This is a genomic window from Streptomyces sp. NBC_00271 (assembly GCF_036178845.1).
Taxonomy (GTDB): domain Bacteria; phylum Actinomycetota; class Actinomycetes; order Streptomycetales; family Streptomycetaceae; genus Streptomyces.
The window spans coordinates 5,913,172-6,028,514 of the sequence record NZ_CP108070.1 but is presented as its reverse complement, the minus strand read 5'-3'; the positions used below and the strand labels follow the sequence as shown (position 1 = coordinate 6,028,514).

Here is a 115,343-nt window from a genome sequence, read left to right as displayed (position 1 = left end):
CCCCTGGGACGGCCTCCTGGTCGCCCTCGCGCCCGCCTTCGCGCTCACGGCCACCATCAACTGGGACCTCCTCGCGGTGGCCCTGCTGGCCGCCGCGATGCTCATGTGGTCGCGTGGCCGCTCCCTCGCTTTCGGTGTCCTGCTCGGGCTCGCCACGGCCGCCAAGTTCTACCCGTTCCTGCTCATGGGACCGCTGCTCGTGCTGTGCTGGCGGGCGGGCAAGTGGCGGGAGTTCGGGAACGCGCTCATGGGCGCGGTCGGAGCCTGGCTCGTGGTGAACCTTCCCGTGATGTACCTCGCGCCGGAAGGCTGGGCGAAGTTCTACAGCTTCAGCCAGACCAGGGGGATCGACTTCGGTTCGGTCTTTCTGTTCATCTCCACCTGGTGGAAGATCCCGATCAGCTACCAGACGGCGAACGCGTGGGCGCTGGTCCTGATGGTGCTCGTCTGCGTGGCCATGGCCGCGCTCGTGCTCACCGCCCCGCGCCGCCCCCGCTTCGCCCAGCTGGCCTTCCTGATCGTCGCGGCCTTCATCCTCACCAACAAGGTCTACTCCCCCCAGTACGTGCTGTGGCTGATCCCCCTGGCCGCGCTGGCCCGGCCGAAGTGGCGGGACTTCCTGATCTGGCAGGCGTGCGAGGTCGCGTACTTCCTGGGGATCTGGATGTACCTCGCGTACACGACCAGCGGGGAGGCCCACAAGGGCCTCTCCTCCCACGGGTACCAGTTCGCGATCGCCGCCCACCTCCTGGGGACGCTGTACCTGTGCGCCGTGGTCGTACGCGACATCCTCATGCCGGAGCGGGACGTCGTGCGCAGGGCGGGCGAGGACGATCCCTCGGGAGGCGTCCTGGACGGTGCGGAGGACGTCTTCGTGCTCGGCGAGGCGGCCCATCCACCGCGGCACGCGGCGCACTTCGACGGACCCCAGGTGGAATGGGGCGGCAACGGCGGCGGGTCGGCCCGGGAAGACAGTTCACTCTGAGCGAACAGGGCTCGGCCCGGCTCTGACGGGCAACGCGAAAGGCCGTACACGGTATGTGTGTACGGCCTTTCCGCTGTTTCCTCAGGGGGCGGAGACAGGTGTCCCCGTCCCGGGATCAGCGCTCCACGATGCGGTCGAACTGCGTGGTGGTGTGCCGCAGATGGGCCACCAGCTCGTCGCCGACCCGCGGCTCCGTGGCGTCCGACGGCACGAAGAGGATCGACACCTGCATGTGCGGCGGCTCGGCGAACCAGCGCTGCTTGCCGGCCCAGACGAACGGAGAAAGGTTCCGGTTGACCGTCGCCAGGCCGGCCCGGGCGACGCCCTTGGCGCGCGGCATGACGCCGTGCAGAGCCTTCGGAGCCTCCAGGCCCACTCCGTGCGACGTACCGCCCGCCACGACGACCAGCCAGCCGTCGGAGGCCGTCTTCTGCTGCCGGTAGCCGAAACGGTCGCCCTTGGAGACACGGGTGACGTCCAGGACGGCTCCGCGGTACTCGGTCGCCTCGTGGTCCCCCAGCCACAGCCGGGTGCCGATACGGGCGCGGAAGCGGGTCTGCGGGAACTGCTGCTGCAGCCGCGCGAGCTCATCGGCCTTGAGGTGGCTGACGAACATCGTGTGCAGCGGCAGCCGGGCCGCGCGCAGACGGTCCATCCAGCCGATGACCTCCTCGACGGCGTCCGAGCCGTCGGTGCGGTCCAGCGGCAGGTGGATGGCGAAGCCCTCCAGCCGGACGTTCTCTATGGCGGAGTGCAGATGCGGCAGATCCTGCTCGCTGACACCGTGCCGCTTCATCGAGGACATCACCTCGATGACGACACGGGCGCCCACGAGGCCGTACACGCCGTCGATGGACGACACCGAGCGGATGACACGGTCGGGCAGCGGTACGGGCTCCTCGCCCCGCCTGAACGGCGTCAGGACCAGTAGATCGCCGCCGAACCAGTCCTTGATCCGGGCGGCCTCGTACGTGGTGCCGACGGCCAGGATGTCCGAGCCGAGGCGGGTGGCCTCGTCGGCGAGCCGCTCGTGGCCGAAGCCGTAGCCGTTGCCCTTGCAGACGGGGACGAGCCCCGGAAACTGCTCGGACACCTGCTTGTGGTGTGCCCGCCAGCGCGCGGTGTCGACGTAGAGCGTGAGCGCCATGGCCGGTCCCGGAACCTTTCTCGTGGCTGCGGTGAATCAGAGGTAGGGAAATTGTGGCGGATCCGCCGGACCGACGGGGCCACGCCGGGCCGGATGGGAGGCTCGGCATGCGCTCCGGGCCGGCTCAGCGGCGCGACCTGTACGGGCTCAGCGGCGTGACATGTAGATGTCGAGCGCCTTGTGGAGCAGCTTGTTGAGCGGGAAGTCCCACTCGCCGAGGTACTCGGCGGCCTGCCCGCCCGTGCCCACCTTGAACTGGATCAGACCGAAGAGGTGGTCCGTCTCGTCCAGCGAGTCGGAGATGCCGCGCAGGTCGTAGACGGTCGCACCCAGGGCGTACGAGTCGCGCAGCATCCGCCACTGCATCGCGTTCGAGGGCCGGAACTCACGCCCGATGTTGTCCGATGCGCCGTACGAGTACCAGACGTGCCCACCGACGACCAGCATCGTGGCCGCGGACAGGTTCACGCCGCCGCGCCGGGCGAAGTAGAGCCGCATCCGGTTGGGGTCCTCGGTGTTGAGGGCCGACCACATGCGCTGGAAGTACGACAGCGGGCGCGGCCGGAAGTGGTCGCGGATCGCCGTGATCTCGTACAGCCGCTGCCACTCCTCGAGGTCGTGGTAGCCGCCCTGGACGACCTCGACGCCCTCTTTCTCGGCCTTCTTGATGTTGCGCCGCCACAGCTGGTTGAAGTTCTTGTGGACCTCTTCCAGGGAGCGGTTGGCCAGCGGTACCTGGAAGACGTAGCGGGGCTGTACGTCGCCGAAGCCGGCGCCGCCGTCCTCACCCTGCTGCCAGCCCATGCGGCGCAGCTTGTCGGCGACCTCGAAGGCGCGCGGTTCGATGAAGTCCGCCTCGATGTCGCGCAGGCGCTTCACGTCCGGGTTCTGGATGCCGCCCTTGATGGACGTGGCCTCCCAGCGCCGGATGATCACCGGCGGGCCCATCTTCACGGAGAAGGCGCCCTGCTGCTTGAGGTGCGCGAGCATCGGCTGCAGCCACTCGTCGAGGTTCGGCGCGTACCAGTTGATGACCGGGCCCTCGGGGAGGTAGGCGAGGTAGCGCTTGATCTTGGGCAGCTGGCGGTACAGCACCAGCCCGGCGCCCACCATCTCGCCGGTCCGCTCGTCGAACCAGCCCAGGCTCTCGGAGCGCCACTCCGCCTTGACATCGGCCCATGCCGGAACCTGCATGTGGCTAGCCGCGGGCAGGCTCTGGATGTAGGCCAGATGCTGCTCTCGGCTGATGGTCCTCAGGGTCAGGCTCATTCGGGGCGCTCCTCGGGCTGGTGTGTCCCCATGGGTACAGGGGCTCCGGCTCTCGCGCCGAAGCCTACTGCGCCCCGGGAGCGCCCCGACTGGGCCGTACTGAACCTGCGTCCCGACCGAAGCGTGGTCAGGACGTTCTGAGGTGATGTGTCCGGCTGTATCGGCAGGCGGTGGTGTCTCCGGCCGCCCGGACGAGGTTGTGTCCGGCTGCCTCAGCCGATGATGCCGCCGAAGAGGCCGCCGTGCGCCATGCCGAGGAAGAAGCCGACGGCCGAGGCACCGAGACCCAGGATCAGGCCGAAGCGTTCCCGGGTCGTCTCCGAGATGAACTGCCCGGAGGCGCCGGTGATGATCCCGATCAGGCCTGCCCACGAGCTGATGAGGTGCAGGTTGTTGAAGGCTGCCGTGATGAGAGCGGTGACTCCGAGGACCAGAGTCACCGCGAGCAGCGTGTCTTGGAGGGGGTGGGGCTTGTTGTCCGTCGCGAACAGAGAGCCGGCAACGGTGGGTCGCGTCTGTGCCATAGGGCACCTCCTGCGGAAGGCGGCGCATCGTAGCGCCATACACACCCGATGTGTACAGATTGACGGTGACCCCGGCCGGATTTCAACCGGAAGCGGGTGTGCAGGTACTCTGTACCCTCTGCACCGGTGTCTGCCCAGGCCATGGCCAGGTCACGACAAGGATTCCCCTTCGGTTCACCGTTCACTCGGTACATCGACGGGGTCGTCTTTGTCAGTGGCGTTGTCAGTGGCGGCGGATACCGTTGCGAACGCATCACAACCCTCCTGCCACGGAACCGCCGTGGCCGTTGAGTCCAAAGGAGGTGGGTTCCACATGCGTCACTACGAGGTGATGGTCATCCTCGACCCCGATCTCGAGGAGCGCGCTGTCTCCCCGCTGATCGAGAACTTCCTCTCCGTCGTCCGTGAGGGCAACGGAAAGGTCGAGAAGGTCGACACCTGGGGCCGTCGTCGTCTCGCGTACGAGATCAAGAAGAAGCCCGAGGGCATCTACTCGGTCATCGACCTGCAGGCCGAGCCTGCGGTCGTCAAGGAGCTCGACCGCCAGATGAACCTGAACGAGTCGGTCCTCCGGACCAAGGTCCTCCGTCCCGAGACCCACTGAGCTCTGCAGCTCAGCTGATCTCGGGCATCGAGTAGCAGCACTAGCAGCCAGCAGCAAACCCGCCGAGAGGTTCCCCCATGGCAGGCGAGACCGTCATCACGGTCGTCGGCAATCTTGTCGACGACCCCGAGCTGCGCTTCACCCCTTCCGGTGCGGCGGTCGCGAAGTTCCGTGTCGCGTCCACCCCCCGCACCTTCGACCGTCAGACCAATGAGTGGAAGGACGGCGAGAGCCTGTTCCTGACCTGCTCGGTCTGGCGTCAGGCGGCGGAGAACGTCGCCGAGTCGCTCCAGCGAGGCATGCGCGTCATCGTGCAGGGCCGGCTGAAGCAGCGGTCCTACGAGGACCGTGAGGGCGTCAAGCGCACGGTCTACGAGCTGGACGTCGAGGAAGTCGGCGCCAGCCTGAAGAACGCCACGGCCAAGGTCACCAAGACCACCGGTCGAGGTGGCCAGGGTGGTTACGGCGGCGGCGGTGGCGGCCAGCAGGGCGGCGGCTGGGGCGGAGGCTCCGGCGGCGGCCAGCAGGGCGGCGGCGGAGCTCCCGCGGAGGATCCCTGGGCGACCAGCGCTCCTGCCGGTGGCAACCAGGGCGGCGGCGGTGGCGGCTGGGGTGGAAACTCCGGCGGCTCCGGCGGCTCTGGCGGCGGCTACTCGGACGAGCCCCCCTTCTAGGCCCCCGGGCCGAGGGTGGGCCGTACCCCCACTTCTTGATCACACAGGAGATACACCATGGCGAAGCCGCCTGTGCGCAAGCCGAAGAAGAAGGTCTGCGCTTTCTGCAAGGACAAGGTCACGTACGTGGACTACAAGGACACGAACATGCTGCGGAAGTTCATTTCCGACCGCGGCAAGATCCGTGCCCGCCGCGTGACCGGCAACTGCACGCAGCACCAGCGTGACGTCGCCACGGCCGTGAAGAACAGCCGTGAGATGGCGCTGCTGCCCTACACCTCCACCGCGCGATAAGGGAAGGGTGACCGACCAATGAAGATCATCCTCACCCACGAGGTCTCCGGCCTCGGTGCCGCGGGCGACGTCGTCGACGTCAAGGACGGTTACGCTCGCAACTACCTGATCCCGCGGAACTTTGCGATCCGCTGGACCAAGGGTGGCGAGAAGGACGTCGAGCAGATCCGTCGTGCTCGCAAGATCCACGAGATCGCGACCATCGAGCAGGCCAACGAGATCAAGGCCCGCCTCGAAGGCGTGAAGGTCCGTCTGGCCGTCCGCTCCGGCGACGCCGGTCGTCTCTTCGGTTCCGTCACCCCGGCCGACATCGCTTCGGCGATCAAGGCTTCCGGTGGCCCCGAGGTCGACAAGCGCCGCATCGAGCTGGGCTCGCCGATCAAGACCCTGGGCGCCCACGAGACGTCCGTGCGTCTGCACCCCGAGGTTGCCGCCAAGGTCAACATCGAGGTCGTCGCGGCCTGACCGCTGCGCTCGGCATAGCTGAGAGAAGGGCCGTACCCAGTTGGGTACGGCCCTTCTTCGTTCGGCAGGAGCGAGTTTGCGAGAGCGAGTTCGTTCGGCAGGGGCGAGCTGCTCTGTGTTTCACGTGAAACGGGTCTGAGGGCGAGGGCGAGGGCGACGGCGATGGCGTGGGCGATGCCCTGGACGAGGGCCAGGGCCAGGGCCAGGGCCAGGGTCAGGTCGGGTTGGCCGGCCGGGCTGGTCGTTTCACGTGAAACGGCCAGTGCGCTGGTTCAGCGCGTCGCGCCCGTGACGATCCAGCGTCCCGAGTGGGAGCGCAGCCACAGGGTCAGCATCCTCACCGTCATCATCAGCGTCATCGCTCCCCAGAGGGCGGTGAGCCCGCCCCCGAGCGTGGGCACCAGCAGCGCGACGGGAGTGAAGAGCGCCAGGGTGAGCAGCATGGCCCACGCCAGGTAGGGCCCGTCTCCCGCGCCCATCAGGACTCCGTCGAGCACGAAGACGATCCCGCTGATCGGTTGTGAGACGGCCACCAGAACCAGCGCGGGAAACGCCGTGTTCTGGACGGCCGAGTCGCTGGTGAACAAGGGAAGGAAGATCGGGCGGGCGGCGATCACCAGCAGGCCGAGCACGACACCGGAAGCGATGCCCCACTGGACCATGCGGCGGCAGGCCTCGCGAGCACCCTGAGCGTCGTTCGCACCGAGATGGCGTCCGATGATGGCCTGTCCGGCGATGGCGATCGCGTCGAGCGCGAAGGCGAGCAGACTCCACAGGGACAGGATGATCTGGTGTGCGGCCATGTCGGCGTCCCCGAGCCGCGCGGCGACAGCCGTGGCGATCATGAGGATCGTCCTCAGTGAAAGCGTGCGCACGAGCAGGGGCGCACCGGCCTGAGCGCAGGCCCGTATCCCGGCGACGTCCGGTCGCAGCGAGGCCCCGTGCTTCCGGGCCCCGCGGACGACGACGAACAGATACACCGCGGCCATCCCGAACTGGGCGATGACGGTGCCCCAGGCGGAGCCGGCGATACCCAGTCCGGCGCCGTAGACGAGGCCCACGTTGAGCGCGGCGTTGGCGACGAAGCCCCCGACGGCGACATAGAGGGGGGTCTTCGTGTCCTGCAGTCCGCGCAGGACCCCGGTGGACGCGAGCACGATGAGCATCGCGGGGATACCGAGCGAGGAGATGCGCAGATAGGTCGTCGCGTACGGGGCCGCGGTGTGCGAGGTGCCGAAGAGTTCCACGAGTGCGGGTGCCGTGGGCAGGACGGCGGCTATGACGAGCGCGCCGAGCAGGAGCGCGAGCCAGATGCCGTCCATGCCCTGGCGTATCGCGGCCCGCAGATCACCGGCGCCGACCCGTCGGGCGACGGCGGCGGTGGTGGCGTACGCGAGGAAGACGAAAACACTGACGGCGGTCGTAAGGAGGGCGGAGGCGACACCGAGGCCGGCCAGTTGTGCGGTGCCTAGGTGTCCGACGATGGCGCTGTCGGCCATCACGAACAGAGGCTCGGCGACGAGTGCGCCGAAGGCCGGAACGGCCAGCGCGACGATCTCTCGGTCGTGCCGGCGTCGGGCGGCCTCGGGTGCCGGGGGAGCCTGTGTCATGGGCACCAATCTAATCTTCCACAGGTAAGAGATGCAACGTGATAGTGACCATTACCTGCGCTCCCGTCGGGCGTGTCGCCGTGTACCGTTTGCAGCGATCTTTGTCCGACCGGGAAAGTTTTTCTTCTGCACAGCCGGTGGATGGTTAACGAGCAGGTCAGAGCGGTTTCTTTCGAGTGGTTGAGGGCTTGTTCACAGGCCTGTCCACCGGGTCGTACACAGGTTTTGTGGAGTTCTCCACAGCATCCGGGCCGTCGTCCACATGGCCTGTGGATAACCAGATTGGCTGTCGGTGCCCGCGGGCCTACCGTGGTGCGGCGCCCGCTCTCTTTTCTGCCTTCGGATACCTCGCAAAACCGACACGTCAGAACCGGAGTTGGGCCTCTTAGTTGTCAGTGCCGTGCCGTAGAAATGAGAGGCACGGTTAGGTCCGCTCGGCGGACGGGAGGAGGTGGCTCGGTGAGTATTTCCGAGCCCTTGGACGACCCGTGGGCCGACAGCGGTCCCAGTGATCGTCTGCCCGCTTCCCGCCGAGGCCGCGAGGGTGGCAGGGGCCGCGACGAACAGCACGACCGCGACCGGGACAACGGGCCGTGGGAAGGCGGAGGTTCGTCCTTCGAGCGCGTACCTCCCCAGGACCTCGACGCCGAGCAGTCCGTCCTCGGTGGCATGCTCCTGTCCAAGGACGCCATCGCCGACGTCGTCGAGGTCATCAAGGGCCACGACTTCTACCGGCCCGCGCACGAGACCATCTACACCGCGATCCTCGATCTGTACGCGAAGGGCGAGCCGGCCGACCCGATCACGGTCGCAGCCGAGCTCACCAAGCGGGGTGAGATCACCAAGGTCGGTGGTGCCTCGTATCTGCACACCCTCGTCCAGACGGTCCCCACGGCGGCGAACGCCGAGTACTACGCGGAGATCGTCCATGAGCGCGCGGTCCTGCGCCGCCTGGTCGAGGCCGGCACGCGCATCACACAGATGGGATACGCGGCCGACGGCGACGTGGACGAGATCGTCAACACCGCCCAGGCCGAGATCTACGCGGTCACCGAGCAGCGCACCACCGAGGACTACCTGCCGCTGGGCGACATCATGGAGGGCGCGCTCGACGAGATCGAGGCGATCGGTTCACGGTCGGGGGAGATGACCGGTGTGCCGACCGGCTTCACCGACCTCGACTCGCTCACGAACGGTCTGCACCCGGGCCAGATGATCATCATCGCGGCTCGTCCCGCGATGGGTAAGTCGACGCTGGCGCTGGACTTCGCGCGGGCCTGTTCGATCAAGCACAACATGCCCAGCGTGATCTTCTCGCTCGAAATGGGGCGCAACGAGATCGCGATGCGCCTGCTGTCGGCCGAAGCCCGCGTGGCCCTGCACCACATGCGATCCGGCACGATGACCGACGAGGACTGGACGCGACTCGCGCGCCGGATGCCCGACGTCTCGGCCGCACCGCTCTACATCGACGACTCCCCGAACCTGTCCATGATGGAGATCCGCGCCAAGTGCCGGCGCCTCAAGCAGCGCGCCGATCTGAAGCTCGTCGTCATCGACTATCTGCAACTGATGCAGTCGGGCGGCAAGCGGTCCGAGAGCCGGCAGCAGGAGGTCTCCGACATGTCGCGAAACCTGAAGCTGCTGGCCAAGGAGCTGGAGCTGCCGGTGATCGCGCTGTCGCAGCTCAACCGTGGTCCCGAACAGCGCACGGACAAGAAGCCCATGGTCTCCGACCTGCGTGAATCCGGATCGATCGAGCAGGACGCGGACATGGTGATCCTGCTGCACCGCGAGGACGCCTACGAGAAGGAGTCACCGCGCGCGGGCGAGGCGGACATCATCGTCGGCAAGCACCGTAACGGCCCGACGGCCACGATCACCGTGGCCTTCCAGGGTCACTACTCGCGCTTCGTGGACATGGCACAGACCTGATCCACCGTCCTGGGCGCGGTGCGGAAGACATGCGCCCGGTCTTCGGGGAAATGCACTCGACGTGCGGTGCCGGGCCGGGTGGACTGAGGGCATGACGACACCCCAGGAAAAGCTCCTTCCCGGCACGCGCCGGGCTCTGTTGCACCGCATCGCCGCCGCTCAGGCCGAGGGGCGGGCGCCGTCGCTGGTCGCGGCGGTCGTCCGCGGCGGGGAGCCGGTGTGGCACGGGTCGCGCACCTCGGTGGACGGGCACGGACCGGACGAGAACGTGCAGTACCGGATCGGTTCGATCACCAAGACCTTCACGGCCGTGCTGGTGCTGCGGCTGCGCGACGAGGGACTGCTCGACCTGGGCGACCCGCTGGAGCAGCATCTTCCGGGCACCGGTGCGGGGGAGGCCACCATCGCCCAGCTCCTCGCGCACACCGCCGGGCTGGCGGCCGAGACTCCCGGTCCCTGGTGGGAACGCACACCCGGTTCGCTGCGCCCCGAGCTCTCCGACGTGCTCGGTGAGCAGCCCTTCCTGCATCCGGCCGGGCGGCTGCATCACTACTCGAACCCCGGCTACACCTTGCTGGGCGCACTGATCGAGGAACTCCGGGGGGTTCCCTGGGAAGAGGCCCTGCGGCGCGAGGTGCTCGACCCGCTGGGCCTGCACCGCACGAGTGGGCAGCCGCAGGCGCCCCATGCGGGCGGCTGGGCCGTGCACCCGTGGGCGGACGTCATGATGCCGGAGCCCTGCGAGGACCTCGGCCGGATGGCCCCGGCCGGACAACTGTGGTCCACCACAGGGGACTTGGCGCGCTTCGCCGTCTTCCTGACCACGGGGCACGCGGCGGTGCTCAGCGCGGAGTCCCTGCGGGAGATGCGTACGCCCGCGGCCCCCTTGGAGGCCGATCAGCTCGCCTCGGGGGACTCCTACGGGCTGGGACTGCAGGTGCTGCATCGGTCGGGCCGCATCCTGGTGGGCCACTCGGGGTCGTTGCCAGGCTTCCTTGCGGCGCTCGCGATCGGTGTGGAGGACGACGTGGCGGCGGTGGTGCTGTCCAACTGCACCTCCGGTCCGCGGGTGCTGACCGTGGCCACCGATCTCGTACGGATCGTCGCCGAGGCCGAGCCGCGCATTCCCGAGCCATGGCGTCCGGCCGCCGAAGTCGATCAGTCCGTCCTGGAGTTGGCCGGCCCCTGGTACTGGGGTACCCAGGCGTGCGCGCTTCGTCTGAGGGCCGATGGCATGGTCGAGCTGGGCCCGCTGGCCGGGGGTGGCCGCGGTTCGCGCTTCCGGGCGAACGGTGACGGGACCTGGACGGGACTCGACGGCTACTACATGGGGGAGCCGCTACGGGCCGTACGGCGCCCGGACGGGTCCCTGAGTCACCTCGACCTCGGTTCGTTCGTCTTCACGCGTCAGCCGTACGACGAGGGCGCTCCTGTGCCGGGTGGAGTGGACCCCGAGGGCTGGCGAGGGATTCAATAGCCGCTGTCATGCGGGGGTCTGTTTCACGTGAAACAGACCTCCGGCGTACGCAGGTGGCTCAGAGCGCCAGCTTGAAGCCCACGTGTGAGGCCGTGAAGCCGAGCCGCTCGTAGAAGCGGTGGGCGTCAGTGCGGGTGGCGTCGGAGGTCAGCTCGACCAACTGGCATCCCTGGCGCCGGGATTCCTCGATCGCCCACTCGATGAACCAGGTGCCGAGACCGCTGCCGCGTTCGGCGGAGTGGATGCGCACGCCCTCGATGAGAGCGCGGGTCGAGCCCTTGCGGGACAGCCCGGGAAGGACCGTGAGCTGCAGGGTGCCGACCACGCGTCCCTCGCGCACCGCGACCACCAGGTGCTGATTCGGGTCGACGCTCAGCCGCTCGAGCGCGGCCAGGTAGGGGGTCAGGTCGTCGGGCGATTCCCGCTGGGCGCCGAGCGGATCATCGGCGAGCATCGCGACGATGGCGGGGACATCGTCCGAAGCGGCCGGTCGAATCTCAAGATCTCCCATGGCCACAGCGTATCCAGGCACCTGTACGGGCTGTGTGGGCACCCGGCAGGGGGACGGGAGGTCGTCCCTGCCTAGGGCCTGTCCGGTGGATCATGCCGCAGACGCGGGGCTGGGCACGCCCATCTGCGGCGTTGTCGTCGGTTGCCGACGCTCCGCGTCGCCGCCCTCCTCCGCCTTGCAGCTGGACGCACCAAGGCCCGCTCACCAGCGTCGATGAAGCACCGCCCGTTTCCTGCGACTTGATCCGCCGGACAGCCCCTAGGCGGACACACTCGCCGACTCCACGACGCGGACCAGTGGGGCCAGTTCGGGGGACTTGGCCGCTTCGTCGAGCGCCTCGCGCAGGGCGGTGTCATTGGTGGGCCGTGCCTCTTCGAGGAGCTTGAGGCCGGCCTCGCTGACATTCGTGTAGATGCCGCGGCGGTCGGTCGGGCACAGATAGCGGGCAAGCAGACCACGGTCCTCGAGCCGAGTGACGAGCCGTGTGGTGGCGCTCTGACTGAGCACGACCGCGTCCGCGACCTGCTTCATCTGCAGGTGACCACCTTCGCCGTCGTGCTGTCGGCTGAGCACGTCGAGCAGGGAGTACTCCCTCACGCTGAGGTCGTGCTTGGTCTGCAGGGCGCGCTCGATGTGGGCCTCGATCCTCCCGTGCAGCAGGGAGAGGGCGCACCACCCCTGAGCAAGGGCGGTGAGAGCGGGGTCCGTGGCTGTCATGGCGTGTTCCTCCGTCCCGGAGCGGCTGACACCAGGGTAGAGCACGGGCGCAATAGTCCGCTCTTGCATTTAGCCCGCGTCTGCAACTATTGTGAACGCACGCAAAGTGCTCCTGCAATCGTTTGGGAAGGTGTCCCCACCATGCCTCTCGCGCTTCTGGCCCTCGCGATCGGGGCCTTCGGAATCGGAACCACCGAGTTCGTGATCATGGGTGTGCTGCCTGAGGTCGCCGGTGACTTCGGTGTCTCCATCCCCACGGCCGGACTGCTGGTGACCGGCTATGCCCTCGGCGTGGTGATCGGCGCCCCGATCATGACCGCGCTCGGCACGAAGGTGTCCCGCAAGCGGATGCTGATGCTGCTGATGGGGTTGTTCGTCGTCGGCAACCTGCTCTCCGCCGTCGCCCCGGCCTTCGGGCTGATGCTGGCGGGCCGAGTCGTCGCCTCTCTCGCCCACGGCGCGTTCTTCGGCATCGGATCGGTCGTCGCCGCCGAGCTTGTTGCGCCGGAGAAGAAGGCCGGGGCGATCGCCATGATGTTCAGCGGTCTCACCATCGCCAATGTGGTCGGTGTCCCCCTGGGTACGTTGATCGGGCAGTCCGCGGGCTGGCGGGTCACCTTCGCCGGAGTCGCCGCGCTTGGAGTGATCGGTCTGATCGGTATCGCCAAACTGGTCCCCGAGATGCCGAAGCCCGAGGGTGTGCATCTCCGCCACGAACTTGCCGCCTTCAAGAACGTCCAGGTCCTGCTGGCCATGGCGATGACCGTGCTCGGCTTCGGAGGTGTCTTCGCGGCCATCACCTACATCGCGCCGATGATGACCCACGTCGCCGGCTTCGCCGACACCTCCGTCACCTGGCTGCTGGTCCTCTTCGGCCTCGGCATGGTCGCCGGAAACCTCATCGGAGGCAGGTTCGCCGACCGCGCCCTGATGCCGATGCTGTACGTGTCCCTGGGCGGCCTCGCCATCGTGCTCGCCCTGTTCACGGTGACCGCGCACAACAAGATCCTCGCGGCCCTCACGATCGCGCTGATCGGCGCCCTCGGGTTCGCGACCGTGCCGCCGCTGCAGAAGCGCGTCCTCGACCAGGCTCACGGTGCCCCCACCCTGGCCTCGGCCGTGAACATAGGTGCCTTCAATCTCGGCAACGCCCTCTCGGCCTGGCTCGGTGGCCTCGTCATCGCAGCCGGCCTCGGTTACACCGCCCCCAACTGGGTCGGCGCGGCGCTCGCCGCGGGAGCCCTGGTTCTCGCCGTCGTCTCGGCAGCTCTGGAGCGCCGAGCCGAGGCCGCCGGCACCGTCGCCGCCGCAAGCCCGCCCATCGAGCAGCGGACCGCCGTCCACCACTGAGCCACTGAGCCACCGAGTAGCAGCCGGCCCCTCACGGCTGAGCCCACCACCCTGATCGGCCACGCCCGACCAGCACCTCAAGGAGAAAGTCTCTTATGACCAGCACCACCGTCGCCGTTGCTCCGCTGACCATCCAGGACGCCGAGGTTCTCGTCTCTGCGGCCCACCGTGCCGCCGAGGCCGCCGGAGTCACGGTCAGCGTCACCGTCCTCGACGCGGGCGGCCATCTGCTCGCGTTCCGGCGCGACGACCGCGCCGTACTGATTTCCGGCGAGACCAGCACGCGCAAGGCCTACACGGCGCTCCAGCTGGACTCCGCCACCAGGGAACTGGTCGACGCGGTCCAGCCCGGCGGCCTCTTCCACACCCTGCCCACCGCGCTCGACCGCCCCCTCCTGTTCATCGCGGGCGGTGTTCCGGTCCGTCGTGACGGTCGTCTGATCGGGGCGATCGGGGTCGGTGGCGGAGCGCCCGACCAGGACCACGAGTTCGCCGTCGCGGCGGTGGAGACGCTCGTCTGACCGCACCCCCGTAGACAAGCGCCGGTCCCCCAAAGACGACGGGGACCGGCGCTTCTCTACGCGGTGAGTGATTCTCCGGGCGGTGGATGCGACTGCACCCCGGCGGCTCTCAGCCCGCCGCCACCGTGAGCGGAGCGAAGCGTCGCGTCCAGTCCCCGGGCAACTCCGAGATCCCGTACGTCATGACCGTGTTGAAGCTCGTGGGCTCCAGGCCGTGTTCCTTCGCCCAGGACAGCAGCTCTTCGTGCCGTACGTCGATGTCGGTGCGCAGCGGGCGGTCGGTGTGGGCGGCGAGCGAGGCGATGAGTGCCTTCGCCGTCTTGGTGTCACGGGCGATCAGTGGACCCACCACATGGGTGTACATGTTGGGCCAGGCCGCCGCGTAGCCGATGATCCGGCCGTTCTCCACGGCGACACGCAACTGGTCGGAGAAGGCGGGCAGCCGCGTGATCACATGCGTGCGGTCGGAACCGAAGACCTCGGCGTCGAGCCGAAGAATCGTGGTCAGATCCTCGGCGGTGGCCGGGCGCGTGGCCACCTTCGGGTCCGGCCCGCCAGGGACGAAGTGGCCACGGACCATCTCGGCGCGGCCCGTGACCTTGAAGCCCAGCTCCTCGTAGAGCGGTTGGCCATAAGGAGTCGCGTGCAGGGTCAGCGGGGTGGTGCCCATCTCTGCCACGACATGCCGCATCAGGCGTCGGCCGACACCCTGGCGGGCATGCCGCTCGGCGACCAGCACCATTCCGATCGCTCCCAGTTCAAGCCTCTCCGGCGTTCCGTACTTGGTCACGATGCAGGCGGTGACGAGACCCCCGTCGGGGTCGTCGATGCCGTAGCCCGTCCCGGCGGTGAGGAGCAGACCCCACTTGTGTTCCTCGCGGGGCCACCCCCGGTTCTCTGACAAATCGGCGCAGGCGGTGAGATCGCGAGGCGTCAGTCGGCGGATGGGCAGAAGGGCGGGGGAAGGTGTCGACACGCAGGTCAGGCTGTCTGACATACACCCCTGACGTCCACCTGTTTGCCAAGGGGTCTATGCGTTTTTGGCCATGTCGTGCCTCAGGTACGGGCAAGGAGGCAGCGTCGCTTCCCACAGCACACGGACAGATGTTTCACGTGAAACAGCGAAAGCTGCCCGGGCCGCTAGCCTCGGTTTCCATGCCACGACTTCATCTCTTCGACCTTGACGGAACGCTGCTGTACGGGAGTTCCGCACCCCAGGAGATCTCACGGCAGATCGGCCTGGAGGCCGAGACGGTTGCGCTTGACCAAGCGATCTCGGCAGGACGGATCGGCTCGCCGGAGTACGCCACACAGGTGCACGCCCTGTGGGCGGATCTCAGGGAGGAACATGTGGCGGCGGCCTTCGCGGGCGCGCCGTGGCTGTCCGGCATCGAGGACGTCTGGGCGGAGATCAGAGGCAACGGCGACTACTGCGCCGTTATCTCCCTCTCGCCCTCGTTCTTCGTCGAGCGACTGACGGCGTGGGGTGCGCATGCGGCATACGGTTCGCGTTTTCCCGCTCTGCCGTTCAGCGAGCCCGTTGATCTCGCGGGCATTCTCACTGCCGCGGCGAAGGTGCAGATCGCGGACCGGCTCTGTGAAGAGTTCGGGGTGATGCGGGCCGATTGTGTCGCCTATGGCGACTCGCTGTCCGACAAAGACCTGTTCGAGACGGTGCCGGTCTCCGTCGCGGTCAATGCGGATCGGCATCTGGCAGGCCTTGCCACGCACTCCTACGTGGGACGAGACCTGTGGGATGCCTATGAATTGATCCGACGCGCCTTGTAATTGCGGCAGTTGAGAGTGGGGCGCCCCATCTTCGGGCGGAAGGCAGGGGGTACTTGTTTGTGGGTCGGCTGCCGGTATGGTCGACTCCGGTTCGCGTCCATCGTGATGTACGCACGTCTCGTGGGGCACGAACGCAGGCCAATGCAGCGTAACGGGACGGAGAGATCGAAGACCCGTATTTTCCGTTATGCGGCCGGGTGCTGACTCAGAGTGGGATGCTGCAGTGAGGGTAGTGCGGCCAATGTCACATTCTCGCCTTACTTGTCCGTAGAGAGTGGCAATCCGGGTTGAATGTGGCCGCATTGGCCGGTGGGGACTGAACGGGGCAGGAAAGCAAGTCGTCTACGGGGGAAAGTAGGCATCTTCCGACCGCGGAAGTGCGCAGACCGACCGAAAGATGTTCGAGGCGAGGCACACCATGGACGCTCCGACCACCGCGTCGGCCGACAACGGCACTTCCGGAGGCAATGGCGGGGGCGGCTGGTTCACGCCGCGCAAGGAACCACTGCCGTCCGATGGGGAGAAGGAGCCCGCCGACGGCCGCCGTCTGGCAGCGATGCGCCCGGTCGGCCGACCCGCCGCGGGTCGGGGAACGACACAGCAGGAACGAATATCCTCCGCCGCGGAGGCAGAGCCGACTTTCCAGCAGGCCGCGCCCACTGAGGCCCCACCCCCCGAGCCGGAGCCCGCTCACGCGTCCGCTCGGCCGTGGTCAGGTCCGGCTGGCCCCGACCGCGGCTCCTCTGCGCAGTCCGATGCCGGCCCGGAGCAGTCCGTGTTCGGGCGGGAGCGGACGGATCCCGGGCATGAGCAGCCCGGCCCCGGCCCACAGCCGCGTGTACCCACCCAGGAGCAGCACCCTGCCGAGCCTCGGGTCCCGGTCCAGGAGCAGCGGTTCCGCGAGCCTCCTACGCCCTTCGACGGGCCGCGGTTGCCTGAACCTCCGGCTCCCTTCGACAGGCCGCGGTCGCCCGAGCCGCCCGAGCCCTTTCAGAAGCCGCGGTCGCCCGAGCCTCCTGTCTCCCTTCAGGCGCCCTCGCTGCCCGAGCCGGGACCCTCCGGCCAGGAGCCGCGGTTGCCCGACCAGAGGTCCGCCCCCACTCCGCAGCCGTCTCCGGACGCCGTGCTCATCCGCCGGACCATGGCCGAGGTCGGCCCCGTCGCCGACAAGGTCACTTCCTACTTCTACGCACTCCTCTTCGTGCGCCACCCGGATCTACGGCCGTTGTTCCCCGCGGCGATGGACACCCAGCGAGACCGACTGCTCAAGGCGCTGCTGACCGCCGCCGAACACATCGACAACACTCCGGTTCTCGTCGATTACCTGCAGAACCTCGGCCGTGGCCACCGTAAGTACGGCACCCGGCCCGAGCACTACCCGGCCGTCGGTGAGTGCCTCATCGGCTCGCTCAGCCGTTTCGCCTCGGCGATCTGGGACGCCGAGACCGAGGCGGCCTGGGTGCGCGCGTACACGACGATCTCCCAGGTGATGATCGACGCGGCGGCCGCGGACGAGCTGCGCGCCCCGGCCTGGTGGTACGCCGAAGTCGTCGCACACGACCTCAGGACGCCGGACATCGCCGTCATCACGGTCCGCCCCGACCAGCCGTACCCCTTCCTCGCCGGGCAGTACACAAGCCTGGAGACACCGTGGTGGCCGCGCATATGGCGGCACTACTCCTTCGCCTCGGCGCCCCGGTCCGACGGACTGCTGTCCTTCCATGTGAAGGCGGTCCCGGCGGGCTGGGTTTCCAACGCGCTGGTGCACCGTGCCCGTCCCGGCGACATCATCCGGCTCGGGCCGCCGGCCGGATCGATGACCGTTGACCACACCACCGACAGCGGACTGCTCTGTCTCGGCGGCGGCACCGGCATCGCGCCCATCAAGGCGCTGGTCGAGGACGTCGCCGAGCACGGGGAGCGGCGGCCGGTCGAGGTCTTCTACGGTGCCCGCACCGATCACGACCTGTACGACATCGACACGATGCTGCGGCTGCAGCAGAGCCATCCATGGCTTGCCGTACGCCCGGTCGTCGACCAGCGGGCGCATCTCCATCTGCCCGACGCCGTACGCGAGTACGGCCCGTGGAACGAGTACGACGCCTATCTCTCGGGGCCACCCGGCATGATCCGCAGCGGGGTGGACGCTCTGAGGGAAGCGGGCATCCCGTCGGACCGCATACGCCATGACTCGGTCGAGGAACTCGTCGCGGCAGGGGACTGACCGGGCCCATCCGGCAGACGGGGCCACGACCCCGACCCGAAGAGCCTCAGCCCAGGTCCGGTGCGTGCATCGCCCGTACGCCTTCGATGTTCCCGTCGAGATAGTGCCGCAGGGACAGCGGTACGAGGTGGACGGAGGCGATGCCGACCCGGGTGAACGGCACCCGCACGATCTCGTACTCGCCGCAGGGCTCGTCCACCTCGGGGCCGTGCCGCTGGGACGGATCCATGGACTCCAGACGGCAGACGAAGAAGTGCTGCACTTTCACACCGGTCGCGCCGCCGTCGTCACCGATGTGCTCGACGGTGTCGACGAAGCAGGGCACCACATCGGTGATCTTGGCACCGAGTTCCTCGTGCACCTCACGATGGAGTGCGTCGACGACAGTCGTGTCTTCCGGTTCGACCCCGCCACCCGGTGTCAGCCAGTAGGGATCGACGCCGGGTTTGGTGCGCTTGATCAAGATCAGGTCGTTGCCATCGAGCAGGATGGCGCGGGCGGTGCGCTTGACCACGGGTCGGACGGTCATGGGAGAAATGTGGCCCGGCTGGTTCCACGTGAAACATCGCGGAGCCCCGAGGCACTCAGGAAGGGCTCAGAAAGCCCCCTGGGAGGCTCAGGGAGCCCTGGGAGGCTCGGGAGGGCATCAGGACCAGTCGGCCGCGGCGTGGAGCAGCCAGTCATGCGCCCGTGCGATGTGCGGCATGGCCAGCGTGCCGGTGCGGACCACCAGGAAGTACGTACGCAGCGGAGGCACCGCCGGGTCGAGAAGCGCGACCACGTCACCCCGTTCCAGGGCTCCGGCGCACAGATACCGGGGCAGTACCGCGAGGCCCGCGCCCGTGGCGGCGCAGGCGAGCACGGCGCGCAGATCGGGGACGACGACGGTGCCCGAAGCGGCCGGATGGGAGTCGAAGACGGATGCCCAGTAGCGGGCGACGAGCGGCAGCGACTCGTGCACTTCGACCACGGGGAAGTTCTCCAGGGCCGGCGAGCCCTTTCGGCGGAGCTTTCCCGCACCTATGCGGGCGGCCCAGCGCGGGGCGGCGACCAGCACGTGCTCCTCGTCGCAGAGCGGAGTCGCGGTGAGCAGGGTGCCACGCGGACGGGCCGTGGTGATGGCCAGATCATGATGTCCGGCGGCAAGCCCTTCCAGTGTCTCCTCGGCGTTGCCGAAGGAGGCGCGCAGCGCGAAGCCCTGGCCGTCCTCGCCCGTCAGCTCCGTGAGCGCGGGCAGCGCCCGCTCGGCGGTGAACTCCGGTGGCCCGGCCAGATGCAGGGTGCGCAGTGACGAGTCCTCGTCGAGTCCGGTTTCGGCGATCTCCACCAGGGCGTCGAGATGCGGCGCGGCCTTGTGGGCGAGCTCGTCACCGATCGTCGTGGGGGTCACCCCACGGGCCTGGCGAAGAAAGAGCGGTCGCCCCAACTGCCGTTCCAACGTGCGGATCTGTGAGGTGACGGCAGGCTGCGAGAGACCGAGCAGCGCGGCAGCGCGAGTGAAGGAACCGGCCCGGTGCACGGTCAGAAATGTGCGCAGCAGGGCCAAATCCATGGTGCCCCTCCCCTCTCAGCACCCCCGACCGAGCCCCAACTATAAATAAGTCGATAGGTCTCTGTCGCTACTGTGATTGGACACTGACACAGAGTCAACTAGCCTTGTTCGCGCGGTTCTTCGCGCGCAGAACCGGGACGGTCCGAGCCACGAGGGGGGAGGCTCGGACCGTCCGTTGTACGTAGCGAGGTACCAAGCGGACAGCCTGGACGGATTCCGCAGGATACTCACCGGTCGTTCAGGTAGGGGTCACTCCGCGGATTCGTCGAGCGCGCGCAGTACGTCAGCCACCAGGTCCTCGGGGTCTTCGGCGCCGGCCGAGAAACGGATGAAGCCCTCCGGCACGGCGTCGCCGCCCCACCGGCCGCGCCGCTCGGCGGTGGACCGCACCCCGCCGAAACTCGTCGCGTCGTCCACCAGACGCAGCGCGTCGAGGAAACGGTCGGCACGCGGGCGCGTGGGCAGTGTGAAGGACACCACGCATCCGAAGCGCCGCATCTGCTGCGAGGCGATCTTGTGCGAGGGATCGTCGGGCAGTCCCGGATAGCGCAGCCCGGTCACCTCGGGCCGACCGCGCAGCGCCTCGGCGATCACCAGGGCGTTGGCGTTCTGCCGGTCGGCACGCAGCTGGAGCGTGGCGAGGGAGCGATGAGCCAGCCAGGCCTCCATGGGCCCGGGGATCGCTCCGACGATCTTCCGCCAGCGCCGCACGGGCGCCATCAGGTCGGCGTCGAGCGCGGTGACGTATCCGAGCAGGATGTCGCCGTGCCCGGTGAGCATCTTGGTGCCGCTGGCGACCGAGAAGTCGGCACCCAGCTCCAGCGGGCGCTGCCCGAGCGGGGTCGCCAGGGTGTTGTCGACCGCGACGAGGGTGCCCTGCGCGTGGGCCGCCGCGACGAGGCGTCGTACGTCGCAGACGTCGAGCCCCGGGTTCGACGGGGTCTCGATCCACAGCAGCTTCGCGCCGTCGAGCACCTCGAGCTGGGCGTCGCCGCCGGTCGGGGCGGTGCGTACCTCGATGCCGTACGCGGTGAGCTGCTCGCGCACCAGTGGCAGCACCTGGTAGCCGTCGACGGGCAGGACCACCACGTCTCCGGCCTTCAGCTGGGAGAAGAGCACCGCCGAGATGGCGGCCATCCCGGAGGGGAAGGCGAGCGTCGTGACACCGTCCTGCCCGGGCGCCTCCAACTCGCCGATGGCACGCTCCAGGAGCGTCCAGGTCGGGTTCTCGTCACGACCGTAGGTGTACGGGCCGGTCGGATCGCCCGGCAGATGGAAGTGCGCGGCGAAGACCGGGCCCGGAAGCGTCGGCTCGTATTTGACGGGGTCGGGCAGCCCCGCCCGTACCGCTCGCGTGCCGTCGCCGCTTCCCGTGACGAAATCCCCTGACGTCATGCTGCCCGTCCCTCCAGTTCTTGCTGTACAGCGGCGAGCAGTCCGGGGCTCGCCGCCTCCACCATCTCAAGACACTCCTCGAAGCCGTCCATGGGTCCGTAATACGGATCGGGAACGTCCAGGTCGTCGCCCGCGTCGGGGTCGTACGACCGCAGCAGCCGGACCTTCGCCGCGTCCTCGGGAGTGGGCGCGATCCGGCGCAGGGCCGTGAGGTGGCCGGAGTCGAGGGCGATCACGAGGTCGAGGCGGGAGAACCACGAGGCGTGGAACTGACGGGCCGCATGGCCGCTCTCGTAGCCGGCCGCCTCCAGGACGGCGACGGTGCGCGAGTCCGCACCGTCGCCCTCGTGCCAGCCGCCCGTGCCCGCGCTGTCGACCTCTACCAGGCCATCGAGTCCGGCCTCTTCTATGCGGGCACGGAAGACGGACTCGGCCATCGGCGAGCGGCAGATGTTGCCGGTACAGACGAAACAGACGCGATAGGACATCGGACGCTCTCAGTCCTCGCCGTCGGGCAGCACGACATTGAGCGCCCAGGACACGACCGAGATGATCAGGCCGCCCACCACGGCGGTCCAGAAGCCCTCCACATGGAAACTGAGATCGAGCTTGCCGGCCAGCCACGAGGTGAGCAGCAGCATCAGGGCGTTGACCACGAGGGTGATCAGGCCGAGCGTCAGAATGAAGAGCGGGAAGGTCAGCACCTTCACCACCGGCTTGACCAGGAAGTTCACCAGACCGAAGACCAGGGCGACCACCAGCAGCGTGCCGACCTTCTTGCCGGTGCTGGTCCCGGTCAGGGTGATCTTGTCGAGCAGCCACACAGCGACGGCCAGGGCCCCCGCGTTGGCGATCGTCTTGACTACGAAATTCTTCATGTGTCTGATCGTGGCAGAAGAGATCGACTGGTGAGCAAGGCTGTGGACACAGCTTTCGGAGCACGGGAGCGGACGAGGGCGATGAAGGCATTCCGGCTGGACGAACTGGAGGCGGAACGGGCCGCCAACGACGGTGCTTATCTACAGTTTCTGCGCGAACGGAACATGTCGGTCGGCCTGTACGCGCTCGACGCGGGTGCGCCCGACCCGCAGAAGCCGCACCAGCAGGACGAGGTGTACTTCGTCGTGAGCGGCCGCGCTTCGATCACGGTCGGCCTGGAGACCACCCAGGTCGCGCGTGGCAGCGTCGTCTACGTACCCGCGGGGGTCGCCCACAAGTTCCACCACATCACCGAGGACCTGCGGGTTCTGGTGGTGTTCTCTCCGCCCGAGAGCTGACGGGGGCCTCAGGGTTCCCTAGGGGGACGGTCAGGGGAGGACAAGGGGTGCGGGGCCCCCGCCGGCACCTTCGCGGCCCTAGCATCGAATGCAGGACATCACAGAACCCGGAATCGGAGTCCCGGACTTGGGGCCACGGGCGTAGAGAGGCTAAGGACAAGGGCGATGCGAGAGATCTTCGGCGGGATGCCGTGGTGGGTGAAGTGGATCGCGGTGCCGGTCATCGCTCTGGTCGTGTTCGGCACGGTGATAGTCAGCGTGCTCAGTGTGTTGATCGGCCTGCTTTTCAAGGTCTTGATCTTCGTCGCCCTCGTCGGCGGATTGATCTACGTGGTACGGAAGTTCATGTCGAGTTCGTCGTCACGCAGCGACTGGTGAGACACAACCGGGTGAGTAACGGGTAACGGGCAGGTCAGGAAAGGGAACTCAAGGTTCCCTCGGCCGAGGGAAGTTTTCCGGCGAGGCCGTCTGCATGCGGTGATGGGCGGTTACAGTCCGGAATTCGACGCGGGGCCGACCCCCCGCGGGCAGCGCACAGCCCCCTCCCGTGTCCCCCCGCACGGGCGGTTCCCCTCGCGCTTCGGGAGTGCCCCTTGGCCACGGTTGACACCGCACCCGCACAATCACCCGCCCCACCCCTCCAGCGGTCCAGCGCTTCCGCGGGGACATGTCTCCCACCCACCCAACCGCGCACCTCGCCCGCCGAGGCGCGTACCCCCCTGCCGGAGGCACGCACTCCTCCCCTGCAAGCCGTCTCGCCGGAGCCGCATCCCACGACCCTGATCGGCTCCGTGCAGCGGGCGATGCGCCTGCTGGAGGCCGTTGCCGCGCGCCAGCACGGGGCGCCCGCGAAGCAGCTCGCCCGGGAGGCCGGGCTCGCGCTGCCGACGGCCTACCACCTGCTGCGGACCCTGGTCCACGAGGGCTATCTGTGCCGTGACAAGGGGCTGTTCTTCCTCGGTGAGGCCGCCGAGCGGTTGAGCAGTAGCGGAGCGCAGCAGAAACGTCGCAGCACGGTGAGCGAGACGCTCGCCCAGTGGCGCGATTCGATCGGTGCGCCCGTGTACTACGCGGTCTACCGCGAGGGCGAGATCGAGGTCATGTGCGTCGCCGACACCCCAGGGAATCCGGCGGTGGAGGAGTGGGCGGACTTCCGGGAGACCGGACACGCCCATGCGATCGGTCAATGCCTGCTGTCCCAGCTCGACGAGAAGGCCCGCCGGGATCATCTCGACCGCTACCCCGTGCAGTCGATCACTCCCTATACGGTGCGTGACAACGTCAGTCTGCTGCGGCGGCTGGAGCGGACGGGGCGGATGGAGCCCGTCATCGAGCGCCAGGAATATGCCCTGGGCACGGTCTGTGCGGCCCTTCCCATCACGGTCGGCACAACTGCCGCCGCAATGGCCTTTTCTCTCCCTCTTCATCAGGCCGATCGACTGCTGCCCGCAGCGCACCAATTGCAAGGTGAGATCGGCAGACTACTGGGGACACTCGCGATCTCTATCAGCATCTGAAAACTCACTCCTTGTGATCTCTTGTGCACGTTGAGCAATATTTCAGCAGAGTCAGGGGGATGATTCCTGGCCGGTCGACGGCAAAACGACGGGGTAGGCGATGCGCGAGTCGGTACAGGCAGAGGTCATGATGAGCTTCCTCGTTTCGGAGGAGCTCTCTTTCCGCATTCCGGTGGAGCTGCGATACGAGACCTGTGATCCCTACGCCGTGCGGCTGACCTTCCACTTGCCCGGCGACGCCCCCGTGACCTGGGCGTTCGGGCGGGAGTTGCTGATCGACGGCGTGGGACGGCCGTGCGGTGACGGGGATGTGCACATCGCGCCCGCCGACCCGGAGGCGTTCGGTGAGGTGCTGATCCGGCTCCAGGTGGGTGGCGACCACGCGCTGTTCCGGTCCGGGGCGGCGCCGCTCGTGGCCTTCCTCGACCGCACGGACAAGCTGGTGCCACTGGGACAGGAGCGTTCTCTCGCGGACTTCGACGCCCATCTCGACGAGGCGCTGGACCGCATCCTGGCGGAGGAGCAGAGCGCGGGCTGAAGCCCCCAGCACCCCCCAAGCGGAGTGCGCCTCCTCACCGGTGACGCGGGCGTGAGGAGGCTTCAGCGCTTACGGCGACGGCCCTTCCCGCCGCGTGCCGGCGCCCTGCTCTCGACCGGCTCCGTGGCGGCGGCCGGGACTGCCGGACGGTCCGCGGAGACCACCAGGGCGGCCAGCAGTGTGGTCACCGGCACCGAGGCGACCAGGCCGATCGAGCCGACCAGGGTGCGCACGATCTCTTCGGCGACCAGTTCGCTGTTGGCGACCGTGCCCACACTGCTCTGCGCGATCGAGAAGAGCAGCAGCAGGGGAAGCGCGGCACCCGCGTACGCCAGGACGAGCGTGTTGACGACCGATGCGATGTGGTCACGGCCGATCCGGATGCCCGCGCGGTACAGTTCGCGCCAGCCCATCGTCGGACTGGCCTCGTGCAGCTCCCAGACCGCCGAGGTCTGCGTCACCGTCACATCGTCGAGCACACCGAGCGAACCGATGATGACGCCCGCGAGCAGCAGACCGCTCATGTCGATGGACGGATACAGGCCGTGGATCAGACCGGTGTTGTCGTCCGTGTTGCCGGTCAGTGCCGCCCAGCCGATGAACTCCGAGCCGAGGATGCCGATCAGCACCAGGGAGAGCAGGGTGCCGAGCACCGCCACCGACGTACGGGCCGAGAGGCCGTGGCACATGTAGAGCGCGATCAGCATGATGGCGCTCGCCCCGACCACGGCCACGACCAGCGGATTCGAGCCCTGCAGGATCGCGGGCAGGATGAAGAAGGTCAGGATCAGAAAGCTGATGGCCAGTGCGACCAGCGCCATGACACCGCGCATCCGGCCCACCACCACGACGGCCAGCGCGAAGATCCCGGCGAGCAGCGCCATCGGGAACTTCCGGTTCACGTCGGTAACCGAGTACTGCAGGTCCCTGGGCGCGGAGGGCTCGTACGCGGCCACGACCTTCTCGCCCTCGTGCAACTGCCGTGACTGGTCGGGCTGGATGATTTCCGTGAACGTACGGCCCTTGTCCTTGCCGGTGTCGATCCGGATCGTCGCCTTTTTGCAGTCGCCCGTCGCCTGTTGCTGCGCGGAGGAGCCCTCGGCGGTGGACGTGTCGCCGGTCGGGGTCTCCCCCGACGCGTTCACGGACTTGCAGCTGACCTTGTCGACCTTGGTGACCGTGGCCTGGTGGGTCTGCCGGTCGAAGCCGACGCCAGTGCGCTCGTGGGAAGGGGCGCCACCGGGCCAGAGCACCGCGAGACCCACAACGACCGCGGCGGCGAAGGGGATCAGGATGGCCGCGATGACCTTGCGCAGATGTTTGGACACGGGCGCGGCGGGCCCATGGCTGTGACTGTGCGAGTGCCCAGACCCGTGCCCGTCCCCAGACCCGTGCCCGTCTCCACGGCCGTGCCCATTCCCCGGCCCAGGTCCCTTCCCAGACCCGTCCCCAGACCCGGACCCGTGTCCGTGTCCGTCCCCGGGCCCGTGCCCGTGTCCCTCACCCGGTCCGTGCCCATGCCCGCCTCCTGGACCGGGGCCGGGGCCACCGCCCGGCCCGCGTCCGCGGCCGTCTCCGGAGCCAGGTCCATAGCCGTCTCCGGGACCGCGTCGGCGCGGCGGCTCGGACGGCGGGAACGGGGGCTGCTGCGTTGTGGTCACCGACCGATCATCGCAAGAACGGCGAGGGCCCTCTGTTCACCGCGCCAGATATGACGCTAGCGTGGAGTCACCTTTGCACACGCGGGAGCTCGGAGCACCGGGCTGAGAGGGCGCTGACCTCCGTCTTAGCGATGTTTCACGTGGAACGAGTGATGTTTCACAAGGGACGTCGGCAGACGGAATCCGCTGCGTCGACCGCCGAACCTGTTACCGGGTAATGCCGGCGTAGGGAGTAGGTCTCATGACCAACAAGGACGTACGCACGCCTGCCTCCAGCCAGATGGGCGGGGTGCCTGCCGCGCCCGAGGGCGAACAGCCTCGGGAGGCCGGGAAGTCCATCGGCTGGCACAAGGGATACATCGGGGGTTCGCGCCCCGATCTGCGGGTGCCGGTCCGTCAAGTGCACCTCACCAACGGGCAGTCCATCACGCTGTACGACACCTCCGGCCCGTACACCGATCCGATCGTCGACACCGACGTACGCAGGGGCCTCGCGCCACTGCGCGAGAACTGGATCATCGCCCGCGGTGACACCGAGGAGTACGCGGGCCGTCCCGTCCGTCCCGAGGACGACGGAATCAAGCACACCTCGCCGCGCGGGGGCCTGCGCAACCTCGACGCGGTCTTCCCGGGGCGGCCGCGCCAGCCGCGTCGAGGCCGTCCCGGAGAGGCGGTCACACAGCTCGCGTACGCCCGGCGGGGCGAGATCACGCCCGAGATGGAGTTCGTGGCGGTCCGCGAGAACGTCGACCCCGAGGTCGTACGCGAGGAGATCGCCGCCGGTCGCGCGGTGCTGCCCGCGAACGTCAACCACCCGGAGATCGAGCCGATGATCATCGGCAAGCGGTTCCTGGTGAAGGTCAACGCCAACATCGGCAACTCCGCCGTCACCTCCTCCATCGAGGAGGAGGTCGAGAAGATGACCTGGGCGACCCGCTGGGGCGCGGACACGGTCATGGACCTGTCCACCGGTCGCAATATCCACACCACGCGGGAATGGGTCCTGCGCAACTCCCCCGTCCCCATCGGCACGGTGCCGCTCTACCAGGCTCTGGAGAAGGTGGACGGCCGCGCCGAGGAGCTGACCTGGGAGATCTACAAGGACACGGTCATCGAGCAGGCCGAGCAGGGCGTGGACTACATGACCGTCCACGCGGGCGTGCGGCTGCCGTACGTGCCGCTCACCGCGAACCGCAAGACCGGCATCGTCTCGCGCGGCGGCTCGATCATGGCGGCCTGGTGCCTCGCGCACCACAAGGAATCGTTCCTCTACGAGAACTTCGAGGAACTCTGCGAGATCCTCGCGGCGTACGACGTCACGTACTCGCTCGGCGACGGGCTGCGGCCCGGGTCGATCGCGGACGCCAACGACGCGGCCCAGTTCGCGGAGTTGAGGACGCTCGGGGAACTCAACACGATCGCGAAGCGTTTTCATGTACAGACGATGATCGAGGGCCCGGGACATGTCCCGATGCACAAGATCAAGGAGAACATCGACCTTCAGCAGGAGATCTGTGATGAAGCTCCGTTCTATACGCTCGGCCCGCTGACGACGGACGTCGCGCCGGCGTACGACCACATCACCTCCGGCATCGGTGCCGCGATGATCGCATGGTGGGGCACGGCCATGCTCTGCTATGTCACGCCCAAGGAGCACTTGGGCCTGCCCAATCGTGACGACGTCAAGACCGGCGTCATCACCTACAAGATCGCCGCCCACGCAGCCGACCTCGCCAAGGGGCACCCAGGTGCGCAGGAATGGGACGACGCGCTGTCCGACGCCCGCTTCGAGTTCCGGTGGGAGGACCAGTTCAACCTGGCCCTCGACCCGGACACGGCACGGGAGTTCCACGACGAGACCCTGCCGGCCGAACCCGCCAAGACGGCGCACTTCTGCTCCATGTGCGGCCCGAAGTTCTGCTCGATGAAGATCAGCCAGAGCATCAACGAGCAGTTCGGCGGTACGGCGGCCGCGGGGGCGTCGGCTGAAGAGGTCGCCGAGGGGATGCTGCAGAAGTCCAGGGAGTTCGCCGCCGCGGGCAACCGGGTCTATCTGCCGCTCGCGGACTGAGCCGCACGCAAGCGCAGTCGTGCCCGGAGCCGTTCGCGGCGTACATCAGGCGCAACGAACGGCTCCCGGGCCGGGTTCTCTCGGCAGACTGGGCCCATGACATCGACATCCATGAGCAAGGGCGCCAACCTTCCCGTCGCCGCCGGGGCGGTGCGGGCCGTGCTCGGCTGGAGAGGAGGTGCCGGTGCGCCGGACGCGGATGCCTCGGCGTTGCTGCTCGGCCCGGGCGGACGCGTGCGGGACGACGGGGACTTCGTCTTCTACAACCAGCCGCAGCACGCCTCCGGCGCCGTACGGCATCTCGGTAAGCAGCGGGACGGCGCTGCCACGACGGACACCGTCGAGGTCGACCTGCGTGCCCTGGAACCGGAGATCGAGCGGGTCGTCCTGTGCGCCTCGGCCGATGGCGGCACCTTCGGCGGGCTGTCCGGACTGACGCTGCGGCTGCTCGATGCCGGGAACCAGCAGGAGATCGCGTGCTTCGAGATGGAGGCCACGACGGAGACGGCGTTCATCGGGGGCGAGCTGTATCTGCGGGGAGGTCGGTGGAAGTTCCGGGCGGTCGGGCAGGGGTATGCGTCCGGGCTGGCGGGTCTCGCCAGCGACTTCGGTATCAGCGTGGAGTCCGACGGGGCCGGTGCGTCCGGGCCGGAGCCGGCGGTTTCGCCCGAGGGCACAGCGGCGGTCTCGCCCGTGCTCCCGCCGACTGGCTCGCGGACGGCCGCTTCCAGCGCTGCGGGCGCCCCGCCGGCACCCCCGGCACCCCCGGTGTCCCCGGCTTCCTCCCCGCGTCTCAGCAAGGGCGAGGAACGGTTGCCCGTGGACATGCGCAAGCGGCTCTCGTTGCGCAAGGAGCAGGTGGCGGTCAGCCTGCGGAAGCACGGTGCGGAGGGGGTCGCGGCGCGCGTCGTGTTGATCCTCGACGCCTCCGGTTCCATGTCGTTCCTGTACTCGAAGGGCGTCGTGGCCGACGTGGTGGAGCGGATGGCCGCGGTGGCGGCGCAGTTGGACGACGACGGGGTGATGCAGGCGTGGACGTTCGCCTCCCATGCCGCCCGGCTGCCGGACCTGAGTCTGGGCGAGCTGCCCGAGTGGCTGGAGCTCCATGTCCGGGTCGGTGAGCTGAGCCTGTTCCGGCGGAGCAACAAGCCGCGGAAGGGCCTGCTGCCGGGGCAGGTGGACATGCGGTCGGTCGGTATCCAGAACGAGGAGCAGAAGGCGATCGCCGAGGTGCGTACGTATGTACGAGAGCACCCGGCTGTCGATCCCACCCTGGTGTTGTTCTTCTCCGACGGAGGTGTCTATCGGAACAAGGCGATCGAGCAGGAGCTGAGGGCCGCGGTGGAGGAACCGATCTTCTGGCAGTTCGTGGGCCTGGGGCGGTCGAACTACGGCGTGCTGGAGCGGTTCGACACGCTGCCCGGTCGGCGCGTCGACAACGTGGGGTTCTTCGCGGTGGACGACATCAGTGTCGTACCGGATCCGGAGTTGTACGACCGGCTGCTTTCCCAGTTCCCGGCCTGGATGACGGCGGCCCGGGGGCTCGGCATCATCTGACGGGGCGCGCCGGGACCGTACGAGCGGCCCGAGCGGGGCGGGCGCCGGTGAAGGGGCGGGCAGCGGCAAAAGGGCCCGCGCCGTATCGGCGCAGGCCCCTCGTTCCCGTCACCCCGGTGTCGGCCCGCCGGGTGTCACTCCGGCTGGTGCTCGGGCCCCCCGAAGTCCGGGCTGGTGAAGTCCGGGCTGGTGAAGCTCGGGCGCGGACCCGCCGCGGGTCCGCCGTCGGGGCTGCTGAAACCCGGCCGGTCGTAGCCGAGGTGCGGCATGCGGCCGGTGGTCGGTGTCGGTGACGGACGCGTCAGTGCCGCCGTGGCCGGATCGGCGAGGGCCTCCCGGAGGAACGGCATGATGCCGCGCTCCAGCAGGGCCTCGCGCCAGGCTTCCCTGGCCCGGGCCACCTCCGCGTCGAGCTCGCCGGGCGCTCCGGCCTGGAGCGAGGACGAGCCGTTGCGCAGAGCGGTGAGCAGCAGACCGACCGCGGCGACCAGGATCGCGGCCGCCGTGACCGCGCCGAAGACCCACCCGGTGGTCAGCAGGGTCTGGGCGAACGCCAGCTCGGGGGTGAGGACCTTCAGGATGAATCCCACGAGCAGGAAGATCGCCGCGGCTGTTCCGGCGAGGACGGGCGCGAGCACCGCGACGACGGCGATCGCGCCGGCTCCGGCGGTCTCGGTGACCTCCCCCATGGTGGCGGCGAGCCCCATCGCGGTCGCGCCGGGCTCCACGGGGCCGGCGCCTTCGCTCACGGTTGGGGTGGACGGCGCCGGGCGGCGCAGTTCCTCGCGGACCTTCACGTAGTGCGCGTACTCGGTCGCCGCGGCCGCCGTGATGAGTGCGGTGGCGTTGAGCGCCATGGTGCGCAGCTGTTCGGTGTTGAGCCGCCGGCCGACAGCGGCGAGTTCCGGGCGGTGTGGGGCGGAGCGCAGCGCCTCATCGAGGATCCGCTCGTATTCCTGGCGGTCCTCGCTCAGCAGGTGCTGCGGAACGCTGTTCATGTGCATCCCCCGATGCTCCGTAGGGCTGGTGGCTCGCACGCTGACGAGCCGTCGGGCAGAAACGGAGGGGAGCCTGCTACGGATAAGCCGATGGTAGAGCGGTGACGGCACGCCGTGACAGGGGGTTTCCAGAAATTGCCCCCTGGCCAGCGCTGTCCTTCGTGGGGGATGCCTGCCCGAAGAACCCTCAGCTATCCAGGGGCAGTTGCTGGACCAGCAGTTTTCCGGCCATGGTCACTCCGCCGTCCATCGCGATGGCCAGTCCGTCGGCGTAAAGATGTGGTCCCTCCACCACGGGGCCCGCGGCGTCCTCGCCGTCCTCCGAGCCGACCTCGCCCAGGAGGTACGGGATGGGGCTGTGGCCATGGACGACACGGGTGCCGCCGTAGGTGTCCAGCAGGGACAGCGCCGCCTCGGCGCCGCCTTCGTCGCGGAAGGCGAAGCGTCTGGTGAACTTCCGGAAGAGGTCCCAGCACTCGTCCGCGTCGTTGCGCGTGAGGGTTTCGCGGATGGTGTCGTTGACCGCCTCGATCGAGTCGCCGTAGTCGAGGTAGGCGGTGGTGTCGGAGTGCACGAGGAGGTGCCCGTCGACCTGCTCCATGGCGTCCAGGCGGGCCATCCACTGCAGGTGGTGGTCCTGGAGGCGGTCCATGTCGGTCTTCTGGCCGCCGTTGAGCAGCCACGCGGCCTGGAAGGTGGCGGTGCCCGCGCCGGAGTTGACGGGGGTGTCGCCGAACCGCTTGGCGCCGAGCAGCAGCAGCTCGTGGTTGCCCATGAGCGCCTTGCAGTAGCCGCCGACCGCGGCCGCCTCGGCGGACAGCCGCATCACGAGGTCGATCACGCCGATGCCGTCGGGGCCGCGGTCGGTGAAGTCGCCGAGGAACCACAGGCGCGCGGTCCCGGCGGACCAGTTGCCCGCGGCGTCGAGGAGGCCCTGCTCCTGGAGCGCGGCGACCAGCTGGTCCAGGTAGCCGTGCACGTCGCCCACGACGTACAGCGGACCCGGTCCGTCGGCGGGCTGGGGGGCCGCCACGGCGGCGGGGTCCATGACGACCTGCACCGTGTCGCCCCGGTTGATGACGGGCAGGTCACGCCGGGTGGGCGTGTAGCCCTCGGGCTCCTCGCCGGCTCCGGCCGACTCGCCGGGAGCTGCGCTCGGCGGGTACGGACCGGTCTCGTGGATGTACGCGGGCACCCGGAAGTCGCGCAACGTCTCCGTCCGCACCGCCTCGGGTCCCTGACCGGCCCCCTGAGTCATCGACCCCTCCACCACCATCGCGCCGCATCTGCACCGGATCGGACTGCCTGGTCGCAGCGGCCCGCGGTGTCGTGGGCCCATCATAGGAATGCGGATCGCGCCATGTGATGACCCAGGGGTGGTGAATCGGAGCAGGAGCCCTGTTCGCCACGGTTTTCGCCCGAAATGGGCGGGGCTTTCCCTGGTGGATGCCCCGCCGCCGATAGGACGGACGTCAACCTCAGCGTACGCCGAGCCACTCCTCCCCGGGTGACCCGGACTACCCCTTCTCGGGTGACCGGGGCGGGCTGACCGTCGTACGGGGTGGACGCCGCTCGGAGGAGGTCCGCACGATCAGCTCCGTCGGTATGACCTGTTCGACCGGTTGGTCGGTTTCCGCACCCTCGATGGCGTCGATGAGGAGCTGGACGACGGCGGTGCCGATGCGGCGAGGTTTGAGCGAGAGGGTGGTGATGGGCGGCTCGGTGCTGGCGTAGACGGTGGACTCGCTGCAGCAGACCAGCAGCAGGTCGTCCGGGACGCGCAGTCCGTAGCGGCGGGCCGCGGCCAGCAGATCGGTGCCGTTGGGGTCGAAGAGGCCGTAGACCGCGTCGGGGCGGTCGGGCCGGGCCAGCAGCCGGTCCGCGGCGACGGCGCCCGCACACGGGTCGTGGGCTGGGTAGGCCTCGTACACCGGATCCTGTCCGACCCGCTCGCACCAGTGCAGATATGCGGTGGTGGACAGGTGGGTATAGGTGTCGGTGGAGGTGCCGGTGAGGAGGCCGATGCGGCGGGCGCCGGCGTCGGCGAGGTGGTCGAGGATGTCCAGGACGGCGGCTTCGTGGTCGTTGTCGACCCAGGCGGTGACGGGCAGGGTGCCGGCGGGGCGGCCGTCGGAGACGACGGGTAAGCCCTGACGGACGAGTTCGCTGACCACGGGGTCCTGGTCGGAGGGGTCGATGACGACGGTTCCGTCGAGGGCGACGTTGGACCAGACGTCGTGGCGTGAGGTGGCGGGGAGGATGACCAGGGCGTAGCCGCGGGCGAGTGCGGCGGAGGTGGCGGCTCTGGCCATCTCGGCGAAGTAGGCGAATTCGGTGAAGGTGAAAGGTTCATCCCCGTAGGTGGTCACGGTCAGGCCGATGAGGCCGGACTTGCCGGTACGGAGGGTTCGGGCGGCGGCCGACGGGCGATAGCCCAGCCGGTCGGCGACTTCGCGGACGTGGCGTCGGGTGGCGTCCGGGAGCCGGCCCTTGCCGTTGAGGGCGTCGGAGACGGTTGTGATGGAGACGCCTGCGGCCGCGGCGACGTCTCTGATTCCCGCCCGGCCCGGTCGACCGCCTCGGCGGGTAGTCTCCGCCCGGCTCACCTGGTGCTTCCCTGCTGCTGTCATGGCGAGCCGATAGTAGGGCTCATGCGGTGGGGTAGTGCGGACGCATATGCACGCGTTGACAGGCACGTTTCTGCATGATCAACAATGCCCTACTCCCTTTGAAACCAAGTCAGTTAAACGATCCAATGGCAGTACGTGACGCGTCGGCGCGCATGGGCCTGCCAAGTGGGTCATGTTTCGAAGAGGTCTCAACTCACCTGCACGGGTGATGCGCGCCACGGCGTGAGCCACCAGCGCACAGCCTCGAAAGCAATGCGCCCCCCGATTCGTGCGCCTTCGTACGAGGATGACCGCGGAGTCCGCGCGGAGACGGTCGCCGGGGAGTATGACGATGATCACCAGGGTGTATGCGGCGGGTCGTCGGCCCGGGCCAGGGGCGTCGCATGGTTGTCCCCGGCCCATTCGCAGCGGCGCCGAATCCTCATAAGGTGAGAAGCATTGGTAGCCGGTGGTGGTCATGAGCCAGCGGTGGTCGCGAGGAGGACTGCGGTGAGCGAGACGAGCCCCAAGCTGCGTGCCGAGCTGGAGGGTATCCCCACCTACAAGCCGGGCAAGCCCGCCGCGGCCGGCGCGGTGGCGTACAAGCTGTCCTCCAACGAGAACCCCTACCCGCCGCTGCCCGGGGTGATGGAGAGCGTGACCGCCGCGGCCGGTACGTTCAACCGCTACCCGGACATGGCGTGCACGGGACTGATGAGCGAGCTGTCGGACCGCTTCGGGGTCCCCCTCTCGCACCTGGCGACCGGCACCGGTTCGGTCGGGGTGGCCCAGCAGCTGCTGCAGGCGACCAGCGGACCGGGCGACGAGGTGATCTACGCCTGGCGGTCCTTCGAGGCGTACCCGATCATCACGCAGATCAGCGGGGCGACCTCGGTACGGGTGCCGCTGACCTCGGACGAGGTGCACGACCTGGACGCCATGGCCGACGCGATCACCGACAAGACGCGGCTGATTTTCGTCTGCAACCCGAACAACCCGACCGGCACCGTGGTGCGCCGGGCCGAGCTGGAGCGATTCCTCGACCGGGTGCCTGACGATGTCCTGGTGGTCCTGGACGAGGCGTACCGCGAGTTCATCCGGGACGTCGAGGTGCCGGACGGCGTTTCGATCTACCGTGACCGTCCCAACGTCTGTGTGCTGCGCACCTTCTCCAAGGCGTACGGGCTCGCGGGCCTGCGGGTCGGTTTCGCGATCGCGCACGAGCCGGTGGCCGCGGCGCTGCGCAAGACGGCGGTGCCCTTCGGGGTGAGCCAGCTCGCGCAGGACGCGGCGGTCGCCTCGCTGCGCGCCGAGGACGAACTGCTCGGTCGGGTCGGCGCGCTGGTGTGCGAGCGCAACCGTGTGGTCGAGACGTTGCGCGGTCAGGGCTGGACGGTGCCCGAGACGCAGGCCAACTTCGTGTGGCTCAGGCTGGGGGAGCGCACGCTCGAATTCGCCGCCCACTGCGAGCAGGCCGGGGTCGTCGTGCGGCCCTTCGCCGGGGAAGGGGTGCGCGTGACGATCGGCGAGACCGAGGCGAACGACATCTTCCTCAAGACGACCGAGGGGTTCCGCAAGGAGCTCTGACGTCACATTCCCGCTGACAACCCCGCTGCTCCGGTGCCTCGCGGCGCCGGAGCGGCGGGGTTGTCGTCGTCGGTCCGGAGGGCACCGTGGTGCGGTCCGGAGGACACCTTGGTGTGTTCGAGACCTTCCGAGGGGTTGACGCAAAGGGGGACCCCCCTTCGAAGGTCGAAAGCCAGTGCGTCATAATTGCTTGTGAATGTGAACGCGTTCACAAGCGTGTCCCGATTGTCCCGTGATGTATGTAGCAAAAGGGGCAAACTGCCGCTGTAACCACGGCGGCGTAAGGAGACTGACGACGTGGAACTGGCTTTGGCACCGGAGACTCTGGCTCGGTGGCAGTTCGGCATCACCACCGTCTACCACTTCCTCTTCGTCCCTCTGACGATCTCGCTCGCCGCTCTCACGGCGATTCTGGAGACCGCCTGGGTGCGGACGGGCAAGGAGCACTACCTCAGGGCGACCAAGTTCTGGGGAAGGCTGTTCCTGATCAACATCGCCATGGGTGTCGTGACCGGCATCGTGCAGGAGTTCCAGTTCGGCATGAACTGGTCCGACTACTCGCGCTTCGTCGGTGACGTGTTCGGTGCCCCGCTTGCCTTCGAGGCCCTGATCGCCTTCTTCTTCGAGTCCACCTTCATCGGGCTGTGGATCTTCGGCTGGGACAAGCTGCCGAAGAAGGTGCACCTCGCCTGTATCTGGGTGGTCTCCATCGGCACGATCCTGTCGGCCTACTTCATCATGGCGGCCAACTCCTTCATGCAGCATCCGGTCGGCTACCGGCTGGTGAAGAAGGCGGACGGCACGATGCGCGCCGAGCTGACCGACTTCCCCAAGGTGCTCTTCCAGGAGACGGCGCTCGTCAACTTCTGGCATGTGATCAGCGCGTCCATCCTGGTCGGCGGCGCCTTCATGACCGGCATCGCCGTCTTCCACCTGCGCAAGAAGCGGCACGTGCGCACCATGCGGATGTCGCTGCGGCTCGGCCTGGTCACCGCGCTGGTCGGCACGCTCCTCACCGTCGTCAGCGCCGACACCCTCGGCAAGGTGATGTACGAGCAGCAGCCGATGAAGATGTCGGCCGCCGAGGCCCTGTGGGACTCGCAGCAGCCCGCGCCCTTCTCGCTCTTCGCGTATGGCGATGTCGCCAAGGGGCACAACACCGTCGCCATCGAGATCCCGGGGATACTCTCCTTCCTCGCCAAGAACGACTTCAACGCCAAGATCCCCGGCATCAACGACATCAACAAGTCCGAACAGGAGAAATTCGGGCCCGGTGACTACCGGCCCAACATCCCCACCGCCTACTGGGCGTACCGCTGGATGATCGGCTTCGGTGGGGTCTCGATGGCCCTGTGCACCGCCGGCCTCTGGCTGACCAGGCGGAAGTTCTGGCTGGCGCCGGAGCACCGCACCGGGGACGAGGACGTCCCGAAGCTCATGCTCACCAAAAACATGGAGCTGACGCCGAAGCTCGGCATCTGGTGGTGGCGGCTGTCCCAGTGGACGTTGATCTTCCCGCTCATCGGCATCTCCTGGGGCTGGATCTTCACCGAGACGGGGCGTCAGCCCTGGGTGGTGTACGGCCTGTTGAGGACCAGGGACGCGGTCTCGCCCGGGGTCTCCCAGGGGGAGGTGCTGACCTCGCTGATCGTGTTCACCCTCATCTACGCGATCCTCGCCGTCATCGAGGTGAAGCTGATGCTCAAGTACGTGAAGCAGGGTCCGCCGGAGCTCACCGAGGCCGACCTCAACCCGCCCACCAAGATCGGCGGCGACCCCCATGACGCCGACAAGCCGATGGCCTTCTCCTACTAGGCCCAGGGAGCTGCTGAGTCATGGAACTCCACGACGTCTGGTTCGTCATCATCGCGGTCCTGTGGACCGGCTACTTCTTCCTGGAGGGCTTCGACTTCGGGGTCGGCGTCCTCACCAAGCTGCTGGCCCGCGACCGCACCGAGAAGCGGGTCCTCATCAACACCATCGGACCCGTCTGGGACGGCAACGAGGTGTGGCTGCTCTCGGCGGGCGGCGCGACCTTCGCCGCCTTCCCGGAGTGGTACGCCACGCTCTTCTCCGGCTTCTATCTGCCGCTGCTGCTCATCCTGGTCTGCCTGATCGTGCGCGGAGTCGCCTTCGAGTACCGGGTGAAGCGGCCCGAGGAGAACTGGCAGCGCAACTGGGAGGCGGCGATCTTCTGGACCTCGCTCGTCCCCGCGTTCATGTGGGGCGTGGCCTTCGGCAACATCGTGCACGGAGTGAAGATCGACAAGAACTTCGAGTACGTGGGCAACTTCGGTGACCTGCTCAACCCGTACGCGCTCCTGGGCGGTCTGGTCACGCTGACGCTGTTCACCTTCCACGGGACCGTGTTCGTGGGGCTCAAGACCGTCGGGGACATACGAGAGCGGGCGCGCAAGCTGTCGCTCGGGGTCGGGCTGGTGGCCGCCGTGGTGGCACTCGTCTTCCTGATCTGGACCCAGGCCGACAACGGCGACGCGAAGTCCCTGGCCGCGTTGATCGTGGCCGTGGTCGCCCTCGTCGCCGCGATCGCGGTGGCCCAGACGGGCCGCGAGGGCTGGGCGTTCGCGCTGTCGGGGCTCACCATCGTGGCGGCCGTCGCGATGCTCTTCCTGACGCTCTTCCCGAACGTCATGCCGTCCTCGCTCAACCCGGACTGGAGCCTGACGGTCAGCAACGCCTCGTCGTCTCCTTACACCCTGAGGATCATGACCTGGTGCGCGGGAATCGCCACACCGATGGTCCTGCTCTACCAGTCGTGGACGTACTGGGTGTTCCGCAAGAGGATCGGTACGCATCACATCGCCGCGGATGCTGCGCACTGAGCCTGGCCTTATGGGCTGAATCCGACCTCATGGACCAAGTCCGACCCAAGGGCATGTTTCACGTGAAACATGCCGGATGAGCCAAGGGTGTGTTTCACGTGAAACCAATCGATCCGCGTCTGCTGCGGTACGCCCGCGCCACTCGCTTCTTCCTCATGGCGGTCGTGGGGCTGGGCGCGGCCGGGGCGGCGCTGGTCATTGCCCAGGCGATGCTCATCGCCGAAGTGGTCGTCGGCGCTTTCCAGCACGGTCACTCGGCTTCCGAACTCCGGACGCCCCTGGTCCTGCTGGTCGCGGTGGCCATCGGGCGAGCGGTTGTCTCCTGGCTCACCGAACTCGCCGCGCACCGGGCGAGTGCGGCGGTCAAGTCGGAGTTGCGGGGACGGTTGCTGGAGCGGGCCGCCGCGCTCGGCCCCGGATGGCTGAGCGGGCAGCGAACCGGGTCGCTCGTCGCCCTCGCCACGCGGGGAGTGGACGCCCTCGACGACTACTTCTCGCGCTATCTCCCCCAGCTGGGACTCGCGGTCGTGGTGCCCGTGGCCGTGCTCGCGCGGATCGTCACCGAGGACTGGGTGTCGGCGGCGATCATCGTCGTCACCCTGCCGCTCATCCCCGTCTTCATGGCGCTGATCGGCTGGGCGACCCGGTCCCAGATGGACCGTCAGTGGCGACTGCTGTCCCGGCTCTCGGGGCACTTCCTGGATGTGGTCGCCGGTCTGCCCACGCTCAAGATCTTCGGGCGGGCCAAGGCGCAAGCCGAGTCGATCCGGCGGATCACCGGCGAGTACCGCCAGGCGACCATGCGGACGCTGCGGATCGCCTTCCTTTCGTCCTTCGCGCTGGAGCTGCTCGCCACGATCTCGGTCGCCCTGGTCGCGGTGACCATCGGGATGCGGCTCGTCCACGGCGACATGGATCTGTACGTCGGGCTCGTCATCCTCGTCCTCGCTCCCGAGGCGTATCTGCCACTGCGGCAGGTGGGGGCGCAGTACCACGCCGCCGCCGAGGGGCTCGCGGCGGCGGAGGAGATCTTCTCGGTGCTGGAGACCCCGGTGCCGCCCACCGGTTCGCTTCTCGCGCCGGAGGGGGAGATCGGCTTCGAGGGAGTGACGGTCCGGTATCCGGGACGCTCCGGGGACGCGGTCTCCGATGTCTCCTTCTCGGTCGGGCCCGGTGAGACGGTGGCCCTCGTCGGACCGAGCGGTGTGGGCAAGTCCACGCTGCTGAATGTGCTGCTGGGGTTCGTGGAGCCCGTCGCGGGGCGGGTGCGGATCGGAGGAGTCGATCTCGCCGAGGCCGATGTGGAGGAATGGCGGTCCCGGGTGGCATGGGTGCCCCAGCGGCCTCACCTTTACGCCGGTTCGATCGCCGAGAACGTACGGCTCGCCCGGCTCGACGCCGACGACGCGGCGGTGCGGCGGGCGCTGGCCGACGCGGGGGCGCTGGAGTTCGTGGACGCCCTGCCCGACGGGGTCGGGACGGTCCTCGGTGAGGACGGCAGCGGACTCTCCGCCGGGCAGCGTCAACGTCTCGCGCTGGCCCGGGCGTTTCTCGCGGACCGGCCCGTGCTGCTGCTCGACGAGCCGACGGCTTCGCTGGACGGGGCGACGGAGGCGGAGGTCGTGGCGGCGGTGCGCAGGCTCGCCGTCGGCCGGACGGTGCTGCTGGTGGTGCACCGGCCCGCGCTGCTGGAGGTGGCCGACCGGGTGGTGCGGCTCGAGGCCGCGGCGTCGGTCGTCGCGACCGGTACCGTCCACGGCGAGGGCACGAAGGAGCTCCCGACGGTCGAGACGGAGGGCGTGCCCGCGGCCACTACGGAAGAGGCCCACGCGGCCCCTCCGCGACGCGGAGGCGTACTTGCCCGGGTCCGCGCGACGGCCGGCCCCCGGAGCGGTCGTTTCGCGCTCGCCCTTCTCCTCGGGAGCCTCGCCCTCGGAAGTGCCGTCGGGCTGATGGCCACCTCCGGGTGGCTGATCTCGCGAGCGTCGCAGCAGCCGCCGGTGATGTATCTGATGCTGGCCGTGACCGCCACGCGGGCGTTCGGGATCGGCCGGGCCGTCTTCCGGTACGCGGAGCGGCTCGTGTCGCACGACGCGGTGCTGCGGATGCTGGCCGACACCCGGGTCGCCGTCTACCGACGTCTTGAGCGCCTGGCCCCCGCCGGACTGCGCACGGCCCGGCGGGGAGACCTGCTGTCGCGGCTCGTGGCCGATGTGGACGCCCTGCAGGACTACTGGCTGCGGTGGCTGCTGCCGGCCGGGGCAGCGCTCCTCGTGTCCGCCGCCTCCGTCGGCTTCACCGCCTGGCTGCTTCCCGAGGCCGGGGCCGCCCTCGCCGCCGGGTTGCTGGCGGCCGGGGTCGGTGTCCCGCTGCTGACCGGCGCCGTGGCGCGCCGCGCGGAGCACCGGCTGTCCCCCGCTCGCGGCGCCCTGGCGACCCGGGTGACCGACCTCCTCACCGGGACGGCCGAGTTGACGGTCGCGGGCGCGCTGCCCACCCGTACGGCCGAGGCACGACGGGCCGACACCGTGCTGACCCGCATCGCCTCCCGGGCCGCCACCGCGACCGCGCTCGGCGACGGGCTCACCGCACTGGCGACCGGACTGACCGTCGCGGCGACCGCCCTCGTGGGCGCCCAGGCGGTCGCAGGCGGGCGCCTGAGCGGCGTGGCGATGGCCGTGGTCGTCCTCACCCCGCTGGCGGCGTTCGAGGCCGTCCTGGGGCTGCCGCTCGCCGTCCAGTACCGGCAGCGGGTGCGCAGGAGCGCGGAGCGTGTGTACGAGGTGCTGGACGCCCCCGATCCCGTACGCGAACCGGAGGTCCCGCAGCCGGCGCCCGCGACACCGTTCCCGCTGCGCGTACGAGGGCTCAGGGCGCGCCATGCCGGACAGGACCGGGACGCGCTCGCCGGCCTCGACCTGACCCTCGAACAGGGCCGCAGGGTCGCCGTCGTCGGCCCCTCCGGCTCCGGCAAGACCACGCTCGCACAGGTGCTGCTGCGGTTCCTGGACGCGGAGGCGGGGACGTACACCTTGGGCGGCACGGACGCGTACGGGATGGACGGGGACGACGTGCGCCGACTGGTCGGGCTCTGCGCCCAGGACGCGCACCTCTTCGACAGCACGGTGCGCGAGAACCTCCTGCTGGCCCGGAAGAACGCCACCGAGGCCGAGCTGCGCGACGCGCTCGCGCGGGCCCGGCTCCTGGAGTGGGCGGACGGACTGCCCGACGGGCTCGACACACTGATCGGCGAGCACGGGGCGCGGCTGTCCGGTGGTCAGCGCCAGCGGCTGGCGCTCGCTCGCGCGCTGCTGGCGGACTTCCCCGTGCTCGTCCTCGACGAGCCCGCGGAACACCTCGACCTGCCGACGGCCGACGCGCTCACCGCGGACCTGCTGGCCGCGACCGAGGGCCGTACGACGCTGCTGATCACGCATCGGCTGGCCGGTCTCGCGGCGGTGGACGAGGTGATCGTGCTGGCGGCGGGACGGGTGGCCCAGCGGGGTGCGTACGCGGAGCTGTCGGTGGTGGAGGGGCCGTTGCGGGAGATGCTGGAGCGGGAGGCGGCGGGGGATCTGCTGGTCGGGGCGGCGGCGCGGTAGCGACTCCCCGGCAACGGTCCGACTTTCCGGCCCCAACGGTCCGACTTTCCGGTCCAAAGAGGACTAACTACTCTCGAGGCATGTCAGTGGTTCCCGCCTCCCCCCGCCCGGACGGCGGCTCGGACGTGCCGCGGCTGCTGGAGGCGGTGCGGTCGATCGGGTCGGGGCTGGAGCTGCATTCGACGCTGGACCGGATCTGCGAGAAGGCGGCCGAACTGGCGGACGCGCGCTACGCCGCCATCGGGGTCGTGGCGGAAGACGGTGAGGGACTCGCGGACTTCGTCTTCCACGGCGTCGACGAGGAGACCGCCCGGCGGATCGGGCGGCTGCCCGACGGACACAAGGGGCTGCTCGGGGCGCTCATCCACGACCCGGCGCCGGTACGGCTCGCGCGCCTGGACGAGGATGCGCGCGCGTGCGGATTCCCCGAGCACCATCCGGCGATGCGCAGTTTCCTGGGGGTTCCGATCCGGGTGCAGGGGGAGATCTTCGGGAATCTGTACCTGGCCGAGAAACGCGGCGGTGGCCCGTTCACCGACGACGACCTCAAGATGGTCCGCGTGCTGGCCGCGGAGGCGGGTATCGCGATCGGCAACGCCCGGCTGTACGAGGCCGCCCAGCAGCGCGAACGGTGGATCGACGGCTCGGTGGCCGTGACCCGGGCACTCCTGTCGGCCGACGACGCCGAGGACGCGCTCCAGGTCGTCGCGGAACAGGCCCGCAGGCTCTCCGGATCGGTGGCCGGGATCGTGCTGCTGCCCGCCGCGGAGGGCGGTCTGGAGATCAGCGCGGTCGCCAAGGACCGCCCGTCCCAGGTGCTGGGAGCCGTCGTCCCGCCGGAGAGCGAACTGGTCGCCGAACTCCTCGACGGAGAGGCCGTGTTCCTCGACGACGCGGCCACCGACCCGCGGATGGTCACCGACTTCGCCCGCGAGTACGGGCCGACGATGATGCTTCCCCTGCAGAGCGACGGCCGTCTCCTGGGAGCCCTCGTCACTCCCCGGGAACGGGGCGGGCGTCCTTTCACCGAGACCGAGCGCACCCTCGCCGCGCACTTCGCCTCGCAGGCCGCGCTCGCGCTGATGATGGCCGAGGCACAGCGCGACCGTGAGCGGCTCGCGGTCTACGAGGACCGTGACCGGATCGCCCGTGACCTGCACGATCTCGTCATCCAGCGGCTGTTCGCCACCGGGATGATGCTGGAGAGCGCACAGCGGAACTCAGCCGTGCCCGTGGTGCGGCAGGGCGTCGAAAAGGCGGTCGACGAACTCGACGTCACCATTCAGGAGATCCGCACCGCCGTCTTCGCGCTCCAACAGGGACCTGCCGAAGTGCCGTCCGGGCTGCGCACCCGGGTGCTGCGGGAGATCAACATGGCCGCCGTGCCGCTCGGCTTCAAGCCCACGCACCGCTTTGTCGGGCCCGTCGACACGGCGGTCGGTGAACTCACGGGCAAGAACCTCATCGCGGCCCTGCGCGAGGCGCTCTCCAACGCCTTCCGGCATGCAGGGGCCTCCCGCATCGACGTCGTCGTCGACGCGTCCGTCGTCCTGCCGGACGGTCGGCAGGGTGTCCGGCTGACCGTCGAGGACAACGGCGTCGGCATCCCCGAGGGCGGCCGGCGCAGCGGCCTGCGCAACCTCGGGCGGCGCGCCGAGTCGCTGGGCGGCGACAGCTGGTACGGACCGGGGCCCGGAGCCGACGGTGCCGGTACGACGGTGGTGTGGCAGGCGCCGCACGCTCCGCAGGCGGAGCCGCTTTAGAACCCCGGGCCGCTGTGGAACCGCCGCTCCTGCATGCCCAGCCGCTCCTACAACCGCTCGGCGAGGATCTTCTCGATGACGACCGCCACCCCGTCCTCGTTGTTGGCGACCGTGCGACCGGAGGCCGCGGCGATCACGGCGGGGTGCGCGTTGCCCATCGCGTACGACGTGCCCGCCCAGGTCAGCATCTCGACGTCGTTCGGCATGTCTCCGAAGGCGACGACCTCCTCGGGGGAGATGCCGCGCTCGGCGCAGCACAGTTCGAGCGTGCTGGCCTTGGAGACGCCGGGGCCGCTGATCTCCAGCAGGGCGCTGGGGCTGGAGCGGGTGATGGTGGCGCGGTCGCCGACGGCGCGACGGGCCACGGTGAGGAAGGCGTCGGGGTCGAGCTCGTGGTGGAAGGCGAGGATCTTGAGCACCGGTTCGCCGGCGCCGGGGGCGTCCGGGGCCAGGAGCCGCTCGGCGGGCGCGAGGGTGTCGGGGATCTCCATGTGCAGCTTGGGGTACGCGGGCTCCTGGTAGAAGCCGTACGTCTGCTCGACGGCGAACACGGTGCCCGGCGCGGCCTCCCGCAGCAGTCGTACGGCGTCGAGCGCGTTCTCCCGCGCCAGCTCCCGGACCTTGACGAACCGGTGGGCGCCGGGGCCGCCGTGCAGGTCGACCACGGCGGCGCCGTTGCCGCAGATCGCCAGGCCGTGGCCGTGGACGTGGTCGCTGACGACGTCCATCCAGCGGGCCGGGCGGCCGGTCACGAAGAAGACCTCGATGCCGGCCTCCTCGGCGGCGGCGAGGGCGGCGACCGTGCGCTCGGACACGGACTTGTCGTCGCGCAGGAGGGTGCCGTCGAGGTCCGTGGCGATCAGGCGCGGCGGAAGGGCGGCTGCCGGGGTCTCTGGCTGTCGGGTCGCTGAGGTCACCGGGCCATTCTCGCGCATATGCCCGCACGGCCGTGCGGGAGCCCGCACAGGTGAGTGGTTACCGCTCTCACCAGTACCGTTACGCCCCGTTGTCGCCATCCGTGGTGGCTCTGGCCGTCAGGCCAGCTGCGCCGGGGCCTCCATGGCGATGCGCTCGAAGACCTTCTCGTCCGCGGCGAAGTCCGAGTCGGGGATGGGCCAGTGGATCACGATGTCGGTGAAGCCCAGCTCCGCGTGCCGGCCCGCGAAGTCGACGAACGCGTCGAGGGACTCCAGCGGACGGCCACGGTCCGGGGTGAAGCCGGTGAGCAGGATCTTGTCGAGTTCGGACACGTCACGGCCGACCGCGGCGCAGGCGGCGGCCAGCTTCTCCACCTGTCCGTGAATGGCCTGAACCGACTGTTCAGGGGTGCCCGTTTCGTACAACTTGGGGTCGCCGGTCGTCACCCAGGCCTGTCCGTGGCGGGCGGCGAGCTTCATGCCGCGCGGGCCGGTGGCGGCCACCGCGAAGGGCAGTCGGGGCCGCTGGACACAGCCCGGGATGTTGCGCGCCTCGTGTGCCGAGTAGAAGTCGCCGTCGGAGGAGACCGAGTCCTCGGTGAGGAGGCGGTCGAGCAGCGGTACGAACTCGCCGAAGCGGTCGGCGCGCTCGCGCGGGGTCCAGGGCTCCTGGCCGCTCTTCAGAAGTGTCGTGGCGTCGAATCCGTTGCCGCCGGCGCCGATGCCCAGGGTGATCCGGCCGTTCGAGATGTCGTCGAGGGAGATCAGTTCCTTGGCGAGGGTCACCGGGTGCCGGAAGTTCGGCGAGGTCACGAGCGTGCCCAGACGGAGCCGGTCGGTGGCGGCGGCCGCGGCGGTGAGCGTGGGCACGGCACCGAACCAGGGGCCGTCCCGGAAGGTCCGCCACGACAGGTGGTCGTACGTGAACGCGGTGTGGAAGCCGAGCTGCTCCGCACGCTGCCAGGCGGCACGCCCGCCCTCGTGCCAGCGGAGGTACGGCAGGATCACAGTGCTCAGACGCAGACTCATGCATCGAGCGTAAGCGGAGCCGCGGGGTGGTCGTGGCCACCGCGTGATCGCTCCACCGGTGCCCCTTGGCCGGCCGGTCGGCGGACGATCAGTGTGGGCCGGGGAAGCGCAGGTACTTCGGCGGTACGGCCTCGGTGAGCCACACCCCGTTCGCGCTGACCCGGAAGGCATGGCCGTCGCGGTGCATGGCGGCGGCGTCCACGCCGAGCACGACGGGCCGGCCGCGGCGGGCGCCGACGCGGGTGGCGGTCTCGCGGTCGGGCGAGAGATGCACGTCGTGCCGGTTCATGGGCCGCAGGCCCTCGGCCCGGATCGCGTCCAGATTTTGGGCGACGGTCCCGTGGTAGAGGTAATCGGGCGGAGTCGCCGGGGGCAGTCCGAGGTCGACCTCGACGGAGTGGCCCTGGCTGGCGCGGATGCGGGTGCCCTCCACGGCGAAGCGCCGCTTGTCGTTCGTGGCCACCACATGGTCGAGCTCCTCGCGGGTGATCCGGAAGCCGTGCTCCGCCGCTGCCGCGATCAGCGTGTCGATCTCGACCCAGCCTCCCTCGCCGAGCGTGAGCCCGATCCGCTCGGGCTGATGCCGCAGATGCTTCGAGAGGTACTTCGACACCTTCACGGTGCGTCTTTCATCCATCGGTTCGTTCATTCTGCCAGCGTGCCTGGCGAGAGGCGGATCACGCATTTGATTTTGGCTCGGAGGTTTGATCCACAAGCAAGTCCGGTTATCCACAGGCGAATTGACGAATCTGTGGACAACGCGCGGAAGATTTAGGGTGTTTCACCAACAGCATTGTGATTGTTGTAATTTGAGGTGAGATGGTCCAACGTCCTGGCCTGGACCTCTCGTTCGACGGAAGCCACGACGAAGGCCGCCACCTGCCCGGAACCAACCAGGGTCTCCACGGCCCGCATTGTGGCGACCGGGAGCTGAACGGAACGCGTCTCGTCCGTAGCGACTTGGGACGGCCCCGCCCCAAGACGTTCACGCAGGTGTCGCGTCGCGAACAGCCGCATGGCGCGGGCCAGTTCCGCGTCCACCGTCTGCTGCGCGAGCGGTCGCAGACGGCGTACCAGGGAGGCCGCCTCGGCCGCTTCCGCGTCACTCGGCGGATGCTCACCGAGATAGCGCGCGAAGACGTGCTCGGTCGTGAACTCCAGGAAACGCGCGGCGATGTGCTCGACCTTGCCCCTCAACTCCCGCAGATGGCCCGAGATCGCGGACAGCGGAACGCCCGCCGCGTACAACTCCACTGCCACGGCGAGCTCTTGGGGGCTCGGGACCAGGTAGACCTCGCCCTCGCCGGGGACGCGCTCCAGCACTCCGAGCTCCACCGCCTCCGCCACCGCCGCGTCGTCCGGACTGCCACCGAACCGCTCGTCCAGCTCGGCCCGCGACATGCGCACGGCCTCCTCGTCGGTCCACGGTCCGTCGACCTCCGCGACCAGCCCGAGGATCCCGCCCAGCCCCCGGCCCGCGTCCCAGGCCTCCAGGAGTTCCTTGATGGAGGCCAGGGTGTAGCCGCGGTCCAGAAGGTCGGCGATCTGCCGCAGCCGGGCCAGATGCGCGTCCGCGTACACGTTGGCGCGACCGCGCCGCTCGGGGCGGGGGAGCAGCCCGCGGTCCTGGTAGGCGCGGATCGTCCGGACCGTGGCGCCGCTGTGATGCGACAGATCCTCGATGCGGTACGCGACCCGGACCGGCTCGTCGTTCACGCTGCCTGCCTCCCGACCTCCTGGGTACTACGCGTCGGCCCCGCGCGGCGAGCCCTCCTGCGAGGGATGGTACGACCGCCGCGGACAGCGGGACATGGCCGTGCCGAGCTCCTCCCGAGTGGGCAACAGGCCCTTGCGCACAGCCCTGTTGCGGGCATCCACGAGCCTCACAGCGGTGGCTCCATCCGCGCGATCGCGCGAAGCGCCCTCGGCGCCAGCCGGGACATCAGGCGGCCACCGCGCGCCTCGGGGGTGACGGGCACGACCGCCTGGTTGCGGACGACCGCGCGCAGGATCGCGTCGGCCACCTTCTCCGGCGGGTAGTTGCGCAGCCCGTACAGCCGCGCCGACTTCTTCTGGCGGCGCTTCTCCTCGCTCGCGTCCACCCCGGCGAAGTGCGCGGTCGAGGTGATGTTCGTGTTCACGAAACCCGGGCAGATCGCCGAGACGCCGATGCCCTGCCCGGCCAACTCCGCGCGCAGGCACTCGCTGAGCATCAGCACGGCCGCCTTCGAGGTGCTGTAGGCGGGCAGCGCCTTCGAGGGCAGGTACGCCGCCGCCGACGCGGTGTTGACGATGTGGCCGCCCTGCCCACGCTCGGCCATCTGCCTGCCGAAGAGCCGGCAGCCGTGGATCACGCCCCACAGATTGACGTCGAGAACCTTCTTCCAGTCCTCCGGAGTCGTGTCGAAGAAGGACCCGGACAGTCCGATCCCGGCGTTGTTCACCAGCACGTCCACCACGCCGTACTCGCCGGCGACCCTTTCGGCGAGCTTCTCCATGGCCTGCTCGTCGGAGACGTCGACCGTCTCGGCCCACGCTTCGGGGGAGCCGATCAGCCGGGACATCTCCGCCGTGCGCGCCGCGCCCTCCGCGTCCCGGTCGACGGCCACCACGCGCGCGCCGGCCTGGGCGAACGCCAGGGCGGTGGCCCGCCCGATGCCGCTGCCCGCGCCGGTGACCAGCACGAGCTGCCCGCCGAACCGGTCGGCGTACCTGCCCGAGCCGATGGTGTCCCGCAGCGGCACGCCGGCCTCGTTGGCGTGCACGAAGTCCGTGATCCAGGAGGCCAGTTGGTCGGGCCGCGTACGCGGGATCCAGTGTTTGTCCGGGAGGGTGCGACGCACCAGCTGCGGGGCCCACTCCTCCAGGTCGTCGTAGAGCCGCTCGGAGAGGAACCCGTCCCCCAGGGGCGTGACGAGCTGCACGGGCGCGTGCGCGTAGGCGTCCGGGCGTGGCCTGCTCAGCCGGGCCCGTACGTTGTCGCGGTACAGCCATGCGCCGTGCGCCGCGTCCGTCGGCAGCGAGGAGGTCGGATAGTCGCCCGCGGGCACCTTCTCGACCCGCCGCAGGATCTTCGGCCACTGCTTGCCGAGGGGGCCGCGCCAGGCGAGCTCCGGCAGCACGGGCGTGTGCAGCAGATACACGTACCAGGACTTGGCGCCCTGGCCGAGGAGCTGGCCGACCCGGCGCGGGGTGGGCCGCCGCACACGCCGCTTGATCCAGTGGCCGAAGTGGTCGAGGGACGGCCCGGACATGGAGGTGAAGGAGGCGATCCGGCCCTGGGTGCGCGCGACCGTGACGAACTCCCAGGACTGCACCGAACCCCAGTCGTGCCCCACCAGGTGCACCGGGCGGTCGGGGCTCACCGCGTCGACGACGGCCAGGAAGTCGTCCGTCAGCTTCTCCAGGGTGAACCCGCCCCGCAGTGGCTGCGGGGCCGTCGATCCGCCGTGGCCACGGACGTCGTACAGCACCACGTGGAAACGCTCCGCGAGGCGGGTCGCGACCTCGGACCACACCTCCTTGGAGTCCGGATAGCCGTGCACGAGCACCACCGTGGGCCTCGCCCGATCGCCCAGCTCGGCGACGCACAGCTCGATCCCGCCCGTCCGCACCCGGCGCTCGCGCGCGCCTTCGAGAGTCACGAGAGTCACTTCTCCTTCGTCCAGCGCCGCACGGTACGTGTCCGTAACGTGACACTGGCGAATGTGACAGTTGTTAGAGGCTGCGTCAATAGACTTGCGCGGCACCTGTGGACAACCGGTCCGATGTGGATAAACCCCCGCTGGTTGTTCGACTTCAGGGGGACCCCTACGGGCCCGTACGACTGGAGTCGGACGCGGATCCAGCTCCGTGGGTTGACGACCGCTGTGGCGTGCGCCACTACCTTCGACAACGTGACTGTGATCGCGACCGAAAGCCTGAGCAAGCGGTACCCACGGGTGACCGCTCTTGACCGGCTCTCCGTGGACGTCGGACCCGGTGTGACCGGACTCGTCGGAGCCAACGGAGCCGGCAAGTCCACACTGATCAAGATCCTGCTGGGTCTCTCCCCCGCCACCGAGGGCCGCGCCGAAGTGCTCGGACTCGATGTCGCCACCCAAGGCGGCGCCATCCGCGAGCGGGTCGGGTACATGCCCGAGCACGACTGCCTGCCCCCCGACGTCTCGGCCACCGAGTTCGTCGTCCACATGGCGCGCATGTCCGGGCTCCCGCCGGCCGCGGCCCGCGAGCGCACCGCGGACACCCTGCGCCACGTCGGACTGTACGAGGAGCGCTACCGCCCCATCGGTGGCTACTCGACGGGCATGAAGCAGCGCGTCAAGCTCGCGCAGGCCCTCGTCCACGACCCCCAGCTGGTCTTCCTCGACGAGCCGACCAACGGCCTCGACCCGGTCGGCCGCGACGAGATGCTCGGCCTGATCCGCCGTATCCACACCGAGTTCGGGATCTCGGTCCTGGTCACCTCGCACCTGCTGGGCGAGCTGGAGCGCACCTGCGACCACGTCGTGGTCGTCGACGGCGGCAAGCTGCTGCGGTCCAGCTCCACCACGGACTTCACCCAGACCACGACGACCCTCGCCATCGAGGTCACCGACACCGACGAGCACCCGGACGGCACCAGCGCGGTCCGCGAGGCGCTCCACGCGCGCGGGGTCGAGACCCACGACGGCAGCGGGCTGCCGGGCGCCGGCCACATCCTGCTGCTGACCGCCGAGGGCGAGGAGACCTACGACCTCGTCCGCGACATCGTCGCCGACCTAGGCCTCGGCCTGATCCGGATGGAACAGCGCCGGCACCACATCGCGGAGGTCTTCCGCGAGGAACAGACGGGCGGGACGGACGTGCAGGGCGTACGGAAGGAGGCAGTGGGCCATGGCAGTTGAGCAGTCCCTCACCCCCCGCGGTGAGCAGACCCGGATCCACGACATCGGCTACCGCCACTACGAAGGCCCGCGCCTGGGCCGCGCCTACGCCCGCCGCTCGCTGTACTCGCAGTCCCTGCGCGGCTCCTACGGCCTGGGCCGCTCGGTCAAGTCCAAGGTGCTGCCGATGCTGCTCTTCGTGGTGATGTGCGTTCCCGCACTCATCATGGTGGCCGTCGCGGTCGCCACCAAGGCGAAGGCCCTGCCGGTCGACTACACGCGCTACGCGGTCATCATGCAGGCCGTCATCGGCCTGTACGTCGCCTCCCAGGGACCGCAGTCCGTCTCGCGCGACCTGCGCTTCAAGACCGTGCCGCTGTACTTCTCACGCCCCATCGAGACCGTCGACTACGTACGCGCCAAGTACGCGGCGCTGGCCTCGGCGCTGTTCGTCCTGACGGCCGCGCCGCTGATCGTGCTCTACGTAGGGGCGCTTCTGGCGAAGCTCGACTTCGCCGACCAGACGAAGGGCTTCGGACAGGGACTGGTCTCCGTGGCGCTGCTGTCGCTTCTCTTCGCCGGGATCGGCCTGGTCATCTCGTCGATCACCCCGCGCCGCGGCTTCGGCATCGCGGCCGTCATCGCGGCGCTGACCATCTCCTACGGAGCCGTGTCGACCGTCCAGGCCATCGCCTTCGAGCAGTCCAGTTCCTCGGCCGTGCCCTGGCTCGGCCTCTTCTCTCCCATCACGCTCATCGACGGGGTGCAGACGGCCTTCCTCGGCGCCACCTCCGCCTTCCCCGGCGGGGAGGGCCCCTCGTCCGGACAGGGAGTCGTCTACCTCGTCGTCGTCCTGGGGCTCATCGCGGGCTCCTACGGCCTCCTGATGCGCCGCTACCGAAAGGTCGGGCTGTGACCACGCTCAACATCGACCATGTCTCGCGCTGGTTCGGCAACGTGGTGGCGGTCAACGACATCACGATGACGATCGGCCCGGGCGTCACCGGCCTGCTCGGCCCGAACGGCGCCGGGAAGTCCACCCTCATCAACATGATGGGCGGCTTCCTCGCCCCCTCCACCGGCACCGTCACCCTCGACGGCCGACAGGTCTGGCGCAATGAACAGATCTACAAGCACATCGGCATCGTCCCGGAGCGCGAGGCGATGTACGACTTCCTCACGGGCCAGGAATTCGTCGTAGCCAACGCCGAGTTGCACGGCCTTGGAGCGAAGGCCGCCCAGCGGGCGCTCGCCACGGTCGAGATGGAGTACGCGCAGGACCGCAAGATCTCGACGTACTCCAAGGGCATGCGGCAGCGCGTGAAGATGGCCTCCGCGCTCGTCCACGACCCGTCCCTGCTGCTGCTCGACGAGCCCTTCAACGGCATGGACCCGCGCCAGCGCATGCAGCTCATGGACCTGTTGCGCCGCATGGGCGACGAGGGCCGCACGGTGCTGTTCTCGTCCCACATCCTCGAAGAGGTCGAACAGCTCGCCGCCCACATCGAGGTGATCGTCGCCGGACGGCACGCGGCCAGTGGCGACTTCCGCCGCATCCGGCGCCTGATGACCGACCGCCCGCACCGCTACCTGGTGCGCTCCAGCGACGACCGGGTACTGGCCGCCGCGCTGATCGCCGATCCGTCGACGTCCGGCATCGAAGTGGACCTGGCCGAGGGCGCGTTGCGCATCCAGGCGGTCGACTTCGGCCGGTTCACGGCGCTGCTGCCGCGCGTCGCGCGCGAGCACGGCATCCGGCTGCTCACGGTCTCGCCGTCCGACGAGTCCCTCGAGTCCGTCTTCTCGTATCTCGTCGCGGCGTAGGAGGCCAAGATGTACGACCCCACAGTCGCCCGGCTCACCTATCGAGCCCTGCTCGGCCGCCGCCGGGCCCTCATCCTCTGTGCGCTGCCCGTCCTGCTCATCGTGATCTCCGCGGCCGTCCGCAGCTTCGCCGGAGCCGACGACCAGGTGGCATCGGACCTGCTCGGCGGCTTCGCGCTCGCCACGATGGTGCCGATCATCGGCGTCATCGCCGGCACCGGCGCGATCGGCCCCGAGATCGACGACGGCTCGGTGGTGTATCTGCTGGCCAAGCCCCTGAAGCGGCCGACGATCATCTTCACCAAGCTGATCGTCGCGATCGCCGTCACCATGGCGTTCTCCGCCCTGCCGACGTTCATCGCGGGCATGATCCTGAACGGCAACGGCCAGCAGGTCGCCGTCGCCTACACCGTGGCGGCGCTGGTCGCCTCGATCGCGTACGCCGCGCTGTTCCTGCTGCTCGGGACGGTCACCCGGCACGCGGTGGTGTTCGGGCTCGTCTACGCGCTGGTCTGGGAGGCCCTGTTCGGGTCGCTGGTGTCCGGCGCGCGCACGCTCAGCGTCCAGCAGTGGGCGCTCGCCGTGGGCCACAAGGTCACCGGCGGCGACCTCGTCACCTCGGACGTGGGCCTGCCCACCGCGACGGTGCTCCTGGTCCTGGTCACCGTGCTCGCCACCTGGTACGCCGGGCAGCGGCTGCGGTCGCTGACGCTGGCCGGCGAGGAGTGAGCCGGGGGTGCCACGCGCGCGTGCCGGTTGTCGCCACGCACGCGCGCGTGGCGCCCCCTTGTTTCTTGACAGTGGCTTCACCTCTGTCCCGGCACACTGGGCAGAGGGACGCGCGGCTAGGAGGAACGGGGATGGCGGAACCGCAAGGTGAGGGACAGAGGGAGACCGAGGACGTCTGGGACGACCTCGTACTGGACGAGAGCTTCATACGCTCGGCGGAGACGACCGAACCGTCCGCCCGCGCCCGTATGCTCGCCGCCCGCTGGCGCGAGGGGGGACCCGACCCGCAGCCCTGGCGCTCCGACGAGCCGCCCGCGGGGTGGTTCTTCAGCAAGGCACGTCGGCGCAGGTGGCGCCGCCGATAACCCCCCTTTGAGCCGCCGAAGACCCCCCTTTGAGGGGCGGCTTTATTCAGTGGCGCCCAAGTCGGCCTACGGGCACAGTGGTTATGTCCACGTCGCCGCATCGAGTCGGCGCCACGTTCTGGGAGAGGAGCGCGACGATGCCCATGAGTAGCAGTCCGTCGAGCTCCCTACAGGGCAGCCCGCGGCAGGCTCAGGAGTAGTTACCCCTCCGTGGAGCCCGCCCGCACGGGGGGCTGCCCGGGGCGGCCGCTTCGAGCGCGCGTACGCCGCGCGGGCCGCCCACCCGGAGGATTGGCCGAGAGGTAAGGCACCGGCTTGCTAAGCCGTGGTCGGGGTCAACCCCGCGCGCGTTCGATCCGCGCATCCTCCGCGAGACGTTGTCACAGGGACTCGGCAGGGTCGGGGCCTGACGGGGCATCCGGCGCCCGCAGGCTGTGCCCTCACCCGCTATCCCAGCAACCGCTCCAGCACCACCGCGATGCCGTCCTCCTCGTTCGAGGACGTCACCTCGTCCGCGACAGCCTTGAGCTCGTCGTGGGCGTTCGCCATCGCCGCGCCGTGGGCCGCCCAGGCGAACATCGGGATGTCGTTGGGCATGTCACCGAAGGCGATCGTGTCCGCGGCCTTCACACCGAGCCGACGGGCGGCGAGGGACAGCCCCGTGGCCTTGGAGAGGCCGAGGGGAAGGAGTTCCACTATCCCCGCGCCCGCCATGGTGACGCCGACCAGGCCGCCCGCGACCTTGGCGGCCACCGCGGCCAGTTCGTCGTCGGAGAGCGTGGGGTGCTGCACGTACACCTTGTTCAGAGGGGCCGACCAGAGGTCCGTCGCGTCCCTGATCGGGACGACCGGGAGCGAGCCGTCCTGCCTGCGGTAGCCGGGGCCGACCAGCACCTCGCCGTCGAGCCCGTCGCGGCTCGCGGCCAGCAGCAGCGGGCCGACCTCCGCCTCGATCTTGGCGAGCGCGAGCCCGGCCAGCTGCCGGTCCAGCGTCACCGAGGTGAGCAGCCGGTGCTCCCCCGCGTCGTACACCTGTGCGCCCTGGCCGCACACCGCGAGGCCCTCGTAGCCGAGGTCGTCGAGGATGTGCCGGGTCCAGGGCACCGCGCGCCCGGTGACGACGATGTGCGCGGCGCCCGCCGCGGTCACCGCGGCGAGTGCCTCACGCGTGCGCTCCGAGACCGTCTCGTCGGAACGCAGCAGCGTGCCGTCGAGATCGGTCGCGACGAGCTTGTAGGGGAACGATCCGGTCGGACCCGTGGAACCGGTCGGACCGGTGGATCCGGTCGACCCGGCGGCGGCGGTCACTTGGAGATCGGCTCCAGAACCTCACGGCCGCCCAGGTAAGGACGCAGCACCTCGGGCACCCGCACGGAGCCGTCGGCCAGCTGGTGGTTCTCCAGGATCGCCACGATCGTGCGCGGGACGGCGCACAGCGTGCCGTTCAGCGTGGCGAGCGGCTGGACCTTCTTGCCGTCGCGCATGCGCACGGACAGGCGGCGGGCCTGGAAGCCGTCACAGTTCGAGGCCGAGGTCAGCTCGCGGTACTTGCCCTGGGTCGGGATCCACGCCTCGCAGTCGAACTTGCGGGACGCGGAGGAACCGAGGTCGCCCGAGGCCACGTCGATGACCTGGAAGGGCAGCTCGAGGCCGGTCAGCCACTGCTTCTCCCAGTCCAGGAGCCGCTTGTGCTCGTTCTCCGCGTCCGCGGGGTCGACGTACGAGAACATCTCGACCTTGTCGAACTGGTGCACACGGAAGATGCCGCGGGTGTCCTTGCCGTAGGTGCCGGCCTCGCGGCGGAAGCACGGCGAGAAGCCGGCGTAGCGCATCGGGAGCTGGTCGGCGTCGAGGATCTCGTCCATGTGGTACGCCGCGAGCGGGACCTCGGAGGTGCCGACCAGGTAGTAGTCGTCCTTCTCCAGGTGGTACACGTTCTCCGCGGCCTGGCCGAGGAAGCCGGTGCCCTCCATGGCGCGCGGGCGGACCAGGGCCGGGGTCAGCATCGGGATGAAGCCGGCCTCGGTGGCCTGCGCGATCGCCGCGTTGACGAGGGCGAGCTCCAGGAGCGCGCCGACACCCGTCAGGTAGTAGAAGCGCGAGCCGGAGACCTTGGCGCCCCGCTCGACGTCGATGGCGCCGAGCGCCTCGCCGAGCTCCAGGTGGTCCTTGGGCTCGAAGCCCTCGGCACCGAAGTCGCGGATCGTGCCGTGCGTCTCCAGGACGACGAAGTCCTCCTCGCCGCCGACCGGGACGTCCGGGTGGACCAGGTTGCCGAGCTGGAGGAGCAGACGCTTGGTCTCCTCGTCCGCCTCGTGCTGTTCGGCGTCGGCGGTCTTGACGGCGGCGGCGAGCTCCCCGGCCTTCTTCAGCAGCTCGGCCTTCTCGTCGCCGGATGCCTTGGGGATCAGCTTTCCGAGCGCCTTCTGCTCGGATCGGAGCTCGTCGAAGCGGACGCCGGACGACCTGCGCCGCTCGTCGGCGGAGAGGAGGGAGTCGACGAGGGCGACGTCCTCTCCACGGGCGCGCTGGGAGGCGCGAACACGGTCGGGGTCCTCACGGAGCAGGCGAAGGTCAATCACCCCTCAAGGCTACCGGTGCGCGCTTCCGGCCATCGACTCGATATTCCGCTCCGTCACTTCTGTGACGTTATGAGTGAAATGCCGTATCGATATTCCTTGATCGCCAATGATCACCCATGAGTGCCGATCCGCGTCAATAAAAGGGACGGTACTCCCTGAAACGGGGCAGACGGTAATCAGGGGGTTGACTGGATTCCCTTGTGGAGAGCGGTACTTGAGGAGGGGTTGTCCACAGGGATTCACGCCCCCGCAGAGTTATCCACAGGCTGTGCGGAAGATCTGTGGACTTCGGAGGTGATCGTTCCGAAAGCCGCATGTGGGGCGAAGGATTCCCGGGTCAAACCATCCGTACACCCACGTTCGAGTGGAAATGCTTCGCTCCAAAGGATTGATCAAGGGAAAAGAGTGGACGAGGGGTGACGTGCGGGGCTGTGGACGAACTTGGGCCCTGTAGGCCGATTTGTCGACGATGTAGTGCTTCGTTGTCGACTTGTCCCCAGGTCGAGAAGCACACCTGTGGATAACGTCTGTGGATGACGAAAATCGGCAGGTAGGACTGGTGGAATGTGGAGAAGAGCAGTGGAAAAGCCCGCGCCGACGAGCCGCCGACGCGGGAACCCGAAGGGGCCTGATCCGCTCTAGAACCGTCCGTCCTGGCAGCGCGCCAGCCAGTCCGACGCCGCCGAGAACGCACTGTCGGATGTTCCGGGCCGCAGCGGCCGTACGTCCTCCAGGGCGACCCCGGCCCGCGGATAGGACCCGAGGAAGCGCACCTGGGGGCTGATGCGCTTGAGGCCCATCAGCGCCTCGCCCACACGGCGGTCGGTGATGTGGCCCTCGGCGTCCACGGAGAAGCAGTAGTTGCCGATGCCCTGGCCGGTCGGCCGTGATTCGATCCGCATCAGGTTGACGCCGCGCACGGCGAACTCCTGGAGCAGTTCGAGCAGCGCACCCGGGTGGTCGTCGCCGAGCCAGATGACCACGGACGTCTTGTCGGCGCCGGTCGGGGCCGCGGGCCGGGCCGGACGGCCGACCAGTACGAAGCGGGTCTCGGCGTTCGCCGCGTCGTGGATCTCGGTGACCAGCGGCTCGAGCCCGTAGGTCGCCGCCGCGAACTCGCCCGCGAAGGCCGCGTCGTACCGGCCCTCCTGGACCAGCCGGGCACCGTCCGCGTTCGAGGCCGCCGACTCCCACACGGTGTTCGGCAGGTGGGCGCCGAGCCAGTTGCGTACCTGCGGCTGGGCGACCGGGTGGCCGGTGACCGTCTTGATGTCCTTCAGGGCCGTGCCGGGCCTGACCAGCAGGGCGAAGGCGATCGGCAGGACGACCTCGCGGTAGATCATCAGCGGTTCGCCCTTGGCGAGCTCGTCGAGGGTGGCGGTGACACCGCCCTCGACCGAGTTCTCGATCGGGACGAGGGAGCCCGCGGCCTCGCTCGCGCGCACGGCGTCGAGCGCGGCCGGCACGGACACCATGGGTACCAGCTCCCGTGTCGCGGCTTCCGGGAGCGTACGGAGGGCGGCCTCGGTGAACGTTCCCTCGGGGCCGAGATAGGTGTAGCGCGTCGCCGACATACCCGTCACCCTAATGGGCCGCCACCCGCACGGATCACCCTTCCAGCAGCCGCTGCCCGACGTACTCCCCCTCCGCCGCCCCACCCGGCACCGCGAACAGCCCGCTCGCCTCGTGGCGGATGAAGGTCGACAGGGCGTCGCCGCGGTCGAGCTTGCGCTGCACCGGGACGAAGCCACGCAGCGGATCCGCCTGCCAGCAGACGAAGAGCAGGCCCGCGTCGGGCACCCCGTCCGTGTCGAAGCCGTCGTGGAAGGAGAACGGGCGGCGCAGCATCGCGGCGCCGCCGTTCTGGTCGGGCCGGGTGATCCGGGCGTGCGCGTTGAGGGGGACGACCAGGTTGCCGTCGGCGTCGGTCTTGTCGAGGTTCATCGCGGTCGTCTCCGCGCCACCGGTCAGCGGCGCCCCGGTGGATTTCTTCCGCCCTACGACGTCCTCCTGGGCCTTGACCGACAGCTTCTCCCAGTCGTCCAGGAGCATCCGGATGCGGCGTACGACTGCGTAGGAGCCGTTCGCCATCCAGGCCGGGTCGCCGGCGGCCGGCACGAAGATACGCCGGTCGAAGTCGGACTCGGACGGCTTCGGATTACGGGTGCCGTCCATCTGGCCCATCAGGTTGCGGGCCGTCATCGGCTGGGCCGTGGCGCCGGGCGAGCGGTTGAAGCCGTTCATCTGCCAGCGCACCCGGGCCGCGCTGCCCGCGTCCTTCTGGAGCGTGCGCAGGGCATGGAAGGCGACCAGGGCGTCGTCGGCGCCGATCTGCACCCACAGGTCGCCGTTGCTGCGGGCCTTGTCGAGGTGGTCGGAGGAGAAGTCGGGCAGTGGGTCGAGGGCGACCGGGCGTTGCTTTTCCAGACCAGTCCGGGCGAAGAAGCTGTTTCCGAAACCGAAGGTGACCGTCAGGGACGACGGTCCGGCGTCACGGGCGACGTCCGTGTCGTCCTGCGCGGCAGCCTCGCCCGCCATCAGCCGCTGGGCCGTCGTCGACCAGCGGCGCAGCAGTGCGGCGGCCTCCTTGCGGCCCGCGCCCGCGGCCAGGTCGAAGGCGACGAGGTGGCCACGGGCCTGGAGAGCGGTGGTGATGCCGGGCTGATGTTTCCCGTGAAACATCACCGTGTCCGCGCCGAGCGAGGTCAGGGGCGCGGCCTTGTCGGCGGCGGGCGCTGCCGCGTACCCGGCGGCACCTCCGGCCGCGCCCAGGGCGAGTCCGGTGGCACCGGCGGTGCCGAGGAGCCGGCGCCGGGAAAAGACCCCGCCAGAAGAGGGCTTCTGGGAAACGGCCTCTCCTGGAGGGGTCTTTTCCGTGGTGGCTTCCGGAGTGGGCTGGTCAGCCATGGTGAGGTTCAGCCGATCTTCGCGTTCTTGGTGACGGTCGTCTGGTCGATGTCGGAGGTGCGCACGGTCACCGCGATCTCCCAGTCGCCCGCCATGGGGATCTGCACCCCGATCGCCGACCAGTGGCCGGTGGCGATGCGGTCGGGGGTCACGGGCAGCGGGCCGATCTTCTTGGCCGCCAGGGTGAAGGCGACCTTCACCTCGAGGACGTCGAAGGCCTTGCCGTTCGGTCGTTCCACGAAGACGTGCATCTCGTTGCCGCCGACGCGGGCCGGGTCGAGGGTGACCTCCGCGGTGCCCTTGCCGTCCTGGCCGCCCGTGTCGAACGGGAGCTTCAGGGAGAGCGGCCCGGACCGCTGCGAGGAGGACGAGGTGGCCTGCTGGGCCGCCTCCTCCGTGCGCCCCGGCTCGGTGGACGTCAGCACGGTCGTCACGGCCAGCAGGACGACGGCGACGCCGGCCTCGGCGAGCACCGAGCGGCGCAGGCCCGCCCGGGCCGGGTCGGCGTCGCGGAGGCGCTTTTGACGCGCGGTGGCCACGGCGGCCTGCTGCCGGGCGAGTTGAGCGGCGCGCCGGGAGTTTCCGGAGTTCGAGCCCGCGGAGTTCGAGCCCCCGGAGTTCGCGTCCCTGGAATCCGAGTCCGTGGAATCCGAGCCCTCGGAGCTGGAGTCCCTGGAATTCGCGGGCACCTTCGTCGGCTGCTTCGTCCGCAGTTCGGCGAGAGCCGTCGCCCCGGCTGTCCTCCCGGCTTTGGCCCCGGCCGTCGCCATGGCCTTCGTCCGCGGCGCCTCGGACAACTGCGCCGTCCAGCGCCGCGAGATCCACGCGATGCCGACGAGGACCGCCACCAGGCCGATCTTGATGAGCAGCAACTGTCCGTACCACGTTCCGGTCAGCGCCGACCACGAGCCGACCTGGCGCCAGGACTGGTAGATCCCGGTCGCGGCCAGCACGGTCACGCTGCCGAACGCGAGGCGCGAGAAGCGCCGTACGGCCACCGCGTCGATCTGTGTCTCGGCGGGCGCCCGGAACAGCGCCACGAGCAGCGTCGACAGGCCGCCCAGCCAGACGGCGACCGCCAGCAGGTGCAGCACGTCGACGGGCATCGCGAGGCCCGCCTGGATACCGGTGGAGGCGTGCTCGGCCATCGCCCAGCTCGCCGCCAGGCCCGCCGCGACGACGGCGCCGCCGATCGCGAGCCCGAAGGTGAGGTCCCTCTTCTCGGCATCGACATCGACACCGCCCTTGTCGGACCCGTCGTCCTTGCCGGACGCGTCGGCCTCGTCCCGCCGCGCGTACGCCCCGAAGAGCACCGCGATGAACAGCGCGCCCGCGGCGAGCAGCAGCAGCCGCGAGACCAGTGCCGCGCCCGACTTGGTCTGCAGCACCTGCCCGAGCAGCGTCAGGTCGAAGATGTCGCCGACCTTGCCGGAGCCGACGTAGGAACCGCGCAGGAGCAGCAGCGCGAGGGTGGCGCCGGTCAGCGCGAGCCACCCGGAGACCACGAGCCGTTGCACCGGACGGACCCCGGCGCCGCGCTGCCAGCAGGCCAGTACGAAGGCCGCGCCACCCACCAGAAGGATGAATCCGGCGTACGAGACATACCGCCCGATCCCATAGAGCGCGCCGACGACTCCGCCGCCCACGGCAGGGTCGGAGAGCGCGACGGAGGTCTGCGAGGGCGCGCCGACGGAGAAGGTGAAGGCGCCCGAGACGGGATGGCTGTCCGCGGACACCACCTGGTAGGTGACGGTGAACGTGCCATCGGGCAGCCCCGAGTGGAGCTTCACTCCGTAGGTGGTGCCGCCCAGGTCGGTCGTCTTGCCGGTGTCGACGCGCTTGCCCTTGGGGTCGAGCACGCGCACCGAGCCGTCGGACATCGCGACCTTCTCGGAGAACGTCAGCGAGACCTGGGTGGGTGCCCGGCTGACCACCGCTCCCTGCTGGGGGTCGCTGCCGGTCAGCGCGGCGTGCGCGGAGGCGGGCGCCGCGCCGGCCAGGACCGCGCCGATCACGGCGAGGAGCAGCAACAGCAGTACCCGTACCCGAAAAGCGACCCCTCCAGTGGTGGTGGCAGCCGCACGGGGAGCGATGGTCTGTGTCACGGTGATCCCTCCCTCAGTGCCCGGTCTTGGGGTTGTACGTCGCGGACTTCACCGGCATGGAGACCTTCACCGTGCCCGCCTTGGCGAAGTGCAGCGTCACCGACACCTTCTCGCCCTCCAGAGGCTTGTGGGTCAGCTTTTCGAACATGAGGTGGTTGCCGCCGCTCGCGAAGTCGAGTGACCCGTCGGCGGGCACGGCGAACGACTTCTGCTCCTCCATCGCGCCGCCCTTGGTGGAGTGCAGCGTGACGTCGGGGGCGAGGTCGCTGGTGACGGAGGTCAGGGTGTCGGCGCCGCCGGAGTTGGTGACGGTGAAGAAGCCCGCCGCCATGGTGTCCATGACGGGGGCGGGCATGTAGGCGCCGGTGATCTTCAGTTCGGGCTTGCCCGCGTTGTTCGAGGGGGAGTCGTCGGAGCCGCAGCCCGCCAGCGCCAGCGCCAGCGCCAGCGCCGTGGCCGTCAGCGCCACGCATCCCGCGAGGCGCCTCGAAGGGGCTCCGGGTCGGCTCACGGATTCTCTCCCTTGATGAGCTTGGGGAGGTCCTTGGTGTAGTCGTCGACGGTGGCGTCCTCGCCGTAGATCACATAGCCCCCGTCGGTCTTCGGCGAGAACGCGATGACCTGGGTGCCGTGCACCGAGACGAGCTTGCCGTTCTTGTCCTTCGCCGTCGGCTCGATGGAGATGCCCAGGGTGCGGGCGCCCGCCTGGATGGTGGGGAAGTCGCCGGTGAGGCCGACGAAGGTGGGGTCGATCCCCTTGAGCCACTTGCCGAGCGCGGCGGGGGTGTCGCGGGCCGGGTCGGTGGTGACGAACACGACCTTGAACTTGTCCTGTTCGGCCTTGGGCAGCTGCTTCTTGGCGACGGCGAGGTTGCTCATCGTCGTCGGGCAGACGTCGGGGCAGTGGGTGTAGCCGAAGTAGATCAGCGTCGGAACGCCCTTGGTCTCGGCCCGGAAGTCGTACTTCTTGCCGTTCGTGTCGGTGAGGACGAGGTCGGGCTTCTCGAACGCCTTGTCGAGGACCGTGGCGGCCTTGCCCGTGCCGGCCTCGGCGGACACGTCGGCGACCGGCTTGTTGCTGTCGTCGCCGCTGCCGCAGGCGGAAAGGGTCAGTGCGGCGGCGGCGAACAGGGCGGCCGCGGCATACGTCTTCTTGCGCATAGAAAAATGTCCCAGATGTGAGGGCTCCGGTGTGCACCGGGGTCGTACGACCTCTTTGACGAGGGCGTACGACCTGCCGGTGCACAAAGGAGGGGTGCGGTGGGCCTCAGGCCTCGGTGCGCCGACGGCCGGCCAGAACGCCGTACGCCACGCCCGCCGCGCCGACGACGATGCCGACGACACCGAGGACGCGCGCGGTGGTGTCACTGCTGTCCGCGGAGGAGGCGGAGGTGGACGAGGCGGGGGCCGTCGTCGAGGTGTCGGAGGCATCCTTGGCGGTACCGGAGGACCCGTGGTGGCCGTCCGCGGACGCTTCGGAGAGCGTGAGCACCGGAGCCGGGTTCTCGGGCTCCTCCTGGCCCTCCTGCTGCGGCTCGATCCAGCGCACGACCTCCTTGTTGTCGTACGACTGGATCGCCTTGAAAACGAGCTCGTCGGTGTCCTCGGGGAGCGCGCCGACGGAGAGCGGGAACTTCTGGAAGAAGCCCGGCTCGATGCCCTTGCCGGTGGCGGTCCAGGTGACCTTGCTGACGGCCTCGGAGATCTTCTCGCCGTGCATCGTGAGCGGCTTGGCCAGCTTGGTCTTGGTGACCTTCACGGACCAGCCGTCGAGGGGCTGAGGCATGACGGAGGCGAGCGGGTGGTCGGTCGGGAAGTTCACCTCGACCTTGTTGGTCGAGGCGTTGTCGCGCTCGTTGGGGACCTTGAAGTCGACGACGGCGTAACCGCCCTTGGCGGCCTCGCCCTCCGGCTGCACGCTGACGTGCGCGAAGGCGGGGGCGGAGACGGCAAGGACGGCCGAGGCGGCGACGGCAACGGCGGCGGCGATACGGGAAGCCTTCATGGAAGAGAGCACTCCACTTTCAGTCCGATGAGAAGAGAAGGGGGGTGCGCGTGCGACAGGTGCGACGGGCCCCTGGGGGTGTTTTCGCGTGCACGCGCGCGTGCCGCACGACGGCATCCCCTTCGGATCCTTCGGATCGGTCCGGACGGATCGTTCGGATCGGTCCGGCGGAGTGGCGCGTCGTGTCAGGCGGCGAGGACGAGAGCGCTGGAGTGGGGCGGTCCGCGGCGGACGACGCTGTGCTGGAGCTCGGCGGTACGGGGCTCGGGCGGCCTCAGAAGTGCGGTGCGCCGGGCGCGCGGTGTCGCGTCGGGCGTACCCGGCAGTCCGGCCCGCAGGGCGCGCACGAGCGCGAGCGCCCCGCGCAGGGACCGTACGAGCGCCCCTTCCGCGACTCCGTGAGCGGACAGCCGCATCAGCCGCAGCAGCGCCAGATCACCACGGCGCAGCACCCAGCCGGCGGCGACGGCCGCGAGGACGTGGCCGAGCAGCATCGGCAGGGAAGGCCACACGGACATCGAGGACCCCGTGGCGGCCGACATCGAGTCCGAGGAGTGGGGCATGGCCATGGACATGGACGGGGTCGTGCCCGTGTCGAGCCGTGCGGCGGCGAGGATCTTCATGGCCTGAGCCGGGCTGATCGCCGCCGCGGTCGTGCCGCACACGAGGCGTGCGGCACGTTCCACGAGTGAGGTGTCGGCCATCGACATGGAACCCGAGCCCGCCGTGGCGGTCCCGGCGACCCCGAAGAGCGTGTGCAGGGCGGTCTGACCGCCCGCGAGCAGCGCGGCGATGCCCGGCAGCGAACGCTCCCGTCCCGCCAGCGCGGCGGCGACGGCGAAGACCGCGAGGAATCCGGCGCCGAGCGTCCACAGCGGGACGGTGGCGCAGGAGGCGAGCCCATGACCGGCCGCGGCCAGCACGACACAGACCGCGGCGAACACCGCGGCCCGCAGAATCCGGAGCTCGTGTCCGGAGCGCGCCCTGCGCTGGTGGGGGGCAGTCATGGCGGGCTCATCATCGCACTCGACCCACCCGCTCCCTACGGCAGGTCCGCAAGATGACGGTCCGCGAGACCTGGTCCGGAAGATCACGATCTGGGCTGAACCACCCGCACATACACCGATCGTTGTCGCGTGCGCATCCGCCGTATGGGCGGCATCACGTCATGCAGGCGATTGCGCACAGGTGCTTGCGGCAATACGTAACGGTATGTCGAGCCGCGGCCGGGAGGCTGGAGCATGAGCATCTGGTGGTCACTCCATTTGCGGCGTGAAGCTGCGAGCGTTCCGCTCGCCAGACGTCTGCTGCTCGGCACGATGGAGACGGCGGGTGTCGATCCGGACGTCTCGTACGACCTCTCCGTGGCTCTCACCGAGGCTTGTGCCAACGCCGTGGAGCACGGTGGCGACGCCGCTCCCGGTACCGCGTCCGAGGCCTATCGGGTCACCGCCTACCTCGACGGCGAGAAGTGCCGCATCGAGGTCTCCGACTCCGGCCCGGGCTTCGCCCCGGGCCGTGCGCGTCCCGCGCTCCGCCCGGTCCGCGGCGACGCGGAGCACGGCCGGGGACTCTGCCTGATCCGGGAACTCGCCGATCACGTCCAGATCGGCAACGAGCCGGGGCGGGGTGGCGCGGTGGTCAGCTTCGACAAGATCCTCAAGTGGAAGAAGGACGCGCCGCTGATGGCGGTTTAGCGCCCGGGCGGGAACGGATCGCCGAGGCGGTCTCGCGGATCGTCAAGGCGGTCTCGCCCAGCGGGAGTTCGGCCCTGACCTCGAAGCCGCCTCCGGGCCGGGGCCCGGCCCGAAGGCGGCCGCCCACGGACTGGGCGCGTTCGCGCATGCCGACGAGACCGAAGCCGCCGCCCGGGACCGGCGGTGTGGGCGGGGCGGACCCGATGGTGCCTCCGTCGTCGGCGACCGTGAGGGTCAACCGGTCGTGGGCGTAGGCGAGCCGGACCCGGGCGGTCTTGGTGGTCGCGTGTTTGGTGACGTTGGTGAGCGCTTCCTGCACGATCCGGAACGCGGTGAGATCCGCCGCCGGGGTGAGCTGCCGGGGTTCCCCCTCGGTGCTGACGGTGACGTCGAGACCGGCGGACCGGAAGGAGGCGGTCAGGTCGGCCAGGCGGGCGAGTCCGGGAGCGGTCGGCGAGGATGCGCCCTCGGTGTCCTCGGTGGTGTCTGCGGTGTCCTCGGTGCCCTCGTGCCGCAGCAGGCCGACGGTGTCCTTGAGTTCGCGCAGCGCCGCGGAGGTGGTGGTGGCGAGGTCGGCGAGGATCTTGTGGACCTGGTCGGGCTGGCCGCGCAGAAGGTGGGCGAGGGTGCCGGCCTGGGCGTTGGCCAGGGCGAGGTGCTGGGCGGTGACGTCGTGCAACTCGCGGGCGATGCGCAGCCGCTCCTCGGCGACCCGGCGCCGGGCCTCCTCCTCGCGGGTGCGCTCGGCGTGCTCGGCGCGGGCCCGGACGGCGTCCAGGTAGGCGCGCCGGAGCCGGACCGCGCTGCCCAGAGCCGTCGGCATCAGCACCCAGGCGGCGGGGCCGACCGTCTTGAGGTCCAACGGGCGGTCGGCGGGCCCGGCGATGAGCTCCGTGGCCATCAGGAGCGCGGCGACACCGAAGGCGTAGCTCCTGCGCAGGGCGTTGTGCTCGGTGCGGAGGGCGAACGAGTAGAGCGCCACCATGAGCGGCCCCAGCGACAGCACGGTGAGCAGCCGGCCCTGCGCGGCCGAGGTCACGGCGGCGGCGGTGGTCAGGGCCAGTGCGCTGCGCGGGTGGTCGCGGTGGAAGAGCAGGGCGGCGCAGGAGACACAGGACAGGAGCGCGGCGGTCCACCACGGGGCGGCCGGGTCGGGGGAGCCGGTGGCGACGTACAGGCTGCCGGGAAAGGAGACGGCGAACAGCAGCAGGGCCGTTGTCGTGTCCTGGGCGCGGGGACTGCTTCGTACGTGTCGCTGCCAGTTGGCGATCATCACCGGTTCCTGTCGGGGGTACGGGGCGAGGGCCGCCCGTGTTCGGCACGGGCGGCCCTCCGGCGCGCGGGGACGGTCAGACGCGGGCCGGTTCCCGTGCGGCCGGGTCGGCGTGCGCCGGGGGCGCCGGGGCGATCGCGGACTGCTGGGTGAGCTTCATGGACCTTTTCCTTCGGCGGGGAGTCTGTAGAGGCGTGAGCTTCCGGATTCAACGATCCCGTCGGAAGCTCGCCGCCACGAGTGAGTGCTCTCCCGAACCTGTGGTGTGGCGGGCTACACCATCTATCTGGAGCCTGCTCTCCCGCGCAGCCGCACCAGGCGTGCCTAGCCTGGACGGCATGGGAACGACAGTGCGGCAGGCGGCGCGAGCCACGGTCCAAGGGGGACGGGCCGCCGTACTGGCGTTCGGCTCGATCATCTTCATCACGGTGCTGCTGCTCACGGCCGTCGCCACCCTCGTGGTGGTCGGTGCCGGACTGCTGCCCGAGACGGTGCTCCTGGTGCGCCGCTTCGCCGGCGCCAAGCGGCGCCAGGTCGCCGAGTGGACGGGCCGGGAGATCCCTCCCCGAGGCGTACCAGCGCGTCGAGGGTCCGCTCCGCCGGCGGCTGCGCACGGCGGTCCGTGACCCGGGCACCTTCAACGACCTGCGCTGGATGGTCGCCCACTACGCCTACGGCTTCCTGAGCGTCCTCGCGCTGCCGCTGTGGCCGGCCGGCCTGCTCGTCGACGGCGTACGACAGGGTCTACTGGGCCGTTCACCGCTGGTCCTGCCGCTGATCAGCCGTCTCGCGGACCTCGACGCCGCCTGGTCCACCGCCCTGCTCAAGCCCTCACCCAAGGCCCTGCTCGTGGAGCGGGTCGAGGAACTGACCGAGACCCGGGCGGGCGCGGTCGCCGCGCACGAGGCCGAACTGCGCCGCATCGAGCGGGACCTGCAGGAGGGTACGCAGGCGCGGCTGGTGTCGCTCTCCGTGCGGATCGGCATCGCCAAACGGGCGTACGAACGTGACCCGGACGCCGCCCGCAAACTCCTCGACGACGCCCAGGACCAGGTCGAAGAGGCGCTCACGGAACTGCGTCACGTCGTCCGTGGCATCCACCCGCCGATCCTCACCGACCGTGGACTCGTCGGGGCGGCGCGGGCGTTCGCGGCGAGCAGCGGACTCGACGTGACCATGGACGTGGACGGTCTGGAGGACGGGGCGCAGAGCGGGGCCCGGGCCCCCGCGACGATCGAGGCGGCCGCGTACTTCGTGCTGGCCGAGGCGCTGACGAACGCGGGCAAGCACAGCGCCTCGGAGCGGGCGGAGGTCCGGCTCGCCCGTATGCCGACGGGGCTGCGCGTGGTCGTCCGCGACGAGGGCCGCGGCGGCGCCGACGAAGCGGCCGGTTCGGGACTGATCGGTATGCGACGGCGGGTCGCCGCGCTCGACGGGGCCGTGCGTCTGACCAGCCCTGCCGGGGGGCCGACGCTGATCGAGGTGGACCTGCCGTACGCGTGGTGACGCCCTCGGCGTTTCGGCGACACCTTTGGCGTTTTCGTGCTCCCTGGAGAGGGCGATTTTCCGTCGACTTCAGCTTTCTCAGAATTCTTACCCTCCTCACAGCCCCACCCCATGCCCCTGACGGTTGCCCTTCCTAGCTTTCCGATCATGACGAGAAGCCACAAAGACACTTCGGTCACCCGGCGCCGTGCGCTCGCGGTGACGGGCGGCACGGTCGCCGCGGGCGGGCTCGCGGTCGCCGGCTACCAATCGGCGTTCGCCGACGAGACGACCACCGCCACCGACGCCGAGGCGACCGCCTCGGCGACCTCCATCAGCAGCGGCCAGTGCGTGCTGATGTCCAGCGTCACGGAGGGGCCGTACTACCTGGACGGCGCTCTGGTGCGCAAGGACATCACCGAGGGCAAGGGCGGCGTCCCGCTGACGCTGCGCATCACCGTGCAGGACACCACCGACTCCTGCGGCCCGGTCGCGGGTGCGGCCGTGGAGATCTGGCACTGCGACGCCTGGGGCTACTACTCCGGCTACACCACCGCCAGCCCCGGCGGTTCCGCGCCCGCCGAGAGCGAGGACGGCTCGACGGCGAACGACCAGACCTACCTGCGCGGCTACCAGGTCGCCAACGCCAACGGGGTCGTCAAGTTCGAGACGATCTTCCCCGGCTGGTACACGCCCCGCACCACGCACATCCACGTCAGGGTGCACACCGGCGGCGAGAAGGCGGACGGCACCTACGAGGGCGGCAAGGTCAACTTCACCGGCCAGTTCTTCTTCGACGACGACGTCGCCGCCGAGGTCCAGGCCCTGGAGCCGTACTCCAAGCACACCGGCAGCTACACCAAGCTCGCCGACGACATGGTGTACGACGGCGGCGGCGCCTCCAGCGGGCTGCTCACCCTGAAGCCGGTCCACAAGAAGGACCCGTCCAAGGGCTTCAAGGGGTCCATCATCCTGGGCATCGACCCCGACGCCGAGAGCACCGGCGCGGGCAGCGGTGGCGGTGGTACGCCCCCGAGCGGCGCGCCGACCGGTACGCCGCCGACCGGTACGCCGCCGAGCGGTGCCCCGAGCGACGCCCCGAGTGACAGTGCCAGTCCGTCCGCCTCGGCGTCCTCATAGCGTTCGCGCGTGAGCAGCCGCGAGGACGAGACGCTGGCGCGGGCCGCCGTGGCCGCGCTGACAGGGCAACTGGAGCTCACCCCCAAGCCCGGCCTGCCCGATTCGCGCGATCTCGGCGCCCGGGCCACCCGCCAGGACCTGTGTTCCCTGCGCTGGTCGGCCAAGGCGCTGACGCCCGGCCTCGCGGCCATGGCGGCCGCCGCCCGCCGCATCGGCCGGCCCACGCCCGAACTCCGTACGGAACTGGGCGCGATCGGCCGGTCCACCGAACACTCGGTGACGCTGGCGGGCGGTGGCCACCGCGGGGCGCTGTGGGTCCTGGGCTTCCTGGTCGCGGCGGCGGCCCTGGAGCCGGGGGCCAAGGGTTCCGAGGTCGCCGCCACCGCCAAGCGGATCGCGACGCACCCCGACCGGCGGGCGCCGCGGCGGCCCTCCCGGGGGTCGTCCATGTCCGCGAAGTACGGCGCGGCCGGGGCGCGGGGCGAGGCACGCGCCGGATTCCCGCACGTACGACGGGCGTTGGACGCGCTCGCCGCCTCCCGCTCCGCCGGCGCGTCCGAGCCGTACGCCCGGCTCGACGCCCTCCTCACCGTCATGTCCACGCTCCAGGACACCGAGTTGCTGTACACGGCGGGCCCGCACGGGCTCCGGCACGTCCAGGCGGGTGCCCGGGGCGTGCTGGAGGCGGGCGGTACGGCGACGGAGGCCGGCCGCGCGGCTCTGGCCGCCTTCGACGACGACCTCCACACGCGCGCGTGGAGCCCCCGTGGCACGGGGGGACTGCTCGCGGGCGCCCTGTTCGTGGACTCGCTTCCGGTGGTGGTCAGTTCGCCGGTACGGGTTGCTGCTTGACCCGGTCCTGCGTCTGATTCCCGTCCCGGTCCCGGTCCGGGGCTTGGGTCCGATTCCCGTCCCGGTCCTGGTCCCGGCGGTGGGCTGTCACCTCGTGCGTGGCGGCCCATCGCACCGCCGGTCCCATCCCGTACGACGCCCCCAGCATCAGTCCCCCCAGCAGCAGCCACCCTGGCGTGCCCCAGCCCACCAGCAGCGCGGTCAGGACCAGCGGGCCTGCGGTACGCGCCACCGTGACGCCCGTGCCGAAGAAGCCCTGGTACTCGCCCATGCGGTCGGCCGGGGCGAGGTCGAAGCCCACCTGCCAGGAACCCGCCGACTGCTGCATCTCGGCGACCACCTGGAGCACCGCGCCCGCCACCAGGACCCCGGCCGCGACCCACGGCGAGGCACCGGCCGACAGCGCGAAGACCGCGCAGGACACCAGCATCACGAGCCCGGAACGGCGTATCGCGCGCGTGGCCGAGGCGAGGCCCGTGACACCGCGCGCCATCCGCACCTGAAAGACCATCACCGCACCGGTGTTGAGGACGAACAGCGCGGAGACCAGCCAGGCGGGCGCCTGGGTGCGCTCGGTGATCCACAGCGGGATGCCCAGACTGAGCAGCGGCATCCGGAGCAGGAGCACGGTGTTGAGGAATGTGACGAGCACGTACGGGCGGTCGCGCAGGACACCGGCCCCGTGACCGCGCCGTACGGTCACGCGCGGCACGGACGGCAACCGCAGCAGCACACCCGCGCAGAGCAGGAAGCTCACCGCGTCCAGCGCGAACACTCCGAGATACGCGTCGCGTGTTCCGGCGTGCAGTGCGAGCCCGCCGAGGCCCGCCCCCACCGCAAGACCGGCGTTGAGGGTCGACTGAAGATGGGCGAGCAGCCCGGTCCGCTCCCCGGCCGGTATCAGCCCGGCGAGCAGCGCCTGCCGGGCCGCCCCGAGCCCCGACTGTGCGGAGGCGTACGCGCAGGCCGCGAGGACGAAGGGCAGGAAGCCGCGGACCACCAGGAAGGACGCCACCGCCGCTCCGGTCGCGACGGCCAGCAGTACCGCCGTGCCACGGGGCCCGCGCCGGTCGGCGAGCCGCCCCAGCGGTACGCCCACAAGGGAGCCGATCGCCCAGGCGACGGTCAGCCCGAGCCCCACGCGTGCGGGGGCCAGCCCCACGACATGCGTGAAGTACAGCGCGGAGGTCACGTAATAGGCGCCGTCCCCCACGGAGTTGGTCAGCTGGGCGAGGGCCAGGACGCGTTGCGGTCCCGCGGGCGGGACGAGGCGGCTCGACTGCGCGGATGCTGCCGGATTCGTCATGGCTTCGACGCTACGGGCCCGGTGGACCCGTCAACAGGCCCAATCCTCACGCCTTTTTGCGACCCAATTGGCTCGCGTCCGGCACTCCCTGGCTCGCGCCCGACACCCTCTGGCTCCCGCCCGACACCCCCTGGCTCCCGTCCAGCACCCGCCCCAACGTCTCCAGCGCTTCCGGATAGACCCGCTCCCGGGGAGTCCCGTAGCCCACGACCAAGCCCTGAGGCCGCCCCTCACCGCGCTCGTGCCAGTGCTCGCCGAGATGCCCGACCGCGAGCCCCTCCTCCTCCGCCCGCGCCAGCACCTCCGCCTCGTCGGCCACGTCCACCAGTGCGTGCAGCCCGGCCGCGATACCGCGTACGCTCCCGCGCGCCCCCAGCCGGTCGAGCAGCTGGTCCCGGCGTCGCCGGTACCGCAGCCGGCAGGCGCGCACATGACGGTCGTACGCGTGGCTGGTGATCATCTCGGCCAGCGCCAACTGGCCGATGGACTCGGTGTGATGGTCGCTGTGCAGCTTCACGTCGGCCACCGCGTCGACCAGGTGCGGCGGCAGCACCATCCAGCCGAGCCGCAGGGCGGGTCCGAGCGTCTTGGACGCCGTACCCAGGTAGGCGACCTGCCCCGGTGCCACGCCCTGGAGTGCGCCGACGGGTTGCCGGTCGTAGCGGAACTCACCGTCGTAGTCGTCCTCGACGATCAGTCCGCCGCGTGCGCGTGCCCAGTCGGTGAGCGCCCGCCGCCGCTCAGGGTGCAGGGTGACCCCGGTCGGGTACTGATGGGCGGGCGTGACGACGACCGCGTCTGCCGCCGAGGAAGCCAACTCCTCCGCACGGGCGCCTCGTTCGTCCACCTTCAGCGGCACCACCGCGCCTCCGCCCCGCCGCACCACGTCCCGGTGGAACGGCAGCCCGGGGTCCTCCATCGCGACCACCCCGCCGTCCAGCACGCGCGTGAGAAGGGCGAGCCCCTGCACGTATCCCGAGGTGATCACGATCCGCTCGGGCGGCGCGATCACGCCCCGGGCCCGTCCCAGGTAGCCCGAGAGCGCCGTCCGCAGTTCGATCCGGCCGCGCGGGTCCCCGTAGTCGTACGCCAGGGAGGGCGCCGTCGCGATCGCGCGGCGCAGCGCCCGCAGCCACGCCGCCGCCGGGAACGTACCGACGTCCGGGCTGCCCGGGCGCAGATCGAAACGGGGCGCACGCGCGCGGGGAGCCCCGACGGCCTCCGACACGGCGTCCGCGGGAAGCACCGCGACCTCGGTGCCCGATCCCTGCCGGGCCGTCAGATACCCCTCGGCGACCAGTTGGTCGTAGGCCCCTTTGGCCGTTCCGCGCGAGATGCCGAGTTCGGCCGCGAGGCGCCGGGTCGGGGGCAGCCGTGTGCCCGGAGCGAGCCGTCCGTCGCGTACCGCGTCCCGCAGAGCCCGTTCGAGCCCGGTCCTGCGTCCCGCGGCCACGTCCGGCTCCAGATGCAGATCCACCCCGACGCCGGACCAGAAGTCGTCGCCCACTAATCCCCCCTGTGAGTTCCCGCGCCCAACGGGGCGCGGGGAACTGCGCGACCAGTCACGACCTACCCGCAGACGAATGGCCGGGCACGTCTCGTACCCGGCCATCAGCCCTATATGAGCCCTACATCAGCCCTACGTCAGCCCTTCAGAGCCGCCATCCACGCCTCGACCTCGTCGGAGCGGCGCGGCAGCCCCGCCGACAGGTTCCGGTTGCCGTCCTCGGTCACCAGGATGTCGTCCTCGATGCGCACGCCGATGCCCCGGTACTCCTCGGGCACGGTCAGGTCGTCCGCCTGGAAGTACAGGCCCGGCTCGACGGTCAGGCACATGCCCGGCTCCAGCGTGCTGTCCACGTACGTCTCGGTCCGCGCGGCGGCGCAGTCGTGGACGTCCATGCCGAGCATGTGGCCGGTGCCGTGCAGGGTCCAGCGGCGCTGCAGACCCAGCTCCAGGACGCGCTCGACCGGGCCCTCGACCAGACCCCACTCGACGAGCCTCTCGGCCAGCACGCGCTGCGCGGCGTCGTGGAAGTCGCGGTACTTGGCACCGGGCTGCACGGCAGCGATACCGGCCTCCTGGGCCTCGTACACGGCGTCGTAGATCTTCTTCTGGATCTCGCTGTAGCGGCCGTTGATCGGCAGCGTGCGCGTGACGTCGGCGGTGTAGAGCGTGTGCGTCTCCACGCCCGCGTCGAGCAGCAGCAGGTCTCCGGAGCGCACGGGCCCGTCGTTGCGCACCCAGTGCAGCGTGCAGGCGTGCGGGCCGGCGGCGCAGATCGAGCCGTAGCCGATGTCGTTTCCCTCGACCCGGGCGCGCAGGAAGAAGGTGCCCTCGATGTAGCGCTCGCTGGTCGCCTCGGCCTTGTCCAGGACCTTCACGACGTCCTCGAAGCCGCGCACCGTCGAGTCGACGGCCTTCTGCAGCTCGCCGGCCTCGAAGTCGTCCTTGATCAGTCGCGCCTCGGAGAGGAAGACCCGCAGCTCCTCGTCGCGCTCGGCGGTGACCTTGTCGGTCAGGGCCGCCTCGATGCCGGCGTCGTAGCCACGCACGACCCGGACCGGGCCGGTGGCCTCACGCAGCTTGCCGGCCAGCTCCCGCACGTCGGAGGCGGGGATGCCGTACAGCTGTTCGGCCTCGGTGAGGGAGTGGCGGCGGCCGACCCACAGCTCGCCCTGCCCGGACAGCCAGAACTCGCCGTTCTCGCGGTCGGAGCGCGGGAGCAGGTAGATCGTCGCCTTGTGGCCGCCGCTCCCGTTCGGGGAGACGGTGGGCTCCAGGACCAGGACGCCGTCCTCGGTCAGGTTGCCGGTGAGGTACGCGTACTCGACCGAGGCGCGGAAGGGGTACTCCGTGTCGTTCGACCGGGTCTTCAGGTTGCCCGCCGGGATCACCAGGCGCTCGCCCGGGAAACGTGCGGAGAGCGCGGCGCGGCGGGTGGCGGTGTACTCGGCCTGCGCGATCGGCGTGAGGCCGCGCAGCTCGGTGTCGGCCCATCCGGACTTCATGTTCTCGGCGAGCTCGTCGGACACGCCCGGGTACAGGCCGTTCTTGCGCTGCTTGATCGGCTCTTCTTCGCCCGCTTCGTCAGCGGCATCGTCGAGCACGGCTTCCGGGGTCTCCGGGTTGAGCGCCTCCGACACGGTCTGCCTCCTAGATACGACTCTGGACCTTCCCCCCAGCTCTCCGCTGTGCTCGAGCAGGGGGACACCATCATCGTACGGTCGTACAGAAGCGGGCCCAGGGTCGGAAGTCCTGTTACGCGCCGAGCTCAGCGCGGCGGCCCCAGGGCAGCACTCGAAGCCTGGACCTCACCCGAAGCCTGGACCTCACTCGAAGTGCGGACCGCACCCGAAGCGCGGACCTCACTCGAAGCGCGCCGCCAGGAGTACGACGTCCTCCGCGCTGTCCGCCTCGTCCAGCCCGTTCGGCAGCACGGACCGCAGAACATGGTCGGCGAGCGCGCCGGGATCCTCACGCAGCGTCCTGGGGACGCTGGCGGCCGCCGCGTGCAGCCGGGCGAAGGCGCGGTCCATGGGGTCGCCGGTGCGGTGCAGCAGGCCGTCGGTGTAGAGCAGCACGGTCTCGCCCGGCTCGGCCGTCAGTTCGACACTGGGCGCCTCCCAGCAGGCGAGCATGCCCAGGGGCGCGGACAGCGAGGTCTCCACGAACTCGGTGCGCCGCGCGCCGATCACCAGCGGCGGGCTGTGTCCGGCACCGGCGAGCGTGATCTTGCGCAGGGCGGGCTCGCAGTACGCGAAGAGGGCGGTCGCGGAGCGGGCGGGCTCGGTCAGGCGCAGCAGCAGTTCGAGGTCGGACAGGACGGCGACGGGGTCCTCGCCCTCCATCACGGCGTACGCCCGCAGGGAGGCCCTCAGCCGGCCCATGGCGGCGACGGCGCTGGGCCCGGCCCCGGTGACGGAGCCGACCGCCAGGCCGAGTGCGGCGTCGGGCAGCGGCAGCGCGTCGTACCAGTCGCCGCCGCCGCGCGGGCCCGTGCGGTGCCGGGCGGCGAGCTGGACTCCGGAGACCCGGGGCAGCCGCGGCGGAAGCAGCTCCTGGGAGATCGTCTTCATGCACGCGCGTGTGCGGTCCAGCTCCAGCAGCCGTGCCAGGTGTTCGGTCGCGTAGCGGGCGTAGAGGCCGACGAGGTGGCGCTGGCGCTCCACCGGTTCGGCGGGTTCGTCGTAGAGCCATACGGCGGCGCCCAGCCGGCCCGCCGCCTTGGTGGACAGGGGAAGCGCGTAGCTCGCGGCGTAGCCGAGCCGGGCGGCCACCTCGCGGTGGCGGGGGTCGAGCCCGTCCTCGGAGAGGAGGTCGGGCTGGGAGATCTCGCCCTCGCCGCCGGGCAGTCCGTCCAGGATCCTGCCGTACGACATGGCGCTGCGCGGGACGGTCTCGATGTGGCCGAGGTCGGCGCGGGCGAGGCCCAGGCCGATGGTGGTGTCCGGGCCGAGTCCGTCGCCCGGTTCCATGACGACAAGACCGCGCCGGGCACCCACGAGGGCGGCTCCGGCGTGCAGCAGCTCCTGCAGCGCGTCGTTCAGTGTCGCGGTGCGCACCAGGCGCTCGGTGAGTTCGTGGAGGGTGGTGAGGTCGGACACCCAGCCGGCGAGCCGATCTTGGAGAACGGCTCCGGGACCGGTGGACGAGGTGGCCGAAGAGGAGCCCGTTGCGGAACCCGTGACGGAGGTCGTCGGCGCGACAGTGTGTGCGGGCGCGGGAACCGTTGAATCGATTCCGGCCACTTTCGGAACGTGAGGGGCGTTCATGGCGTCCGGCTTTCCGACCGGTGCGTATTGCTCGATAGCATCGCAAACCCCCATGTCGTTCTGCGCCGCTAGCAGTGTCTCCACATGTACACGCACTCGTGAGGGGATGTCCAGCATTGTCCTGCTGGGATTCCTGGTGTCCATGAGACCCTCGGTAACCCTTGCGGGAAAGCAAAGTTGGCTTAAAACTAACTCGGGTAACGGGTTATTGAGGTCGACTGGCCTCGTTCCACGGAGCGTCACAGCGGTCGTGATGGGTACGTACTCGGTGAAGGCCAGGGGTGGTTGGGATCCGCCCGGAACCTGGCGACGGACCCGGGCGTCTTAACCACCGACGACCGTGCCCCATCCTCCCGTGGCGGAGGCGGCAAGAAACAGCGGGACGGCAAAACGCCAGGCGCCGCCACCCCACGCCATGCCCATGCTTTAGACAGACGCAGTATGGACGCGGACGCAGCCAATGCTCGGCCCAGATGGGTTCCCCTTGCCGTGCGCAAGGGTGTGATGCGCCAGCAGGTACGCACAGTGAAGTGATCGACACATGACGTGATGTGATCCACGGTGTTGCCAGGCGTGCAACGGAAAGGAACGAGCGCTCATGCGCGAGATCCTCGGAAGGCGACGCAGGCTCCTGTCCAGGCGAAACAACGGGAGGCCTGAGATGCTCAGCGCGGCCCTGACCTTCGCGACCGATTGGCAGTGGCCCGTGCTCCCGGGTGTGGCACCGGACCCGCAGGGGCGTGCCCGCTGCGGGTGCCCGGACCCGGAGTGCACGGTGCCCGGTGCTCACCCCTTCGACCCCGGCCTCCTCGCGGCCACCACCGACGAGCGCATGGTGCGCTGGTGGTGGACCAACCGGCCGTCCGCACCCATCGTGCTGGCCACCGGAGGCAGGGCCCCCTGCGCGGTGAGCCTGCCCGCCCTCGCGGCGGCCCGCGCACTCGACGCGCTCGACCGTACGGGCATGCGCCTCGGCCCGGTCGTCGCGGCGCCCACGCGCTGGGCGATCCTCGTCGCGCCCTACTCCATGGAGCAGCTCGGCGAGCTCCTCTACGCCAAGGACTTCGTGCCGGGGTCCCTGCGCTTCCATGGCGAGGGCGGCTACATCGCGCTGCCCCCGTCCGAGACCGGCCAGGGCCAGATCCGCTGGGAGCGCGCACCACTGCCCGGCTCGGCCGCGCCCTGGGTGCCCGATGTGGAGGCCGTGGTGGACGCGGTGGTGGAGGCGCTCACTCGTACGGGTGTGAGCGCGCCCGAGTTGTAGGGTGCCCGGCGCGCGGTGAGCCGCGCGCCCACCCGCGCTCGTTATGTTCCGCACTATGCAGCGTCATTCCGGGGGACACAGAGCCCCATCGTCTCTACGTTCCGGGCCGGACCACGAGAGGGTTCGCCTGGTGGCGCTGGCGGGCCTCGTGGTGTTCGCGGTCGCCCTGCCACTGACCGTGGCCTCCGCAGGACCCGTCGGTGACGGGAGCTCCGAGGCCGTACGCGCGTCCCGGAGGATCGACGACAAGGGAACGGCGGCCCCCGCCGCGCCCCGTTCCGCCTCCGCGACCCCTCCCGCTTCCGAGACCCCTCCCGCTTCCGCGCCCGCGCCACGGCTTCTGGGCCTCGGCCGGGCCACCGCCGCCCGGTGCGGCCCCGAACTCTCCTCCCCCGACGGGATCGAAGCGCAGACCTGCGTCATGACCCAGGGGGAGGACACCTGGGCGCGCACCTACTACCGCAACGCGACCGGTGACGAGCTGAGATCCGCACTGAGCCTCATGGGCCCCGGTGGCCGCACCGTGGAGATGAACTGCGTGGTGCGCGCCGAGGACGACCCGGGGGTGTGCGAGACGCCCAGAGGGCGTACGGCGGGGGGTGTGGGGGCGTACGCGGCGGTCGCCGAGTTCGCGAGGAGCGCCGGAAGCGGGCCGATGCTGCTGCGGTCGGGAAGCGAGGCGGAGAGCGCCTCGGGGAGCGCCTTGGGGAGCAACTCGGCCCCGTAGCAAGGCGGTTGACGCGGCGGGAAAATCCGCGCATGGAAAGACCCGGTTGCTGGCGACGGGGGATGCACCAGCAACCGGGCTACTCGAACGGTAACAAGAGATCGGCGGTTCGCAAATTCGATCTCGGCTATTCGGACACGGATTTACCTGTCACCGCCGGGAGTTGTGACAGGAGTCACCTGCTCCGTGAAGCACCGACCAGCTGACCGGTCGGTCAGTGCCCCGGCTGTGTGTCAGCTGAGCGTGACCTGTCGGTTCGTGAGGCCGCCGCGTGCCCGCCGCTCGTCCGGGGTGAGCGGTGTGCCCGCGGCCAGGGCGGTCGCGAGGCGCTCGGCGAACTCGGCCGCCGGCTTTTCCACATCGTCGGCCGTGACGCCCGTCGGCAGGTCCCAGACCGGCACCGTGAGCCCGTGCGCGCGGAAGGAACCGACCAGCCGCGTGCCCTCGCCGAGGCTCGAGCGACCGGCCGCGTGCAGCCGCGCGAGCGCGTCCAGAAGCTGCTCCTCGGGGTACGGCATCACCCAGCGCAGGTGGTTCTTGTCGGGGGTCTCGCACCAGTACGCCGCGTCCACGCCGGAGAGCTTCACGGTCGGGATCGCCGCCGCGTTGGCCCGCTCCAGGGAGGCGGCGACCTCCGGTGTCGAGTGCTCCGCGTCCGGGACCCAGAACTCGAAGCCCGAGTGCACAACTGGCTCGAACGCGCCTTCGGGGTCGAGCAGTTCCTGCAGTCGCGGGCCGTCGGCCGGGGCGCGGCGGCCCTGGATCGGGGTGCCGGGCTGGGCCGTGAGCGCGCGCTGGAGGGTGTCGGCGAGGTCGCGGCTGATGTCGCCGGACGCCGTGTCGTTCTGCAGGCCGATCAGGACCGAGCCGTCGTCGCGGCGCAGCGCGGGCCAGGCCATCGGCAGGACGGTGGCGAGCGTCACCGAGGGAACTCCCTCGGGCAGGCTCTCCTTGAGCTTCAGCTCGACCGTGGCGGCGGGCACCAGCTCGCGCAGCGCGACCCAGTCGCCCTCGCGCGGCAGGCCCTCGAAGGGGCGCTGGACCAGCTCCGTCACCGCGTGTGCGGCGGCCCGGCCGTGGCAGGCCTTGTAGCGGCGGCCGCTGCCGCACGGGCAGGGCTCGCGAGCGCCGACTACCGGGATCTCCCCGTCCTTGAGCTGAGGCTGCTTGGCCTTCGTCTGGGGTCGCTTCTTGGCCATCGTGGGTGTCTCCCGATCACGGCTCGTCTCGTACTGGCGCGAGCCTAGCCGCTCGTACGTCGGCCGACGGGACCCTGTGGACAACGCACCGAGTCGTCTCGGAACCGGGCCTTCCGTCCGGGGCTTCCGCCCGCGGTTTCCGCCCCGTCCGGTCCCGCTCCGGTCCGCCCCGCCCTGCCCCGTCTCCTGGTCAGTCCAAGTCGTCGAAGGCGTCCGCGAAGTCCAGCCCGGGCAGCCCCGTCACACCCGGTGACGCGACGCGCGTAGCGAAGTCGTCACGCCGGCGCGCGGCGGCCGTGTCCGTCACGTCGTCCTGGACGACGACCCACACGGTGACCTCTCCGCGGGTGTCGTCCCGTACGCCCCAGTCCTTGGCCAGCGCCGTGATGATGTTCAGCCCGCGGCCGCCGTGTGCGGTGACCGAGGGCGTGGCGGGAACCGGGCGGGTCGGACCACCGCCGTCCGTCACCTCGACGGTGAGCCTCCCGGACGCGTCGACGCGCCACGCGGCCCGGACGTCGCCGTCCCCGGCGAGGGCGTCGCCGAGGGGCCTGCCGTGCCGGCACGCATTGCTCAAAAGTTCGGAAAGGATCAGTACGGCGTCGTCGATGACCGATTCCGTCACTCCACCGGTGCGCAGTTGATCGCGCATCCGATGTCTTGCTTTCCCCACGCCCGCAGGGCCATGGGGAACGGCCATGCTCGACGACGTGGGCACCTCCCGTGCCACCACCAACGCCACCCCCGAGACCTCCTTTGCCCCACGCCACGGTGTGGATGCCCCTTTGGGCTGGACCGGAAACCGGCCAATCCACGTCTGCTGACGCACTCGTAACGATCGAATACGGAACGAACGCGCCGGTGCACTCCTGGTAACCGTGTGGCTGGATTTCGACGGTGGTTGACGTGGTTCGACGGCCGTCGTCGGCACCTCGAGCGGTGGTTTCCGGACGACGAGCCGCGAGGTCAGCGGCCGAGTTGACGCAGCACCGCGCGTGGGCGGTTGGTGATGATGGCGTCGATGCCCAGTTCAACGCAGAGATCGACGTCCTCGGGTTCGTTCACCGTCCAGACGTGGACCTGATGACCGGCTCTTTTCAGCCGTTCGATGTATCCGGGGTGACTGCGTACGATCCGCATCGAGGGGCCCGCGATCCGGACACCGGCCGGCAGTCGTCCGTCGCGCAGCCGGGGCGAGATGAACTGCAGAAGATAGACCGTCGGCAGCGTCGGGGACGCGGACCGGACGCGGTGCAGGGAGCGCGCCGAGAAGCTCATGACGCGCACCGGAGAGGTGGCGGCGCTCGCCGGGGCGTCCAGGCCGAAGCGCTTCAGGAGGAGCTGCAGCCGGTCCTCGACCTGGCCCGCCCAACGCGTGGGGTGCTTGGTCTCGATGGCCAGCTCCACGCGGCGGCCCGCGTCGGCGACGAGTTCGAGCAGTCGCTCCAGGGTGAGGACGGAGGTGTCCTGCGGGTCCCCGGGGTCGTACTCCCAGTCGGGCGACTCGTCGCGGTTCTTCCAGGAGCCGAAGTCCAGGGCGGCGAGGTCGGCGAGCTCCAGTGCGGAGACGGCTCCGCGGCCGTTGGACGTACGGTTGACGCGGCGGTCGTGCACACAGACGAGATGTCCGTCCGCGGTCAGCCGTACATCGCACTCGAGGGCGTCCGCACCGTCCTCGATCGCCTTCTTGTACGCGGCCAGCGTGTGCTCGGGAGCCTCTTCGGAGGCCCCGCGGTGGGCGACGACCTGAATCGGGTGCTGTCGTGCGTGGGTCACCGCGTCATGGTGCCACCGTCACAGGGCCGACGTGAGGGCCGAGACACCACGAATGTTTCTTTTTAGTATAAAAAGCCCGATATAAAGGATGGTCCTGGACCCACAGCCACCGCTTATGGTGCTCTGACGTCCCGTGGGAAAAGCTGACGGCGTACAAAAAGCACATGCACACCAGCACAGCTGCATCGCGCCGGACCGTCTGACAAGCGTGAGTGAGCGTGACCGAGTGCGACCGAGAACAACAGCCGTGGACCGAGGAGAAGAGCTGTGAGCACCGAGAACGAGGGCACTGCAGTACCCCCGGCCCCGTCCGCACCTCCTGTGCCGGTGGAAACTCCCGCTGCTTCCGCGCAGAGCGCTGCGCCCGAAGGGGGCGCGCCGACCGCCCAGCTCCCGGCGGTGCCTCCGAGCGCCCCCGGCGCACCGGAGCAGACACCGGCGTACGCGTCGATGGGCGCCGGGACTCCTGAGGCGCACGGGCACGCCCCCGGAGCGCCGGTCTCCGCCGCCGAGGCGGGCTGGCCGCCCCCGCCGCCCGCCGTTCCCTCGTACGCGGACGGTGGCGGCTCGGGAGCGGGCGGCTGGGGCTCCTCCTACGGGCAGCCCGCGCCGAAGCCCAAGAACGGGCGCGGCGGCCTGGTCGCGGCGATCCTGGTGGCCGCGCTGGTCGCGGGCGGCGTCGGCGGCGGCATCGGCTACTCGCTGGCCAAGAACAACGACAACTCCACCGACTCGACGACCGTCTCCGCGCCGAGCGGCAGCGGCGACGTGAAGCGGGCCTCGGGCACGGTCGCGAACGTGGCCGCCAGGGCGCTGCCGAGCACCGTCACCATCGAGGCCGAGAGCAGCAGCGGCTCGGGCGGCACCGGCACCGGGTTCGTCTTCGACACCCAGGGCCACATCCTCACCAACAACCACGTCGTGGCGGAGGCGGTCGACGGCGGCAAGCTCACCGCGACCTTCCCCAACGGCAAGAAGTACGACGCCGAGGTCGTCGGCCACGCGCAGGGCTACGACGTCGCGGTCATCAAGCTCAAGAACGCGCCGTCGGACCTGAAGCCCCTCACCCTGGGTGACTCCGACGCGGTGGCGGTCGGCGACTCCACGATCGCGATCGGCGCGCCCTTCGGCCTCTCGAACACGGTGACCACGGGCATCATCAGCGCCAAGAACCGCCCCGTGGCCTCCAGCGACGGCAGTGCCAGCAGCAAGGCCTCCTACATGAGCGCCCTGCAGACGGACGCCTCGATCAACCCGGGCAACTCCGGTGGCCCTCTCCTGGACGCCCAGGGCGCGGTCATCGGCATCAACTCGGCGATCCAGTCCTCGAGCAGCGGCGGTCTGGGCGGCACCAGCCAGTCCGGCTCCATCGGTCTCGGCTTCGCGATCCCGATCAACCAGGCGAAGCACGTCGCCCAGCAGCTGATCAAGACCGGCAAGCCGGTCTACCCGGTGATCGGCGCCTCGGTCTCCCTCGAGGACGGCACCGGCGGCGCGAAGATCACCGAGCAGGGTGCGAGCGGCTCCGCGGCGGTCACCTCCGGCGGCCCCGCCGACAAGGCCGGTCTCAAGCCCGGCGACGTCATCACCAAGCTCGACGACCAGGTGATCGACAGCGGCCCGACCCTCATCGGCGAGATCTGGACCCACCAGCCCGGCGACGTCGTGAAGCTCACGTACACGCGCGACGGAAAGACCCACACGGCCGAGGTCACCCTCGGACAGCGCGACGGCGACAGCTGACCGGTCGGTCTTGTCCCCGCGCCACCGACGATCGCCGGTGTCGCGGGGCGGGTTGCCCGAGCGGCCACCGCCGCAGTTCATGGACGTGCTGGTCGGATGGGGTGTCACTCAGTGAGTGGCACCCCATCTGTATGGCGCCTGTCTCACCTTGATCTGGCCCGGTCGCGTTGTGCGTCAGCGCGTGTGGACCAGGCGTGGACCAGGAACCGGCGGACCAGGTCCGCGAATCCGCTGCTCAGCGGCCTTGCCTGGTCCGAGGTGTGAACCGTCCCAGGGGCGCCGGGACCCGCGGGTCATCAGGACCCGCGAGTCATCACCTGGACGGCATCGTCGCCCGGACCTGGCCTCCCGTGCCGCCCGGTACTCGCTGCCGCCCGAGATGTGGCTCAGCCCACGGAGATGGCGGCCGTGGTGTGCGAGCCTGGCCGCGGAGCCCCATGTCTCCTGACCGTGTGACGCACGCCACGGGAACCTGCCCTGCCGTGTGGACAAGGATGGACGTGGACTACTCATTGCACACCCGGATACGGGCAGGCGACCCCGAGGCGTTCCGCGAGCTCTTCCGTGACCACGCCCGACTGGTCCACCGGCACGCGGTGCGCGTGACCGGGGACTGGACCGTCGCCGAGGACATCGTCTCGCTGACCTTCTTGGAGGCGTGGCGGCTGCGCGTCAAGCTGCGGGACGAGGGCGACAGTCCGCGCCCCTGGTTGATGGGCATCGCCGTGAACGTACTGCGCAACACCACCCGCGCTGCGCGCCGCCACCAGCGGGCCCTGGAGCGCCTGCCGGCCAAGGAAACGGTCCCGGACTTCGCCGACGAACTCGTCGGCCGCATAGCCGATGCCGACCAACTGGCTGCCGCCCAGCGGGTGCTGAAGAAGCTGCGCCGGAGCGAGCGCGAGGTCTTCACGCTCTGTGTGTGGTCCGGGCTCGGCTACGCGGAGGCGGCGGCCGTGCTCGGCGTCCCGGTCGGCACCGTGCGCTCCCGCCTGTCCCGCGCCCGCAAACGACTGAGCAAGCTGGCCGACGAAGAACTGAGGAAACGCAGGGAACCGCTACCGCGCAACGGACAAGTACAGGGCGGCCGCACTTCTGCGGCCCGGTCACACGAGTCGTACGAGGAGAGGTCCGAATGATCCGCAAGAAGTCTCGGCGTGAGGAGTCGCTGGACCACGCGGAGCTGGCCCGGTTGCTGCCGGCGCCTGGAGACCCGCACCTGTCGCTCGACCGTCACCTGCTTCTCGAGGAGCACCTGATGCGCGAGATCCAGCCCGTTGCACCCGCCCCTGCGCCGTCCCGCCGCGTGGCACGCCGTGTCCTGCTGATCGGTGTCCCGGTCACCGCTGCCGGCCTGGCCGGCGCCTTCGCCTTCACCGCGCTGACCGGTTCCGGGGGCAGCCGCACGACCGCGGCCACCCCGCCCCCGGTCGAAGCGCCGGTCGTCCGCATCGAGCCCGGCAGCACCGCCCAGCTCGCCTCCACCGTCGAGCACATCGCCGCCGCCGCCTCGGCCGACAAGACGCCCGAACCCGGCCCGGGCCAGTACATCTACATCAAGAGCAAGGTCTCCTACCTCTCCGTCTTGCACACCGACACAGACAAGTCCAAGACCTTGGTCCAGCCCCTGCATATCCGTGAGGCATGGAATTCCCCCGACGGCAAGCAGGGCTGGCTGGACGAGCCCGGGTACCAGCCCAAGGGCGGTGTCACCCTCAACAGCGACGTCGAGAGCAGCTTGAACGCCCCCTCCTACGACTACCTCAAGACGCTGCCCACCGACCCGGACGCCCTGCTGAAGAAGATCTACAAGGAGACCAAGGGCCAGGGGAACTCCCCGGACCAGGAGGCATTCACCACGGTCGGCGACCTGCTGGGGGAGCAGCTCGCACCGGCGAAGCTGAACGCAGCGCTGTACCGGGCCGCGGCCAAGATCCCCGGGGTTGTGGTGGTGGACCATGTCACGGACGCCGCGGGACGCGAGGGCATCGCCCTGGCCCACGTCGACCAGCAGAGCGGCGATCGCACCGAGTGGATCTTCGACCGCAAGACGTACGCCTATCTCGGCAGCCGCGGTGTCCAGGTCAAGCAGGCCGACGACGTCAAGCCTGGCACGGTCCTCGAATACACCGCCGTGCTGGAGCGGGCCGTCGTCGACGCCCAGAAGCAGCGCCCCGGCGCGCAAGGTACCGGTGCGTAAGAACGCGATCGCCTCGCTGGGCAGCGTATATGTCGCCACGCGATCAGGACCGGCGCGTCGAGCGGCACTGCGAGTCGGGCGACCTTCCACGCCTCCCCGTACTCCTTGGACAGGAGGTGGCCGCCCTGAGCCGCACGAAGCAGCCGGCCATCCTCGCCGGTGCCGAACTCCTGGACGTGCTCGCGGACCAGCCTCACGAGAACCGGCGGAATCGGTACCGGCCGCGTCGCCTTGCGGGCCCGCTTCTCATTTGTTGTCGGCTTTCGCCGCGTGAGTGGCGCCGGATAAACCGGGCCTTCGGGATCAGCTCAGGGCCTTGCCCACCTCGTAGATCGTCGGCCGGTTCTCAGAGGCATGGCTGAGCATCGCGTCGATCAGCTCACCCAGCTCACCGGGCGCTTTGACGGGACGCCGCCGACCGTTCGCCACTGCTCCTCTCTGTACGGGGCGCGGAGCGTCGTCGGCGTACTCGACGGCCCGCCAGCCGGTGGCGGAGATGAGCAGGGAGGCGCCGAGTGCGTAGATGTCGGCTTCCTGCGTCGGCTCGGCTTCCCTGGTGGCGAGCAGGCTGCGCGCGATCTCCGGTGCCTCGTAGTGGAGCGCGTTGCAGACATTTTGGGACTCAGTGAGCGGGCGGAAAAGCATCTTGCCCCTGGTGCTGCATAGCTCTTACTCCAAGGAGTCGCGGGAGGGCGCGGGCACAGGGCCCAGCGGGGCCGTTCTCTCTGGGGATGCCGACAAGGCCAGCACAGTCCTCGGCTTACCCGCGTCGGCCTGGGGCCGCGGACCGGGTGCTGATGATTGGCGCAGTGGGCATGGGGCGCGGAACAGAGCCAGTGGACCCCGTGTGGACCATGCCCCCGCGAGACGCTCGGGGCCGGGTAGGCTGTAGCCGCTCCGACCCTGGTGGGCGGGGCCTAGGTGGGTTGCCCGAGCGGCCTAAGGGAACGGTCTTGAAAACCGTCGTGGCAGCGATGTCACCGTGGGTTCAAATCCCACACCCACCGCAGGTGAACGGCCCCTGACCAGGTAAATCGGTCGGGGGCCGTTCTCATGTGCGTTGTCCGTCAACCACCGTGGTTGCCCGTCAGTTACCCAACTGCTGAGAGCGTTCACGAGAGCCACGAAGGCGCCCACGCCGAAGACAGTGAGGACAACGAACCCGACCGCCACCAACGAGCAACACGAGGCGACCGCCACCATGACCGACGCCCGCCCCACGGCCCGGTGGTACTCGGTGCCATCGCCCCAGTTCTGATCAACCATGCCGCCCCTCTCCCCGCGCCCTGTACGGAGCGGTCGGCGGAGCGCATGGACGTGTGGGTGTGGGATTGGGCGGACGTGGTGTTCAGGCTGCGGGCCCGGTACGGAACGCCCTGGTGGAGTCTCACCATCATGCGGATCCAATTCGGGATCGCGGGAGCTGTTTTCCTGGCGGCCGGGGTTCACACCCTGGTGTGCTGACGGCAGCGGCCGTCAGCACATGTCAGCTCGTTGCGGCTTTGACGCGTCTCTGAACGGCAAGCCCGCCAGGCTGGACATGCGCGCTGTCAGGGGTTCTCACTGAGGTCGTTGGCCAAGGACACAGAACTCGTTGCCTTCGGGGTCTGCCATGACAACCCAGGACTGGTCACCCTGACCAATATCGACACGCTGTGCGCCAAGAGCCTCCAGGCGAGCCACCTCGGCGTCCTGATCACCAGGCACGAAGTCGAGATGCAGTCGGCTCTTGGCCTTCTTGCTCTCATCAAGCCGGACGAACTCCAACCCCGGCAGGCGATCCGGCTCCGGGCGGATCGCGAACTCCACATCAGAGGTGTGGACCACAACCCAACCAAGAGCCTCGGCCCACCACTGGCCCAGGGCCTCCGGATCTGCCGAGTGGACAATTACGTTGTGCCATTCCAAGGTCATCAGCCGAGCCTAGGCCTACCGGGGTTTCGAGAGAAGGCGCTTGAAGCGCTCGAGGGAAGCCACGCAGCGGCTGACTGGTCGGCCTCCCGAACCACCGCTCCGGCCCACCACTCTCCCCCGCTCCCATCCCGTCCACCGTCGACGGCTCACAGTTCGAAGTCCTGGGCGGCTTCCTCCCAGGGGATGGCGCGCAGGGTCGGATCGGCGGTGTGGCCGGACGGGATGTCGGGGGTGGCCTGGAACCACGCGACCGCGAGGGCCGAGCGGTGCAGGACGGGGTCGACGGCGGGGTCGACCGCGCTGGAAAGGAAGAGGCCGACGCAGGTCACGGCGGGGAGCAGTTCGACCGGGCCGAAGCCGCGGGCGGGCAGGTCCGGATGGTCTCGGTGGGGTGTGACGAGGTGCGTCGGGGTGTTGGGGAACGCCGCCGCGGTACGCCGGGCCAGGCCGTCGACGAGGCGGTCGTTCCAGCGCTTGAAGGGGTAGCCCTCGAGCATTCCGCCGTAGGTCGAGGTGAGGCGCAGGTCGGATATCTCGACGGTTCTGCCCGAGGTGAGGGTGACGCGGGTCAGTGCCATGGCCCGCAGCCTAGGGACGGGCGGTTCGTGGTGTCGTTCCGTTTTCCGGTGGCCAGGGGCGTGGGAACGTCATCCGGGACGCCGAGGCGATCGTCGAGCGGGCCTCGCGTTCGGTGAGGCCGGTGCGGAGGGCGGCCTCGACGAGGGCGGTGGTCAGTTCCGGGCCGATGCCGTTCTCGTAGGCGCGGCAGGCGGCCCAGAAGAGGCGGGTGTTGCGCTGGCCTTCGTGGGCGGCGAGCACGAACTGGACCAGCCCCTGGCCGTGTTGGCCGGTCGCAGGGGGCGCGTGGTGGTGCGCGCGGGGCGGGGGCGTGAGCAGGCGCAGGAGTTCGCGCGGGCAGGGCGCGGGCGCCAACTGGGCGGTGCCCGGGGCCGTTGCGTACACGCCGTGCTCGGTGCGGGAGCCGGGGCCGACCAGGTAGCCGCCGGCGCCGCGGATGTCGATGCCCGGGGCCAGTCGGCTCGCCGAGTTGGGGACGACCACGTCGGGCGGTCCGGTCAGCCAGAGGTGGCGGCCGCCGCTCGGGGTCAGCACGACCACCGTCTCCGGGATCGTGAACAGGTGGCGCAGGGCCAGTTCGCACAGGGCGGCCGAGGAGTCCGTACCGGATTTGGTGTCGAGGTCGATGCCGATGAGGCGGTGCGGATCGAGGCCGCAGGCGATGCCGTAGCCGGTCGCCCAGGGCGCGGCGGCGAAGAGCGCGCGGATGCGGCGGGGGTCGGTGGAGGCGTCGTACACGCCGTGTCCGAAGCGGCCGCATGCGCCGTGGCAGGGAGGGGACGTCGGGTCGGGATCGGGGTCGTCGCGGTGGGGGGAGCGCAGGGCCGGGAGCTTCGTGCGGGACAGCGGGATCACCGCGAGTCCGCGTTCGGCGGCGGACAGGGCGTGGGCCAGGGCCAGGGTCGTGGCCTGCCGGTCGATGGTGGCCATGCATCCATGTTCGTACGAGTGTTCGAAAAAGGGAAGGGCTTGCCGTGCGCGGGGGCGCCGGGAAGGGGATTTGGGGAGGATTGGCCAAAAAGTGGCGGAACGGTTCCCCTCTTGGGGCGCCCGGGGTCGAGCTGTCCGATCCAGTCTGATCTGCGGTTTCTTGTCATGAAGAGGGTTTATCGACATGTACTCACGCTTGAGGGCGAATCACGGCTTCCGGGGTGGTTCGGTGGGGATTCGGTGGGCAACTCTGGAGTCGCGACGTCGTGATCAGCGCCGGGGCGGTCGGCCAACCGCCTTGGAACGAGCAGTACTTCCCGGTTCACGCCGGTCCGTACATCCGGTTCTTGGAGGAATTCACATGGCAAGCATCCGTACCGCCCGTGTTCTCGCCGCCGTCTCGGCGCTGCCCCTCGCCGCCGCCCTCTTCACGGGCGTCGCCGCGGCGGACAACGGCGCTTTCGCGGACGACGGATCGAACGCGGGCGTGGCAACCGTCAGCGGCAGCGGGGTCGGACACGACAACAGCGGCAACTCCTCGACCACACAGCAGCAAGCGGTCGGATTCGGGGCCTCGAACCACAGCAACACGGCTCAGGTCAAGAACTCCGCGTTCACGGCCATCGACCAGTCGCACACCGTCATCAACTTCACCCGCCTCTGGTGAGCCGGGGCCGGTTCGCCCGACCTCGACGGGCTCACCGGCCTTGAAGCACCGTGTGGGGTGCTTTGTGGGGTAGTAACGCGTCTGTGCGACGGTGCTTCGGTGCCGTCGCGCAGGCGTTTTCGCGTGTCCGTCCTCGACGGTCCCGTCGTGACCTTGACAGCCCTCGTTATCTGACGGACAGTCAGAAAACCTTGTTCGTACGAGGTCCGGGAGGGCCGCCGCCGTGCACCTCGCCCCCACCGAGCGCCAGCAAAGGCTGCGCGCCGAACTGCGTACGTACTTCCGGGACCTGATGCCCGACGGTCCCCCGCCCGCCGACGACCCCGGCAGGCAGCGCGCGCTGCTGCGCCGCATCGGCGCCGACGGACTGCTCGGCATCGGCTGGCCCGTCGCGTACGGGGGCCAAGGGCGCGGAGCCGACGAGCAGTTCGTGTTCTTCGACGAGGCGTACCGGGCCGGAGCGCCGGTGTCGATGGTCACGCTGAACACCGTCGGACCGACCCTCATGAAGTACGGGAGCGAGGCGCAGAAGGAGTACTTCCTGCCGTGCGTCCTCAGGGGCGACCTCGTCTTCGCGATCGGGTACTCGGAGCCCTCGGCGGGTACGGACCTGGCCTCGCTGCGCACCCGCGCCGTGCGGGAGGGCGAGTCCTGGCTGATCGACGGGCAGAAGATCTTCACCTCCAACGCCCAGCACGCCGACTGGATCTGGCTCGCCTGCCGTACCGACCCCGACGCGCCCAAGCACCGGGGCATCTCGATCGTCCTCGTGCCCACGGACGCGCCGGGCTTCTCGTGGACACCGATCGAGACGGTGGGCGGGCTGACCACCACGGCCACGTACTACGACGGCATCCGCGTCCCCTCCTCGAACCTCGTCGGCGAGGAGAACGGCGGCTGGGATCTCATCACCAACCAGCTCAACCACGAGCGGGTCGCCCTCGCCGCGATCGGCATGCAGGCCGAGGACTTCTACGCGGCCGCGCTGCGGGCGGCGCGCACCCCCGATCCGGTGACCGGGCGGCGTCGGGTTGACGAGCCCTGGGTGCGTTTTCGGCTGGCCGAGGTGCATGCCCGGCTGGCGGCATCACGCCTGCTCAACTGGCGTTTGGTGGGGGATGTCGGGGCCGGCCGGCTGGCCCCGGGCGACGCGAGTGGCGTGAAGGTCGCGGGAACGGAATCGGCGGTCGCTTCGTACCGAATGTGTCAGGAAGTCGTGGGTGCGCAGGCGCTGGTGCGCTCCGGTTCGCCGGGTGTGTTCGGGGACGGCGAGCTGGAGCGGATGAACAGGGCGGCGCAGATCAACACGTTCGGGGGCGGGGTGAGCGAGGTGCAGCGGGAGATCGTGGCGACCATGCGGCTCGGGATGACGAGGGGGCGGCGGTGAGCGACGAGGCGGCCGAGCTGGAGGCGCGGCTCAAGGCGTACGAAGGGCGTGCGGCCGCCGTCGCGGGCGTGGGCAAGGACCCGGTCAACGAGCCGATGATCCGGCACTGGTGCGAGGCGATGGGCGACACCAACGCGGCGTACACGGGCCCGGACGCCGTGGCGCCGCCCACCATGCTCCAGGCGTGGACGATGGGCGGCCTGTCCGGGCACGAGGGCCGCTCGGACGCGTACGACGAGCTGCTCGGCCTGCTCGACGAGGCCGGCTGCACCTCCGTGGTCGCCACCGACTGCGAGCAGGAGTACCTGCGCCCGCTGCGGCCCGGCGACGAGATCACCTTCGACGCGGTGATCGAGTCGGTCTCCGAGCGCAAGACCACCAAGCTGGGCACCGGGCACTTCGTCACGACACGGATGGACGTACGGGCGAACGGAGAGCCGGCGGGGACGCACCGGTTCCGGATCCTCAAGTACGCCCCGGCGCGCGCCAAGCCCAAGGCGACCCGGCCGCGACCGGTCGTCAACCGGGACAACGCCGGGTTCTGGGAGGGCGTCGGCCGGCACCAGCTGCTGATCCAGCGGTGCGGCGGCTGCGGGACGCTGCGGTTTCCCTGGCTGCCGGGGTGCGGCGCGTGCGGCTCCCCGGAGTGGGACACGCTCGAGGCGAGCGGCGACGGGACGGTCTACTCGTACGTCGTCATGCACCACCCGCCGTTCCCCGCCTTCGACCCTCCGTACGCCGTGGGCCTGATCGAGCTCGCCGAGGGCGTCCGGATCGTCAGCAACGTCATCGGGGTGCCGTCCGACAAGGTGCGGATCGGGATGCCCGTGCGGCTCAGGTTCGAGCGGTACGACGAGGAGCTGGTGCTGCCGGTCTTCCGGGCCGGTGCGGAGGGGGGACGCTGACATGGACTTCACGCCCACCGAGGAACAGGCGGCCGCCCGCGACCTGGCCGCGCGGATCTTCGGCGACCTCTCCACCCCGGAGCGGCTCGCCGCGGCCGGCAGCAGCAGCGACGCCGAGACATGGAAGGCGCTGTGCGCGGCCGGGCTGGTGGCGGCCGTCGCGGACACGGGGCTCCTCGGCCTTGTACTGCTCCTGGAGGAGCAGGGGCGGACCACGGCCCAGGTGCCGTTCGCGGCCAGCTGTGTGTACGGGCTGCTGGCGGTGTCCGCCCACGGATCACCGGAGCAGCGGGAGCGGCTGCTGCCGGGGATCGGGGACGGGACGGCGGTGGTGTGCGGGGCGGTCTTCGAGCCGGGAGGCGTACGGGCGGACGCGGCGGGGCGGCTGAGCGGCGTCGTCCCCGTGGTGCCGTGGCTGAGGGACGCCAGCCATGTGCTCGTCGCGGACGACCGGCGCCGGTTGTGGCTCGTGCGGACCGCTGACGCGCGGTGCGCGCCGGTCGAGCTGACGGCGCCCTGGGCGGCGGGACGGCTGACGCTGGAGGGGACGCCGGGTGAGCCGGTGGGCGGGACGGACGCGTACGACGACGTGCTCGCCACCGCCCGGACGGCCTTCGCGGGGCTGCAGGCCGGGGTGTGCGCCGGGTCGCTGGCACGAGCCGTGGAGCACACCAACACACGCGAGCAGTTCGGACGTCCGCTCGCGGCCAAGCAGGGTGTCCAACTCCGGGCCGCGGACGCGTACATGGACACCGAGGCGATACGGGTGACGGCGTACGAGGCGGCGTGGCGGCGCGACGAGGGGCTCGCGTACGCGACGCACGCGCTGACCGCGGCCTGGTGGGCGTCCGAGGCGGGTCAGCGGGTCGTTCACGCGGGCCAGCATCTGCACGGAGGGACGGGCGCCGACCTGGAGCACCCGGTGCACCGGCACTTCCTGTGGGGGCGGCAGCTGGACGCGTACCTGGGGTGCGGGAGCGAAGTCCTCCAGGAACTGGGGGAGCTGATCGCGAGCGGGGAGGAGGAGACATGAGGGTCGGGGAAGGGGAGCGCGCCCGGGGCGTGGAGGGACAGCGCGTGCGGGTCGGAGAGGACGGGTGCGTGCGAGTCGGAGAGGGCGAGCGGGCGCGGGTCGGTGACGAGCTGCCGCCGCTGGAGATCGAGATCACGCGCACGCTGATCGTGGCCGGGGCCATCGCCTCCCGGGACTACCAGGACGTGCACCACGACGCCGAGCTGGCACGGCACAGGGGCTCCCCCGACGTCTTCATGAACATCCTGACCACCAACGGCCTCGTCGGGCGATACATCACGGACCACTTCGGACCGGCGGCCGTCCTCCGCAAGGTGGCCATACGGCTGGGAGCGCCCAACTACCCCGGCGACACGATGGTGTTGACCGGCAAGGTCGAAGAGGTCGAGGGCGACACCGCGACCGTGCGCGTCGTCGGGGCGAACGGCATCGGCAGACATGTGACCGGGACCGTGACGGTCACGCTGCCGACCGGAGGCGCCTCGTGAGCGTACGCACGAGGGACCGGCTCGGCGGCCGGGCGGCGATCGTCGGGATCGGGGCCACCGAGTTCTCCAAGGACTCCGGGCGCAGCGAGCTGACGCTCGCCGCGGAGGCGGTGCGGGCGGCCCTCGACGACGCGGGGCTGACGCCGGCCGAGGTGGACGGGATGGTCACCTTCACCATGGACACCAGCCCGGAGATCACCGTCGCCCAGGCGGCCGGGATCGGCGAGCTGTCCTTCTTCTCCCGGGTGCACTACGGAGGGGGTGCGGCCTGCGCCACCGTCCAGCAGGCGGCGCTCGCGGTGGCGACCGGGGTGGCCGAGGTCGTCGTCTGCTACCGGGCGTTCAACGAGCGGTCGGGGCGGAGATTCGGAGCGGGGGTGCAGCAGCGGGAGCCGTCGGCCGAGGGCGTCGCGCTGGGCTGGGCCCTGCCGTTCGGGCTGCTCACCCCGGCGTCCTGGGTGGCGATGGCGGCCCAGCGGTATCTGCACACCTACGCACTGACGCCCGAGGTGTTCGGCCATGTCGCCGTAGTGGACCGCAAGTACGCGGCGACGAACCCGGCGGCGTACTTCCACGGCAGACCGATCACCCTCGCCGAACACGCGGCCTCGCGGTGGATCGTGGAGCCGCTGCGGCTGCTGGACTGCTGCCAGGAGACGGACGGCGGCCAGGCCCTGGTCGTCACCTCCGTGGAGCGCGCCCGGGAGCTGCCGCATCCGCCTGCGGTGATCACGGCGGCGGCCCAGGGTGCGGGCCGGGCGCAGGAACAGATGACGAGTTTCTACCGGGACGAGCTGACCGGGCTGCCGGAGATGGGGGTCGTGGCGCGCCAGCTGTGGCGGACCTCGGGGCTGACCCCTACGGACATCGACGTGGGCATCCTGTACGACCACTTCACGCCGTTCGTGCTGATGCAGTTGGAGGAGTTCGGGTTCTGCAAGCCGGGGGAGGCCGCGGACTTCGTCGCCGAGGAGCAGCTTCCGCTGAACACCCACGGGGGGCAACTCGGGGAGGCGTATCTGCACGGGATGAACGGGGTGGCGGAGGCCGTACGCCAGCTGCGCGGCACGTCCGTGAACCAGATACCGGGCGCCGGTCGCACCCTGGTCACCGCGGGCACCGGGGTCCCCACGTCGGGGTTGATCCTGGGGGCGGACGGGGTGTGAGTACGCTGTCGGGCTCTCCCCGCTCTCCCCGCCTCACAGAGCCTTCGGGGGCCCGCGGGGACATCCCGGGTAGTACGGCGGCCGCCGTCGTACTACGGCCGTACGGGTCTCTCAGGGGTGAACCCTCAGGGTGCGGGCGCCGCTCGTCCACCCTCAGGAGGTGGGGCCGGCCCCCCTCCTACAACCTGAGGGGGACACCTCTTCGGGACCTGCGGCCGATCCGAAAAGGTAGGGGTCACTCCTAGCGTGGAGCCATGACCTCACTCGTCTGCACCAGCGGTTCGAACGGTGGGACGCGGACCCTTCCGTACCCGTCGTTCTCGTCGTACATGAAGGCCCGCCAGCCGGTGCTGCTGCGTACCGCCCGCTCGCTGACCGCGAACCCGAGCGACGCCGAGGACCTGCTGCAGACCGCGCTGACCAAGACCTACGTCGCGTGGGAGCGGATCGAGGACCACCGCGCGCTCGACGGCTATGTACGGCGTGCGCTGCTGAACACCCGGACCTCGCAGTGGCGCAAGCGCAAGGTCGACGAGTTCGTGTGCGACGAGCTCCCGGAGCCGGAGGACGTCCCCGCCGGGGACCCGGCCGAGCAGCAGGCGCTGCACGACGCGATGTGGCGCGCGATCATGAAGCTCCCGGCGCGGCAGCGGGCCATGGTCGTCCTTCGGTACTACGAGGACCTGAGCGAGGCACAGACCGCGGAGGTGCTCGGCGTCTCCGTCGGCACGGTCAAGTCGGCGGTGTCACGGGCGTTGGGCAAGCTGCGCGAGGACCCGGAGCTGGAACCCGTGCGCTGACTGACCTTCGGCAGATCCGGGCCGAACGGCCCCTGTGACCTGATCGATCGGCCGGAGCTAGTGACATACCGCGTGGTATGTGCGCAGAATCAGCGCATCCCTTACCGCCTCGTAGGCAATGTCGCCCCGGGAGGACGCCGTGCTGAGCACGATGCAGGACGTACCGCTGCTGATCTCGAGGATCCTGACCCACGGGTCGGCCATCCATGGCACCTCGCAGGTGATCACCTGGACGGGTGAGGGAGAGCCGCAGCGCCGTTCCTACGCCGAGATCGGCGACCGGGCCGCCCAACTCGCGCACGCGCTGCGCGAGGACCTCGGTGTCGAGGACGACGACCGTGTGGCGACGCTGATGTGGAACAACGCCGAGCATGTCGAGGCGTACTTCGGGATCCCCTCCATGGGCGCGGTCCTGCACACGCTCAACCTCCGCCTCCCCGCGGAACAACTCGTCTTCATCGTCAATCACGCCGCCGACCGCGTGATCATCGCCAACGGCTCGCTGCTCCCGCTGCTCGCGCCGCTGCTCCCCCATCTGCCGACGGTCGAGCACGTGGTCGTCTCGGGCCCCGGTGACCGTTCGCTGCTCGAGGGCGCGAGCGTCCAGGTGCACGAGTACGACGAGCTGATCGCGGGCAAGCCGACCACGTACGACTGGCCGGAGCTGGACGAGCGTGCCGCCGCGGCCATGTGTTATACCTCCGGCACCACCGGCGACCCCAAGGGCGTCATCTACTCCCACCGTTCGATCTACCTGCACTCCATGCAGGTCAACATGGCCCAGTCGATGGGGCTCACGGACCAGGACACCTCGCTCGTGGTGGTCCCCCAGTTCCACGTCAACGCCTGGGGCCTGCCGCACGCCACGTTCATGACCGGCGTCAACCTCCTCATGCCGGACCGTTTCCTCCAGCCCGCGCCGCTCGCCGAGATGATCGAATCCGAGCGGCCGACGCACGCCGCGGCCGTCCCCACCATCTGGCAGGGCCTGCTCGGCGAACTGCACGCCAAGCCCCGGGACGTCTCCTCGCTCACCCAGGTCACCATCGGCGGCTCGGCCTGCCCGCCCTCCCTCATGGAGGCCTTCGACAAGCTGGGCATGCGCGTCTGCCATGCCTGGGGCATGACGGAGACCTCCCCGCTGGGCACGATCGCCCGGCCGCCGGCCGCCGTCGTCGGCACGGACGAGGAGTTCGCGTACCGCCTCACCCAGGGCCGCTTCCCGGCCGGCGTGGAGGCCCGGCTCACCGGCCCCGGCGGCGAACGCCTCCCCTGGGACGGCGAGTCCGCGGGCGAGCTGGAGGTGCGTGGCCCCTGGATCGCGGGCGCGTACTACGGCGGCCAGGGCACCGAACTGCTTCGCCCCGCCGACAAGTTCAGCGAGGACGGCTGGCTCAAGACCGGCGACGTCGGCACGATCAGCCACGACGGCTTCCTGACCCTCACCGACCGCGCCAAGGACGTCATCAAGTCGGGCGGCGAGTGGATCTCCTCCGTCGACCTGGAGAACGCGCTGATGTCCCACCCGGCCGTCGCCGAGGCCGCCGTCGTCGCCGTCCCCGACGACAAGTGGGGCGAGCGCCCCCTCGCCACGGTCGTCCTGAGGGAGGGCGTCACCGCCGACTTCGCGTCGCTGCGCACCTTCCTCGCCGAGGAGGGCAAGATCGCCAAGTGGCAGCTCCCCGAGCGCTGGACGATCATCGAGTCGGTCCCGAAGACGAGCGTCGGCAAGTTCGACAAGAAGGTGCTGCGCAGGCAGTACGCGGAGGGTGCGCTGGACGTCACCCAGCTCTGAGGCCCTCGACGGCAGAATGACGGTTGGGGTGCTGTTTCACGTGAAACAGCACCCCAACCGTCGTATGTGTGAGTCCAGTTCGAGGCCCGCAGCGCAGCGGGTCAGTTCGTGCCGATGCGCGCCAGCAGATCCACGATCCGGTCCTGCACCTCGGCGCTCGTCGAGCGCTCGGCGAGGAACAGGACCGTCTCACCCGCGGCGAGGCGCGGCAGTTCGGCCTGGTCGACAGCCGCGGTGTAGACGACGAGCGGTGTGCGGTTCAACTGCCCGTTCGCCCGCAGCCAGTCCACGATCCCGGCGCGTCGACGCCGTACCTGCATCAGATCCATCACGACCAGGTTCGGCCGCATCTGAGAGGCCAGCGTGACGGCGTCCGCGTCCGTGGACGCCCGCGCCACCTGCATTCCGCGCCGCTCCAGCGTCGAGGTCAACGCCAGCGCGATCTCCGCGTGCTCCTCGATGAGCAGCACGCGCGGCGGGTGCTGGTCGGAGTCCCGCGGCGCGAGCGCCTTCAGGAGTACGGCGGGATCGGCGCCGTACGCAGCCTCGCGCGTCGCCTGCCCCAGTCCCGCCGTCACCAGCACCGGGACCTCGGCGGCAACGGCGGCCTGGCGCAGCGACTGCAGCGCGGTGCGTGTGATCGGACCGGTCAGCGGGTCCACGAACAGCGCGGCCGGGAACGCGGCGATCTGCGCGTCCACCTCCTCGCGCGAGTTCACGATGACGGGCCGGTAGCCGCGGTCGCTCAGCGCCTGCTGGGTCGTCACGTCCGGCGCGGGCCACACAAGGAGGCGGCGCGGGTTGTCCAGCGGCTCCGGGGGCAGCTCGTCGTCCACGGGCCGCGGCTGCGGCTGGTCGGCGACCTCGACCGCGCCACCGGGACCGTCCAGCGGCTCAGGACCCTCGTCGGCGTTCTTGTCCGGGGCTCCTATGGCGTACGAGCGACCGGCGCCCTCGGTCGCTCCGGGCAGCCTCGGCCCGGGAGCCGTGGCGGTCTGCCCAGCCTGCGGGTGCGGGCGCGCCGTCGCTTCGGGGCGCTCGGCGGCCGGCTCGGGGGGAGTGCCGAGCTTGCGGCGGCGGCCGGAGCCGTTGGTCTGGTGCGGGGGAGGCGTGGCGGTCTGCTGCGCCTGCGCCTGCGCCCGGGCCGGTACGGCCCCCGGCTGGTTCGGCGCCGACTGACGGCTGAACGGCACGCCCTGCCCGAGCGTCCGCACGCTGAACGCGCGCCCCTGCGTCGAGTTGGGGTCGATCGGCGCGGCGGCCTCGGCGGGCAGCGGCTGAGCGACCCGCGGCTGAGCCCCCGGCCGGGGCACCGACTGCGCGGGCTGCTCCGGCGGGAGGGGGGTGCCGGGCGCCGGAGTCTGCGCCTGCGGTTGCGGCTGGGCCTGACGGGCGGCGGCCGCCGCCGGGGCGGGTGCACCGGGCGGTACGGGCGCTCCCGGAGGTACGGGGGCGCCGGGCGGTACGGGGGTGCCGGCGCCGGAGGTGTCGTCGGCGTTCGGGGCCGGCCAAGGGGCCGGGGCCTGCGCGGGGACGGCCTGTGCCGGGGCTCCGGGCGCCGGGGTGGCCGGTACGGGGACGCCCTGGGCCGGAACCGCCGCCGCGTCGGGCCGAGCTGGGGCCGGGGCCTGGCGGGTCCGCACTCCCGACGGCGCGGAAACCGGGTGCGGCTGGGGCGGAGTGTGATCGTCGGCCGGGTCGTGCGGCATCCCGTCGTGCCGGCCCTCGTCCCGCTGGCCACGACCGGCGACGGCACCGACGGCGTCGCCCGCCTGCTCCAGGAGCTGCTGCTGGGCCCGTTGCGCCTGCTGGGCCTGTTCGGCCTGGATGTACTCGGGTGAGCGGTCCGCTTCCGCGGGCGGAAGCGCGAACACGGTCCGGGCGCCGCCTTCCTGCGCGGCGGCCCGCTCGGCCGCCGCCGCCAGCGCCCGCCGACGTCGACCGGTCGGCTGCGCGCCGGCACCTTCGGCGGGGACGGCCTCCGGGGCACCCGGAGCACCGGGCGCGCTCGGGGCGCTGGGCGCCGCGGGCAACGCGGGCGGCAGCGCGTGCTGTTCGCCGTCACGCCGTGCCCGCCGCCCGGACGGCACGGGCACCCCTTGCGGAGAAGCCACGGGAACCCCCTGCGGAGGCACCGTCCCGCCCAGTCCAGTACCCACGGCCGCGGTTCCCGCCGCGTGCTCGCCCGCCATGACGACCGCGCCCTCCGACACGCCCTCGGCCGCGTCGCCGTCCGCGCCCTCGACCGGGCTCGGCCGCCCGCGACGGCGCCCGGTGGCGACGCCATCGCCGTCACCGGGGCCCTGGGCCTGCGCGGGCACGGACACCTCGGCGGCCTCCTGCTCCGCGGCCGTACGGCGCCTGCGCCGCCCGGTGGGAGCGGCCGCACCGCTCTCGGTCGTGACCGGCTCCGCGGGGGCGACCTCGCTCTCCAGGAAGGCGTCCACGGAGGACCGCCGGGCCCGCCGCCTGCCACCGCTCTGGTTGCCGCCGTTCTGGTGCGAGGCCTGCTCGGGGAGGGCGATCTCGGCACCGGTCGACGCCGGGGCCTCGGGGGCCATCGCTCCGGCCCCGTCGCCGATCGGCACCTCCAGGACGAACGCGCTGCCGCTCATCCCCGGCACCTCGTGCGTCTGCAGTACGCCGCCGTGCGCGCGCACGATTCCGCGCACGATCGGCTCGTGCACCGGGTCTCCCCCGCTGTACGGGCCGCGCACCTCGATGCGTACGACCTCGCCGCGCTGCGCCGCCGCCACGACGACGGTGTTGTCCATGTAGCCGCCCGCGGACGCCGGCGCGTTGCCGGTCGCGTCGACGCCGGCCACGTCCGCGATGAGGTGCGCCAGCGCCTGCGCGAGCCGCTGCGGGTCGACCTCGGCCTCGATGGGCGGCGCGTGCACGGCGAACTGCACACGCCCGGGCCCGATCAGCTCGACGGCCCCGTCGACACCGGCCGCGACGACCGCGTCCAGCATCACGTTCGTACGGACGATCTGCTCGGCCCCCGCGTCCAGCCGCTGATAGCCGAGCACGTTGTCGACGAGGGTCGTGATCCGCGAGTAGCCCGCCGCGAGGTGGTGAAGTACCTGGTTGGCCTCGGGCCACAGCTGGCCGGCGTCGTCGGCGGCGAGCTTGGAGAGCTCACCGCGCAGCTGGTCGAGGGGCCCGCGCAGGGACTGGCCGAGCACGGAGAGGAGCTGATCGTGCCGGGCGGTCAGCGCCTCGTAGCGGTCCTTCTCGCGCTCGCCGAGCGCCGCGTACCGCTCGTCGCCCGCGGCGAGTTCCTCCTCGTGGCGCTCGCTCACCTCGGCGAGCTCGGCGGCGTGCCGCTCGCGCAGCGCCGCCAGCTCCGCCGCGTGCTCCTCGCCGATCCGCTCGATCTCCTCGGCGTGCTGGGTGGCCTCGGCGTCCTTCTCCTCGACGAGGCTGTCGTACGGCCGTCGGTCGGTGAAGGTCATCACGGCGCCGACGAGCTGGTCCCCGTCGCGCACCGGAGCGGTCGTCAGGTCGACCGGCACCTTGTTCCCGGACTTGGACCACAGCACCTGCCCGCGCACCCGGTGCTTGCGCCCGGAGCGCAGGGTGTCGGCGAGCGGGGACTCCTCGTACGCGAAGGGCTCGCCGTCCGCGCGCGAGTGAAGGATGAGGGCGTGCAGGTCCTGCCCGCCGAGATCACTGGCCCGGTATCCCAGGATCTGAGCGGCCGCCGGATTGACGAGGACGACCCGCCCCTCCGTGTCCGTGCCCACGACACCCTCGGCCGCCGCGCGCAGGATCATCTCGGTCTGTCGTTGCGAACGCGCGAGTTCGGCCTCGGTGTCGACGGTGCCCGACAGATCGCGTACGACGAGCATGAGCAGCTCGTCGGGGGTGGGACCGTAACTGTCGTAGGCCTGCTGGCCGTTCTCCAGGTTCGCGCTGGTGACCTCGACCGGGAACTCGCTGCCGTCGGTCCGCCGCGCGATCATCCTGGTCGGCTTGGTCCGCCCGCGCTGGTCGATCGTCTCGGGCCGCCGCATGGACCCGGGGATCAGCCGCGAGTCGAACTGCGGCAGCAGATCGAGCAGCCCCCGGCCCACCAGAGCCGTACCCGGGGCCTCGAAGGCCTCCAGGGCGATGGTGTTGGCGTTGACGACCGTGCCATTGGCGTTGACCAGCACCAACGCATCGGGCAGCGCGTCCAGTATGGCTGCGAGGCGAGCAGCGCCTCGGGATGGCCTGCTGCTCACGAGACGCTTCCTCCCTGTTACCGCACCTTGCCGACCGCGAGGGCCATCTTGCCAACCTGCCCGCAGCGTGTCACGCGAGGGAGTCTACGGGCAGAGGTCGCGCTCGCGGCGCCGGATGAGAGGGAGGTCGCACGCAGAAGAACCGAAGAACCTGTGACCGCGCATTTCATCTCTTCCCTCCCTACCCCGCCGAACCGTGGCCTCACCATGATCGAGCCGTGCCGCGGCTGTGGGCGGAGCCGGGGAGCAGGGGGACGAGGGCGTCCCAGCGCGCGATCTGGCAGCCGTCCGCCCGGTCGAACCGCGCGTCGACGGGCCGCCCGGCCCAGGTCCCGGTCACATGGGCGGTGGCCGGACCGCCGTACATCATCGTGCACATCGTGCCGGGCGCCACGGGGGCGAAGGGGTCCTTGCCCCAGGTGGTGCGCTGGTCCAGCGTCGCGCACGCCTTGCCCACGTCGGGGTGACTGCCGCTATTGGGATGACACCGCAGCTCGTACCTCCCGTCGCCGCCTTCCGCGTGCTGGACGGTGACGGTCAGCCTGTCCCCGGAATCCTCGCCGCGGGCCGGCGGAGGCATCAGGCTCAGGGAGGCCGGTTCCGCGCGGGCGGCTCCGGCCTGGGCGACGGCGGGCAGGGCGGGCACGGCGGACAGTGCCGCGACGGACGCGGCGGCGGTGAGGACGAGACGACGCAACATGACCTGACTAACGCGAGGGGCCCCGAGCGGTTGCGCGCGGCCGCCGCGTGCCCCGCGCCTCTCAGCGGTTCGGCTCTCCGGCTCTCCGGCTCCTCGGCTCACCGGCTCCTCGGGACTTTGCCCTGTGACCCGACTGCCTAGTACCGTGGGAGCCGATTGGTGACACCCCACCCGGCTGTGTCATCATCTGCACGCACCACTCGCGCTCGCGTGGGCGGTTGTGCGGGAGGCGTCGCCTAGTCCGGTCTATGGCGCCGCACTGCTAATGCGGTTTGGGCCTTAAAGCCCATCGAGGGTTCAAATCCCTCCGCCTCCGCGCCAAGATCCGAAGCCCCGGTCCACCTGGACCGGGGCTTCGGCGTTGAGTCCCTCTGGAGCGCGTTTGCCCAGCTCACAAGGGGTGCAGCAAACGGATTTCACATGGCGGCGGCAGTCATGTAATGTTCTTCCTGTCGCCGCGAGCGGGCCGAAAGCCCGGGAAGCGGGACGAAGCAGGAAACAAGAAAACAAGCACTCGTAGCTTAACGGATAGAGCATCTGACTACGGATCAGAAGGTTGCAGGTTCGAATCCTGCCGAGTGCACATCAGATCAGAGGCCCTGTGGAGTGATCCACAGGGCCTCTGGCTTTTGCGGGCCGTTGAGGCGCACGACCCCAAGGGCGGCCACGAGGGCAACGACTTGGGGACCTCGATCGGACAGGCCCGCACCTCGCCGAGTCCGGCAGTTGCGCCGTGCCGAGATGGCCGACGACCGCACTGTCCGCCATGACGAAGAGGGGCTCGGCGACGAGTGCGCCGAAGGCCGGGACGGCCAGCACGACGATCTCTCGATCGTGCTGTCGCCTGATGACCCTGGGGGTCACGGGAGCCTGCGCCATGAGTACAAATCCATTCATCCACAGGTAATGGATGTAAAGCCTTTCTGCCCCTTACCGCTCGGCTCGTTGCGCATTCTGTCGTGCACTATTTCTGGACACCGCGAGCGACGAAATCGTGCGCCTGGTCGTGCAGGCGTCTGCGACCGGCGTGTACGTGTGGGCGGTCCACTGGATCGAGCGCCGCTGAACCTATGCCGCCTGGGAGTACACGAGTACTCCCAGGCGGCCCACCGTGTACCGACATTGCGTCCTGGTCAGCCGACGGCGCCCTTCTGGCGATCGACGTCATCGCGAAGGACGTCGAGTCCATCGTCGAGATCCTCGACATCAACCGTGACTACGACGAGAACGACTTCGTGAAGCAGGAGCCGGGACAGACGTGGGTGTTGACGAGTTCGGCAGGCAAAGCAAGAAATCCTGTACGCCGACCGCCAGGACGACAACGGACACCTCGCGCAAGCGCCCAAGCGCGCGACACGGATCGAGTCGCCAGACAAGCGGAAGGTCGCCCGAACGGCAGGCCTGCCTAGCGTGCGGCCCATCCGGCAGGTCGCGGCTTCCACGAGCGAAGCCGCAGTTCCAAGGCATGTTGCGTGACATCAGTAGCTGACATCAACAGAGGCGTACAACCACGCACGGCGGCGGGCCCGTAAGCGGCGGACGGACCAACAGATCCCAGCAGGCGAACGGTCCGTGATGGTGCTGCACGCGCCTACGGAACAAGGGGCGTGGCGCTTGCTGCAGGCGGTCGATGGATGTTCCTGGAATTGAACGCGTGAACGATCACTCGCCGTCCCGACTTGAGGCCGGTCCGAAACGCTTTCGTCCTCACCGGTGACTGACCGGCGAGACCGTCGTCGCAGGCCTTTGAGGGTTGTTGTCGCCAAAGCCCTGCCAGATTGTCAGACAGATGCAGATTGCAGCGTTTCGACGCGTTTTATGTTCTTTCATCAGGTTTCATTACCTGCGCGACAGCGGTGTTTGTGTGTTGTCGCTCTATCGCCCCCGGGCCGTTTTCTGACGTAGCGGGGAATTGCTTCAGGAGAGGATCGGCGTGTTGTGACCAATGACGTTCACAGATCTCAAAGTTGGGGCGAGCGGGGCCTCTGGCGTGTCACTGGTCGTCGGGCGGCGCAAGTGTCGGCTTCAGCGGCATCGCCGGCCGGGCCCGGGCGGGGTTGGTGGCGTATGGGCGTCACCGTAGCGGTGTGTGCCGTGCTCACTGGTGCGGGGGTGCCGGCGGCCGTCGCCGACTCTCCGACGGCAGGTCATCGCAGCGGCAGTCGGGCAGCCGCGCCAGTCAGTCAGACCTTCACCTTCACCGGCGCTCCGCAGACCCTGACGGTTCCTGCGGGAATGTTCGTGACGATCACCGCGGACGGGGCCGGCGGTGCCGACAACACCGGCACCCCCTGTTCCGTCACGGGGACCGGTGGGGCGGGGGCGCGGGTCGTCACCACGCTCCCGCAAACCGCCGCACCGACAACGTTCACCATCAACGTCGGCGGCACCGGCGGCAAAGGCTGCAACGGCACCGGGACGCCGGGTGCCGGTGGGTTCAACGGCGGCGCCCCAGGTGGGAGTTTTCCGGCCAGTGGTTTTCGTTTTGAAGGGCCGGGTGGGGGCGGGGCCTCCAGCATCAGCACGGGCGGCTCCTTGCTGGTGGTCGCCGGGGGCGGCGGAGCTGCAGGCGGCACCGGAGCGGGCTCTAAAGGGGGGAACGGAGGCAACGGCGGGACAACGCCGGATGCCACCGGCGGTACCGCGGGAAGCGCCACCGGCTCTGGGGCTTCGCCGGGGCAGGGTGGGGGCGGTGGCAGCACCAGCACCAGCACCGGCGGGGCCGGCGGGGCCGCCGGCACCGTTCCATTCTGTGCGGTCACGAACGGCGGGCCGGGGAGCGGGTTCTCCGGTGCCACGGTCGGTACCGGTGGCACCGGGGGCAACTTCGACGGCGGCTGCGCCGCCACTGCCATCGCTGGTGGTGGGGGCGGTGGGGGCGGGTACTTCGCCGGCGGGGGCGGCGGCAGCGGCGCCGTCAACAACCTGGGCACCGCGGCGGGCGGGGGCGGTGGTGGTGGGGGCAGCAGCTTCGCCACCACTCCGAGCACCGGTACACACTATGCGCCGTCCACGATCGGGACGGCGAACAACAACGGCCAGGTGACCATCTCCTACGGCCCCCCCGGCCCGAGCTTGACCATCGGCAAGAGCCACAGTGGCAGTTTGGTGCGGGGTCAGTCCGGCTCCTACACGCTCACGGTCGGTAACGACGGGATCGATGCGACCGACGGCACCGTCGTCACCGTGACCGACACTCTCCCGGCTGGGCTTACCGCGACGTCGTTGAGCGGTACCGGGTGGACGTGCACGCTGGCCACGCTGACCTGTACCCGCAGTGACGTCCTCGCGTCCGGTGGCAGCTATCCGGCGCTCACCCTCACGGTCAACGTCGCCTGTACGGCCTCCGGTCAGGTCACCAACGCCGCCTCGGCCACCGGCGGCGGGGACACCGCCACTCACACCGCGACCGATCCCACGACCATCACTGGCGCCTGCCCGCCCACGCTGGCGATCAGCAAGACCCACAGCGGCGCGTTCGGGCAGGGCAAGAGGGGCACCTACAGCATCACGGTCACCAACAGTGGCACCGGCCCGACCGACGGCACCACCGTCACTCTGACCGAAACCTTGCCCAAGGGACTCACCCCCGTCTCGCTCAGCGGCACTGGATGGGCCTGCAGCCGATCCACCGTGACCTGTACCCGCAGCGACGTCCTCCCCTCAGGGAGCAGCTACCCACCCATCACCCTCAAGGTGGACGTCTCCTGCAAGGCCCCCAGCACCGTCACCAACACCGCCACCGTCACCGGAGGCGGCGACACCACCACCCACACCGCCACCGACCCCACCAAGATCAAGCGTCACCAGCACGACGAGCACTGCGATCACCACGACCACTGGTAGGGCGACTCCCCTTGATGAGATCCGGCTAGAGCTACGGATCAGAAGCTGCCCGTGCCCCATCCGCGCAACAACACGGCCCCCTGACCGTCTCGTCCGGTCAGGGGCCATTCACCGGCGCGGTGGGTGTGGGATTTGAACCCAGGGTGGCTCGCGCACGACCGTTTTCAAGACCTGTCTGTCGTTGGCGGGCCGGATCTGGCGTCCGGCTGATCCGGCAGGTTACGACTTCACGAGCGAAGCCGCAGGTCCGGGGCCTATTGCGTGACATCAGTAGCTGACATCAACAGAGGCGTACAACCACGCACGGCGGCGGGCCCGTAAGCGGCGGACGGACCAACAGATCCCAGCAGGCGAACGGTCCGTGATGGTGCTGCACGCGCCTACGGATCAGAAGGTTGCAGGCTCGAATCCTGCCGAGTGCACACCGGACCAGAGGCCCCGTGGAGTGATCCACGGGGCCTCTGGCTTTTGCGGGACGGCGTCGGCCTTCTGGGCGCGCACGGACTCGTCGTCCGGTGCGGAGTGCGAAGTCGACGGGGCCGCGTGAACCTGTGACCCCGCTGCCACGGCCGGACTGCCGAGCGCGAGGGCGTCGACCGCGGCGGTCTTGAAGGTCGTGCTGACTTGCTTGCCTTGGGCTGGTCCGTGGGAGTCGGTCATTAGCTCGCACTCGTCGAATTCGATATCCACACCGTGAGGATCGCGGAATGGGCCTGCGGTAACGGAGACCAGGTGTGCGGACGGCGCGCAGGCGGTCCAGAGGCCCCGGAGGGATCCGGGGCCTCTGGCATTCGGGGAGTACGGGGCTGTGGGTTCGGTCGTTGTCGGAGCGCTCGTTCTTGTGGGTGTCAGTCGGCACGGGTGGCGTGGGTGTGCGGGTTGTGGACGCTCGCGAGGAGTTGCTGGTACGTGTCATGCATGGGCTTCTCCTTTCCCTTCGGGCTGAGAGAGACGATCTCGATGAAGTGGGTGTCGCCGGCGATGAGGCGGGCGGAGCCCGCAGCGCCGTCAGGGGCGGAGAGACGCGCGTCGAGGCCCGGCTGCCCGTGAACCGTGATCTTGTGGACGCCGGTGCTGGAGAGCTTGTGTTTGGGGGACTGGGCGCCCGCGTTGTAGCCGTCCACCAAGCCCTGAAGAGCGTCGTCGAGCTCTCCCTGGGCGCGGGGCAGGTCGAAGACCGCGAAGACGATGACCCCGTTGTCGGTCCTCACCTTGTAAAGGCGACCGTCCATTCCGTCCACGGCCTGGGTGAACTTTATGACCTCGGGCTTTCCGGGGAGCTGGAACTTGATGCCGCTCACGGTGTCGGTGGTCTCCACCCATTCCTTGGCGGAGGCGGGGCTGCCGTGCGGACGGTGAGCGTCGTGATCGGAGGCGACCGTGGTGACGGTGGCCGGGTGCGGCGCCGCCGTGGCGGCCATCGCGCTGCTGGGCAACACCGCTCCTCCGGCGATCACGGTGGTCGAGGCGGCGAGCAGCAGAAGGCGCTGGAAATGGGAACGGCGAGTCATGGAAATTCACATCCCGTGGAAGTGGGGGGAGGGTGGACAGGAGGTTGATGAATGGTCTGCGACTTATGGGTTTCCGGCCGTGCATCGCATGTGTCCATTAGGCCCGGTCCTTTGAATCGGGTCATGCCCCTGAATCACGTGACGCGAGAATTCGGGACTTGACCGATGCCGTTGGTCCGAGCACAATCCCCGCCCCGCACGCCGTCGCCGCGGCGGGCTTCCCGTGGGGGTGCTTGCGGGGAATCGATCCTGCTGTCGCCTATCGAGTGAACGTCAGTGATTTCTACGGGAGTTGCATGCTTCCTTGCCTATTTTCCGGCGTGGAGGTGATGCTCGATGGACGAGCAGGACGCGATCGACGTCGACGACTTCGTGTTCGCGGCGACGGGGGCGCGGGTGCGGAGGCTGACGCCGGCTGAGGGGGAGCACTGGTTCCCGGCGGCGGACGTGGCCAAGGATCTCGGCTACGCCAACACCCGCCAAGCCCTTCTCTGGCATGTTGCTGAAGATTGCCAACAGAGCCTCGAGGATCTTGCACGAAGCGTCTATGGAGCAGACGCATTGAGCAAGATTGCAGGTCACGGGCTCAAGAAGTCGATGAAGATGGTGAATCTGCAGGGGCTCATCAGACTGGTCAACGGGTGCACCAAGCCCGAGTGCGAGCCCTTCAAGGCCTGGGTGGCCGAGGTCGTCGTGACCATCCAGCGCGACGGCTGCTACGAACTCGAGCCGGCCCCTGTACAGCCCGCCCCCGGCGGTGGCGTCGCCTACGTCGTGCCCCAGCAGGTCGCCGATGCCATCGTGCGACTCGAGGAGCGGAACATTCGGGCGGACGAGGAGTTCGCGGCGCGGGCGGCGGCGCGGAATGAATTGCTGGCCGAGCGGAATTCCCTGATCGCCGAGGGTAATCGGCTGGCGGCTCAACGGGAGCAGTTGATGGCTGAGCGGAATCAGCTGTTGCGGGAGTCGAGCGGTGACCGGAGCGCCATGGCCCGGAACCAGGACGCGATGGCGCGCAGCCAGGAAATGATCTTTCGGAGTCAGGAGGTGATCGCTCGCAGCCAGGAGGTGATCGCCCGGAGCCAGGACGCGATGGCGACGGCCCTGGGGCGCATGGCCGAGTCGTTGGACCGGATCGCGGGGCGGATGGGAGCGGGCGGCGGGGGCCGGAAGCCGCTGGTGATGACTCCGCAGGAGCTGCTGGCGATGTGGCAGGCGAGGAATCTTGTCGTCACCGCGGATGTGCACGCCGTGGCGGCGTATCTCGCGCCCGCCCTCGTGCGGGGGAAGGCGCAGTACCGGCTGGAGGACATCGCCGGGCGGACCGGGCTGACGGTGGAGCGCGTGCACGACAGTGTGCGGATGCTGCTCAAGCGCGGATGCATGAAGCAGAGCGGGTGCGCGGCGGACGGGGCGCCGGTGTACGTGCTGCCTTAGGGGGGTCGCCAGGAGGACGCCGGGGGCCAGGGAACGCCGAAGGACGTCGAAGGACGCCGGATGAAGGAGAAGGGCCCGAAGTCGCATCCCATACGTGCGGCTTCGGGCCCTCTCCACGTTAGGTGAAGGCGTGCCGGCTCAGTCGCGCTTCCGCAGCTCCTCCAGGTATTCGCCCATCAGCCTTCCCGTACGGGTGAACCAGTCGTACAGGACTGCGATTTCGGCGGGCGAGTAGTCGGAGAAGAGTTCGGTGACGCGGGCGTGGTGCGGCTCGTAGAGGGCCTTGACGCGGGCGACCGCGTCCGGGTTCGCGGCCACGCGGACGCGGCGGCGGTCGTCGGGGTCGGGACGGCGGGTGACGTAGTCGGCGCGTTCGAGGCGGTTGAGGATCCCCGTGACGGCGCCCGTCGTGACATGGGCCCGCTCCGCGAGGTCGCCGGCCGTGAGCAGTGTGTCGCCCGCCTCCAGGACGAAGCCGAAGCACGTGAGGTCGGTGACGTTCAGGTTCAGCCGCTGGGCCATCTCCTGCTGGCCGATCATGCCCGTCGCGATGAGGTGGTCCATCGCGATCAGCGCCTGGGCCGGAGTCGCGGGTGGGCGCGGCGTGCCCTGCTGCATGGGCATTTCCCTTAGTGCGTGAGATGTTTCTGGGGTAGATTTCTTAGCGTATGAGGGATTCTAGTCCCTCACGTCACGAAACTCCGCTGTTCGGACAGAGGGAGGCAATACGTGAGCAAGCATGACGAGGGGCACACCCTCGCGGGCTGGACCGGATTCGGGATCGCCACCGTGGGGGTGGTGGGCATCGGGCTGGGGGTCTGCGCCGACAACGCCCTCGGCGAGTGGGGCGGGCTGGCGGTCGTGGCCGTGAGCGTGCTGGTCACCTGGGTGCTCCATCTCGCCGGGTGGGGCAAGCCGCCCGGGCGGCGGCCGACCTCTCAGTGGGGGCTGCGGGTCAGGGACCTCGGTGCGCGGCAGGGGCACCCCGGGTGTGTGGGGTGCCGGCTGGCGGGTCGTGGGCGGCCCGCGATCAGGTCGGACGTGGCTGTCGGCGGTAAGCCTGTGAGTGGTGAACCCGTGACCGAGTCCGCCTCCTGAACGGCTGCCCGGGCCGAGGGGGCTTGATCGCCGGCCCCGTTGTCGGCGGCAACGCCTACGCTCGTGAGTGATGGCACAGACGTGGAGATGTTCGGGTCTGCGGTGGTCGGCGGACGGCCCCGTGCTGATGTGGGGCGGCGGGCGGGGCAGTGCGCTGTCCTGGGGGAAACGGGTGGCCTTTGGGGTGGTGGACGAGGGCGTACGGACGTGTGTGGGGGCGCGGGGGAACGCGTGTCCGCTGCGGGCGGTGGTGTCGGGGCGGAGTGCGGGGGCCCGTTGTGAGGAGTGCGCGCGGCTGGACCGCACGCACTCCGTGGCCGCCGACACGATGGCCGACGACCCGCGGCCGTACCGCGTGTACCTCGCGTGGTTCGGGCCCGGCCTGGTCAAGGTCGGGATCACCGGGGCCGCGCGCGGGTCGGCTCGGCTGCTGGAGCAGGGGGCCGTCGTCTTCAGCTGGCTGGGGCAGGGGCCGTTGATGGCGGCGCGGCGGACCGAGGAGCTGCTGCGGGCGGCGCTCCGGGTGCCGGATCGGATCCCGTACGCCGAGAAGAGGGCGGTGCGGGCCGCGTTGCCGGGGGCGGGCGAGCGGCTCGAGGAGATCCGGGAGCTGCACGCGCGGGTCATGGAGCTCGAAGGCTGGCCCGAGTCCCTGGAGCGGGCGCCCTTCCAGGCCGTCGATCACACCGAGGTGTTCGGGCTCGAAGGGCTCCCGCCCGCTGTCGGTGTCGTGAGCGAGCTGGTCGCGGGCGGTGTGGTGAGCGGGGAGCTGGTCGCCGCGGCCGGGCCCGATCTGCATCTGGCGACCGGGCGTGGGGTCGTCGTGGTCGATACGCGGCTCATGACCGGGTGGGAGCTGACCGCGGTCAGGGGTGAGCAACTGACGGTTCCTGTAAGGGAGTGGGAGGACAGGAGCGTGAAGCAGGACGGGCTCTTCTGAGTGCCCGGGTCCGAGTGGCCGGGTCCGAGTGGCCGGAACCGAGTGGCCGGGTCCGAGTGCCCGCGTGAGTGCCCGGGTCCGAGCGTCCGAGCGGATGCCGTTCTCCGAGGGTCAAGAGATGGATCCCTCTTGGATCCCGTTCGGAAAGGGCCTGGACGAGTGGGGACACGTGGCCCGACAGTGGCTGACATGAGCGATCACTCCATGACACCTGTCGCAGCCCATGAACCCCCCTACTACGCCGCCGTGTTCACCTCCGTCAGGACCGAGGACGACGGAGGGTACGGAGAGACCGCCGAGCGCATGGAGGAGCTGGTGAAGGACATCCCGGGCTACCTCGGCATGGACCAAGCGCACACGCCGGGCGGGCTGTCGATCACCGTCGGGTACTTCCGGGACGCGGACGCGATCAGGGAGTGGAGCGGACATGCCGAGCACCGCGCGGCGCAGCGGCGTGGCCGCGCCGAGTGGTACGAGCGCTACACGCTGCACATCGCCAAGGTCGAGCGGAGCCATGGGTTCGAGCGGACTCCAGGGGAGTGAGCAGAGCATCGGGACTGAGCAGAGCACGGAGGTAGGGCGGAGTGGCAGGAGCGAGCGTGCGGGCGACTGACGGGTCTGACGGGTCTGACAGGTCTGGTGGGGAAGACGTACGGCGGTTCTGGGAGCGGCTGGGGCTCCCGGGGCTCGTCGATGTCCACACGCACTTCATGCCCGAGCGCGTCCTGCACAAGGTGTGGGACTACTTCGACGCTCTCGGGCCGCTGACCGGCGGCGTCGAGTGGCCCATCACCTACCGTGCGGAGGAGAGCGAACGGCTCGCGGTGATTCGGGAGTTCGGGGTACGGGCCTTCACCGCGATGCTCTACCCGCACAAGGCCGGCATGGCGCAGTGGCTGAACTCCTGGGCCGTCGACTTCGCCCGCCGGACGCCCGACTGTCTGCACACCGCGACCCTGTTCCCCGAGCCGGGCGTCGAGGGGTACGTGCGGGAGGCCCTGGAGCAAGGGGCTCGCGTCTTCAAGGCGCACGTCCAGGTGGGGGCGTACGACCCGAGTGATCGACTCCTCGACTCCACCTGGGGGCTGCTCGCCGAGGCCGGGGTCCCTGTCGTGATCCACTGCGGGTCCGGTCCCGCGCCCGGCAAACACACCGGGCCCGAGCCGGTCGCCCGTGTCCTCGCCCGGCATCCCCGACTGCGGCTGATCGTGGCGCACATGGGGATGCCCGAGTACGAGGACTTCCTCGCCCTCGCGGAGCGCTACGGGGAGGTGCGGCTGGACACGACGATGGCGTTCACGGACTTCAGCGAGCGGTTCGCGCCGTTTCCGCGGGAGGCCAGGACCAGGCTCGCCGCCCTGGGTGACCGGGTCCTGCTGGGGACCGACTTCCCGAACATCCCCTATCCGTACGTCCACCAGCTGCACGCCCTCGAACGGCTCGGGCTGGGGGACGACTGGCTGAGGGCGGTCTGCTACGAGAACGGCGCTCGTCTCTTCGCGATCAGTCCCTGAGCGGGACGCCTTGTCAGTCCCTGAACGGGGCGCCCCGGAACGCCCCTCGAGAACTTCGTGATCTTCCCAGGAGTTCCCTGAGAGGCACCTGTGTGTTTCTCAGGGAAATCACAGGTTCCCGAAAGCGCGTTCTCAGAGGACCCCGACAAGGTGTCCGCTATGACCACGACCTCGCCCCAGGGGCGCACCGAACTGCTGAGGCCGGACGGGAGCCCCGTCCGAGTGCTGGTAGTGGACGACGAGCTGTCGATCACCGAACTGCTCTCCATGGCCCTTCGCTACGAAGGCTGGCAGATCCGCAGCGCGGGGGACGGACAGGGCGCGGTGCAGACCGCGCGCGAGTTTCGGCCCGACGCCGTTGTCCTCGACATGATGCTGCCGGACATGGACGGTCTCGCGGTCCTGGGGCGTCTGCGCCGCGATCTGCCCGACGTGCCCGTCCTCTTCCTCACGGCCAAGGACGCCGTCGAGGACCGCATCGCGGGGCTGACGGCCGGCGGCGACGACTACGTCACCAAGCCCTTCAGCCTCGAGGAGGTCGTGGCCCGGCTGCGCGGACTGATCCGCCGTTCCGGTGCCGCCGACCGGCGTTCCGACTCCGTGCTCGTCGTCGGCGACCTCACTCTCGACGAGGACAGCCACGAGGTCTCGCGTGCCGGGGAGAACATCCACCTCACCGCGACCGAGTTCGAACTCCTGCGGTTCCTCATGCGTAATCCCCGACGTGTACTCAGCAAGGCACAGATACTCGACCGCGTGTGGTCGTACGACTTCGGCGGCCAGGCCAACGTCGTCGAGCTCTACATCTCTTACCTGCGCCGCAAGATCGACGCCGGACGTGAGCCGATGATCCACACCAGGCGTGGGGCCGGTTACCTGATCAAGCCCGCGGCGTCATGAGCGGGCGACGACGGCCGCGTAAGCAGGGGCGAGGACGACAGCCGCGCACGCTGCGGACGCGGCTCGTCGTCTCCGCGGTGACGCTGATCGCGGTGGTGTGTGCGGTGATCGGTACGGTGACGACGTTCGCGCTGCGCTCGCATCTGTACGACCAGCTGGACGGCAAGTTGCGCGAGACCGCCGGGCGGGCGGCCGGTCCTCTCAAACTGGGGGGCGGGGATCCGAACGGCGCTCCTCCGAACGCGGGAAATGCCGGGAGTGCCGCGAACAACGCTGGTTCCGCCCCGGACGACGACACCTTCGGCTTCCTCAAGAGGGGGCCGAACCCGGTGGGCACGATCGGCGCCCTCGTGGGCAGCGACGGCCGGATCACCGAGGCGGTGTTCTCCAAGGAGAAGACGTCCAGCGACCAGTACCAGATGCTCACCGAGGACCTCACCCCCGCCCAGCAGGCGGTGCTCGCTTCCGTGCCGAAGACCGGCGTGCACAGCGTGGAGATTCCCGGCCACGGTGAGTACCGCGTCACGTACCAGACCGGCGCCAGGGGCAACTACTACGTCGCCATCCCCACCAAGGACGTCACCAACACCATCAACACCCTGATCCTCGTCGAGGTCAGCGTCACCGCCGCCGGTCTCATCGCCGCCGGTATCGCCGGCAGCGTCCTCGTCGGGCTCGCTCTGCGCCCCCTGCGCAAGGTCGCCTCCACCGCCACCCGCGTCTCCGAGCTCCCCCTGCACACCGGCGAGGTCACCCTCTACGAGCGGGTGCCGGAGTCCGAGGCCGACCCGCACACCGAGGTGGGCCAGGTCGGCGCCGCGCTCAACCGCATGCTCGATCACATCCACAGCGCCCTGCACGCACGCCAGCAGAGCGAGATGCGCGTACGGCAGTTCGTCGCGGACGCGAGTCATGAGCTGCGTACACCGCTGGCGTCGATCCGCGGTTATGCCGAGCTGACCAGACGCGGTCGCGAGGAGACCGGGCCCGACACCCGGCACGCCCTCGGCCGGATCGAGTCCGAGGCCGGGCGCATGACCCTGCTCGTCGAGGACCTGCTGCTGCTCGCACGGCTGGACGCCGGACGCCCGCTCCAGTACGACCAGACCGACCTCGTACCGCTCGTCATCGACGCCGTGAGCGACGCCCGGGCGGCCGGACGCGACCACAACTGGCGGCTGGAACTGCCGGAGGAGCCCGCGCTGGTCCTCGCGGACGCCGCACGGCTGCAACAGGTCATGGTCAATCTGTTCGCGAACGCCAGAACGCACACCCCGCCCGGTACGACCGTCACCGCACGCGTGCACCGGTACGGACCGTGGCTGTGCGTGGACGTCCAGGACGACGGGCCCGGCATCCCGCCCGACCTGCTTCCGCGTGTCTTCGAACGCTTCGCACGCGGTGATTCCTCGCGTTCCCGGTCCTCCGGCTCGACGGGTCTGGGACTGGCCATCGTGCAGGCCGTCGCCGCCGCGCACGGCGGCGCCGTCACCGTGGACAGCATGCCCGGACGGACGGTATTCACCCTTCATCTGCCCGCGATCGCCGTCGATCCGTTCGTGGAAACAAAGGCGCAACTGTTCTCACAGGCACAGCACAGCGCCACCACATGGGTGCAACAGGGCGTTTGACGAGAGTCGTTCGCATGCGAACCGACTCTTCTCCCGGCAACCTGCCGGCGCGGGAGCACCTCCCGGCCGGGTCCGCCGGTACGCCTGTCCTGGACGTAGTGATCCCCGTTTACAACGAGGAGAAGGATCTCCAGCCGTGTGTGGTGAGACTGCACGAGCATCTCAAGCGCACCTTCCCCTACGCGTTCCGCATCACGGTCGCGGACAACGCCTCGACGGACACCACCCCTCAGGTGGCCGCACGGCTGGAGTCGGAGATACCGGAAGTCAGGTCCTTCCGGCTTGAGCAGAAGGGCCGCGGGCGGGCACTGCGCACCGTGTGGTCGGCCTCGGACGCTCCGATCCTCGCCTACATGGACGTGGACCTGTCCACCGACCTCAACGCCCTCCTCCCGCTGGTGGCCCCGCTGATCTCGGGCCACTCGGACCTCGCGATCGGCTCCCGGCTCGCCCGCAGCTCGCGCGTGGTGCGCGGCGCCAAGCGGGAGTTCATCAGCCGCACCTACAACCTGATCCTGCGCGGCTCGCTGCAGGCCCGCTTCTCGGACGCGCAGTGCGGCTTCAAGGCGATCCGCCGCGATGTCGCCCAGGTACTGCTGCCGCTGATCGAGGACACCGGCTGGTTCTTCGACACCGAGATGCTGGTGCTCGCCGAGCGCGCCGGACTGCGCATCCACGAGGTGCCGGTCGACTGGGTCGACGACCCGAACTCGACCGTGCACATCGTGAAGACCGCGACCGACGACCTGAAGGGCGTGTGGCGCGTGGGGCGCGCCCTCGCCACCGGATCGCTCCCGCTCGACCGGCTCGCGCGCCCCTTCGGGGACGATCCGCGCGACCGCGACCTGACCGACGTACCCAAGGGCCTGGCCCGCCAGCTCGTCGGCTTCTGCGTGGTGGGCGCCCTGTCCACCCTCTTCTACCTGCTCCTGTACAGCGGCTTCCGCTCGTTCTCGGGCTCGCAGATCGCCAACGCGCTCGCCCTGCTGGTGTCGGCCGTCGCCAACACCGCGGCCAACCGCCGGCTGACCTTCGGCGTCCGCGGCCGCGGCAGCGCGGTCCGGCACCAGGCACAGGGCCTGGTCGTCTTCGGTATCGGCCTCGCCCTCACCAGCGGCTCGCTCGCCGCCCTGAACGCGGCGACGAGCAGCCCCGCGCACTCCACCGAACTCGCGGTGCTCATCGCCGCCAACCTCGCGGCGACCGTGCTGCGGTTCCTGCTCTTCCGCGCCTGGGTCTTCCCGGACCGGCGTGACGAGACGGCGGCCTCGACCGTCGTCGCCTCGCACAACCCGGCCTCGCACAACGCGTCCTCGCCCACCTACAGCACGACGACGGGGGCGCACCAGCAGCACCACCCGCACCCGCACCAGTACCCGCTCCCACACCAGCAGCACCCGCACACGCCGCTGCCCCAGCGCCCGAACGCGACGGCGCCCCAAGCTCCGTACATCAACTACGACCACAACCAGACCAACGAGTTCCGCGCCGGTGAAGCCGCGGACCGCACCTGGGGGGACGCAACCATGCAGATGCAAGCGGTGCGCCCGCACGATCACGACCCGAGGGACACGAGGGACGCACGATGACGACTCAGTCCGACACGAGCCATCAGGGGGGCGCGAGCCCCTCCGGGGGCGCCGAGCCCTCCTGGGGACCGTCGAGCTCGACGGCTCTGCAGGAGCCCGTGGCGCCGACCACCGCGGCCCCCCGGTCCGGTGAGCCCAGGCAGCCGTTCCTCCACAGAGCCTGGCGCGGCCGACCCGAGGACCCGCGCTGGGTGCGCCCCGCCTTCCTCGCCCTGCTCGTCGCCACCGGCCTGCTCTACCTCTACAACCTGAGCGCCTCCGGGTACGCCAACTCCTTCTACTCCGCGGCCGTCCAGGCCGGCAGCCAGAGCTGGAAGGCCCTCTTCTTCGGCTCGCTCGACTCGGCCAACGCCATCACCGTCGACAAGCCCCCGGCCTCGCTGTGGCCGATGGCCCTGTCGGTGCGGATCTTCGGTCTCAACTCGTGGGCGATCCTCGTCCCCGAGGTGCTGA

98 protein-coding genes, 4 tRNA genes and 3 pseudogenes (2 of these 105 only partly in view) are annotated in these 115,343 nt (G+C 70.0%); 58 read left to right on the top strand and 47 right to left on the bottom strand.

The window, feature by feature from the left end:
- On the top strand, positions 1-985 hold the 3' portion of the coding sequence (locus tag OG798_RS27525) for a glycosyltransferase family 87 protein (protein WP_267062320.1). 527 nt of this gene lie to the left of the window's left edge; only the last 985 of its 1,512 coding nucleotides appear in the window; its start codon lies beyond the left edge, outside the window; the stop codon is at positions 983-985.
- Between the two features lie 115 nt (positions 986-1,100).
- On the opposite strand, the gene OG798_RS27520 is transcribed toward OG798_RS27525, so the two are convergent.
- The 3 genes from OG798_RS27520 to OG798_RS27510 form a co-directional block, all read right to left on the bottom strand.
- Positions 1,101-2,132: an alanine racemase gene (locus OG798_RS27520; RefSeq protein WP_054236450.1), complete on the bottom strand. Its 1,032-nt coding sequence runs from the start codon at positions 2,130-2,132 to the stop codon at positions 1,101-1,103.
- A gap of 147 nt (positions 2,133-2,279) precedes the next feature.
- Positions 2,280-3,401, bottom strand: a complete 1,122-nt coding sequence (femX, locus tag OG798_RS27515; RefSeq protein WP_060901662.1) for a peptidoglycan bridge formation glycyltransferase FemX — start codon at positions 3,399-3,401, stop codon at positions 2,280-2,282.
- A gap of 212 nt (positions 3,402-3,613) precedes the next feature.
- Entirely contained in the window at positions 3,614-3,925 is a 312-nt protein-coding gene (locus tag OG798_RS27510) for a hypothetical protein (RefSeq protein ID WP_095853704.1), read from the bottom strand.
- Positions 3,926-4,238: 313 nt separating this feature from the next.
- Here OG798_RS27510 and rpsF point away from each other — a divergent pair, with 313 nt between their 5' ends.
- From rpsF to rplI, 4 genes are all read left to right on the top strand, one after another.
- Positions 4,239-4,529 carry a 30S ribosomal protein S6 gene (gene rpsF / locus OG798_RS27505; protein ID WP_004950685.1) on the top strand — a complete coding sequence of 97 codons (291 nt, stop codon included), beginning with the start codon at positions 4,239-4,241 and terminating at the stop codon, positions 4,527-4,529.
- A gap of 77 nt (positions 4,530-4,606) precedes the next feature.
- The gene (locus OG798_RS27500) at positions 4,607-5,203 is read left to right on the top strand and encodes a single-stranded DNA-binding protein (protein ID WP_266432688.1); all 597 of its coding nucleotides are present in this window, start codon (positions 4,607-4,609) and stop codon (positions 5,201-5,203) included.
- A gap of 57 nt (positions 5,204-5,260) precedes the next feature.
- On the top strand, positions 5,261-5,497 hold the full coding sequence (rpsR, locus tag OG798_RS27495; RefSeq protein ID WP_003949403.1) for a 30S ribosomal protein S18: 237 nt from the start codon (positions 5,261-5,263) through the stop codon (positions 5,495-5,497).
- An 18-nt stretch (positions 5,498-5,515) separates the two neighbouring features.
- Complete coding sequence (gene rplI / locus OG798_RS27490) at positions 5,516-5,962, top strand: 50S ribosomal protein L9 (RefSeq protein WP_054236454.1); 447 nt, start codon at positions 5,516-5,518, stop codon at positions 5,960-5,962.
- A 272-nt stretch (positions 5,963-6,234) separates the two neighbouring features.
- Here the strand turns inward: rplI and OG798_RS27485 are convergent, their stop codons facing one another.
- Positions 6,235-7,572, bottom strand: a complete 1,338-nt coding sequence (locus OG798_RS27485; protein WP_095853706.1) for an MATE family efflux transporter — start codon at positions 7,570-7,572, stop codon at positions 6,235-6,237.
- Positions 7,573-8,031: 459 nt separating this feature from the next.
- Here OG798_RS27485 and dnaB point away from each other — a divergent pair, with 459 nt between their 5' ends.
- Together dnaB and OG798_RS27475 are read left to right on the top strand one after the other, a co-directional pair.
- Positions 8,032-9,507, top strand: a complete 1,476-nt coding sequence (gene dnaB, locus OG798_RS27480; RefSeq protein WP_054236456.1) for a replicative DNA helicase — start codon at positions 8,032-8,034, stop codon at positions 9,505-9,507.
- Between the two features lie 91 nt (positions 9,508-9,598).
- The gene (locus OG798_RS27475) at positions 9,599-10,984 is read left to right on the top strand and encodes a serine hydrolase domain-containing protein (protein WP_328757858.1); all 1,386 of its coding nucleotides are present in this window, start codon (positions 9,599-9,601) and stop codon (positions 10,982-10,984) included.
- Between the two features lie 58 nt (positions 10,985-11,042).
- On the opposite strand, the gene OG798_RS27470 is transcribed toward OG798_RS27475, so the two are convergent.
- Both OG798_RS27470 and OG798_RS27465 read right to left on the bottom strand, forming a co-directional pair.
- The gene (locus OG798_RS27470) at positions 11,043-11,495 is read right to left on the bottom strand and encodes a GNAT family N-acetyltransferase (RefSeq protein WP_121415614.1); all 453 of its coding nucleotides are present in this window, start codon (positions 11,493-11,495) and stop codon (positions 11,043-11,045) included.
- Positions 11,496-11,753: 258 nt separating this feature from the next.
- Complete coding sequence (locus OG798_RS27465) at positions 11,754-12,212, bottom strand: MarR family winged helix-turn-helix transcriptional regulator (protein WP_060901667.1); 459 nt, start codon at positions 12,210-12,212, stop codon at positions 11,754-11,756.
- 141 nt (positions 12,213-12,353) lie between these two features.
- On the opposite strand from OG798_RS27465, the gene OG798_RS27460 reads away from it, so the two are divergent.
- Both OG798_RS27460 and OG798_RS27455 read left to right on the top strand, forming a co-directional pair.
- Positions 12,354-13,562 (top strand): MFS transporter, encoded by a 1,209-nt coding sequence (locus OG798_RS27460; protein ID WP_267062318.1) that lies wholly within the window; start codon positions 12,354-12,356, stop codon positions 13,560-13,562.
- Positions 13,563-13,657: 95 nt separating this feature from the next.
- A complete protein-coding gene (locus OG798_RS27455) occupies positions 13,658-14,083 on the top strand; it encodes a GlcG/HbpS family heme-binding protein (RefSeq protein ID WP_095853710.1) in 426 nt (141 codons plus the stop codon).
- Between the two features lie 109 nt (positions 14,084-14,192).
- On the opposite strand, the gene OG798_RS27450 is transcribed toward OG798_RS27455, so the two are convergent.
- Positions 14,193-15,059, bottom strand: coding sequence for a GNAT family N-acetyltransferase (locus tag OG798_RS27450; RefSeq protein ID WP_373558966.1), 867 nt, complete (start codon positions 15,057-15,059; stop codon positions 14,193-14,195).
- A 179-nt stretch (positions 15,060-15,238) separates the two neighbouring features.
- Here OG798_RS27450 and OG798_RS27445 point away from each other — a divergent pair, with 179 nt between their 5' ends.
- Entirely contained in the window at positions 15,239-15,871 is a 633-nt protein-coding gene (locus tag OG798_RS27445) for an HAD family hydrolase (RefSeq protein WP_095853712.1), read from the top strand.
- 397 nt (positions 15,872-16,268) lie between these two features.
- Positions 16,269-18,095, top strand: coding sequence for a globin domain-containing protein (locus OG798_RS27440; protein ID WP_413253564.1), 1,827 nt, complete (start codon positions 16,269-16,271; stop codon positions 18,093-18,095).
- 46 nt (positions 18,096-18,141) lie between these two features.
- Here OG798_RS27440 and OG798_RS27435 read toward each other — a convergent pair whose 3' ends face one another.
- The 5 genes from OG798_RS27435 to OG798_RS27415 form a co-directional block, all read right to left on the bottom strand.
- Positions 18,142-18,624, bottom strand: coding sequence for an NUDIX domain-containing protein (locus tag OG798_RS27435; protein ID WP_054236463.1), 483 nt, complete (start codon positions 18,622-18,624; stop codon positions 18,142-18,144).
- Between the two features lie 117 nt (positions 18,625-18,741).
- Positions 18,742-19,647, bottom strand: coding sequence for a LysR family transcriptional regulator (locus tag OG798_RS27430; protein WP_095853714.1), 906 nt, complete (start codon positions 19,645-19,647; stop codon positions 18,742-18,744).
- A gap of 249 nt (positions 19,648-19,896) precedes the next feature.
- Entirely contained in the window at positions 19,897-21,042 is a 1,146-nt protein-coding gene (locus OG798_RS27425; RefSeq protein WP_267062316.1) for a cystathionine gamma-lyase, read from the bottom strand.
- Positions 21,039-21,530, bottom strand: coding sequence for a low molecular weight protein-tyrosine-phosphatase (locus OG798_RS27420; RefSeq protein ID WP_121415618.1), 492 nt, complete (start codon positions 21,528-21,530; stop codon positions 21,039-21,041). Before OG798_RS27420 ends, OG798_RS27425 begins: the two co-directional genes overlap by 4 nt.
- Positions 21,531-21,539: 9 nt before the next feature.
- On the bottom strand, positions 21,540-21,920 hold the full coding sequence (locus OG798_RS27415) for a phage holin family protein (RefSeq protein ID WP_054236467.1): 381 nt from the start codon (positions 21,918-21,920) through the stop codon (positions 21,540-21,542).
- A gap of 81 nt (positions 21,921-22,001) precedes the next feature.
- On the opposite strand from OG798_RS27415, the gene OG798_RS27410 reads away from it, so the two are divergent.
- The 4 genes from OG798_RS27410 (at position 22,002) to OG798_RS27395 (ending at position 24,374) form a co-directional block, all read left to right on the top strand.
- Positions 22,002-22,319, top strand: coding sequence for a cupin domain-containing protein (locus tag OG798_RS27410; RefSeq protein ID WP_095853716.1), 318 nt, complete (start codon positions 22,002-22,004; stop codon positions 22,317-22,319).
- A 165-nt stretch (positions 22,320-22,484) separates the two neighbouring features.
- On the top strand, positions 22,485-22,697 hold the full coding sequence (locus tag OG798_RS27405) for a DUF5326 family protein (RefSeq protein WP_054236469.1): 213 nt from the start codon (positions 22,485-22,487) through the stop codon (positions 22,695-22,697).
- 341 nt (positions 22,698-23,038) lie between these two features.
- Positions 23,039-23,836: an IclR family transcriptional regulator gene (locus OG798_RS27400; RefSeq protein ID WP_257017308.1), complete on the top strand. Its 798-nt coding sequence runs from the start codon at positions 23,039-23,041 to the stop codon at positions 23,834-23,836.
- A gap of 100 nt (positions 23,837-23,936) precedes the next feature.
- Entirely contained in the window at positions 23,937-24,374 is a 438-nt protein-coding gene (locus tag OG798_RS27395) for an SsgA family sporulation/cell division regulator (protein WP_067376783.1), read from the top strand.
- A gap of 62 nt (positions 24,375-24,436) precedes the next feature.
- On the opposite strand, the gene OG798_RS27390 is transcribed toward OG798_RS27395, so the two are convergent.
- Positions 24,437-26,035, bottom strand: a complete 1,599-nt coding sequence (locus OG798_RS27390; RefSeq protein ID WP_328757857.1) for a YibE/F family protein — start codon at positions 26,033-26,035, stop codon at positions 24,437-24,439.
- 241 nt (positions 26,036-26,276) lie between these two features.
- Between OG798_RS27390 and thiC the strand changes: the two genes are divergently transcribed.
- Both thiC and OG798_RS27380 read left to right on the top strand, forming a co-directional pair.
- On the top strand, positions 26,277-28,106 hold the full coding sequence (gene thiC / locus OG798_RS27385; RefSeq protein ID WP_097225382.1) for a phosphomethylpyrimidine synthase ThiC: 1,830 nt from the start codon (positions 26,277-26,279) through the stop codon (positions 28,104-28,106).
- Between the two features lie 96 nt (positions 28,107-28,202).
- Positions 28,203-29,663 carry a VWA domain-containing protein gene (locus tag OG798_RS27380; RefSeq protein ID WP_267062314.1) on the top strand — a complete coding sequence of 487 codons (1,461 nt, stop codon included), beginning with the start codon at positions 28,203-28,205 and terminating at the stop codon, positions 29,661-29,663.
- 134 nt (positions 29,664-29,797) lie between these two features.
- Here the strand turns inward: OG798_RS27380 and OG798_RS27375 are convergent, their stop codons facing one another.
- From OG798_RS27375 to OG798_RS27365, 3 genes are all read right to left on the bottom strand, one after another.
- Complete coding sequence (locus OG798_RS27375) at positions 29,798-30,667, bottom strand: hypothetical protein (protein WP_267062313.1); 870 nt, start codon at positions 30,665-30,667, stop codon at positions 29,798-29,800.
- A 181-nt stretch (positions 30,668-30,848) separates the two neighbouring features.
- On the bottom strand, positions 30,849-31,919 hold the full coding sequence (locus tag OG798_RS27370; protein ID WP_323138736.1) for a metallophosphoesterase: 1,071 nt from the start codon (positions 31,917-31,919) through the stop codon (positions 30,849-30,851).
- Between the two features lie 259 nt (positions 31,920-32,178).
- Positions 32,179-33,291 carry a LacI family DNA-binding transcriptional regulator gene (locus tag OG798_RS27365; RefSeq protein WP_067376804.1) on the bottom strand — a complete coding sequence of 371 codons (1,113 nt, stop codon included), beginning with the start codon at positions 33,289-33,291 and terminating at the stop codon, positions 32,179-32,181.
- 489 nt (positions 33,292-33,780) lie between these two features.
- Here OG798_RS27365 and hisC point away from each other — a divergent pair, with 489 nt between their 5' ends.
- From hisC to OG798_RS27340, 5 genes are all read left to right on the top strand, one after another.
- Complete coding sequence (gene hisC, locus OG798_RS27360; RefSeq protein ID WP_095853722.1) at positions 33,781-34,857, top strand: histidinol-phosphate transaminase; 1,077 nt, start codon at positions 33,781-33,783, stop codon at positions 34,855-34,857.
- Between the two features lie 297 nt (positions 34,858-35,154).
- Positions 35,155-36,672: a cytochrome ubiquinol oxidase subunit I gene (locus tag OG798_RS27355; protein WP_328757855.1), complete on the top strand. Its 1,518-nt coding sequence runs from the start codon at positions 35,155-35,157 to the stop codon at positions 36,670-36,672.
- Positions 36,673-36,692: 20 nt separating this feature from the next.
- Complete coding sequence (gene cydB / locus OG798_RS27350; RefSeq protein WP_095853724.1) at positions 36,693-37,700, top strand: cytochrome d ubiquinol oxidase subunit II; 1,008 nt, start codon at positions 36,693-36,695, stop codon at positions 37,698-37,700.
- Positions 37,701-37,798: 98 nt separating this feature from the next.
- Complete coding sequence (gene cydD, locus OG798_RS27345) at positions 37,799-41,302, top strand: thiol reductant ABC exporter subunit CydD (protein ID WP_267062311.1); 3,504 nt, start codon at positions 37,799-37,801, stop codon at positions 41,300-41,302.
- Between the two features lie 80 nt (positions 41,303-41,382).
- The gene (locus tag OG798_RS27340) at positions 41,383-43,065 is read left to right on the top strand and encodes a sensor histidine kinase (protein ID WP_267062310.1); all 1,683 of its coding nucleotides are present in this window, start codon (positions 41,383-41,385) and stop codon (positions 43,063-43,065) included.
- A gap of 47 nt (positions 43,066-43,112) precedes the next feature.
- On the opposite strand, the gene OG798_RS27335 is transcribed toward OG798_RS27340, so the two are convergent.
- The 5 genes from OG798_RS27335 to OG798_RS27315 all read right to left on the bottom strand — a co-directional run bounded on the left by OG798_RS27335 (position 43,113) and on the right by OG798_RS27315 (position 48,655).
- Positions 43,113-44,000: a Cof-type HAD-IIB family hydrolase gene (locus OG798_RS27335; RefSeq protein ID WP_179436510.1), complete on the bottom strand. Its 888-nt coding sequence runs from the start codon at positions 43,998-44,000 to the stop codon at positions 43,113-43,115.
- 99 nt (positions 44,001-44,099) lie between these two features.
- Entirely contained in the window at positions 44,100-45,011 is a 912-nt protein-coding gene (locus OG798_RS27330; RefSeq protein WP_095853727.1) for an LLM class flavin-dependent oxidoreductase, read from the bottom strand.
- Between the two features lie 88 nt (positions 45,012-45,099).
- Positions 45,100-45,648, bottom strand: coding sequence for an RNA 2'-phosphotransferase (locus OG798_RS27325; protein ID WP_121415623.1), 549 nt, complete (start codon positions 45,646-45,648; stop codon positions 45,100-45,102).
- A gap of 134 nt (positions 45,649-45,782) precedes the next feature.
- The gene (locus OG798_RS27320) at positions 45,783-46,727 is read right to left on the bottom strand and encodes a MerR family transcriptional regulator (protein ID WP_121415624.1); all 945 of its coding nucleotides are present in this window, start codon (positions 46,725-46,727) and stop codon (positions 45,783-45,785) included.
- Between the two features lie 167 nt (positions 46,728-46,894).
- Positions 46,895-48,655, bottom strand: a complete 1,761-nt coding sequence (locus OG798_RS27315) for an SDR family oxidoreductase (protein ID WP_328760087.1) — start codon at positions 48,653-48,655, stop codon at positions 46,895-46,897.
- Between the two features lie 258 nt (positions 48,656-48,913).
- Between OG798_RS27315 and OG798_RS27310 the strand changes: the two genes are divergently transcribed.
- From OG798_RS27310 to OG798_RS27285, 6 genes are all read left to right on the top strand, one after another.
- Positions 48,914-49,897: an ABC transporter ATP-binding protein gene (locus OG798_RS27310; RefSeq protein ID WP_097227540.1), complete on the top strand. Its 984-nt coding sequence runs from the start codon at positions 48,914-48,916 to the stop codon at positions 49,895-49,897.
- Entirely contained in the window at positions 49,887-50,792 is a 906-nt protein-coding gene (locus OG798_RS27305; protein ID WP_328757849.1) for an ABC transporter permease, read from the top strand. The genes OG798_RS27310 and OG798_RS27305 overlap by 11 nt, the downstream gene beginning before the upstream one ends.
- Positions 50,789-51,700: an ABC transporter ATP-binding protein gene (locus OG798_RS27300; RefSeq protein ID WP_054236923.1), complete on the top strand. Its 912-nt coding sequence runs from the start codon at positions 50,789-50,791 to the stop codon at positions 51,698-51,700. The genes OG798_RS27305 and OG798_RS27300 overlap by 4 nt, the downstream gene beginning before the upstream one ends.
- A gap of 9 nt (positions 51,701-51,709) precedes the next feature.
- Positions 51,710-52,429, top strand: a complete 720-nt coding sequence (locus tag OG798_RS27295; RefSeq protein ID WP_095853732.1) for an ABC transporter permease — start codon at positions 51,710-51,712, stop codon at positions 52,427-52,429.
- A gap of 131 nt (positions 52,430-52,560) precedes the next feature.
- On the top strand, positions 52,561-52,794 hold the full coding sequence (locus OG798_RS27290; RefSeq protein ID WP_095853733.1) for an SGM_3592 family protein: 234 nt from the start codon (positions 52,561-52,563) through the stop codon (positions 52,792-52,794).
- A gap of 285 nt (positions 52,795-53,079) precedes the next feature.
- Positions 53,080-53,164 (top strand) — tRNA-Ser (locus OG798_RS27285).
- A gap of 77 nt (positions 53,165-53,241) precedes the next feature.
- On the opposite strand, the gene OG798_RS27280 is transcribed toward OG798_RS27285, so the two are convergent.
- From OG798_RS27280 to OG798_RS27240, 9 genes are all read right to left on the bottom strand, one after another.
- On the bottom strand, positions 53,242-54,102 hold the full coding sequence (locus tag OG798_RS27280; RefSeq protein WP_328757845.1) for an HAD family hydrolase: 861 nt from the start codon (positions 54,100-54,102) through the stop codon (positions 53,242-53,244).
- On the bottom strand, positions 54,099-55,376 hold the full coding sequence (serS, locus tag OG798_RS27275; RefSeq protein ID WP_095853735.1) for a serine--tRNA ligase: 1,278 nt from the start codon (positions 55,374-55,376) through the stop codon (positions 54,099-54,101). The genes OG798_RS27280 and serS overlap by 4 nt, the downstream gene beginning before the upstream one ends.
- A gap of 638 nt (positions 55,377-56,014) precedes the next feature.
- Positions 56,015-56,950: a prephenate dehydratase gene (gene pheA, locus OG798_RS27270; RefSeq protein WP_267062308.1), complete on the bottom strand. Its 936-nt coding sequence runs from the start codon at positions 56,948-56,950 to the stop codon at positions 56,015-56,017.
- A 34-nt stretch (positions 56,951-56,984) separates the two neighbouring features.
- On the bottom strand, positions 56,985-58,283 hold the full coding sequence (gene efeB / locus OG798_RS27265; RefSeq protein WP_328757841.1) for an iron uptake transporter deferrochelatase/peroxidase subunit: 1,299 nt from the start codon (positions 58,281-58,283) through the stop codon (positions 56,985-56,987).
- A gap of 8 nt (positions 58,284-58,291) precedes the next feature.
- On the bottom strand, positions 58,292-60,388 hold the full coding sequence (locus OG798_RS27260) for a copper resistance CopC/CopD family protein (RefSeq protein WP_443053851.1): 2,097 nt from the start codon (positions 60,386-60,388) through the stop codon (positions 58,292-58,294).
- A 13-nt stretch (positions 60,389-60,401) separates the two neighbouring features.
- Positions 60,402-60,899, bottom strand: coding sequence for a copper chaperone PCu(A)C (locus tag OG798_RS27255; protein ID WP_443053850.1), 498 nt, complete (start codon positions 60,897-60,899; stop codon positions 60,402-60,404).
- Positions 60,896-61,549, bottom strand: a complete 654-nt coding sequence (locus tag OG798_RS27250; RefSeq protein ID WP_095853738.1) for an SCO family protein — start codon at positions 61,547-61,549, stop codon at positions 60,896-60,898. The genes OG798_RS27255 and OG798_RS27250 overlap by 4 nt, the downstream gene beginning before the upstream one ends.
- Before the next feature lie 106 nt (positions 61,550-61,655).
- The gene (locus OG798_RS27245; protein WP_097225393.1) at positions 61,656-62,393 is read right to left on the bottom strand and encodes a YcnI family copper-binding membrane protein; all 738 of its coding nucleotides are present in this window, start codon (positions 62,391-62,393) and stop codon (positions 61,656-61,658) included.
- 185 nt (positions 62,394-62,578) lie between these two features.
- Positions 62,579-63,400: a hypothetical protein gene (locus OG798_RS27240; RefSeq protein ID WP_328757839.1), complete on the bottom strand. Its 822-nt coding sequence runs from the start codon at positions 63,398-63,400 to the stop codon at positions 62,579-62,581.
- 234 nt (positions 63,401-63,634) lie between these two features.
- On the opposite strand from OG798_RS27240, the gene OG798_RS27235 reads away from it, so the two are divergent.
- Complete coding sequence (locus OG798_RS27235; protein WP_054236932.1) at positions 63,635-64,090, top strand: ATP-binding protein; 456 nt, start codon at positions 63,635-63,637, stop codon at positions 64,088-64,090.
- Here OG798_RS27235 and OG798_RS27230 read toward each other — a convergent pair.
- Complete coding sequence (locus tag OG798_RS27230; protein WP_328757836.1) at positions 64,053-65,363, bottom strand: sensor histidine kinase; 1,311 nt, start codon at positions 65,361-65,363, stop codon at positions 64,053-64,055. The two genes, OG798_RS27235 and OG798_RS27230, sit on opposite strands and share 38 nt — an antisense overlap.
- Before the next feature lie 338 nt (positions 65,364-65,701).
- Between OG798_RS27230 and OG798_RS27225 the strand changes: the two are divergent.
- The 3 genes and pseudogenes from OG798_RS27225 to OG798_RS27215 all read left to right on the top strand — a co-directional run bounded on the left by OG798_RS27225 (position 65,702) and on the right by OG798_RS27215 (position 68,840).
- Positions 65,702-66,869 (top strand): annotated as a pseudogene (locus tag OG798_RS27225) (sensor domain-containing protein).
- Between the two features lie 147 nt (positions 66,870-67,016).
- On the top strand, positions 67,017-67,988 hold the full coding sequence (locus tag OG798_RS27220; protein ID WP_328757834.1) for an intradiol ring-cleavage dioxygenase: 972 nt from the start codon (positions 67,017-67,019) through the stop codon (positions 67,986-67,988).
- Positions 67,989-67,997: 9 nt separating this feature from the next.
- Positions 67,998-68,840 carry a triphosphoribosyl-dephospho-CoA synthase gene (locus OG798_RS27215; RefSeq protein ID WP_328757832.1) on the top strand — a complete coding sequence of 281 codons (843 nt, stop codon included), beginning with the start codon at positions 67,998-68,000 and terminating at the stop codon, positions 68,838-68,840.
- Here OG798_RS27215 and OG798_RS27210 read toward each other — a convergent pair.
- The 4 genes from OG798_RS27210 to OG798_RS27195 form a co-directional block, all read right to left on the bottom strand.
- A complete protein-coding gene (locus OG798_RS27210; RefSeq protein ID WP_121415638.1) occupies positions 68,812-70,146 on the bottom strand; it encodes an MFS transporter in 1,335 nt (444 codons plus the stop codon). The genes OG798_RS27215 and OG798_RS27210 overlap by 29 nt on opposite strands.
- Before the next feature lie 46 nt (positions 70,147-70,192).
- Entirely contained in the window at positions 70,193-71,653 is a 1,461-nt protein-coding gene (gene pdxR, locus OG798_RS27205) for a MocR-like pyridoxine biosynthesis transcription factor PdxR (protein WP_121415639.1), read from the bottom strand.
- Positions 71,654-71,790: 137 nt separating this feature from the next.
- Entirely contained in the window at positions 71,791-73,293 is a 1,503-nt protein-coding gene (locus OG798_RS27200) for an aminopeptidase P family protein (RefSeq protein WP_373561051.1), read from the bottom strand.
- Positions 73,294-73,515: 222 nt separating this feature from the next.
- Positions 73,516-75,039, bottom strand: coding sequence for a PP2C family protein-serine/threonine phosphatase (locus OG798_RS27195; protein ID WP_121415640.1), 1,524 nt, complete (start codon positions 75,037-75,039; stop codon positions 73,516-73,518).
- A gap of 481 nt (positions 75,040-75,520) precedes the next feature.
- Here OG798_RS27195 and OG798_RS27190 point away from each other — a divergent pair, with 481 nt between their 5' ends.
- Both OG798_RS27190 and OG798_RS27185 read left to right on the top strand, forming a co-directional pair.
- Complete coding sequence (locus tag OG798_RS27190) at positions 75,521-76,186, top strand: bifunctional DNA primase/polymerase (RefSeq protein ID WP_075031436.1); 666 nt, start codon at positions 75,521-75,523, stop codon at positions 76,184-76,186.
- 130 nt (positions 76,187-76,316) lie between these two features.
- Positions 76,317-76,913: a hypothetical protein gene (locus OG798_RS27185; protein WP_257016696.1), complete on the top strand. Its 597-nt coding sequence runs from the start codon at positions 76,317-76,319 to the stop codon at positions 76,911-76,913.
- 233 nt (positions 76,914-77,146) lie between these two features.
- On the opposite strand, the gene OG798_RS27180 is transcribed toward OG798_RS27185, so the two are convergent.
- The 3 genes from OG798_RS27180 to OG798_RS27170 all read right to left on the bottom strand — a co-directional run bounded on the left by OG798_RS27180 (position 77,147) and on the right by OG798_RS27170 (position 79,888).
- Complete coding sequence (locus tag OG798_RS27180; RefSeq protein ID WP_328757828.1) at positions 77,147-78,112, bottom strand: DUF5926 family protein; 966 nt, start codon at positions 78,110-78,112, stop codon at positions 77,147-77,149.
- Between the two features lie 190 nt (positions 78,113-78,302).
- Positions 78,303-78,941 (bottom strand): ATP-binding protein, encoded by a 639-nt coding sequence (locus OG798_RS27175; protein ID WP_121415642.1) that lies wholly within the window; start codon positions 78,939-78,941, stop codon positions 78,303-78,305.
- 137 nt (positions 78,942-79,078) lie between these two features.
- Complete coding sequence (locus OG798_RS27170) at positions 79,079-79,888, bottom strand: glycerophosphodiester phosphodiesterase (RefSeq protein ID WP_121415643.1); 810 nt, start codon at positions 79,886-79,888, stop codon at positions 79,079-79,081.
- Positions 79,889-80,155: 267 nt separating this feature from the next.
- Here OG798_RS27170 and OG798_RS27165 point away from each other — a divergent pair, with 267 nt between their 5' ends.
- The 3 genes from OG798_RS27165 to OG798_RS27155 all read left to right on the top strand — a co-directional run bounded on the left by OG798_RS27165 (position 80,156) and on the right by OG798_RS27155 (position 83,831).
- Positions 80,156-81,631: a S1C family serine protease gene (locus OG798_RS27165; protein ID WP_095853751.1), complete on the top strand. Its 1,476-nt coding sequence runs from the start codon at positions 80,156-80,158 to the stop codon at positions 81,629-81,631.
- Between the two features lie 494 nt (positions 81,632-82,125).
- Complete coding sequence (locus OG798_RS27160) at positions 82,126-82,770, top strand: RNA polymerase sigma factor (protein ID WP_179436513.1); 645 nt, start codon at positions 82,126-82,128, stop codon at positions 82,768-82,770.
- Entirely contained in the window at positions 82,767-83,831 is a 1,065-nt protein-coding gene (locus OG798_RS27155) for a CU044_5270 family protein (protein WP_121415644.1), read from the top strand. The genes OG798_RS27160 and OG798_RS27155 overlap by 4 nt, the downstream gene beginning before the upstream one ends.
- Positions 83,832-84,134: 303 nt before the next feature.
- On the opposite strand, the pseudogene OG798_RS27150 reads toward OG798_RS27155, so the two are convergent.
- Positions 84,135-84,431, bottom strand: a pseudogene (locus OG798_RS27150) (protein kinase family protein); the annotation flags it as partial.
- A gap of 320 nt (positions 84,432-84,751) precedes the next feature.
- Between OG798_RS27150 and OG798_RS27145 the strand changes: the two are divergent.
- Positions 84,752-84,838: transfer RNA gene (locus tag OG798_RS27145), tRNA-Ser, on the top strand.
- A 553-nt stretch (positions 84,839-85,391) separates the two neighbouring features.
- Here the strand turns inward: OG798_RS27145 and OG798_RS27140 are convergent.
- From OG798_RS27140 to OG798_RS27130, 3 genes are all read right to left on the bottom strand, one after another.
- Positions 85,392-85,745: a VOC family protein gene (locus OG798_RS27140; RefSeq protein WP_328757824.1), complete on the bottom strand. Its 354-nt coding sequence runs from the start codon at positions 85,743-85,745 to the stop codon at positions 85,392-85,394.
- Between the two features lie 146 nt (positions 85,746-85,891).
- Entirely contained in the window at positions 85,892-86,323 is a 432-nt protein-coding gene (locus OG798_RS27135; protein WP_095853755.1) for a hypothetical protein, read from the bottom strand.
- A 10-nt stretch (positions 86,324-86,333) separates the two neighbouring features.
- On the bottom strand, positions 86,334-87,254 hold the full coding sequence (locus OG798_RS27130; protein WP_328757821.1) for a bifunctional DNA primase/polymerase: 921 nt from the start codon (positions 87,252-87,254) through the stop codon (positions 86,334-86,336).
- A gap of 361 nt (positions 87,255-87,615) precedes the next feature.
- On the opposite strand from OG798_RS27130, the gene OG798_RS27125 reads away from it, so the two are divergent.
- From OG798_RS27125 to OG798_RS27090, 8 genes are all read left to right on the top strand, one after another.
- The gene (locus tag OG798_RS27125) at positions 87,616-87,921 is read left to right on the top strand and encodes a hypothetical protein (RefSeq protein WP_095853757.1); all 306 of its coding nucleotides are present in this window, start codon (positions 87,616-87,618) and stop codon (positions 87,919-87,921) included.
- A 223-nt stretch (positions 87,922-88,144) separates the two neighbouring features.
- Positions 88,145-89,308, top strand: a complete 1,164-nt coding sequence (locus OG798_RS27120) for an acyl-CoA dehydrogenase family protein (protein ID WP_328757818.1) — start codon at positions 88,145-88,147, stop codon at positions 89,306-89,308.
- Complete coding sequence (locus tag OG798_RS27115) at positions 89,305-90,213, top strand: bifunctional MaoC family dehydratase N-terminal/OB-fold nucleic acid binding domain-containing protein (RefSeq protein ID WP_328757816.1); 909 nt, start codon at positions 89,305-89,307, stop codon at positions 90,211-90,213. The genes OG798_RS27120 and OG798_RS27115 overlap by 4 nt, the downstream gene beginning before the upstream one ends.
- Position 90,214: 1 nt before the next feature.
- Positions 90,215-91,246: an acyl-CoA dehydrogenase family protein gene (locus tag OG798_RS27110; RefSeq protein WP_328757814.1), complete on the top strand. Its 1,032-nt coding sequence runs from the start codon at positions 90,215-90,217 to the stop codon at positions 91,244-91,246.
- Positions 91,243-91,734, top strand: a complete 492-nt coding sequence (locus OG798_RS27105) for a MaoC family dehydratase (protein WP_267062293.1) — start codon at positions 91,243-91,245, stop codon at positions 91,732-91,734. Before OG798_RS27110 ends, OG798_RS27105 begins: the two co-directional genes overlap by 4 nt.
- The gene (locus OG798_RS27100; protein WP_328757812.1) at positions 91,731-92,900 is read left to right on the top strand and encodes a lipid-transfer protein; all 1,170 of its coding nucleotides are present in this window, start codon (positions 91,731-91,733) and stop codon (positions 92,898-92,900) included. Before OG798_RS27105 ends, OG798_RS27100 begins: the two co-directional genes overlap by 4 nt.
- A 254-nt stretch (positions 92,901-93,154) precedes the next feature.
- Positions 93,155-93,700, top strand: a complete 546-nt coding sequence (locus tag OG798_RS27095) for a SigE family RNA polymerase sigma factor (RefSeq protein WP_095853762.1) — start codon at positions 93,155-93,157, stop codon at positions 93,698-93,700.
- A gap of 118 nt (positions 93,701-93,818) precedes the next feature.
- A complete protein-coding gene (locus OG798_RS27090; protein ID WP_121415650.1) occupies positions 93,819-95,495 on the top strand; it encodes a long-chain fatty acid--CoA ligase in 1,677 nt (558 codons plus the stop codon).
- Positions 95,496-95,596: 101 nt separating this feature from the next.
- On the opposite strand, the gene OG798_RS27085 is transcribed toward OG798_RS27090, so the two are convergent.
- Together OG798_RS27085 and OG798_RS27080 are read right to left on the bottom strand one after the other, a co-directional pair.
- Positions 95,597-99,724 (bottom strand): hybrid sensor histidine kinase/response regulator, encoded by a 4,128-nt coding sequence (locus tag OG798_RS27085; RefSeq protein WP_121415651.1) that lies wholly within the window; start codon positions 99,722-99,724, stop codon positions 95,597-95,599.
- A gap of 202 nt (positions 99,725-99,926) precedes the next feature.
- Positions 99,927-100,424 carry an SSI family serine proteinase inhibitor gene (locus OG798_RS27080; RefSeq protein WP_097225406.1) on the bottom strand — a complete coding sequence of 166 codons (498 nt, stop codon included), beginning with the start codon at positions 100,422-100,424 and terminating at the stop codon, positions 99,927-99,929.
- Between the two features lie 225 nt (positions 100,425-100,649).
- Between OG798_RS27080 and OG798_RS27075 the strand changes: the two genes are divergently transcribed.
- Together OG798_RS27075 and OG798_RS27070 are read left to right on the top strand one after the other, a co-directional pair.
- Positions 100,650-100,740: transfer RNA gene (locus OG798_RS27075), tRNA-Ser, on the top strand.
- Positions 100,741-100,934: 194 nt separating this feature from the next.
- A tRNA-Arg gene (locus tag OG798_RS27070) sits at positions 100,935-101,007 on the top strand.
- 140 nt (positions 101,008-101,147) lie between these two features.
- Here the strand turns inward: OG798_RS27070 and OG798_RS27065 are convergent.
- A pseudogene (locus OG798_RS27065) lies at positions 101,148-101,303 on the bottom strand (MATE family efflux transporter); the annotation flags it as partial.
- 1,362 nt (positions 101,304-102,665) lie between these two features.
- Between OG798_RS27065 and OG798_RS27060 the strand changes: the two are divergent.
- The gene (locus tag OG798_RS27060) at positions 102,666-104,270 is read left to right on the top strand and encodes a DUF11 domain-containing protein (protein ID WP_147474185.1); all 1,605 of its coding nucleotides are present in this window, start codon (positions 102,666-102,668) and stop codon (positions 104,268-104,270) included.
- Between the two features lie 848 nt (positions 104,271-105,118).
- Here OG798_RS27060 and OG798_RS27055 read toward each other — a convergent pair.
- A complete protein-coding gene (locus OG798_RS27055; RefSeq protein WP_328757807.1) occupies positions 105,119-105,781 on the bottom strand; it encodes a hypothetical protein in 663 nt (220 codons plus the stop codon).
- 336 nt (positions 105,782-106,117) lie between these two features.
- Between OG798_RS27055 and OG798_RS27050 the strand changes: the two genes are divergently transcribed.
- Positions 106,118-107,218 carry a BRO-N domain-containing protein gene (locus tag OG798_RS27050; protein WP_328757805.1) on the top strand — a complete coding sequence of 367 codons (1,101 nt, stop codon included), beginning with the start codon at positions 106,118-106,120 and terminating at the stop codon, positions 107,216-107,218.
- A 138-nt stretch (positions 107,219-107,356) separates the two neighbouring features.
- Here OG798_RS27050 and OG798_RS27045 read toward each other — a convergent pair whose 3' ends face one another.
- Positions 107,357-107,836, bottom strand: a complete 480-nt coding sequence (locus OG798_RS27045) for a MarR family winged helix-turn-helix transcriptional regulator (protein WP_443053847.1) — start codon at positions 107,834-107,836, stop codon at positions 107,357-107,359.
- A gap of 111 nt (positions 107,837-107,947) precedes the next feature.
- Between OG798_RS27045 and OG798_RS27040 the strand changes: the two genes are divergently transcribed.
- The 8 genes from OG798_RS27040 to OG798_RS27005 form a co-directional block, all read left to right on the top strand.
- Positions 107,948-108,316, top strand: a complete 369-nt coding sequence (locus OG798_RS27040; RefSeq protein WP_121415655.1) for an HGxxPAAW family protein — start codon at positions 107,948-107,950, stop codon at positions 108,314-108,316.
- Positions 108,317-108,386: 70 nt separating this feature from the next.
- Complete coding sequence (locus tag OG798_RS27035; protein ID WP_267062277.1) at positions 108,387-109,256, top strand: DUF2797 domain-containing protein; 870 nt, start codon at positions 108,387-108,389, stop codon at positions 109,254-109,256.
- A 189-nt stretch (positions 109,257-109,445) separates the two neighbouring features.
- The gene (locus OG798_RS27030; RefSeq protein WP_095853792.1) at positions 109,446-109,799 is read left to right on the top strand and encodes an antibiotic biosynthesis monooxygenase family protein; all 354 of its coding nucleotides are present in this window, start codon (positions 109,446-109,448) and stop codon (positions 109,797-109,799) included.
- Positions 109,800-109,855: 56 nt separating this feature from the next.
- Positions 109,856-110,770 (top strand): amidohydrolase family protein, encoded by a 915-nt coding sequence (locus OG798_RS27025; RefSeq protein ID WP_121415657.1) that lies wholly within the window; start codon positions 109,856-109,858, stop codon positions 110,768-110,770.
- Between the two features lie 159 nt (positions 110,771-110,929).
- On the top strand, positions 110,930-111,670 hold the full coding sequence (locus OG798_RS27020) for a response regulator transcription factor (protein WP_054235077.1): 741 nt from the start codon (positions 110,930-110,932) through the stop codon (positions 111,668-111,670).
- Entirely contained in the window at positions 111,667-113,301 is a 1,635-nt protein-coding gene (locus tag OG798_RS27015) for a HAMP domain-containing sensor histidine kinase (RefSeq protein WP_328757799.1), read from the top strand. The genes OG798_RS27020 and OG798_RS27015 overlap by 4 nt, the downstream gene beginning before the upstream one ends.
- Before the next feature lie 14 nt (positions 113,302-113,315).
- Complete coding sequence (locus OG798_RS27010; protein ID WP_328757797.1) at positions 113,316-114,890, top strand: bifunctional glycosyltransferase family 2/GtrA family protein; 1,575 nt, start codon at positions 113,316-113,318, stop codon at positions 114,888-114,890.
- Positions 114,887-115,343 carry the 5' portion of an ArnT family glycosyltransferase gene (locus OG798_RS27005; protein WP_328757796.1) on the top strand. It continues 1,850 nt past the right edge of the window, so the window shows 457 of its 2,307 coding nt (coding positions 1-457); it begins with the start codon at positions 114,887-114,889; the stop codon falls past the right edge of the window. The genes OG798_RS27010 and OG798_RS27005 overlap by 4 nt, the downstream gene beginning before the upstream one ends.

Coding starts and splice junctions, on each gene's coding strand:
- OG798_RS27520 (WP_054236450.1), bottom strand. CDS start 2,132: ATGGCGCTCACGCTCTACGTCGACACCGCGCGCTGGCGGGCACACCAC.
- femX (WP_060901662.1), bottom strand. CDS start 3,401: ATGAGCCTGACCCTGAGGACCATCAGCCGAGAGCAGCATCTGGCCTAC.
- OG798_RS27510 (WP_095853704.1), bottom strand. CDS start 3,925: ATGGCACAGACGCGACCCACCGTTGCCGGCTCTCTGTTCGCGACGGAC.
- rpsF (WP_004950685.1), top strand. CDS start 4,239: ATGCGTCACTACGAGGTGATGGTCATCCTCGACCCCGATCTCGAGGAG.
- OG798_RS27500 (WP_266432688.1), top strand. CDS start 4,607: ATGGCAGGCGAGACCGTCATCACGGTCGTCGGCAATCTTGTCGACGAC.
- rpsR (WP_003949403.1), top strand. CDS start 5,261: ATGGCGAAGCCGCCTGTGCGCAAGCCGAAGAAGAAGGTCTGCGCTTTC.
- rplI (WP_054236454.1), top strand. CDS start 5,516: ATGAAGATCATCCTCACCCACGAGGTCTCCGGCCTCGGTGCCGCGGGC.
- OG798_RS27485 (WP_095853706.1), bottom strand. CDS start 7,572: ATGACACAGGCTCCCCCGGCACCCGAGGCCGCCCGACGCCGGCACGAC.
- OG798_RS27475 (WP_328757858.1), top strand. CDS start 9,599: ATGACGACACCCCAGGAAAAGCTCCTTCCCGGCACGCGCCGGGCTCTG.
- OG798_RS27470 (WP_121415614.1), bottom strand. CDS start 11,495: ATGGGAGATCTTGAGATTCGACCGGCCGCTTCGGACGATGTCCCCGCC.
- OG798_RS27465 (WP_060901667.1), bottom strand. CDS start 12,212: ATGACAGCCACGGACCCCGCTCTCACCGCCCTTGCTCAGGGGTGGTGC.
- OG798_RS27460 (WP_267062318.1), top strand. CDS start 12,354: ATGCCTCTCGCGCTTCTGGCCCTCGCGATCGGGGCCTTCGGAATCGGA.
- OG798_RS27455 (WP_095853710.1), top strand. CDS start 13,658: ATGACCAGCACCACCGTCGCCGTTGCTCCGCTGACCATCCAGGACGCC.
- OG798_RS27445 (WP_095853712.1), top strand. CDS start 15,239: ATGCCACGACTTCATCTCTTCGACCTTGACGGAACGCTGCTGTACGGG.
- OG798_RS27440 (WP_413253564.1), top strand. CDS start 16,269: ATGTTCGAGGCGAGGCACACCATGGACGCTCCGACCACCGCGTCGGCC.
- OG798_RS27435 (WP_054236463.1), bottom strand. CDS start 18,624: ATGACCGTCCGACCCGTGGTCAAGCGCACCGCCCGCGCCATCCTGCTC.
- OG798_RS27430 (WP_095853714.1), bottom strand. CDS start 19,647: ATGGATTTGGCCCTGCTGCGCACATTTCTGACCGTGCACCGGGCCGGT.
- OG798_RS27425 (WP_267062316.1), bottom strand. CDS start 21,042: ATGACGTCAGGGGATTTCGTCACGGGAAGCGGCGACGGCACGCGAGCG.
- OG798_RS27420 (WP_121415618.1), bottom strand. CDS start 21,530: ATGTCCTATCGCGTCTGTTTCGTCTGTACCGGCAACATCTGCCGCTCG.
- OG798_RS27415 (WP_054236467.1), bottom strand. CDS start 21,920: ATGAAGAATTTCGTAGTCAAGACGATCGCCAACGCGGGGGCCCTGGCC.
- OG798_RS27410 (WP_095853716.1), top strand. CDS start 22,002: ATGAAGGCATTCCGGCTGGACGAACTGGAGGCGGAACGGGCCGCCAAC.
- OG798_RS27405 (WP_054236469.1), top strand. CDS start 22,485: ATGCGAGAGATCTTCGGCGGGATGCCGTGGTGGGTGAAGTGGATCGCG.
- OG798_RS27395 (WP_067376783.1), top strand. CDS start 23,937: ATGCGCGAGTCGGTACAGGCAGAGGTCATGATGAGCTTCCTCGTTTCG.
- thiC (WP_097225382.1), top strand. CDS start 26,277: ATGACCAACAAGGACGTACGCACGCCTGCCTCCAGCCAGATGGGCGGG.
- OG798_RS27380 (WP_267062314.1), top strand. CDS start 28,203: ATGACATCGACATCCATGAGCAAGGGCGCCAACCTTCCCGTCGCCGCC.
- OG798_RS27375 (WP_267062313.1), bottom strand. CDS start 30,667: ATGCACATGAACAGCGTTCCGCAGCACCTGCTGAGCGAGGACCGCCAG.
- OG798_RS27370 (WP_323138736.1), bottom strand. CDS start 31,919: ATGACTCAGGGGGCCGGTCAGGGACCCGAGGCGGTGCGGACGGAGACG.
- OG798_RS27365 (WP_067376804.1), bottom strand. CDS start 33,291: ATGACAGCAGCAGGGAAGCACCAGGTGAGCCGGGCGGAGACTACCCGC.
- cydB (WP_095853724.1), top strand. CDS start 36,693: ATGGAACTCCACGACGTCTGGTTCGTCATCATCGCGGTCCTGTGGACC.
- OG798_RS27340 (WP_267062310.1), top strand. CDS start 41,383: ATGTCAGTGGTTCCCGCCTCCCCCCGCCCGGACGGCGGCTCGGACGTG.
- OG798_RS27335 (WP_179436510.1), bottom strand. CDS start 44,000: ATGCGCGAGAATGGCCCGGTGACCTCAGCGACCCGACAGCCAGAGACC.
- OG798_RS27330 (WP_095853727.1), bottom strand. CDS start 45,011: ATGAGTCTGCGTCTGAGCACTGTGATCCTGCCGTACCTCCGCTGGCAC.
- OG798_RS27325 (WP_121415623.1), bottom strand. CDS start 45,648: ATGGATGAAAGACGCACCGTGAAGGTGTCGAAGTACCTCTCGAAGCAT.
- OG798_RS27305 (WP_328757849.1), top strand. CDS start 49,887: ATGGCAGTTGAGCAGTCCCTCACCCCCCGCGGTGAGCAGACCCGGATC.
- OG798_RS27295 (WP_095853732.1), top strand. CDS start 51,710: ATGTACGACCCCACAGTCGCCCGGCTCACCTATCGAGCCCTGCTCGGC.
- OG798_RS27290 (WP_095853733.1), top strand. CDS start 52,561: ATGGCGGAACCGCAAGGTGAGGGACAGAGGGAGACCGAGGACGTCTGG.
- pheA (WP_267062308.1), bottom strand. CDS start 56,950: ATGTCGGCGACGCGCTACACCTATCTCGGCCCCGAGGGAACGTTCACC.
- efeB (WP_328757841.1), bottom strand. CDS start 58,283: ATGGCTGACCAGCCCACTCCGGAAGCCACCACGGAAAAGACCCCTCCA.
- OG798_RS27250 (WP_095853738.1), bottom strand. CDS start 61,549: ATGCGCAAGAAGACGTATGCCGCGGCCGCCCTGTTCGCCGCCGCCGCA.
- OG798_RS27245 (WP_097225393.1), bottom strand. CDS start 62,393: ATGAAGGCTTCCCGTATCGCCGCCGCCGTTGCCGTCGCCGCCTCGGCC.
- OG798_RS27240 (WP_328757839.1), bottom strand. CDS start 63,400: ATGACTGCCCCCCACCAGCGCAGGGCGCGCTCCGGACACGAGCTCCGG.
- OG798_RS27235 (WP_054236932.1), top strand. CDS start 63,635: ATGAGCATCTGGTGGTCACTCCATTTGCGGCGTGAAGCTGCGAGCGTT.
- OG798_RS27230 (WP_328757836.1), bottom strand. CDS start 65,363: ATGATCGCCAACTGGCAGCGACACGTACGAAGCAGTCCCCGCGCCCAG.
- OG798_RS27220 (WP_328757834.1), top strand. CDS start 67,017: ATGACGAGAAGCCACAAAGACACTTCGGTCACCCGGCGCCGTGCGCTC.
- OG798_RS27210 (WP_121415638.1), bottom strand. CDS start 70,146: ATGACGAATCCGGCAGCATCCGCGCAGTCGAGCCGCCTCGTCCCGCCC.
- OG798_RS27195 (WP_121415640.1), bottom strand. CDS start 75,039: ATGCTGGACATCCCCTCACGAGTGCGTGTACATGTGGAGACACTGCTA.
- OG798_RS27190 (WP_075031436.1), top strand. CDS start 75,521: ATGCGCGAGATCCTCGGAAGGCGACGCAGGCTCCTGTCCAGGCGAAAC.
- OG798_RS27180 (WP_328757828.1), bottom strand. CDS start 78,112: ATGGCCAAGAAGCGACCCCAGACGAAGGCCAAGCAGCCTCAGCTCAAG.
- OG798_RS27160 (WP_179436513.1), top strand. CDS start 82,126: ATGGACGTGGACTACTCATTGCACACCCGGATACGGGCAGGCGACCCC.
- OG798_RS27155 (WP_121415644.1), top strand. CDS start 82,767: ATGATCCGCAAGAAGTCTCGGCGTGAGGAGTCGCTGGACCACGCGGAG.
- OG798_RS27140 (WP_328757824.1), bottom strand. CDS start 85,745: ATGACCTTGGAATGGCACAACGTAATTGTCCACTCGGCAGATCCGGAG.
- OG798_RS27135 (WP_095853755.1), bottom strand. CDS start 86,323: ATGGCACTGACCCGCGTCACCCTCACCTCGGGCAGAACCGTCGAGATA.
- OG798_RS27130 (WP_328757821.1), bottom strand. CDS start 87,254: ATGGCCACCATCGACCGGCAGGCCACGACCCTGGCCCTGGCCCACGCC.
- OG798_RS27125 (WP_095853757.1), top strand. CDS start 87,616: ATGGCAAGCATCCGTACCGCCCGTGTTCTCGCCGCCGTCTCGGCGCTG.
- OG798_RS27110 (WP_328757814.1), top strand. CDS start 90,215: ATGGACTTCACGCCCACCGAGGAACAGGCGGCCGCCCGCGACCTGGCC.
- OG798_RS27105 (WP_267062293.1), top strand. CDS start 91,243: ATGAGGGTCGGGGAAGGGGAGCGCGCCCGGGGCGTGGAGGGACAGCGC.
- OG798_RS27095 (WP_095853762.1), top strand. CDS start 93,155: ATGACCTCACTCGTCTGCACCAGCGGTTCGAACGGTGGGACGCGGACC.
- OG798_RS27090 (WP_121415650.1), top strand. CDS start 93,819: ATGTCGCCCCGGGAGGACGCCGTGCTGAGCACGATGCAGGACGTACCG.
- OG798_RS27080 (WP_097225406.1), bottom strand. CDS start 100,424: ATGTTGCGTCGTCTCGTCCTCACCGCCGCCGCGTCCGTCGCGGCACTG.
- OG798_RS27055 (WP_328757807.1), bottom strand. CDS start 105,781: ATGACTCGCCGTTCCCATTTCCAGCGCCTTCTGCTGCTCGCCGCCTCG.
- OG798_RS27050 (WP_328757805.1), top strand. CDS start 106,118: ATGGACGAGCAGGACGCGATCGACGTCGACGACTTCGTGTTCGCGGCG.
- OG798_RS27045 (WP_443053847.1), bottom strand. CDS start 107,836: ATGCAGCAGGGCACGCCGCGCCCACCCGCGACTCCGGCCCAGGCGCTG.
- OG798_RS27035 (WP_267062277.1), top strand. CDS start 108,387: ATGGCACAGACGTGGAGATGTTCGGGTCTGCGGTGGTCGGCGGACGGC.
- OG798_RS27030 (WP_095853792.1), top strand. CDS start 109,446: ATGAGCGATCACTCCATGACACCTGTCGCAGCCCATGAACCCCCCTAC.
- OG798_RS27020 (WP_054235077.1), top strand. CDS start 110,930: ATGACCACGACCTCGCCCCAGGGGCGCACCGAACTGCTGAGGCCGGAC.
- OG798_RS27015 (WP_328757799.1), top strand. CDS start 111,667: ATGAGCGGGCGACGACGGCCGCGTAAGCAGGGGCGAGGACGACAGCCG.
- OG798_RS27010 (WP_328757797.1), top strand. CDS start 113,316: ATGCGAACCGACTCTTCTCCCGGCAACCTGCCGGCGCGGGAGCACCTC.